General features: G+C 48.4%; 75 protein-coding genes, 2 pseudogenes and 1 riboswitch. Of the genes and pseudogenes, 52 read left to right on the top strand and 25 right to left on the bottom strand.

Going from position 1 to position 83,408, the window contains the following annotated elements; all coding sequences use genetic code 11:
* Nucleotides 1-113: 113 nt before the first annotated feature.
* The 6 genes from LIZ87_RS13345 to LIZ87_RS13320 form a co-directional block, all read right to left on the bottom strand.
* On the bottom strand, nt 114-1,646 hold the full coding sequence (locus tag LIZ87_RS13345; RefSeq protein ID WP_227147718.1) for a flotillin family protein: 1,533 nt from the start codon (nt 1,644-1,646) through the stop codon (nt 114-116).
* Nucleotides 1,647-1,908: 262 nt separating this feature from the next.
* Nucleotides 1,909-3,654, bottom strand: a complete 1,746-nt coding sequence (locus LIZ87_RS13340; protein ID WP_227147715.1) for an NADH-dependent [FeFe] hydrogenase, group A6 — start codon at nt 3,652-3,654, stop codon at nt 1,909-1,911.
* A gap of 18 nt (nt 3,655-3,672) precedes the next feature.
* Nucleotides 3,673-5,463: an NADH-quinone oxidoreductase subunit NuoF gene (gene nuoF / locus LIZ87_RS13335; protein ID WP_178317030.1), complete on the bottom strand. Its 1,791-nt coding sequence runs from the start codon at nt 5,461-5,463 to the stop codon at nt 3,673-3,675.
* 15 nt (nt 5,464-5,478) lie between these two features.
* Nucleotides 5,479-5,856 (bottom strand): (2Fe-2S) ferredoxin domain-containing protein, encoded by a 378-nt coding sequence (locus LIZ87_RS13330; RefSeq protein WP_227147712.1) that lies wholly within the window; start codon nt 5,854-5,856, stop codon nt 5,479-5,481.
* A gap of 41 nt (nt 5,857-5,897) precedes the next feature.
* Nucleotides 5,898-6,455 (bottom strand): sensor histidine kinase, encoded by a 558-nt coding sequence (locus tag LIZ87_RS13325; RefSeq protein ID WP_178316924.1) that lies wholly within the window; start codon nt 6,453-6,455, stop codon nt 5,898-5,900.
* Nucleotides 6,456-6,459: 4 nt separating this feature from the next.
* Nucleotides 6,460-6,954, bottom strand: coding sequence for an NADH-quinone oxidoreductase subunit NuoE family protein (locus LIZ87_RS13320; protein ID WP_178316925.1), 495 nt, complete (start codon nt 6,952-6,954; stop codon nt 6,460-6,462).
* A 236-nt stretch (nt 6,955-7,190) separates the two neighbouring features.
* On the opposite strand from LIZ87_RS13320, the gene LIZ87_RS13315 reads away from it, so the two are divergent.
* Genes LIZ87_RS13315 through LIZ87_RS13295 form a run of 5 tightly spaced genes read left to right on the top strand, consistent with a single transcriptional unit; the run spans nt 7,191 to nt 10,471 of the window.
* Nucleotides 7,191-7,538 carry a DRTGG domain-containing protein gene (locus tag LIZ87_RS13315; RefSeq protein ID WP_178316926.1) on the top strand — a complete coding sequence of 116 codons (348 nt, stop codon included), beginning with the start codon at nt 7,191-7,193 and terminating at the stop codon, nt 7,536-7,538.
* 35 nt (nt 7,539-7,573) lie between these two features.
* Nucleotides 7,574-7,996, top strand: a complete 423-nt coding sequence (locus tag LIZ87_RS13310; RefSeq protein ID WP_178316927.1) for an ATP-binding protein — start codon at nt 7,574-7,576, stop codon at nt 7,994-7,996.
* A 23-nt stretch (nt 7,997-8,019) separates the two neighbouring features.
* On the top strand, nt 8,020-9,426 hold the full coding sequence (locus tag LIZ87_RS13305; protein WP_178316928.1) for a [Fe-Fe] hydrogenase large subunit C-terminal domain-containing protein: 1,407 nt from the start codon (nt 8,020-8,022) through the stop codon (nt 9,424-9,426).
* Nucleotides 9,423-9,755 (top strand): hypothetical protein, encoded by a 333-nt coding sequence (locus tag LIZ87_RS13300; RefSeq protein WP_178316929.1) that lies wholly within the window; start codon nt 9,423-9,425, stop codon nt 9,753-9,755. The genes LIZ87_RS13305 and LIZ87_RS13300 overlap by 4 nt, the downstream gene beginning before the upstream one ends.
* On the top strand, nt 9,752-10,471 hold the full coding sequence (locus tag LIZ87_RS13295; RefSeq protein ID WP_178316930.1) for a PHP domain-containing protein: 720 nt from the start codon (nt 9,752-9,754) through the stop codon (nt 10,469-10,471). The genes LIZ87_RS13300 and LIZ87_RS13295 overlap by 4 nt, the downstream gene beginning before the upstream one ends.
* Before the next feature lie 217 nt (nt 10,472-10,688).
* On the opposite strand, the gene LIZ87_RS13290 is transcribed toward LIZ87_RS13295, so the two are convergent.
* On the bottom strand, nt 10,689-10,922 hold the full coding sequence (locus LIZ87_RS13290; RefSeq protein WP_319638585.1) for a hypothetical protein: 234 nt from the start codon (nt 10,920-10,922) through the stop codon (nt 10,689-10,691).
* A gap of 173 nt (nt 10,923-11,095) precedes the next feature.
* Between LIZ87_RS13290 and LIZ87_RS13285 the strand changes: the two genes are divergently transcribed.
* The 15 genes from LIZ87_RS13285 (at nt 11,096) to LIZ87_RS13215 (ending at nt 27,654) form a co-directional block, all read left to right on the top strand.
* Entirely contained in the window at nt 11,096-12,241 is a 1,146-nt protein-coding gene (locus LIZ87_RS13285) for an exonuclease SbcCD subunit D (RefSeq protein ID WP_227147708.1), read from the top strand.
* A 69-nt stretch (nt 12,242-12,310) separates the two neighbouring features.
* Nucleotides 12,311-15,265 (top strand): AAA family ATPase, encoded by a 2,955-nt coding sequence (locus LIZ87_RS13280; protein ID WP_227147706.1) that lies wholly within the window; start codon nt 12,311-12,313, stop codon nt 15,263-15,265.
* A 13-nt stretch (nt 15,266-15,278) separates the two neighbouring features.
* The gene (locus LIZ87_RS13275; RefSeq protein ID WP_227147701.1) at nt 15,279-15,743 is read left to right on the top strand and encodes a pyridoxamine 5'-phosphate oxidase family protein; all 465 of its coding nucleotides are present in this window, start codon (nt 15,279-15,281) and stop codon (nt 15,741-15,743) included.
* A 29-nt stretch (nt 15,744-15,772) separates the two neighbouring features.
* The gene (locus tag LIZ87_RS13270) at nt 15,773-16,375 is read left to right on the top strand and encodes a pentapeptide repeat-containing protein (protein ID WP_227147700.1); all 603 of its coding nucleotides are present in this window, start codon (nt 15,773-15,775) and stop codon (nt 16,373-16,375) included.
* 35 nt (nt 16,376-16,410) lie between these two features.
* Nucleotides 16,411-17,037, top strand: a complete 627-nt coding sequence (locus LIZ87_RS13265; RefSeq protein WP_227147698.1) for a cyclodeaminase/cyclohydrolase family protein — start codon at nt 16,411-16,413, stop codon at nt 17,035-17,037.
* A 411-nt stretch (nt 17,038-17,448) separates the two neighbouring features.
* Complete coding sequence (locus LIZ87_RS13260; protein WP_227147696.1) at nt 17,449-18,849, top strand: sodium-dependent transporter; 1,401 nt, start codon at nt 17,449-17,451, stop codon at nt 18,847-18,849.
* A 56-nt stretch (nt 18,850-18,905) separates the two neighbouring features.
* The gene (locus tag LIZ87_RS13255; RefSeq protein ID WP_178317290.1) at nt 18,906-19,733 is read left to right on the top strand and encodes a MerR family transcriptional regulator; all 828 of its coding nucleotides are present in this window, start codon (nt 18,906-18,908) and stop codon (nt 19,731-19,733) included.
* A gap of 103 nt (nt 19,734-19,836) precedes the next feature.
* The gene (locus tag LIZ87_RS13250) at nt 19,837-20,544 is read left to right on the top strand and encodes a B3/B4 domain-containing protein (protein WP_178317289.1); all 708 of its coding nucleotides are present in this window, start codon (nt 19,837-19,839) and stop codon (nt 20,542-20,544) included.
* A gap of 16 nt (nt 20,545-20,560) precedes the next feature.
* Nucleotides 20,561-21,553, top strand: a complete 993-nt coding sequence (locus tag LIZ87_RS13245; protein WP_178317288.1) for a 2-hydroxyacid dehydrogenase — start codon at nt 20,561-20,563, stop codon at nt 21,551-21,553.
* Nucleotides 21,554-21,843: 290 nt separating this feature from the next.
* On the top strand, nt 21,844-23,040 hold the full coding sequence (locus LIZ87_RS13240) for a pyridoxal phosphate-dependent aminotransferase (RefSeq protein ID WP_178317287.1): 1,197 nt from the start codon (nt 21,844-21,846) through the stop codon (nt 23,038-23,040).
* Between the two features lie 147 nt (nt 23,041-23,187).
* Nucleotides 23,188-24,030: a bifunctional 5,10-methylenetetrahydrofolate dehydrogenase/5,10-methenyltetrahydrofolate cyclohydrolase gene (locus LIZ87_RS13235; RefSeq protein ID WP_178317286.1), complete on the top strand. Its 843-nt coding sequence runs from the start codon at nt 23,188-23,190 to the stop codon at nt 24,028-24,030.
* A 220-nt stretch (nt 24,031-24,250) separates the two neighbouring features.
* Nucleotides 24,251-25,102, top strand: coding sequence for a transporter substrate-binding domain-containing protein (locus LIZ87_RS13230; protein WP_227147693.1), 852 nt, complete (start codon nt 24,251-24,253; stop codon nt 25,100-25,102).
* A gap of 125 nt (nt 25,103-25,227) precedes the next feature.
* Nucleotides 25,228-25,920 carry an amino acid ABC transporter permease gene (locus LIZ87_RS13225; protein ID WP_178316497.1) on the top strand — a complete coding sequence of 231 codons (693 nt, stop codon included), beginning with the start codon at nt 25,228-25,230 and terminating at the stop codon, nt 25,918-25,920.
* Nucleotides 25,910-26,659 (top strand): amino acid ABC transporter ATP-binding protein, encoded by a 750-nt coding sequence (locus LIZ87_RS13220; RefSeq protein ID WP_319638584.1) that lies wholly within the window; start codon nt 25,910-25,912, stop codon nt 26,657-26,659. Before LIZ87_RS13225 ends, LIZ87_RS13220 begins: the two co-directional genes overlap by 11 nt.
* A 221-nt stretch (nt 26,660-26,880) precedes the next feature.
* Nucleotides 26,881-27,654, top strand: a complete 774-nt coding sequence (locus LIZ87_RS13215) for a Uma2 family endonuclease (protein WP_227147690.1) — start codon at nt 26,881-26,883, stop codon at nt 27,652-27,654.
* A gap of 135 nt (nt 27,655-27,789) precedes the next feature.
* Here LIZ87_RS13215 and LIZ87_RS13210 read toward each other — a convergent pair whose 3' ends face one another.
* The 6 genes from LIZ87_RS13210 to LIZ87_RS13185 are packed head-to-tail and all read right to left on the bottom strand — an operon-like array spanning nt 27,790 to nt 31,925.
* Nucleotides 27,790-28,440 carry an HAD family hydrolase gene (locus tag LIZ87_RS13210; protein ID WP_178315859.1) on the bottom strand — a complete coding sequence of 217 codons (651 nt, stop codon included), beginning with the start codon at nt 28,438-28,440 and terminating at the stop codon, nt 27,790-27,792.
* Between the two features lie 10 nt (nt 28,441-28,450).
* Nucleotides 28,451-29,272, bottom strand: a complete 822-nt coding sequence (locus LIZ87_RS13205) for a BtpA/SgcQ family protein (RefSeq protein ID WP_178315858.1) — start codon at nt 29,270-29,272, stop codon at nt 28,451-28,453.
* A gap of 27 nt (nt 29,273-29,299) precedes the next feature.
* Entirely contained in the window at nt 29,300-30,139 is an 840-nt protein-coding gene (locus tag LIZ87_RS13200) for a PTS system mannose/fructose/sorbose family transporter subunit IID (protein WP_178315857.1), read from the bottom strand.
* 1 nt (nt 30,140) lies between these two features.
* On the bottom strand, nt 30,141-30,893 hold the full coding sequence (locus LIZ87_RS13195) for a PTS mannose/fructose/sorbose/N-acetylgalactosamine transporter subunit IIC (protein WP_178315856.1): 753 nt from the start codon (nt 30,891-30,893) through the stop codon (nt 30,141-30,143).
* Between the two features lie 23 nt (nt 30,894-30,916).
* Entirely contained in the window at nt 30,917-31,384 is a 468-nt protein-coding gene (locus LIZ87_RS13190; RefSeq protein ID WP_227147688.1) for a PTS sugar transporter subunit IIB, read from the bottom strand.
* Nucleotides 31,385-31,409: 25 nt separating this feature from the next.
* The gene (locus tag LIZ87_RS13185) at nt 31,410-31,925 is read right to left on the bottom strand and encodes a PTS sugar transporter subunit IIA (protein ID WP_227147685.1); all 516 of its coding nucleotides are present in this window, start codon (nt 31,923-31,925) and stop codon (nt 31,410-31,412) included.
* Between the two features lie 268 nt (nt 31,926-32,193).
* On the opposite strand from LIZ87_RS13185, the gene LIZ87_RS13180 reads away from it, so the two are divergent.
* Nucleotides 32,194-34,635 (top strand): sigma 54-interacting transcriptional regulator, encoded by a 2,442-nt coding sequence (locus LIZ87_RS13180; protein ID WP_227147683.1) that lies wholly within the window; start codon nt 32,194-32,196, stop codon nt 34,633-34,635.
* On the opposite strand, the gene LIZ87_RS13175 is transcribed toward LIZ87_RS13180, so the two are convergent.
* Nucleotides 34,613-35,128: a MarR family winged helix-turn-helix transcriptional regulator gene (locus tag LIZ87_RS13175; protein WP_178313635.1), complete on the bottom strand. Its 516-nt coding sequence runs from the start codon at nt 35,126-35,128 to the stop codon at nt 34,613-34,615. The two genes, LIZ87_RS13180 and LIZ87_RS13175, sit on opposite strands and share 23 nt — an antisense overlap.
* Before the next feature lie 252 nt (nt 35,129-35,380).
* Here LIZ87_RS13175 and ftsH point away from each other — a divergent pair, with 252 nt between their 5' ends.
* The 6 genes from ftsH to LIZ87_RS13145 all read left to right on the top strand — a co-directional run bounded on the left by ftsH (nt 35,381) and on the right by LIZ87_RS13145 (nt 43,134).
* A complete protein-coding gene (ftsH, locus tag LIZ87_RS13170) occupies nt 35,381-37,258 on the top strand; it encodes an ATP-dependent zinc metalloprotease FtsH (protein WP_227147681.1) in 1,878 nt (625 codons plus the stop codon).
* A 155-nt stretch (nt 37,259-37,413) separates the two neighbouring features.
* On the top strand, nt 37,414-37,701 hold the full coding sequence (locus LIZ87_RS13165) for a DUF6809 family protein (RefSeq protein WP_178313631.1): 288 nt from the start codon (nt 37,414-37,416) through the stop codon (nt 37,699-37,701).
* Nucleotides 37,702-38,100: 399 nt separating this feature from the next.
* Entirely contained in the window at nt 38,101-39,372 is a 1,272-nt protein-coding gene (locus LIZ87_RS13160) for a BMP family ABC transporter substrate-binding protein (RefSeq protein ID WP_178313629.1), read from the top strand.
* Nucleotides 39,373-39,497: 125 nt separating this feature from the next.
* Nucleotides 39,498-41,030 (top strand): ABC transporter ATP-binding protein, encoded by a 1,533-nt coding sequence (locus LIZ87_RS13155; RefSeq protein WP_178313627.1) that lies wholly within the window; start codon nt 39,498-39,500, stop codon nt 41,028-41,030.
* Nucleotides 41,023-42,141: an ABC transporter permease gene (locus tag LIZ87_RS13150; protein WP_178313625.1), complete on the top strand. Its 1,119-nt coding sequence runs from the start codon at nt 41,023-41,025 to the stop codon at nt 42,139-42,141. Before LIZ87_RS13155 ends, LIZ87_RS13150 begins: the two co-directional genes overlap by 8 nt.
* 12 nt (nt 42,142-42,153) lie before the next feature.
* Nucleotides 42,154-43,134 carry an ABC transporter permease gene (locus LIZ87_RS13145; RefSeq protein WP_178313623.1) on the top strand — a complete coding sequence of 327 codons (981 nt, stop codon included), beginning with the start codon at nt 42,154-42,156 and terminating at the stop codon, nt 43,132-43,134.
* A 197-nt stretch (nt 43,135-43,331) separates the two neighbouring features.
* On the opposite strand, the gene LIZ87_RS13140 is transcribed toward LIZ87_RS13145, so the two are convergent.
* The gene (locus LIZ87_RS13140) at nt 43,332-44,072 is read right to left on the bottom strand and encodes a Type 1 glutamine amidotransferase-like domain-containing protein (protein WP_178313620.1); all 741 of its coding nucleotides are present in this window, start codon (nt 44,070-44,072) and stop codon (nt 43,332-43,334) included.
* A 154-nt stretch (nt 44,073-44,226) separates the two neighbouring features.
* Here LIZ87_RS13140 and LIZ87_RS13135 point away from each other — a divergent pair, with 154 nt between their 5' ends.
* Both LIZ87_RS13135 and uvrA read left to right on the top strand, forming a co-directional pair.
* On the top strand, nt 44,227-45,951 hold the full coding sequence (locus tag LIZ87_RS13135; protein WP_227147677.1) for a M20/M25/M40 family metallo-hydrolase: 1,725 nt from the start codon (nt 44,227-44,229) through the stop codon (nt 45,949-45,951).
* Nucleotides 45,952-46,204: 253 nt separating this feature from the next.
* Complete coding sequence (gene uvrA, locus LIZ87_RS13130; RefSeq protein ID WP_178313616.1) at nt 46,205-49,054, top strand: excinuclease ABC subunit UvrA; 2,850 nt, start codon at nt 46,205-46,207, stop codon at nt 49,052-49,054.
* Nucleotides 49,055-49,357: 303 nt separating this feature from the next.
* On the opposite strand, the gene LIZ87_RS13125 is transcribed toward uvrA, so the two are convergent.
* The gene (locus LIZ87_RS13125) at nt 49,358-50,017 is read right to left on the bottom strand and encodes an energy-coupled thiamine transporter ThiT (protein ID WP_178313614.1); all 660 of its coding nucleotides are present in this window, start codon (nt 50,015-50,017) and stop codon (nt 49,358-49,360) included.
* A gap of 38 nt (nt 50,018-50,055) precedes the next feature.
* Nucleotides 50,056-50,154: riboswitch (TPP riboswitch) on the bottom strand.
* A 342-nt stretch (nt 50,155-50,496) separates the two neighbouring features.
* Here LIZ87_RS13125 and guaA point away from each other — a divergent pair.
* Entirely contained in the window at nt 50,497-52,038 is a 1,542-nt protein-coding gene (gene guaA, locus LIZ87_RS13120) for a glutamine-hydrolyzing GMP synthase (RefSeq protein ID WP_227147675.1), read from the top strand.
* A gap of 178 nt (nt 52,039-52,216) precedes the next feature.
* Here the strand turns inward: guaA and LIZ87_RS13115 are convergent, their stop codons facing one another.
* The gene (locus LIZ87_RS13115) at nt 52,217-52,777 is read right to left on the bottom strand and encodes a helix-turn-helix domain-containing protein (protein WP_227147673.1); all 561 of its coding nucleotides are present in this window, start codon (nt 52,775-52,777) and stop codon (nt 52,217-52,219) included.
* A gap of 216 nt (nt 52,778-52,993) precedes the next feature.
* On the opposite strand from LIZ87_RS13115, the gene LIZ87_RS13110 reads away from it, so the two are divergent.
* The 9 genes from LIZ87_RS13110 (at nt 52,994) to drt2 (ending at nt 60,892) form a co-directional block, all read left to right on the top strand.
* On the top strand, nt 52,994-53,173 hold the full coding sequence (locus LIZ87_RS13110; protein ID WP_008374033.1) for a DNA-binding protein: 180 nt from the start codon (nt 52,994-52,996) through the stop codon (nt 53,171-53,173).
* 20 nt (nt 53,174-53,193) lie between these two features.
* Entirely contained in the window at nt 53,194-54,294 is a 1,101-nt protein-coding gene (locus tag LIZ87_RS13105; RefSeq protein WP_117698903.1) for a site-specific integrase, read from the top strand.
* On the top strand, nt 54,278-54,601 hold the full coding sequence (locus tag LIZ87_RS13100) for a plasmid mobilization protein (protein WP_117698904.1): 324 nt from the start codon (nt 54,278-54,280) through the stop codon (nt 54,599-54,601). Before LIZ87_RS13105 ends, LIZ87_RS13100 begins: the two co-directional genes overlap by 17 nt.
* Nucleotides 54,598-55,728, top strand: coding sequence for an AAA family ATPase (locus tag LIZ87_RS13095; RefSeq protein ID WP_227147671.1), 1,131 nt, complete (start codon nt 54,598-54,600; stop codon nt 55,726-55,728). The genes LIZ87_RS13100 and LIZ87_RS13095 overlap by 4 nt, the downstream gene beginning before the upstream one ends.
* A gap of 100 nt (nt 55,729-55,828) precedes the next feature.
* A complete protein-coding gene (locus tag LIZ87_RS13090; RefSeq protein ID WP_117698906.1) occupies nt 55,829-56,062 on the top strand; it encodes a complexin-2 in 234 nt (77 codons plus the stop codon).
* A 107-nt stretch (nt 56,063-56,169) separates the two neighbouring features.
* Complete coding sequence (locus LIZ87_RS13085) at nt 56,170-56,376, top strand: hypothetical protein (protein WP_227147669.1); 207 nt, start codon at nt 56,170-56,172, stop codon at nt 56,374-56,376.
* 169 nt (nt 56,377-56,545) lie between these two features.
* Nucleotides 56,546-57,838 (top strand): plasmid recombination protein, encoded by a 1,293-nt coding sequence (locus LIZ87_RS13080; RefSeq protein WP_227147723.1) that lies wholly within the window; start codon nt 56,546-56,548, stop codon nt 57,836-57,838.
* A 290-nt stretch (nt 57,839-58,128) separates the two neighbouring features.
* A complete protein-coding gene (locus LIZ87_RS13075; RefSeq protein ID WP_227147666.1) occupies nt 58,129-59,088 on the top strand; it encodes a helix-turn-helix domain-containing protein in 960 nt (319 codons plus the stop codon).
* Nucleotides 59,089-59,545: 457 nt separating this feature from the next.
* Nucleotides 59,546-60,892 (top strand): antiviral reverse transcriptase Drt2, encoded by a 1,347-nt coding sequence (gene drt2 / locus LIZ87_RS13070; protein WP_227147663.1) that lies wholly within the window; start codon nt 59,546-59,548, stop codon nt 60,890-60,892.
* 327 nt (nt 60,893-61,219) lie between these two features.
* Here the strand turns inward: drt2 and LIZ87_RS13065 are convergent, their stop codons facing one another.
* The 3 genes from LIZ87_RS13065 to LIZ87_RS13055 are packed head-to-tail and all read right to left on the bottom strand — an operon-like array spanning nt 61,220 to nt 63,166.
* Nucleotides 61,220-62,002, bottom strand: coding sequence for a nucleoside phosphorylase (locus LIZ87_RS13065; protein WP_178313610.1), 783 nt, complete (start codon nt 62,000-62,002; stop codon nt 61,220-61,222).
* Nucleotides 62,003-62,030: 28 nt separating this feature from the next.
* Nucleotides 62,031-62,591, bottom strand: a complete 561-nt coding sequence (locus tag LIZ87_RS13060; RefSeq protein ID WP_227147661.1) for a DUF3795 domain-containing protein — start codon at nt 62,589-62,591, stop codon at nt 62,031-62,033.
* Nucleotides 62,592-62,614: 23 nt separating this feature from the next.
* Nucleotides 62,615-63,166 (bottom strand): helix-turn-helix domain-containing protein, encoded by a 552-nt coding sequence (locus LIZ87_RS13055; RefSeq protein WP_227147659.1) that lies wholly within the window; start codon nt 63,164-63,166, stop codon nt 62,615-62,617.
* 176 nt (nt 63,167-63,342) lie between these two features.
* Between LIZ87_RS13055 and LIZ87_RS13050 the strand changes: the two genes are divergently transcribed.
* The 5 genes and pseudogenes from LIZ87_RS13050 to LIZ87_RS13030 all read left to right on the top strand — a co-directional run bounded on the left by LIZ87_RS13050 (nt 63,343) and on the right by LIZ87_RS13030 (nt 67,538).
* Nucleotides 63,343-63,537 carry an ICEBs1 excisionase gene (locus LIZ87_RS13050; RefSeq protein WP_178313604.1) on the top strand — a complete coding sequence of 65 codons (195 nt, stop codon included), beginning with the start codon at nt 63,343-63,345 and terminating at the stop codon, nt 63,535-63,537.
* A gap of 141 nt (nt 63,538-63,678) precedes the next feature.
* Complete coding sequence (locus LIZ87_RS13045) at nt 63,679-64,575, top strand: AAA family ATPase (protein WP_227147656.1); 897 nt, start codon at nt 63,679-63,681, stop codon at nt 64,573-64,575.
* A gap of 369 nt (nt 64,576-64,944) precedes the next feature.
* Nucleotides 64,945-65,187, top strand: a pseudogene (locus LIZ87_RS13040) (plasmid recombination protein); the annotation flags it as partial.
* A gap of 484 nt (nt 65,188-65,671) precedes the next feature.
* Nucleotides 65,672-66,118 (top strand): winged helix-turn-helix domain-containing protein, encoded by a 447-nt coding sequence (locus LIZ87_RS13035; protein ID WP_227147653.1) that lies wholly within the window; start codon nt 65,672-65,674, stop codon nt 66,116-66,118.
* Between the two features lie 628 nt (nt 66,119-66,746).
* A complete protein-coding gene (locus tag LIZ87_RS13030; RefSeq protein ID WP_227147650.1) occupies nt 66,747-67,538 on the top strand; it encodes a PD-(D/E)XK nuclease family transposase in 792 nt (263 codons plus the stop codon).
* Between the two features lie 250 nt (nt 67,539-67,788).
* Here LIZ87_RS13030 and LIZ87_RS23075 read toward each other — a convergent pair.
* From LIZ87_RS23075 to LIZ87_RS13010, 3 genes and pseudogenes are all read right to left on the bottom strand, one after another.
* Nucleotides 67,789-69,144, bottom strand: a pseudogene (locus LIZ87_RS23075) (IS1634 family transposase); the annotation flags it as partial.
* A 9-nt stretch (nt 69,145-69,153) separates the two neighbouring features.
* Nucleotides 69,154-69,432, bottom strand: coding sequence for a hypothetical protein (locus tag LIZ87_RS13015; RefSeq protein WP_227147644.1), 279 nt, complete (start codon nt 69,430-69,432; stop codon nt 69,154-69,156).
* Between the two features lie 391 nt (nt 69,433-69,823).
* Nucleotides 69,824-70,306: a GNAT family N-acetyltransferase gene (locus LIZ87_RS13010; RefSeq protein ID WP_227147641.1), complete on the bottom strand. Its 483-nt coding sequence runs from the start codon at nt 70,304-70,306 to the stop codon at nt 69,824-69,826.
* A 317-nt stretch (nt 70,307-70,623) separates the two neighbouring features.
* Between LIZ87_RS13010 and LIZ87_RS13005 the strand changes: the two genes are divergently transcribed.
* From LIZ87_RS13005 to LIZ87_RS12995, 3 genes are all read left to right on the top strand, one after another.
* On the top strand, nt 70,624-72,624 hold the full coding sequence (locus LIZ87_RS13005) for a retron Eco8 family effector endonuclease (protein WP_227147638.1): 2,001 nt from the start codon (nt 70,624-70,626) through the stop codon (nt 72,622-72,624).
* Nucleotides 72,625-72,881: 257 nt separating this feature from the next.
* Nucleotides 72,882-73,979 carry a reverse transcriptase family protein gene (locus LIZ87_RS13000; RefSeq protein WP_227147634.1) on the top strand — a complete coding sequence of 366 codons (1,098 nt, stop codon included), beginning with the start codon at nt 72,882-72,884 and terminating at the stop codon, nt 73,977-73,979.
* Nucleotides 73,980-74,016: 37 nt separating this feature from the next.
* Complete coding sequence (locus LIZ87_RS12995; RefSeq protein WP_178316014.1) at nt 74,017-74,946, top strand: DUF6602 domain-containing protein; 930 nt, start codon at nt 74,017-74,019, stop codon at nt 74,944-74,946.
* Nucleotides 74,947-75,110: 164 nt separating this feature from the next.
* Here the strand turns inward: LIZ87_RS12995 and LIZ87_RS12990 are convergent, their stop codons facing one another.
* Nucleotides 75,111-76,736, bottom strand: a complete 1,626-nt coding sequence (locus tag LIZ87_RS12990) for a PucR family transcriptional regulator (protein WP_178316015.1) — start codon at nt 76,734-76,736, stop codon at nt 75,111-75,113.
* A 256-nt stretch (nt 76,737-76,992) separates the two neighbouring features.
* On the opposite strand from LIZ87_RS12990, the gene LIZ87_RS12985 reads away from it, so the two are divergent.
* The 5 genes from LIZ87_RS12985 to LIZ87_RS12965 all read left to right on the top strand — a co-directional run bounded on the left by LIZ87_RS12985 (nt 76,993) and on the right by LIZ87_RS12965 (nt 82,036).
* A complete protein-coding gene (locus tag LIZ87_RS12985; RefSeq protein WP_227147632.1) occupies nt 76,993-77,700 on the top strand; it encodes a DUF5058 family protein in 708 nt (235 codons plus the stop codon).
* Nucleotides 77,701-77,715: 15 nt separating this feature from the next.
* Entirely contained in the window at nt 77,716-78,387 is a 672-nt protein-coding gene (locus LIZ87_RS12980; RefSeq protein WP_330664606.1) for a hypothetical protein, read from the top strand.
* 29 nt (nt 78,388-78,416) lie between these two features.
* Nucleotides 78,417-79,595: a M20 metallopeptidase family protein gene (locus LIZ87_RS12975; RefSeq protein WP_178316605.1), complete on the top strand. Its 1,179-nt coding sequence runs from the start codon at nt 78,417-78,419 to the stop codon at nt 79,593-79,595.
* 345 nt (nt 79,596-79,940) lie between these two features.
* On the top strand, nt 79,941-80,645 hold the full coding sequence (locus LIZ87_RS12970; RefSeq protein ID WP_264467990.1) for an alpha/beta hydrolase: 705 nt from the start codon (nt 79,941-79,943) through the stop codon (nt 80,643-80,645).
* Nucleotides 80,646-80,725: 80 nt separating this feature from the next.
* Nucleotides 80,726-82,036 carry a 4Fe-4S dicluster domain-containing protein gene (locus LIZ87_RS12965; protein ID WP_178316603.1) on the top strand — a complete coding sequence of 437 codons (1,311 nt, stop codon included), beginning with the start codon at nt 80,726-80,728 and terminating at the stop codon, nt 82,034-82,036.
* A gap of 87 nt (nt 82,037-82,123) precedes the next feature.
* Here LIZ87_RS12965 and LIZ87_RS12960 read toward each other — a convergent pair whose 3' ends face one another.
* Entirely contained in the window at nt 82,124-82,951 is an 828-nt protein-coding gene (locus LIZ87_RS12960; RefSeq protein WP_227147627.1) for a TrmH family RNA methyltransferase, read from the bottom strand.
* Between the last annotated feature and the right edge of the window lie 457 nt (nt 82,952-83,408).

The raw sequence follows: 83,408 nt of genomic DNA, 5'->3' as shown, positions 1-83,408 counted from the left end.
TCAATTTACTCCGAATGATACAGGAAAAAGAAAAGTGGTGCTGGGCGTAATCAACCAGCACCAACTTTGTCTACAGTCTGAGGCCGGTATGGATATACCGGCCCGCTGTTTTTCTATGGAGTTTTAGGAGGAATATCCTCAGGCTCATGGCTCATGGAGCTTTGACTGCCGATCACAATCTCCGGTGCTCCGGTGAGGTTTACGTTCCTGGTGACTTTTGCATCGTATGTATCGGCCTTCATGATCTCTGAGAGATCGACACCAGTGGCTTCCTTCATGGATTCAAAGAGCTTTGCCATGACGACAGGTACATTTCCGGCCACAGCGCCTACACCATTGTCGCCATCGCTTCCGCCGCCGATAATGGTGATCCTGTCGATCTGGGAAAGAGGTTCGGCAATCTTGCCTGCGATCTCAGGAAGGACTTTGATCATCATTTCCGCCATAGCGGCCTTGTTGTACTTCTGGTAGGCCTGGGCCTTTTTCTCCATACCTTCTGCCTCTGCAAGGGCCTTTGCCTGGATGGCGGCAGCCTCTGCCTCACCTCTGGCCCGGATACCCTCGGCCTCCTGGAGCATGGCGTAGCGGTCGGCATCTGCCTGTGCCTTCTTTGCCTCTGCGGCCTTTTCCTGCTCGTATTTCTTTGCTTCTGCCTCTCTCTGACGCTTTGTCAGATCAGCGGCAGCGGCCTGTTCAATGGCATAGCGGTCAGCATCTGCCTTCTTGTTGATCTCAGCCTCCAGGGCCTGCTGCTGTACGGCAACTTCCTGCTTGCGCAGCTCGGCTTCTCTCTCCGCCTTTGCGATCTGGGCATTGACCGTGGCTGTTTGGATCGTCTTTTGCTGCTCCTGCTTCTGGATCTCGTAGGCAGCGTCCGCCTCTGCCTTCTTTGTGTCGGAGGCCTTCTGGAGCTCCGCCTTCTTGATAGCGAGCTCGTTGTTCTTCTGGGCGATCTCTGTCTCTGCCTGGACGCGGGCATCGTTGGAGGCCTTGTCGGCAGCAGCCTGGGCGATGGCAATGTCACGCTCTGCCTCCGCCTTGGCGATGGAGGCGTCCTTGCGGATCTTGGAGGTATTGTCCATACCCAGATCCTGGATCAGGCCGTGTTCGTCTGTGACGTTCTGGATGTTGCAGGAAAGGATCTCGATCCCCAGCTTTTCCATGTCCTTGGAGGCCTTTGCCATCACCTGGTCGGAGAAGGAATCACGGTCCGTATTGATGGCGCGGAGGGTCAGAGTGCCGATGATCTCACGCATATTTCCCTGTAAGGAATCCTGGAGATCAGCGGCGATCTTGGCAGAGGGCTTATTTAAGAAGTTCCTCATAGCCAGCTTCATCTGATCATGGTTATCCGCTACCCGGACCTTTGCCACGGCATCCACCATAACGTTGATAAAATCATTCGTAGGGATGTACTCGTCCGTCTTGATGTCCACAGTGATCTGTCCCAAATACAATTTGTCCAGCTGCTCAAAGAAGGGGATCTTAAGCCCGGCCCGGCCTATGAGCACCCGCGGCTCCTTCCTGAGACCGGATATGATATAGGCGTGATCCGGCGGGGCCTTCACATAGCCCTGGGTGATGATGATAATAATAAGGACGATTGCCAGTATGATCGGCAGGAATGCAAAGAGAAGTTCTAACATGGGAGCTCCTTTCTGTTAAGAAAATGTTACTGTTTAAGATGCATACATTTTACCATATACTGGAATAAGTGAGAATATGATTTATAAATTTGTCAGAAAGATACAGAAAAAAGAAAGAATTGTCTTAGCAGAATGCGATGGTGAAGCTGTTTCTTAGAGAGTTTCGGAAAGATGAGGGATTATGAGAAAAACAGCAGGCCCGCCCGAAAGCAGGTCTGCTGTCATAATGAGCTTACTTATAGTTTTATATTTCAGCAGCTGATCAATGCTGATTGATGGTCCTCTTCACATAAGTTGTATGAAGCAGGTGATGTGCCTTTTCGCTGCCCGGCTCGCCAAGGTAGGTAGCGTAAAGCTCCTTGATGGCGGGATTCTCATGGGATTTGCGCAGCGGGTTGGCCACGTCGCTGTCATAGAGCACTTTAGCCCGCAGGCCGCGGATGTCAACTGTGTTGCGCACATAGCCAGGCTGCTGAGGCTGGCCGCCACCGTTAACGCAGCCGCCGGGGCATCCCATGATCTCGATGAAGTGGTAGTCTGCCTCACCGGATTTTACCTTGTTAAGAAGCTCTCTGGCATTGCCGAGGCCGGAAGCAACGGCAACCTTTACATCCATACCGGCCACGTGATAGGTAGCCTCTTTGATGCCCTGAGTGCCGCGGACCTCTACGAAATCCAGCTTTGGAAGCTCCTCGCCTGTCAGGGTCTCAACAGCAGTACGGAGAGCGGCCTCCATAACGCCGCCTGTAGCGCCAAAGATCACGCCTGCGCCTGTTCCAAGGCCTAAAGGCTCGTCAAACTTCTCATCCGGCAGTTCCAGGAAGCGGATACGCGCTTTCTTGATCATTCTTGCCAGTTCTCTTGTGGTGATGGAAATGTCCACATCCGGTACGCCGTTGGCATCCTGATCGTCACGTCCGATCTCAAACTTCTTTGCCGTACACGGCATCACGCTCACACTTACGATATCCTTTGGATCAATGCCCATCTTCTCAGCATAATAGGACTTTGCGATGGCGCCGAACATCTGCTGAGGAGACTTACAGGAGGACAGGTTCTCTGTCATATCCGGGAAGTAGTGCTCGCAGTATTTCACCCAGCCTGGGGAGCAGGAGGTGATGAGAGGAAGCACGCCGCCGTTCTGCACGCGGTCAAGGAACTCATGAGCCTCTTCCATGATGGTGAGATCAGCGGAGAAATCCGTATCAAATACTTTATCAAAGCCTAAGCGGCGCAGGGCTGCAGCCATCTTGCCCTCAACGTTGGTGCCGATAGGAAGGCCGAACTCCTCGCCCAGTCCTGCGCGGACAGCGGGGGCGGTCTGAACGATCACATGCTTTTTCGGATCTGCAATTGCTGCAAATACAGCAGCTGTGGAATCCTTCTCCTGCAATGCGCCTGTGGGGCATACAGCGATACACTGTCCGCAGGATACGCAGGAGGTCTCTCCTAAGCCCATCTCAAAGGCAGAACCGATGTCTGTTGCAAAGCCGCGGTTGTTCGCTCCGATGACACCGATGCCCTGTACATGCTCACAGACTGCTACGCAGCGGCGGCAGAGGATGCATTTGCTGTTGTCACGGATCATGTGGGCTGCGGAATCATCGATCTCTGTGGCGGATTTCTCGCCGTCATAGTAGCCTTCATCGTCTACGCCCAGCTCATGTGCCAGCTCCTGGAGCTCGCAGTGTCCGCTGCGCACACAGGATAAGCAGGAGCGGTTGTGGTTGGATAACAGAAGCTGGATGGTCTTCTTCCTGGAATCCATAACCTTTGGTGTGTTGGTAAATACCTCCATGCCGTCCTCAGCAGGATATACGCAGGATGTCACCAGTTTTCCATTCTTTAATTCTACGATACAGACACGGCAGGCGCCGATTTCGTTGATTTCCTTTAAGAAACACAGGGTAGGAATCTCAATATGCGCCAGTCTTGCTGCCTCCAGGATGGTTGAGCCTTTGGGGGCAGTGACTTCGATGCCGTTGATTTTAAGTTTAATTGTCTCCATAGTATGTTCCCTCCTCCCTTATTTCTTATAGATCGCGCCGAATTTACATTTTTCCATACATGCGCCGCACTTGATACACTTTGTCTGGTCGATGATATGGGGGTTCTTGACAGAGCCCACGATCGCTCCGGCAGGACAGGTGCGTGCGCACAGGGTACATCCGCGGCACTTGTCACGGTCAATGTTGTAGGACAGAAGGGCTTTACATACGCCGGCAGGACAGCGTTTTTCCTTGATATGGGCCTCGTACTCATCGCGGAAATAGCGCAGTGTGGAGAGCACGGGGTTCGGTGCTGTCTGTCCAAGACCGCACAGGGAATTGTTCTTTACGTAGTAGCAGAGTTCCTCTAACTTCTCAAGGTCCTCCATGGTGGCCTGACCCTTTGTGATCTTTGTCAGGATCTCAAGCATTCTCTTAGTGCCGATACGGCAGGCAGTACATTTGCCGCAGGACTCCTCTACGGTGAATTCCAGGAAGAATTTGGCAATGTCTACCATACAGTCATCCTCGTCCATGACGATCAGACCGCCGGAACCCATCATGGAGCCGATGGAGATGAGGTTGTCATAGTCGATGGGGATATCAAAATGCTCTGCAGGGATACATCCGCCGGAAGGACCGCCTGTCTGAGCTGCCTTAAACTTCTTGCCATTGGGAATGCCGCCGCCGATCTCTTCGATGACCGTGCGGAGGGTGGTTCCCATAGGAACCTCTACCAGACCTGTGTTGTTGATCTTGCCGCCTAAGGCGAATACCTTTGTTCCCTTTGACTTCTCCGTACCCATGGATGCGAACCACTCCGGGCCGTTTAAGATGATCTGCGGGATGTTGGCATAGGTCTCTACGTTATTCAAAATGCTGGGCTTTCCGAATAAGCCCTTCTGAGCCGGGAACGGAGGCCTTGGCCTTGGCTCGCCGCGCTTGCCCTCAATGGAGGTCATAAGAGCGGTCTCCTCGCCGCATACGAAGGCTCCTGCACCCAGGCGCAGGTCAATGTCAAAATCAAAGCCAGTGCCGAAAATGTTCTTGCCGAGAAGCTCCATCTCACGGGCCTGGTCAATAGCAATGCGGAGACGGTCTACTGCGATGGGATACTCAGCGCGGACATAGATATAGCCCTGGTTTGCACCGATGGCATAGCCGGCAATGGCCATTGCCTCCAGCACTGCATGAGGATCGCCTTCCAGTACGGAACGGTCCATGAATGCACCTGGGTCGCCCTCGTCAGCGTTACAGCAGACGTACTTCTGGTCAGCGTCATTCTGCTTACAGAGCTTCCACTTAAGGCCTGTAGGGAAGCCTGCGCCGCCGCGGCCGCGAAGACCGGCATCCAGAAGGGTCTGGATCACATCGTCAGGTGTCATCTCTGTTAAGACCTTGCCCAGTGCCATGTAGCCGCCGGTTCCGATGTACTCCTCAATGTTCTCCGGGTTGATAACACCGCAGTTGCGCAGGGCGATACGGTGCTGCTTCTTGTAGAAATCCGTGTCGCTTAAGGCCTTGATGCCGCCTGTGGGGCTTACGGTCTCCTGGTACAGAAGGCGTGTTACCACACGGCCCTTTAACAGGTGCTCTGACACGATCTCAGGGATATCATCCGGCTGTACCATGGAATAGAAGGTAGCCTCCGGGTATACGATCATGATAGGGCCTAATGCACAGAGGCCGTGGCAGCCTGTCTCTACAATGGCAACCTCCTCCTCTAAGCCCTGGCGCTTGATCTCATTCTGTAATGCTTCCATTATCTGGGGACTTCCGGAGGAAGTACATCCGGTGCCGCCGCAGACCAACACGTGTGAACGATACATGATGTTTTCCTCCTTTTATTTCAGTCCTGAAGCGCCCATGGTGTACTTGTCAACGGGATGTCCGCCGATCAGGTGGCGCTCGATGACTTCAAGTGCTTTTTCCGGGTTCATCTTTACATATGTAATCTTTTCTTTTCCTGGTTCCATGACCTCCACAATGGGCTCATACTGGCATAAGCCGATGCAGCCTGTCTGTGTAACGGAGATCTTGTCTGTCAGCCCTCTTGACTGTACTTCCTGGGCCAGTGTATTCAGAACAGGCCTTGCCCCTGCTGCGATACCGCAGGTAGCCATGCCGACTACAACGCGGGTGTGGTTGTGGTCTTCGGCACGCAGATTGACCTGGCTCTGCATTTTTTCTCTGATTGCCTTTAATTCAGCGAGAGTTTTCATGCGATCATATCCTCCTAGTTTGATCCGGAACCCTGATCTGCCTAGATCTGGGCCCCTCCGTCAGTTTCATTTTGATTTTCTCTCAGATATTCCATTATGTAATCCGACACCTCAGGGGCATTGAGAGGGATCCCTCCCAGTATTTCCCGCATCTGGCGGGTGTCCAGTGTAAAGGAAGCTTCATTATATCTATATGTGTAGCAGAAATCCGTATCAGGGTGGTACACGATCAGGTTGTGTATGGTGGCGTTCATATTGCCCAGGGGCATCCTGTCAATGTGTGACAGGCCAAATACAGCGGTAACAGTAGTTCCCCTGCCCGGCTCCGATTCAATGTGAAAGCTGCCGCCGGTACTTTCAGCAGCATATTTGAAAAAGGGGATACCTAATCCCACCTTTCTGGTGGTCCTGGTTGTAAAAAAGGGATCTGTGACATGTTCTACCTGTTCGCTTGTCATCCCGCAGCCGTCATCGGCAATGACGATGGTCAATCGGTCAGCTGCTGTGTCGGCCTTCACCTCAATGGTGACAAGGGAAGCGCCGGCCCTGGTGGAATTCTCCGATACATCTAATACATTTAAGGAAATCTCTGTCATCATAGGCTTAATTGTACCTTGCTAAAATACCTGGGATATCGTCAACGGTAAGCCTTCCGTATACCTCGCCGTTGATCATCATGACGGGAGCAAGTCCGCAGGCGCCGACGCACCGGCAGGAATCCAAAGAGAATTTGCCATCTGGTGTGCACTCGCCGTTGGTAATGCCCAGCAGCTCTTCCAGCTTTTTGAAGATCTCACCGGACCCCTTTACGTAACATGCAGTACCGAGACAGACAGATATCTTATATTTACCCTTTGGCTGTAAGGCGAACTGGGCATAGAATGTAGCTACCCCGTAGACCTTTTCCAGCGGAATACCCATTTCATCAGATATCATGGTCTGCACTTCGATAGGAAGATACCCATAAATATCCTGAGCCTTCTGCATCACAGGCATCAAAGATCCAGGCTGATTTTTGAGCTCAGCAATGACTTCTTTGAGTGCTGCTTCCTGCTCAGGAGTTCCCATAAAAGGAACTGTTTGTTTTTTGCAAGCCATCTTATTATTACCTCCTCACTAGTTGTACATTGTGCAATGTATCAATATTTTAGCACGTAACTGAAAAAAAAGCTACTATAAGTGAAAAAACTAACGACGAAATCTGGACGGAAAACAGGAAATATTATTGAAATTCCACAAAATGAATGGTATTCTAAGTGTATCAGGTTCAGTACAATCTGAAATAACCATGGGAATTCCCATGAAATCAAATTTAAGTGAGGAGAGGTTCGGGTATGACGGTTAGGGATGCAAGGGATATTTTAGGAGCCAGGGTGCTTACGGGGGAAGAATTTCTGGACAGGGAAGCAAGATCTGCCTGCGGCTCTGATATGATGAGCGATGTGCTGGCATTTTCAAAAGACCACTCCATTCTGCTTACTGGTCTGTGCAATCCCCAGGTCATAAGGACGGCGGAGATGCTTGATATTGTCTGTGTGATCTTTGTAAGGGGGAAGAAACCGGACGCCGCTATGTTAGAGATGGCAAAGGAGCGGGGCTTAGTCATCATGGAGACAGGACACCGTATGTTTTCCGCCTGCGGTATGCTGTATGAGGCCGGCCTTCATGGAGGGGCGATCTAGAAAGTAATCGATATTTTAAATGAAGGGAACAAATTATGGAGGACGCAATTGTTTTAACCTATGACATATCGGCTGATGATTTCACCAGAGCAGGTGAGGCGAGCAGCGATGTGAAGAGAAAATTAAAGCAGATGGGCGTGAGCCCTGAGGCCATCAGGAAGGTGGCCATTGCCATGTATGAGGGAGAGATCAATATGGTGATCCATGCCAAAGGGGGGCTGATCACTGTGGAGATCACGCCGGAACGGATCAAGATGATCCTGGCGGATGTGGGGCCTGGTATCCCGAATGTGGAGCTGGCAATGCAGGCAGGATATTCCACTGCGCCGGATGAGATCCGCTCCCTGGGTTTTGGAGCCGGGATGGGGCTTCCAAATATGAAAAATTATACGGATGAGATGGATATTGATACCAGGATCGGAGAGGGAACGACCATCACGATGGTGGTGAAAATGTAGGAAAGCCGAAATGGAGAGAAGTTATGGATAAGTTTTATCATTCTGTGAGACTGGACGAATCCCTGTGCAAGGGCTGCATCAACTGTATCAAGCGGTGTCCCACGGAGGCCATCCGCGTGCGGGGCAAAAAGGCCAGCATCAACAACAAATTCTGTATTGACTGCGGCGAATGTATCAGAGTCTGTCCCCATCACGCGAAGCTTGCGACCTATGACAAGCTGGATGTGATGAAGCAATACGAATACACCGTAGCTCTTCCAGCTCCGTCCCTCTACAGCCAGTTCAACAACTTGGACGATGTGAATATTGTACTGAATGCCCTGATACGCATGGGCTTTGACGATGTGTTTGAGGTGAGTGCCGCGGCAGAGCTGGTGAGTGAGGCCACCAGGCAGTATATATCGGAGCATGAGAGCCAGCAGCCGTTTATCAGCACAGCCTGTCCCTCTGTGGTGCGTTTGATCCGGGTGCGTTTTCCAAACCTGATCCCCCATCTGCTGCCTCTTAACCCGCCCATTGAGGTGGCGGCGATCCTGGCGGCAGAGAAGGCTCTAAAGGACACCGGGCTTCCCAGGGAGAAGATCGGGATCATGTTCATTTCGCCCTGCCCGTCCAAGGTGACTTATGTGAAGGCACCCTTGGGAACCGAGAAGAGCCAGGTGGACCACGTCCTTGCCATCAAGGATGTGTATCCGAAGCTTTTGGCCTGCATGAAAGCAGTGGCCGGAGAGGATTATCCTGTCATAGGCACCTCAGGGAAGATCGGGATCAGCTGGGGTCACAGCGGAGGAGAGGCAAGCGGACTGTTTACAGAGAATTATCTGGCAGCAGACGGCATCGAGAATGTGATCCGGGTGTTGGAGGATATGGAGGACCAGAAATTCACCAACCTGCGTTTTGTAGAGCTGAATGCCTGCAACGGGGGCTGCGTGGGAGGCGTCCTGACAGTGGAGAATCCCTATGTGGCTGAGGTGAAGCTTAAGAGGCTGCGCAAATATATGCCTGTGGCAAGAAGCCATATCCATGACAGCGAGGAGGGCCATATCCGCTGGACAACAGAGGTCCAGTATGAGCCCGTATTCCGACTGGGCAACAACATGCTGGAGAGCTTTTCCAGGCTGAACCAGGTGGAGCGGCTTATGAAAAAGTTTCCGGGACTGGACTGCGGCTCCTGCGGTGCGCCTACCTGTAAGGCCCTGGCGGAGGACATTGTCCGGGGAGGGGCCAGTGAGACGGACTGTGTGTACTATCTGCGGGAGAATCTCCACCGGCTGTCCGAGGAGGTGTCCATATTGGCTGACGACCTCCATGACGGCGATAAGGGAGGCCAGGAGACTCTCAGGATCTTAAAAGAATATATACATAGGATTTCCAGTGAAATGTCCCTGTTGGATAAGCAGGAGGAAGAAGACGGAGGAGATGGAAAATGACCGTACAGGCATTGGTAGATACAGGCATTTTTGGAGTGGTGAACCTGGGAGACGGGCTGGACCGTGAGATCACAAAGCTTTTTTGCTGCGATCTCCTGAGCATTGCCATGAGCCGTGCTCCTGCGGGCTGTGCTTGGGTGACTGTGATGGGGAATATGAATACCCTGGCTGTGGCTGCGCTGACAGACGCGGCCTGTGTGATCCTGGCAGAGGGGGCGCTGCTTGACGAGGCGGCTGCGAAAAAGGCAGCAGTCCAGGAGATCACGGTTTTAAAAACAGAGGAGCCCATCTTTGAGGCGGCTCTTAAGATCTATGGGATGCTGCAATGACCGGTCTTACATATGATCTGCATCTTCATTCCTGCTTATCGCCCTGCGGGGATGATGATATGACGCCGGCCAACATTGCAGGCATGGCTGCACTAAAGGGGCTGGAGGCAGTGGCGCTGACAGACCACAATTCCTGCAAGAACTGTCCCGCCTTCCTGGCTATGGCGGAGGAGTACGGCCTTTTAGCCGTGCCGGGCATGGAGATCAATACCTCAGAGGAGGTCCATGCCGTGTGCCTGTTTCCGGAGCTTCAGGCAGCCATGGAGTTTGACCGCTATGTGTATGACAGGCTTATGAAATTTCCTAATAATGAAGCGATCTTCGGAAAACAGCAGATATATAATGCACAGGATGAGATCTGCGGCATTGAGCCCAACCTTCTCATCAATGCAACAGATATTTCCTTTGACGGGCTGTGGGAGCTGGTGCGCTCTTATGACGGCGTGATGTTCCCGGCCCATGTGGATAAGACGGCCAACAGCCTGATCGCCAATTTGGGCTTTATCCCGCCGGACAGCCGGTTTCAGACAGCAGAGGTAAAGGATCTAAAGAAGCTCCACCAGCTGAAGAAGGACCATCCCTATCTCAATGGCTGCCGTATTATCAGCAATTCGGATGCTCATTATCTGGAGCATATCAACGAGCCGGACCTGACGCTTTTGGTGGAGGAGAGGTCAGTCCGTGGGATCATCAATGCGCTGCTGAAGGCGCAGTGAGCGTTTGGATTGAAGCGCAGAGCGGTGAAAACGGCAGAACGAAGAAAATAAAGACAGTGAAATAGAAAAAACCTCTGACAGGCAGGAAACGCGCAAGCTCCTGCCGGGCAGAGGTTTTCTCTATTGCCGGATCTGCATTTTTTGCATTAGCATCTGGGATTTATGGCGCAGCCATGAATTCCAGCAGAGTGGCGGCTTTGTCAATACTCTGAGGCCACTAGTCCTCCAGGGCCCTCTTTAAGCCGCCCAGAAACTCCAGGTCCTCCTGCTTCACGCGGATGTTGGAGGAGATGGCCTTCCCGGAGCTGTTGGTAACATTGATCTCGATCAGACTGCCCTCGTCCAGAAAGCTTTCCTTTGAGGCTGCTTTTACAAAAGAGATCAGCTTCGGATGGTTTGATCTGAAAATGCTCCAGGCAGGCTTTAGCTGTAATAGATTCATTGGATTCATTTGCGTTCACCTCAAACTGTAATATAACATAATCATGTATAAAATGCCAGAGCAGCTGCGGTATAAATTGCGGAAGGCTGCGGAAGCGGAAGCGATCTTCAGTTGAAAACGCTCCCTGGAACTGATATAATAACGGGAAACGAAACAGCACGAAAAAACGGAGGAGACAGCCATTGAGATTCATCCATACATCAGACCTCCATCTGGGAAAAAGAGTGAATGAATTTCCTATGCTGGAGGACCAGATCTATATATTAAAAGAGATCCTCCGTATTGTGGAGGAGGAGAAGGCCGGGGCGGTGGTGATCGCCGGGGATGTGTACGACAAGCCTGTGCCCCCGGCGGAGGCTGTCCAGGTATTTGACAGCTTTCTGACAGAGCTTGCAGGGCATCAGATCCCTGTGTTTGTCATCAGCGGGAACCATGACAGCCAGGAGCGCATTGCCTTTGGAAACCGCCTCATGCGGGGCAGGCAGGTGTATATGGCTCCGGTGTATGACGGTTTCGTGGAGCCGGTGGAGCTAAAGGACGAGTACGGGAGCCTGTTTGTGTACATGCTTCCCTTTATAAAGCCTGCCATGGTGCGGAAATGCTGGCCGGAGGAGGAAATCCCTGATTTTGACGCCGCCCTGCGGTGTGCGGTGGGGCATATTGTGAAGGGTGACGGAGGCCAGGCGCCTCTCGATCCGTCAGCCCGCAATGTGATCGTGGCCCACCAGTTCGTGGCCGGGGCTTCCTGCTGTGATTCGGAGGAGCTTTCCATCGGCGGGCTGGATTCGGTGAGTGCGGACATTTTCCGGGAGTTTGACTATGTGGCATTGGGGCATCTCCATGGTCCGCAGAAGATCGGACGGGATACCATGCGCTACAGCGGTACGCCCCTCAAATATTCCTTTTCTGAGGCAGGCCATAGAAAATCAGTGGCTGTGGTGGACATGCTGGAGAAGGGGAAGGTGCAGGTGAGGCTGCGGGAGCTTACGCCTCTTCGCGATCTGAGGGAGATAAGGGGGACCTATGAGGAGCTGACAAGGCTTGACAGCTACAGGGGGACCAGGGTGGATGACTATCTGCGCATTACTCTGACAGACGAGGAGGACATCCTGGACGCTCTGGGAAAGCTCCGCTCGATCTATCCCAATATCATGAAGCTGGATTATGACAACCGCAGGACCAGGGAGGGCGGAAGGCTGGAGGCGGTAAAAGAGGAGCGCAGGTCTCCGCTGGAAATGCTGGAGCAGCTCTATGAGATGCAGAACAACCAGCCCATGAGCCCGGAGCAGGTGAAGCTGGCGGAGGAGATCATGAGGGATATCTGGTGATCGTTTGGAGCGTTTTTGGGACATGGGCCTGACAGGCCGCGGCATATAGAAGCTACAGGAGGACAGCCATTGAGACCTACAGAATTGACCATATCTGCCTTTGGGCCTTATGCGGGGGAGACAAAGCTTTCCCTGGCAGCCTTTGGAGACAGGGGGCTATACCTGATCACAGGAGACACCGGGGCGGGGAAGACGACCATATTTGACGCGATTGCATTTGCCCTGTACGGCAATGCCAGCGGCGACAGCCGCAAGCCCAGGATGCTGCGCAGCAAGTATGCGGATCCCTCTGCCAGGACCTATGTGGAGATGACATTTCTCTATCATAATGAGGAGTACCGCATCCGCAGAAATCCGGAATATATCAGGGCAAAGCAGAAGGGCGAGGGAGAGACCAGGGAAAAGCCGGATGCAGAGCTTCACAGGCCGGATGGCAGCGTCATCACAGGGGAGCGGGCCGTCACGGCGGAGATCGAAAAGCTGGTGGGATTGAACAGGGAGCAGTTTTCACAGATCGCCATGCTGGCCCAGGGCAGCTTTTCAAGACTGCTTTCCGGCAGGACAGAGGACAGGGGAGCCGTGTTTCGGGAGATATTCGGCACCAGGCCCTATCAGGTATTCCAGGAGAAGATGAAGGATAGGGCAAAGAACCTTTACGGACAGTATGCCGACAGCAGAAAGCGGATCCTCCAGTATGCGGAGGGCGTGCTGATAGAGGAGGAGCAGAAGGAGGCCGCTATCCGCTGGCAGGAAGCACGGGAAGGTTCCTGGGAAGCCATGGCGGAGGTTTTAAGGCAGCTCATTGAGTCCGATGAGGAGAAGGAGGCAAAGACCTCCTCTGCAGCCGGAAAGGCCAGGGAGAGACTTCTGTCCCTGGGGGCAGAGCTGGAGAGGCAAAAGAGCGCAAAGAAGGCCATGGAGGAGCTTGAAAAGGCCGCAGCATTGGCAGAGGAGCTGCGGCCTGCCCTGGGAGCCGCTGTCAGGGCCTATGAGCGGGAGAAGGACAGGCAGGCAGAGAAAAACGGCCTTGTGGGTGAGATCGCAAGGATGGAGGAAAACATGGCCTTTTATGCTCAGTATGATGCGCTGTCTTCTGCCGGTGAGGAATGCACCCGCAGGGCCGGGGCTTATGCATTGGAGGCTGAAAAGGCGGAGAAGGAGGCCGCACAGTGGCGGGAGCAGATAGAGGCGGATGGGAAGGAGCTGGAGGCCTTCGGAGAGCTGGAGGGCAGCTACCAGGCAGCCTTGGGGAAGGCTGAGAAGCAGAAGGAGTACCGCAGCCGCGTAGAGGGCTTTGTCCGTGATCTGGAGGATTACAGGAAGGAGCAGAAGAAGCTTGAGGCAGCCCAGGAGGAATACAGGAGGGCAGGCGCAGAGTGGAGAAGGGAAAAGGAGGTATATGACCGCCTTTACCAGGCATTTCTGGACAACCAGGCAGGCCTTCTCGCCGCCGAGCTCACAGAGGGAAAGCCGTGTCCTGTGTGCGGTTCTCTCAACCATCCGGCTTTGGCTGCTGCGAAAAGCCGGGATAAGCAGGTGACAAAGGAGCAGGTGGACCGGGAAGGGAACATACTGGAAAAAAAGAACCAGTCAGCCACGGAGGCCAGCCTTAGAGCCGGGCGTCAGGCGGGAGCCCTGGATACCAGATTCCGGGCCATGGTCCGGCAGATCGAAGCTGAGGTCAGCACCTGGAAGGCCTCCTGGCAGGAGAAGCTTCCCGGCAGGGAACATGCCGGAGAGGAGGCAGATTCCCCCCTTAGCCGCTGGAGGCAGGATTTTCTGGAGGCCTGGGGGAATATGCTGGAGGTGTTGGGAGAAGCCCTGCGGGTCCGGGAGGAAGAGGCTGCAGGGGAGGTTTTGAGGCTGGAGAAAGCCATCTGCCGTAAAAGAGAATTGGAGGGCCGCAGGGGCAGCTGCCAAAAACAGCTGGAAGCGGTCTCCGGAAGGCTGCAGGAGGCGTTAAATGGCCGTACAGGGGAGCTTGCACGTCAAAAGGAGATCCGGAGACAGCTTGCAGAAATACGGGAAAAGCTGGCTCTGGGAAGCCTGGAGAATGCCAAAAAGCAGGTGGAGGCCAGGAAGAAGGAGCTTGCCGCCATGGAAAAAGCTTTTCGGACAGCCGAAGAGCAGTATGGGAGCTTAAGCCGCCAGGTGTCGGAGGCAGAGACGCGGGCGGGGGCTTTTCGCAGGCAGCTGGAAGAGCTTAAGGCAGCGGGGGCAGGCCGGAAAGAGACAGGAGCGCTTGAGAAACCAGTACCAGGCCGGCCGCAGTCAGAGGAGGCCAATGAAACTGCGCCGGAGTCCCGGCAGCTGGAGGAGAGTTTAATCCGCCTTTCTGCAGCCCAGGCAGAACTCCAGACCCGCCTTTCCGTCCTGGAGAAGGAATGGGGCCGCATCCATCACCGCCTTCTGACTAACAGGACAGCCAGGGCGAATATCCTTGAGGTCCTTAAGAACATGGAGAAGCTGGAGGAGCAGTGGAGATGGGTAAAATCCCTCTCAGATACTGTTTCCGGCGAGGTGGGAGGAAAAGAGAGGATCACCTTTGAGACTTATGTACAGATGGCCTATTTTGAGCGCATCATCGCCAGGGCCAATACCAGGTTTATGGTGATGAGCGGAGGACAGTATGAGCTGAAGCGCTGCAGTGAGGATGACAACCGGGGAAAAAGCGGGCTGGGGCTTTCTGTGATCGACCATTACAACGGGACAGAGCGCAGCGTAAGAACATTGTCGGGAGGAGAATCCTTCCAGGCCTCTTTGTGCCTTGCCCTGGGGCTTTCCGATGAGATACAGGCTGCCGCCGGGGGTATCCGTCTGGACACCATGTTTGTGGATGAGGGCTTTGGCTCATTGGATGAGGATACCTTAAACCTTGCGGTGAAGGCCCTGGCAGACCTGGCAGAGGGAAAACGCCTGGTGGGTATCATTTCCCATGTTCAGGAGCTGAAAGGCCGGATAGAACGCCAGATCATAGTGACAAAGGACAGGAGCGGGGGAAGCTCTGCCAGGATACAAATATAAAAGGAGAAGAATCATGAGAAGAAAAGACAGAGAGATTACGGATAAGGAAAGGATATACCAGATCATCGCAGGCTGCGACTGCTGCAGGCTGGCATTTTCCACCGGAAAAAGCGCCTATATCGTGCCGCTGAATTTCGGATATGACAGGGAGCAGAACGCATTTTACTTCCACGGGGCGCAGGAGGGCAGAAAGATCGATCTCATACGCCAGAATGGCTATGCCGGGTTTGAGCTGGACAAAAACCATGAACTGCTGGAGGAAGAGAAAGCCTGTGAATACAGCTTCCGCTACCAGAGCGTCATTGGCGAGGGAGCCATCCGCATATTGGAGGATCCGGAGGAAAAGCGCCATGGCTTTGACTGCATCATGAAGCAGATGACGGGAAGGGACGGCTGGGAGTATCCTGAGGCAGCCGTCAGGCATACAGCAGTCCTGCGGCTGGATGTAACGGAGATGAGTGCAAAGGAAAAGGCATGATCGCTGCCGGAAGGAGCAGGCTTAAAGGGATGCTGACAGAGGAGATCAAAAAGGCGAGGGAAGAGGAAGGGCTTATTTTCAGCCGTACATTTGAAAATGAAGAGGTGAAGGAAACGGACGCGAGAGGAGCGGAGTTCGACACCGTGGTATTTACGGGCTGCCGGTTTGAAAACTGCGATTTTACAGGGGTATCTTTTGTAAATGTAGAATTGAAAAACTGCCTTTTCGCAGGCTGTAAGTTTCAGAACGGATATTGGAAAAATGTAAAAGTGTCCGACTGCAAGGCCGAGGGCAGTATATTTTCCAATGCCGTGTTCAAATGGGTGAGCTTGAAGCAGAGCCAGCTTGGATATGGGAATTTTTCCCAGACTCTCTGGGAGTTCTGTGAGGCAGAGGAGTGCAGCTTTCAGGATGCCTTCCTGTCGGAGGTCCGCCTGAAAAAGACCAGGTTTTCAAAAGCGGATTTCACGGGAGCTGATTTTTTTATGACCTCCTTAAAGGGGCTGGATCTTTCGGACTCTATCCTGGAGCATATCACAGTATCGGACAGCTATAGGGAACTGGCAGGACTAAAGGTCAATATGTTCCAGGCAGCGGAGCTGGCAAAGCTTATGGGAATTAAAATCGTGTAACAGAGAGCAGTCTAAAAAGAAATGAGGGATGACATATGACAGAACAGAGCACGATCAGGGATTTTTTAGCAGTACTTTCTTCTAAGGCACCTGTGCCGGGAGGCGGCGGAGCCTCTGCCCTGGCAGGCGCATTGGGAAATGCATTGGGCCAGATGGTGGCCAACCTTACCATTGGAAAGAAAAAGTATGCAGAGGTGGAGGAGGAGATCAAGGGGCTCCTTGAGACCATGGAGGGCCTTCAGGCAGAGTTTATCCGTCTTGCAGACAGGGACGCAGAGGTCTTTGCACCCTTAGCCCAGTGCTACAGCATGCCTTCAGGCACAGAGGAGGAGAAGGCAAAAAAGGCCCGGGTCATGGAGGCGCGTCTTCTGGATGCCAGCTATGTACCTCTTGATATCATGAAGAGAGCCGTAGAAATGCTGGATATCCTGGAAGTGCTGGCGCAGAAGGGAAGCCGCCTGGCAGTCAGCGATGTGGGCGTTGGAGTGCAGTTTATAAGAACAGCGCTCTTAGGCGCAGTCATGAATGTGTATATCAATACAAAGGCCATGAAGAACCGGGAAAAGGCAGAGGAGATCAACCAGGAGGCAGAGGCTCTTGTGGCAGAGGGGACAAAAAGGGCGGACAGCATTTACGGAGTGGTCCTTGCCTGCCTGAAATAAAAACAGCTGATTGCAGAATGTGTGAAAAATTTTTCAAAAAGCCTTGACTCTCCGGTCACTGGAGAGTTTATACTGTAAAGCGACAAAGAGGTCTAACAGAAGAAATTCTGTCAGGCCTCTTTGTCGTTGTATTACAATGGATAAGCCGGCATTATCTATGAACCTAATACCTATCATATGATACCAGGGGCAAAAGGCAGGAAATCCGATGCAAGCTTGCCTGCAAGAGGAGTTTTGGCCTTGGGACCCGTCAAAAATGTGAATAAGCAGCCATTTTTCGCAGAAAAATGAGCGGATTATGAATGTTTTTCAGAATTGCGGGAGCACGCAGTGCGTAGCAATTCGGTATCAAAGGGGTCAAAATACCTTTTGTCCCCAACAACATCATATACAGGTAAGGAGAGTGCGAGTATGAAGAGAGAACGATTCAGCAATATCGGTTACGTGATGGCGGCAGCAGGAAGTGCAGTTGGACTTGGAAATATCTGGAAATTTCCTACATTGGCGGGACAGAATGGAGGAGGTGTGTTCATCCTTTGCTATCTTGTCTTTGTATTGGTGCTGGGTATCCCCCTTCTGTTAGGTGAGGCGACCATAGGGCGCCATGCCCAGGCAGGGCCTACGGATGCGTATAGGAATATTGCGATTGCCTGCGGGCAGGGAAAGACAGCTACAAAGTTCTGGACTTTCCTGGGATTTACGGGAGCGCTTGCAAACTTATTTGTCTTATCTTTTTACAGCGTTATAGCAGGCTGGATCCTGCAGTATTGTTTTAAGGTATTTACCACCCCTATTGGAACCATGGATATGGCGCTGTTCGGAGGCTCGATCTCCACTCCTGTGACTCCAACGATTTTCGCCTTGATTTTTGTGGCAGTGACAGTTATGATTGATGTAAAAGGCATTGAGGGAGGACTTGAGAAGGCAGCGAAGGTCCTGATGCCTCTCCTGATCATCCTTCTGATCATCTGTGCAGTGTGCAGCCTTTCACTGAAGGGCGGCATAGAGGGTGTTAAGTTCATGGTGGTTCCCAACATGGAGTACGTGAAAGCGGCAGGAGGCCTGGGAGCTGTAGCCCTGGCTGCTATGGGACAGTGCTTCTTCTCCTTAAGCCTTGGCGTTGGACAGATCATCACGTTTGGATCTTATTTAAAGAAGAATTCCAACCTTTTAACAGAGACATATGCGATTCCGGCTCTTGACACAGGTGTGGCTCTTTTAGCGGGATTAGTGACACTTCCTGCTGTATTTGCAGTAAGCACGATCACGGGGATCGATCCTGCCTCCCAGACAGGACCGGGTATGCTCATGTATGCCCTGCCCCAGTCATTAAATGTGGCCTTTGGTCCCGCCTTTGGCACGATCCTTGCATTCCTCATGTTCCTTCTGGTTGTATTTGCAGCGTTGACCTCCACCTGCGCTATGCTGACAGTGTCTGTGAGCTACATAAATGAGTTCAAAAAGGTTGACAGAAAGAAAGCCACCATAGGAGTCGGTATCGCTGTTGCGATCGGTGCAACGATCTGCTCTCTGTCCAATACGGATATTCTGGGAAGCATTCTTATCGGCGGAAGAAATATCCAGGATACGTTAGACTGGCTGGTGAACACTCTGATCATGCCATTTGGCGCCTTCTTCATGTGTATCTTTATTGGATATGTATGGAAGACCGATAATGCGATCAAAGAAATAACAAATGAAGGGAAGCTGACCTTCTCCTGGCAGAAGATGTTTAAGATCCTTATGACTGTTGTGGATCCACTGATCATTCTGATCGTTTTCCTCAGCGGAATCGGAATCGTGAAATTCTAGTGCTTTGCCGGATTGATGCAGAGTCCTGATTTAGGGAGAATGTCAGAATAGGAAAAATGCAGGATTTATTTTCTATTGGCGAGATCGCCAGGCTTTTCAACATTAATATCAGGACGCTGCGTTATTACGATGAGATCGGCCTTATGAAGCCGGAGATCACAAATCCTGAGACGGGCTACCGCTATTACAGCACAAAGCAGTTCGATCGCCTCAACACCATCAAATACCTGCGTGCTCTGGACATGCCCCTTGCGAAGATACAGGAATTTTTTGAGAACAGGGATGCGGAGAAAATGGTGGACATCCTCCATGAGCATAAGCGGGTGATCGGGCGGCAGAGGCAGCTGCTGGAGATGATCGAGAAGAAGATCGAGAGCAGGCTGTCACAGATCGAGGACGCCCTGCGGACAGAATGCGGCCATATTGAGGAGAAAAAGCTGCCGCCCAGGACCCTGGCGATCCTGCGAAAGCAGATACCTGTGGGGGATGACCTGGAGTATTCCATCCGGGAGCTGGAGCAGTCCAGCCACTTAAATTCCGTGATCTTTCTGGGAAAGGTAGGGGTCTCCATTGCAAGAGAGGACATTGAAGCCCGGAAATTCGATACGTTTCTCAGCATTTTCATTCTTCTGGAGGCAGATGAGACCGGAGAAAAGGGGATCACCATGCTGCCGGGCGGGGATTATGTCACCATCCGGTTCAGAGGCACCCACCGGGAAGCAGGAAAATACTATATGCAGCTTTTAACCTACATGGAGGAAAAGGGCTACCGGGCAGCGGGAGATTCCATGGAGATCACCATGATCGATTCCGGCATGACAAATGATGTATCACAGTACATCACAGAGATCCAGATTCCGTACGGTAAAACAGAAGACCTTTAAAAAGCAATATTTTCTGTTGACTCTCCAGTTACTGGAGAGTTTATGCTTTAAAGTAATAAAAAGTAGTAACACTGGAATAGACCGTATGGAAAGGATGAGAAGCATGGTAAGATTTATCATTGACAGTCAGGTATTTGAAAAACTGCCGGATGCCTGTTTTGGAATCGTAGCGGCAAGAGGGATCGACAACAGCCGCAGGGCAGAGAGCATCACTCAGATGCTGAGGGAGCAGGAGGAGTCCTTTAAGGCACGCAAGGCAGAGGTGAATTTAAAGGAGGACGGAGACATCCTGCCTTACAGGGAGGCCTTTTATACGCTGGGCATGAATCCGAATAAATTCATGTGCTCCATTGAGGCTCTGGGAAAACGTGTCCAGAAGGGCCATGCACTGCCGGAGATCAACAGCATTGTGGACCTGGGAAATGCATTTTCCTTAAAATATGTCCTTCCCATGGGAGCCCATGACATCGGAAAGCTGGATGGGGACCTGGAAGTACGTTTCTCCGTGGAGGAGGACACCTTCCTTCCGCTGGGAGAGACAGAGGCAGAAAAGCCGGGAGCCGGGGAGTTAGTGTATGTGAGCAGTCACACAGTAAAGACAAGGCGCTGGATCTGGCGGCAGAGCGATGACGGGAAGATCACGGAGGACACAAAGGACGTATTTTTCCCCATTGACGGCTTTTTAGGAAAGAATGACGGAAAGATCCTGGCTGCCAGGGATGAGCTGGCAAAATTCATTGAGAAGGAATTTGGCTGCAAGGCAGAATTTGACTTCCTTACAGCAGAGCATAATGTATTTGAGTTTGAATAATAGGAGGGGAAATAACATGAAGCTTTTAGTAATTGGCCGTCCGGGCCGTCTGGAAAAATACTCACCGGATACAGAACTGTACCGCAATACCGAGGTTGTCCGCGTGATGCCGGGAACACCGGACGAGGAGATCTTAAAGGTGGCAGCTGATGCAGAAATGATCTTAGTGGACGCTATGTCGGGCGTGTCCAGAACTGTGATGGAGGGCATGCCGAACTTAAAGATCATCCACTCTGAGGGAGTCGGCTTTAACTTCATCGATGTGGAGGCCGCAAAGGAAAAGCACATCTATGTGTGCAACTGCAAGGGGATGAACGCTCTGGCAGTGGCAGAGCAGGCCATCCTTCTGATGCTGGGTCTTCTGCGCCAGGTATGCTACGGTGACCGCAGCGTCCGCGAAGGCAGCCAGATCGAGGTGAAGGAGGGCTACATGAAGGCCGGCAGCTTAAAGGAGATCGGTGACTGCACGGTAGGCCTGCTGGGCTTTGGAGACATTGCAAAGGAAACAGCGAGGCTGTTAAAGGCCTTTGGGGCAAAGACCTACTACTATGATATTTTCAGAGCCTCCGAAGAAAAGGAGAAGGAATACGGGGCAGAGTATAAGCCGATGGATGAACTTCTGGCTGTCAGCGACATTGTGAGCCTCCATCTTCCCGTTACCCCGCAGACAGCTAATATGGTTGGAAAAGAATTCCTTGACAAAATGAAGCAGGGAGCTTATCTTGTAAATACATCGAGAGGGGAGCTGGTAGACAGTGCCGCTCTGGCAGAGGCTGTAAAGAGCGGAAAACTGGCAGGTGCGGGCCTGGACACCATTGCAGGCGAGCCCGTACAGAAGGACAATGAACTGCTTCAGGCAATGGGCGAGGGCGCAGATAAGTTCATACTGAGCTGCCACATCGGCGGTATTACGGCATCCTCCTTCCGCAGAGGCTACGAGATGGTTTGGTCTGACTTTGCAAAGGTGGCAGCAGGGGAAAAGCCGGAACACATTGTAAATCCCTGGTAATGTGAGTCACTGAACCGTTATGCCCCCTGTCAGAACAGAGTTTTAAGACAAAACCCATATACGCCTGGCAGCGGACGCGCCATCACATCATGAAAACCTGAAGGGCGCATGGGGCATACCTGAATACAAGCCGCCTATTCGGCGGCGGGACTTTCATAGTAAACCTACATGCGCCCAGCAGCGGACGCACTACTACACCATAAAAGTCTGGTGGGCGCATTTGGCATACCTGAATACATGCCGCCTGTCGGCGGCAGGACTTTCATAGTAAAGAAAAGGAGAAAAGGCAAATGATCAACGAATTATACAAGGGCATGCTGGGCGGAAAGTCCATCATCCGCGAATTAAGCGAATATGCTACGGCAAGAGGCAAGGAGATCGGATACGAGAACGTATTTGACTATACTCTGGGCAATCCCAGTGTTCCATGTGCTCCGGAGTTCACAGAGGAGCTGATCTCCATGCTGCAGACAGAGAATCCGGTGGCGATCCACGGCTACAGCCCGTCCCTGGGTATCGAGAGCGTCCGCACAGCGGTTGCAGAGAGCTTAAATAAGCGTTTCGGCATGAATTATGAGACAAAGCACATCTTCATGACAAGCGGTGCGGCAGGCGCCATTGCACATGCGGTGCGCTGCGTGTCTAAGCCTGGCGATGAGATCCTTACCTTCGCTCCGTTCTTCCCGGAATACCATCCATACATCGACCTGACAGGCGCTGTGCTGAAGGTGGTCCCTGCCAACACAGAGAACTTCCAGATCAATGTGGAGGCATTTGAGGAGATGCTCACAGACAAGGTGGCAGCTGTTCTGGTAAATACGCCAAACAACCCATCCGGCATTGCTCTGACAACAGAGACAGTTAAGAAGATGGCAGATATCATGAGAAAGAAACAGGAGGAGTACGGCCACGATATTTTCCTGATCAGTGACGAGCCATACCGTGAGATCGTATTCAAAGGAGCAGATGCGCCTTACGTGACAAAATATTATGACAACAGTATTTCCTGCTACTCCTTCTCAAAGAGCTTAAGCCTTCCCGGTGAGCGTATCGGCTATATTGCTGTGAATCCGAAGTGCACGGACGCTGACATCATCGCTGTTATGTGCGGCCAGATCAGCCGCGGTACAGGTCATAACTGCCCGGCCTCCAGCATCCAGTTAGCAGTGGCAAAGGTGCTGGATAAGACCAGCGACCTGTCTGTTTACGAGACAAACATGAACCTGATCTACGATGAGTTAAAGAAGATCGGCTTCACGGTAGTAAAACCCGGAGGCACCTTCTACATCTTCCCGAAGGCTCTGGAGGAGGATGCCAATGCATTCTGCATGAAGGCAAAGAAGTATGACCTGATCCTGGTACCGGGCGACAACTTTGGCTGCCCTGGCTACTTCCGTATGGCATACTGCATTGACACAGAGAAGGTTCTGCGCAGCTTCCCGGTACTGGAGAAGTTTGTGAAGGAAGAGTACGGACTGGAGTTCTAAGCGCACAATTGATAGGATCGATCTGCAGGCAGGCGTTTTTTTCGCCTGCCTGTTTTGGGTTTCGGAAGGATATTCTGGATATATGGGGAGATCCGGTGTATAATCGGAGACAGAGCATGTTTGGCATGAAAGGGAAAGGAAGAGAATATGGAGAGTTTAAAGGGAGCCGCAGTGTCGGCGGCAATCAAGGCACAGGTGGAGGAAATGCTGGCAGGGTTTGAGGGCCCGGCACCGAAGCTGGCGATCGTCCGGGTGGGAGAGCGGCCTGACGACCTGTCCTATGAGCGCGGGGCAGTAAAAAAGATGGAGAGCTTTGGGCTGCGCGTCCAGTCCTATGTATTTCCGGAGGACATCGGAGACGCTGCCTTTAAGGAGGCATTTTCCGCTATCAACGATGATGAGGAGGTGGCGGGAATCCTGCTTCTGCGTCCCCTGCCAAAGCAGATCTGTGAGAAGGATATTGAGACCATGATCCATCCTGAAAAGGATCTGGACGGCATTTCACCGGTCAATATCGCCAAGGTCTTTGCAGGAGACAAGACGGGCTTTGCGCCCTGCACGGCGGAGGCCGTGGTAGAGGTGTTAAAGGCCTATGATATCCCCATTACCGGAAAGAGGGTATCCATCGTGGGCCGCAGCATGGTGGTGGGCAGGCCCTTGTCCATGCTGCTTTTGGGGGAAAATGCTACTGTCACCATCTGCCATACGAGGACAGCGGATCTGAAGGGGACCTGCCGGCATGCAGAGATCCTGGTGGCAGCGGCCGGACGGGCAAAAATGCTGGACGCAGAATATGTGGGCAAGGATGCCGTTGTCATTGATGTGGGCATCAATGTGGACGAGAATGGAAAGCTGTGCGGGGATGTAGATTTTGCTTCCATTGAGGAAACTGCCGCTATGGCCACCCCTGTTCCAGGGGGAGTGGGAGCTGTTACCACCGCTGTGCTGGCAAAGCATCTGGTGCAGGCAGCATTGCGGAGCAGGGGATAATATTTCATAAAAATGCGTTCTGCTGCCTGCTTTTTTAGGGGAATCCGCCGGAAATACAAAAAATGAGGCGGATTCCCCTAATTTCCTCTTGCGAAAAGTGAAAAATGCTTTATAATATTAAGCGTTACTAATTTTTATAGTTATGCATTAAAATGCATAAAAGAAAAGAGGAGAGTAAGTGTGCGATACGTCAAAGGGCGCGCACAGAATGGAGGAAATCATGAAAAAGAAAGCATTGGCATTCGCAATGGCAGCAATGATGGCAGCTTCCCTGACAGCCTGCGGCGGTTCTTCTAAGGAGACCACAGCGGCACAGACAGAGGCAGCGGCAACAGAGGCAGCTGAAAGTGCGGAGGACACAAGCACAGAGGCTGAGGAGACAGAAGCAGCAGAGACAGAGGCCGCAGGCGGCGTTCTGATCATGGCTACCAATGCAGAGTTCCCGCCTTATGAGTATCATGACGGAGACAGCATTGTAGGTATTGATGCTGAGATCGCTGCAGCGATCGCAGAGGAGCTGGGCATGGAGCTGGAGATCGAAGATATCGCATTTGATTCCATTATCCCTGAGATCGTTTCCGGAAAGGCAGATATGGGTCTGGCCGGTATGACAGTGACAGAGGACCGCAAGCAGTCTGTTGATTTCTCTGATACCTATGCAAAGGCTTCTCAGATGATCATTGTAAAGGAAGACAGCGAGATCGCAGGCCCGGATGATCTGGCAGGCGTTATAGTAGGCGTACAGCTGGGCACCACAGGCGATATCTATGTATCTGACCTGGAGGCAGAGGGAACCACTGTTGAGCGTTACAACAAGGGCTTTGAGGCTGTTCAGGCATTAAGCCAGGGCAAGATCGATGCTGTTGTGATCGACGGCGAGCCGGCTAAGACCTTTGTTTCCGAGACAGAGGGCATCAAGCTCCTTGACGAGGCATTTACTGAGGAGGAATATGCGATTGCAGTAAAGAAGGGCAATACTGAGCTGTTAGATAAGATCAACGCTGCATTAAAGACCTTAGATGAGAATGGAACTCTGGACGAGATCGTAGCAAAGTACATCAAGGCTGAGTAAACAGGAGCTGCTGTACCGCCCCTGGTACAGCGTCACAATGAGCTGCCGCAGGCTGCAGAAATAGGGATCGACTGTTCCTGCACCTGGGCAGCTGTATTTTTAAGAAAGAGCAGAGGATAATAAGTATGTGGACTACCTTTACAGATGCACTTTATCTGAATTTTGTGTCTGACAACCGCTGGCGTTATCTGACGGAAGGGTTGAAGACGACTTTGACCATCACCTTGTTTGCCGGGCTCATGGGTATTGTCCTGGGCTTTTTGGTGGGCATGGTGCGTTCTACCCACGACAAAACCGGTAAACTGAAGATATTAAATGCGATCTGTCAGGTATACCTTACGGTTATCCGCGGTACACCCGTGGTGGTACAGCTTCTTATTATCTACTTTGTCGTATTTGGAAGCGCCAGGATCGACAAGGTGCTTGTGGCGACCATGGCCTTTGGAATCAACTCCGGTGCTTATGTGGCGGAGATCTTCCGAAGCGGCATCATGTCCATTGATCCGGGACAAATGGAGGCCGGACGGAGCCTGGGCTTTAACTATACACAGACCATGTGGTACATCATCATGCCACAGGCATTTAAGACCGTACTGCCGACCCTGTGCAATGAGTTCATTTCCCTGTTAAAGGAAACCTCCGTATCCGGTTACATAGCCATACAGGATCTGACAAAGGGCGGAGACATTATCCGAAGCAGGACCTACAGCGCATTTATGCCGCTCATCGCGGTGGCGCTGATCTATCTTGTGATCGTTATGGTATTTACAAAGCTGATACAGATTCTGGAGAGGAGGCTGAGGCAGAATGAGCGGTAATTTACATGAGGAGCCCTTGATCCATGTCCAGGGCCTGGGAAAAAGCTTTGGAAATGTTCATGTGTTAAAGGGCATTGACGTGGATATCTACAAGGGAGATGTCGTATTTGTGGTAGGACCCTCCGGCTCAGGAAAGAGTACCTTCCTGCGCTGCCTAAACCGTCTGGAGGAGCCCACGGAGGGACATATTTTCTTTGAGGGCATCGATATCACGGACAAGAAGACAGATATTGATAAGCACCGCCAGAAAATGGGCATGGTGTTCCAGCAGTTTAACCTGTTTCCCCACATGGATATCTTAAAGAACCTGACGATCGCCCCAGTGAAGCTCCAGGGAAAGAGCCAGGAGGAGGCCAAAGCCCAGGCAATGGCCCTCCTGGAGAGAGTAGGCCTTGCAGACAGGGCCCACGCCTATCCCAGCCAGCTCTCCGGCGGCCAGAAGCAGCGAATCGCCATTGTCCGTGCCTTGTGCATGAAGCCGGACGTGATGCTCTTTGACGAGCCCACCTCCGCCCTTGACCCGGAGATGGTAGGTGAGGTGTTAAGCGTTATGCGCGACCTGGCAGAGGAAAAGATGACCATGGTGGTCGTCACCCACGAGATGGGCTTTGCAAAGGAAGTGGCTACCAGGGTGATGTTCATGGATGAGGGCTACTTTATGGAGGAGGCTGCTCCGGAGGAGTTTTTTGGAAATCCGAAGAATGAGAGGCTTAAGACATTTCTCAGTAAGGTGTTGTAGAAGAATACAGATCCTATACAGACCATATCAGGGCTGCCGTTTTTTGGCAGCCCTTTTATTTTGCTAAATATACTGAAAAGACCAAAAACGGGTTTCGCAGTCCTGATGAAAATAACCGCTATATTTCCATAAATGGAATAAAAACGGTTGACCTCCGACACTTTTTGCTGTAGTATAAGAGCAGAATATAAGAGCAGAAGAAATGAAGGAAGGAAGCTTTTATGACATTAGAGGAAATGAAAGCCAGGAAGAAGGAATTGGGGTATACATACGAGCAGATTTCCCATTTGTCAGGCGTTCCCCTGGGAACGGTCCAGAAAATTTTCAGCGGGGTCACTTCTGCGCCCCGGTACGATACGCTGATTGCGCTGGAACGTATTTTTGAAAAGACAGAGCATGCCCGTGCGGAAGAAGGCAAGCCTGTTTATACCACCAAGCGCCAGGGGGAGTATACGCTGGAGGATTACGATCAGATTCCGGATGAACGGAGGGTGGAACTGATCGATGGCGTTATCTATGACATGTCAGCCCCCGCCTCTGTCCATCAGCTGCTTATCGGTCTGCTTTATGCCAAGCTGCTGGCATATGTCACTGCAGAGAAAGGCCGCTGCCTTCCCATTGTATCTCCTGTTGATGTTCAGCTGGACTGCGATGACCGTACCATGGTACAGCCGGACATTGTTGTTGTGTGCGACAGGGATAAGGTGATCAAGCGCTGCATTTACGGAGCGCCGGATCTTGTGATAGAGATATTGTCCCCCTCTACCCGGAAGAAGGATATGGTCATTAAGCTGAATAAATATATGAATGCCGGAGTCCGGGAATACTGGATGGTCGATCCGGACAAGAGAAATGTCATTGTATACGATTTCGAGCATGACAATTATCTCATGATCTACGGATTCGACGCAAAGATCCCTGTAAATATATGGGATGGGGACTGTGAGATTGATTTTCAGGAAGTGTATGATTATGTTCGGTTTTTGTATGAATAGGGGATATTTCCAGGCAAGGTATTATTTTGGACGGAGAAGAGACGCTGCTATCTAAAATGCCTCTATTATCATCAAAAAAGAATGGCAGGTACAAAAGACCATATCGTGAGTTCTTGTACCTGCCTTCATACTATCTTACTTTTTTATCAGTTCTTCCACAGGGAAATCTCCGTAGGAGTCAATGACCTGATCAGCTCCTGTTATATCCTGTCTGATCCCGGAACCTGTGTAGGCGATGACATGGCAGCCGGCCGCCTTTCCGGCTTTGATCCCGTTAAAGGAATCCTCGACGATCACTGCCTCAGCAGGCGTCAGTCCCAGCCGCCTCAGGGCTTCCAGATACAGGTCGGGACACGGCTTCGAGCGTTCCGCTGCTTCCCGCCCTATGTATAGCTGAAAATACTCCCCTATATTCAGCTGCTTCAATACATATTCCACATAATCCTGCCCGGAAGAAGATACCACGCCCAGGGTTATCCCGCTGTCCCGGAGCGTTTCCAGAAGGGGAACCAGCCCTTCCATAGGCGTAAGAGGTGAGCCGTAGAAACGCTCATTGAATATCTGCCGCTGCCCCTTGATCACTTCTTCATCGGACAGCTCCTCCAACTGGAAATCTTTTTTGAGCTGTACGGTAATAGCCTGTATATCGGCCCCCACAAGGTAAGCAAGCGTTTCCCACTGCGTCTCCCTGCCAAGGTTCTTTAAGTAACAGCAGACACTTTCCAAATAAATTTTCTCGCTATTTAACAGCACTCCGTCACAGTCAAATAATACTGCTTTTATCATAGGACTCCTTTTATAATGAGCTGCGGAAATCCTTCAGCTTGTCCATGAAGCGTTTTACTCTGGCTTGATCTACCGGATTCTCAAAGATTCCGTCCTTCTTTAAGCTAGTGGCGATGAATGCGGCATCACAGATAGAAAATACTTCTTCAACAGTCTCATATTTTACTCCTGTAGACGCGACTAAAACCATATCCGGCATTGTCTCACGCAGTTGGTGGAGCAGTGACATATCAGCTGACTGGCCGGCAGTTGCCCCAGGAACAGCAAAGCCATCCGGCATATTCATAAATCTGGCTGCCTTTGCAGAGGCCAGAGGATCTCGTCCGCCGATATCAACGCTGGACTCCGGCACAACATAATGGATCATTTTAACATTGTCTGCATGAAGATTGTGGCGGAGACGCACATAATCACCGATAGCAGTGTCATAAAGTCCCATATTTCCGGAATAAACACCGGAAAAGGTGCCTCTTGTAAATTTAGCTCCCACAGAGGCACACAGAGCTACGCTGTCACTGGGATTGCTGATGACATTAGCGCCGTAGGGTACGTCGATATGGGGCTTTAAGCGGCCGATGAGATAGGCCATGGTGGACATAATCTCCTTAGGCGGGTTCTTTTGATACGGAAAGCTGAACTCATTGGAAAAATGCAGGGCATCAATGCCGCCCTCCTGGAGAGCTTCCACATCCTTTAGGGCTGCCTCAAAGATCTTTTCCAGTCCTCCCTCGGGATCATATAAGGGATCTCCTGGAAGGGCGAGAAAATGTACCAGGCCAAAAGCTGCCTTTTCTGTCCCGATTATATCGGATAACCATGTTTTTCTAACCATTTTTATTCTCCTTTGTAAATAAATGAATTATAGAATTCCGAAAAAAGCAGCTACAACTGCAATGGCAAACAGGATGATCATGATCTTAAAAACACTGATATTCTTCTTCATCATGCCAAAGCAGCCCAGTACAAAGATAACGCTTAACATTCCCGGAAGAATGGAATCTAAAAGCTCCTGGATCACAACCGAGGTCTGTCCAAAGGCAATGACAAGAGGGGTGGTAATAGCTACGTTGTTTACCATCATTGCACCTGCAACCACCAGACCCAGGATAGACAAGCTGTTGGTGATCTTACGCATAATAGAGCGGTCCGTAATTTTGCTTAATACATTCTGTCCCAGACGGTAGCCTGTAAAAAAGGTGAAATATCCCATTGCTGCAATGTAAATTCCAAAGACGACTGCGTAGATCAGAGGAGCCACGATATTGCCTTTCAAAGTCATATCTACAAAGATTGCCAGAAGCACAGTCTTCAGCAGCCCCTGTGTCACTGTATCACCAATGCCCGCCAAGGGTCCCATAAGACCAATCTTAACACCATTTATCATTTCATCACTGATAGGAGCGCCGTTTGCCCGCTCCTCCTCCATGGAGCTGACGATACCTGGGATAAATGCGCCCCAGTTATTTTCTGTATTGAAAAATACCAGATGTCTCTTTAATGCAGCGGCCCGTTCTTCCTTTGTTTTATAAAGCCGGTTGATGATAGGGGCCATGGCATGGCAGAAACCCAGAGACATCAGACGCTCATAGCTTAAGCAGGACTCAGAGGTTGTTTCCCAGATTAAAAAGCAGCGGAGCAGATCCGATTTCCTTAATTTTCTTTCATTGTTATTTGTTATTTCAGCTGTATGCTCACTCATCTTAGTTTCCTCCTTCTACCAGCTTGTCAAGGTTAAGGGTCCAGTAAAGAACAGCGCAGGCAATGCCTAACAATGCGCAGGAAATGATATCCATATGGAGATATGCAACGCCGAGATATCCGAATACGGCAAAGGGCGCAAATTTGGGACTGAATACGGCTTTGAACATCATTGCAATTCCTAAGGCAGGAAGAACGGTACCCACAGTAGTAAGGGCAGTGGATACGAAGGGCGGGATCTGATTCATGAAAGCCTCCAGATAAGAAGCGCCGAAGTATACTGCCAGGAATGCGGGAACGCCATAGAGCAATATACCAAGGAGATTGGGAAGCAGCCAGTTGTATATCCAAATGCGGTTTGTTTTTCCTTCCTCTACATATTTGTCGGCCATATGGACAAAGGCCACACATACGGTCATGTAAACATTACTTGCGATCAGGCCCAGTGTTCCCAGGGCTACTGCCAAGGTAATGCCAATTTCCGGAGTCTGATGAGAAGCAATGGTAACGGCGGTGGCTATGATTCCGGCGTAGCATTTATCGTAGGAAGAAATTCCGCCTACGGTTACCTGACCCATATAAAGCAGCTGGATAGATGCACCGATCATGGCTCCTGCGCGCCAATCGCCCATAAGGATGCCGGTGATAGTGCCGCTTACTAATGGAGCGCCTCTGACGATCCATACCAGATATTCTGACACGACCATACCATTGAACCAGGCCCAAAAGGCTACAATGAGTGATTGAATTAACATGTGAAAACCCCCTTTTTTATTAATTATCCTTCAAATAGTGTCTGCTTTTCGTTCGGCGTTACCTGAAAATAGACTTTAAGCCCCATTTCCTTCATTGCCCTTAAATCAGCAAGCTCGCTTTCGCTGGCGGAGATGTTTTTGAACAGCTTTTTTCGGTCAGCATTTGCTCCCATACCTCCTACATTCAGCTCCTTTAAGCCTACGCCTGCATCGAAGATGAGCTTTGCGACCTTTGGGAATTTCACAAGGATCAACGTATTTTTATCAGCCGTGTCAAATTCCTTAATCCTTGAAGCAATTCCGTCTGTTCCGGTAATTATCAGCTCTGCATCCGGTGGAGCTACCATCTTCATCACATTTGTGATAAAAGTATCCCCTGCAACTCCGTCGTCCACAATCCATATTCTATTGATGGAGAGGCTTTTTACCCATGCCGCTACGATCTGCCCGTGTATCAAGCGGTCATCAATACGAATCATTTTTACGCTCATTCCCCATTTCCTCCTTTGCCTGTTTTCACACCTTGTCCTTCAGATCAATAATCCCCTCTGCTCCGGCCGCCATGACTTCTTTTTTCAATTCCCCGACCGTCATGCTACCAAGAGAGCCGCATACCTGAAGCACCATGGCCAAATTCATTCCTGTTACAACTTCCATCAGGTCTTTGTTTTCCAACGATGCATATACACGGGAAGCGGTTATAAAAGGCGTACCCCCAAAAATATCCGTCAGTATCAGAATCCCGTCTGATGCTTCCTCTACCCGCCTGCGTATATCCTGCTCATATTGAGAAAGGTCTACTCCTGAGGGCAATGTAAGAAAATCTACTCCTGATATTTCTCCCAGCACTAATCTGGTTGTGGCCAGGATCTCTTTTGCCAGCTCTCCATGGCTTAAAAGAAGCGCTCTGCTCATTTCAAACCTCCTTGTCATGTTTTCTGCATTCATTATAAGCGCGGAGAGCGATTTTGTAAAGTATGATGAATTTTTTACACTTTTTCCATCTGTATTTATGCATTTTATATTCTTCACCCCAGTGAACAAGAGGATGCATGATTCTGCATCACAGATTTGCGGTTGAGGTGTGTATCCCCTTGTTCACTGTGGAATAGGAAAGTTTTATTGAGGAAAAAATAAAACCCCTCCCCAAAATGGGAGAATAAGTCCTTCACTATTTACACACATATTTACACTTTCTTGTTAAATGCAAAAATGTGTGTTAGAATTTTCTTTGTTGATGCACGCATTTTTTATAGCCGCGGACGCTTAAAGTTTATAATAATAATGGAAGGGGACCTTTATGGCTCAGAATGATGGACTTTTAAAGAATATCCGAAGGCAGACACGCTTGATCCTGGACAGCAATGAAATTGATAATAAGGGGGTGGACGCATACACACTGTCCATTGATCTGAAGCAGGACAGATCCAATGTATCGAGAACACTGAACAAAATGTGGAGAGAAGGGCTTTTGATCAAGTTTCAGGGGAAGCCGACCCTTTTTATGGACCGAAAGCTGGTCTCAGAGTATTATCCGGGAGCATTTATCCCTCAGACAGTTGCTAAAGGGGAAAGCCTGTCAGGCCTGATCGAAGCTTCAAAGGAAGCACCAGAGGAGAAGCCAAAGTATTCCCTGGAGCAGCTGATCGGGGCCCGCGGAAGTTTAAAGGATGCCATTGCACAGGCAAAAGCGGCCGCCTCTTATCCTCCTTGCGGCCTTCATGTACTGTTAAAAGGACCAGCCGGTGTGGGAAAAAAGGAATTTGCCGCCTGCATCCACCAGTACAGAAAGAGCATGGATGTGTCCTCAGACATCCCCTTCATCGCAGTTCCCTGTTATACTTTTTCAGATAACCCCAAGCTGTTTGCCCAACGGCTTTTGGGCCTTGCAAGGAGCACTGCTTCCGGAAAATCAGTCCGCGGATTCTTAGATGCAGCAAGAAGGGGAATCCTGTTTTTCGAGGAAATTGAATATCTTCCCATTGGTTCCCTCCATCTTCTGGGCAGTGTTATCTCAAGAAACAACTATAGCCGGATTGGTGATATAGAACCAAGGCCTATAGAATGTATGATCATCGCTTCCACCTGCAGGGAGCCATCAGAGGCCACACGAATTTTGACAGAGCGCCTTCCTGTGACAATACGGATACCGGATCTGGAGGAGAGGGGAACCGAGGAAAAAATATGGCTGATCCTTCAGTTATTTTCAGAGGAGACTCAGACCTTTCAGTATCCGGTAAGGATATCCAAGGATGTGATTGCCTGCCTTGCCTCTATTATATACAGCAAGCAGATACTGCAGCTTTCTAATGAGATAAAAGCGATCTGTGCCCGTGCGCTCCTGGACAGTATGACAAACCAATATAAAACGGTATATATCCGCCTGCACAACCTGTCTCAGGATATACTGGCGTTCTCTGAGTCCGGCCCCAGACAGGAAACGATCCGCCACATTCTGGAGAAGGTACCGGACCAGTATATAGAGCTGAATGAAAACAGCCTGTCAAAATATTTTTCAGAGTTGGAGTCGGAGTCCTGCTTCTTTACAGACAAGACACAGGAGGTTTTGAAATTAGCGGCCGGAGGAAAGGCAATTGACAATATTTACCAGACGGCAGTTGCCAATATTTCCAGCCTTTCAAACTGTAAAAGTACGGAAGTCCGTGAGATCAGAAAAAATATTTTTCCGATCGTACTTCAGGTAGTGACGGCTGAGCTGCAAAAAAGGGGAAAGCTGGAAGCGTATCAGAGCCATCTCCATTTGCTGTACGGGGTTCTCCTCCACATTACCAATATGCTGAAGCGTGGAGATGCTTCCGATCCTCAGACAGAGGTGGAGGCTTTGGCTGCCTCAAAGGAAAGCTTCCCGGAGGAATACCAGATGGCTTTGGACATTATGGAAAGCCTGACCCAGATTTACTCCTTCCGTTTTTCAAACAGGGAAATTGACTATCTGGCCTCCTATTTCGCAATTTTTTCCAATTGGATCAGCACAGTGAATCCGGGGATCCTGGTAATCTGCCATGGGGAGAACATTGCGTCCGACATGGTGGGGTATGCTCTTAAGACGATTTGTGATGATTATATTATTGATTATATCAATGTATCCTCTGCCGTGAACCTGAAGGACTGTCTGGATCTGGCGGCAGAAAAGGCACGGCGCCTGAACCGTGGTTCAGGAGTCTTGATACTGACAGATATGGAGCCTCTCACAACGGTGAATGAATACGTGACCCAGAAAACGGGAATAGATGCCCATATCCTATATCCTGTTACGCTTCCCCTTCTGCTGGAGACCATCCGCCAGGTGATATCCAACCAGTTAGATTATGGAAGGCTTTCCTACTTCTGCCAGTCTCACGGCAGAAGATCGGAGCACATGGGTGCTCAGGAAGAATTTATCTTAAATCTGATTGACAAGGTAATCTCCAAGACAACAGTATTCATTGACACGGGAAAGGCTGTCAGTGTGCTGGAAAAATGTCTGAGAGCTACGCTTTTGGAGCTGGGAAGGCCATATTCCAATGAGATTGCAGCCAAGTACCTGTGCCACTGCTGTAATATGCTGGAACGGACGATCCGGCAGGAAAACTGGAACTATTCCCGCCTGAATAATTTTACAAATGAAAATTATGAGATCATGCATACGGTGGAGCATAAGCTGGAGTATGCGGAGAATATTTTCGGAATCAAGATTCCGGCTAGTGAGATTGCTTATGTTACTGAAATTTTTCTGCAGTAGAAGAAAACCTGGAGTTCTCCTGGCAGTTAGGGGAGGCGAAAGCTGCCAGCTTCCCCAAAAGCACCGCCATCCTGGAAAGACAGTCGTCCAGCTCCATAAGCTCCTCCTGCGTATACCTGGAAAAGGCATCCACGGTGGAGGAAAGCATGTCCTGTTTTAACTGGTTCAGGATATCCAGCCCCAGGGGGGTGATCTCAAGGTGGACAAGGCGCCGGTTTTTGTCGCTGTGGCGGCGTTTGACAAATTCCTTTTCCTCCATGAGGTTTACCAGTTTCGTTAGCTGCTGCTTTGGGATCCCTAAGTCGGCCGCCAGCTCTGACATGGTGGGCGATGGATGGCCGGGCAGGCTTAACAGCACCAGGGTGTGAAAGCCCAGAGTGCCTGCTTTGATTTCGTTTTGCTGCTGGTACTGGCATTTGGCTAAATTGAGAAATCCGATGGAAAATTCCAAAAAATGAGTTCCCACGGACAAGGCATCCGGTGTGTGTTCCATGACGAAATACCTCCTGTTCAGTAACTATGTGTTTGACTGTGATCTATTATCCGTTTTAACATAAGAAAAGGAAAATGTCAATATTTATTAAAAGTAAATAAAAATTTACAATTAATTATTGACAAATGTAAAAGCAGAGAGTATTTTATAGGTATAAAAACAGCAACGCTCAAGGAACTTTGTGCCAATGCCCAAAGGACAGGCGTTAAGTGCTTATAACTATAAAATGAAAAATGAAAAGGAGATTCGAATATGGGTTTAAAGGATAACGGAGGAAGAAAGGACCTGAACAACAAGAAGCCCTTCCTCTATTACTACTTCCTGGTCCTGCTGATCGTGATGGTGTTAAATGCCCTGGTGTTCCCATCTGTTCTGGAGCGCTCCATCGAGGTGCCGTATAATGAGTTCACCGCGCAGCTGGATGCAGGAAATGTGAAGGATGTATACGTTGACAGCAGCTATATGGAGATACAGTATACGCTGAAAGACCAGCAGTGGCCTGTCACCTACAAGACAGGAAGCATGGTGACAGGAGCAGAGCTTGTATCCCGTCTGGATCAGGCGGGGGTGGAGAACTACCAGAAGGAGATCCCCACTCAGGCTTCCCCTCTGTTAAGCTTCCTTATGACCTGGGTGGCTCCCATCCTTATGTTTGTCATTATCGGTCAGATCATGGGACGGATGGTTTCTAAGAAAATGGGCGGCGGCAATGCCATGACCTTTGGCAAGTCCAATGCGAAGATCTATGCAGAAAATGAAACCGGTGTCACCTTTGCGGATGTGGCCGGCGAGGAGGAGGCAAAGGATGCCTTAAAGGAGATCGTGGATTTCCTTCACAACCCGGAAAAGTACGCCGATATCGGCGCCAATCTGCCAAAGGGCGCCCTCCTTGTGGGCCCGCCTGGAACAGGTAAGACTCTTTTGGCAAAGGCAGTGGCAGGAGAGGCCCATGTGCCATTCTTTTCTATCTCCGGCTCTGAGTTTGTGGAAATGTTCGTAGGTATGGGCGCAGCAAAGGTGAGAGACCTGTTTAAGCAGGCAAATGAGAAGGCTCCCTGCATTGTTTTCATTGACGAGATCGATACCATAGGAAAGAAGAGAGACGGCGGTGGAATGGGCGGAAACGATGAGAGGGAGCAGACCCTGAATCAGCTTCTGACAGAGATGGACGGCTTTGACGGCAAAAAGGGCGTGGTGATCCTGGCCGCCACCAACCGCCCGGAATCCCTGGATCCGGCCCTGCTCCGTCCCGGACGCTTTGACCGCCGGGTGCCGGTGGAGCTGCCGGACCTGAAGGGCAGGGAGGCCATCCTGGGCGTCCACGGACGTAAAGTGAAAATGTCAGAGGACGTGGATTATAATGCCATTGCCAGAGCCACAGCAGGAGCCAGCGGTGCGGAGCTGGCAAACATTATCAACGAGGCAGCCCTGAGAGCTGTGCGGTTTGGCAGAAAGGCTGTGGTGCAGGAGGACTTACAGGAGAGCGTGGAGGTGGTCATTGCAGGCTACCAGAAGAAGAACGCGGTGATCCCTCCGAAGGAGAGAAAGATCGTAGCCTACCATGAGGTGGGACATGCCCTGGTGGCGGCCTGCCAGAGCCATTCTGCCCCAGTACAGAAGATCACCATCATTCCCAGAACCTCCGGAGCCCTGGGCTATACCATGCAGGTAGATGAGGGTGAGCGCTACCTTATGAGCAAGGAGGAGGCGCTGAACAAGATCGCTACCTATACAGGCGGAAGAGCGGCGGAGGAGCTGATCTTCCACTCCATCACCACAGGAGCCTCCAATGATATTGAGCAGGCCACCAAGATCGCCAGAGCCATGGTAACACGCTACGGCATGACAGAAGAATTTGACATGGTGGCCATGGAGACTGTAAATAACCAGTATCTGGGAGGAGATACCTCTCTGTCCTGTTCTCCTGAGACAGCCCGCATGATCGATGAGCAGGTAGTGCGGATCGTGAGAGAGCAGCATGAGAAGGCATTATCCATCTTAAGGGAAAATGAAAAGAAGCTTCACGAGATATCGGCCTATCTGCTGGAAAAGGAGACCATTACCGGAGAGGAGTTTATGGAGATCTTCCAAAGGGAAGAGGAGCAGCCTGCAAGCACTGCAAAGCAGTAGGAAAGGCGTGGCAGAGAATCAGCCTCGGAACAGGTGTAATCGTAAGATTTTGTTCGATTGCATTTGGGCCGGGGCTGTGTTATTCTTTAAATAATGGATAGGCGGGGGCATTTATCCGAAGATGAAAATGCAGGAGAGAAAGGCAGGCAGAGAGGATGGAAAGTATGTTAGCGAAATTATATGCGGGAGATCTGCTTCCGGCAGAAAACAGGATAAAGGGCAGCCGGGAGTATGATGCCCTGTGCAGGCAGTCCCTGAGGGAAATCGAGGAGTTTACAGAAAAGCTGGATGAGGAAACACAGAAGGAATTTGAGGCTTTGATGGAGCATTATCTGGAGCTGACCTATATGGAGAAGACACAGACCTTCTGCGATGGCTTCCGCATCGGGGCGGCCATTATGTGTGAAGTCTTTGGAGGGGCGGACCGGGAAGCGGCAGGGTGATTTTGTTTTTTGGGAGGATATGTTGGTTTTTTGGGTGGGGGGATGTGTATCTTCTTGCACGGCCTGTGGCCGCACAAGAAGCATCGGATGTCCATCCGATGGGAAAGCCTGCCTGAGAATCTGCTTACAAGCAAGCTTGACGCAGATTCTCAGGCAGGCTTTCCCGCCCTCTGAACTGTTATAAATTATGGACAAAATGGACAAAAAACGTCCATATTGTGTAAAAATAGGACAAGATTCCTGGTTAATATTGACAATGATGGAAAATATGTTATACTTAACTACGTATTTGTGTTACATATTAATCGGATAGGACAACGATGTTACGTCAGGGCGAGTAGATAACAGAACCTGGCGTATTTTCTTCCGTTCTGTCCCACAATTATGGAGGAGAACATTATGAAACTGAGAAAGTTAGCCAGCGTAGCACTGGCAGGCGTAATGACCCTGTCACTGGCAGCCTGCGGAGGAAATTCTTCTGCACCTGCAACAACAGCAGCTCCGGCAGCAGAGACCACTGCAGCAGCATCCGAGGCAGCTTCCGAGGAGACTGAGGCAGCAGCAGAGGCAACCGGTGGGATTGCAAAGGATGATTTAAAGGTAGGCTTTGTTTACATCGGCGATGAGAACGAGGGCTACACGGCAGCTCACTATGAGGGCGCTATGAAGATGAAGGAGGCCCTGGGACTTTCTGATGACCAGATCATCATCAAGTGGAATATCCCTGAGGATGAGACCTGTAAGGATGCAGCCATGGACCTTGCAGATCAGGGCTGCCAGATCGTATTTGCAAACAGCTTTGGACATGAGTCTTACATCATCGAGGCAGCAAAGGAGTACCCTGAGGTACAGTTCTGCCACGCTACCGGCTTCCAGGCAGCTTCCAGCGGCCTTGCCAACATGCACAACTATTTCACATCCATCTATGAGGCACGCTATGTATCCGGCGTTGTTGCAGGAATGAAGCTGAACCAGATGATCGAGGATGGAACCGTTGCAAAGGATGCCTGCAAGATCGGCTATGTAGGCGCTTATCCATACGCAGAGGTTATCAGCGGATATACCTCCTTCTTCTTAGGTGTGCGCTCCGTATGCCCGGATGCTACCATGGAAGTAAAATACACCAACAGCTGGGCAAGCTTTGACCTTGAGAAGGAAGCAGCAGACGCTCTGATCTCTGATGGCTGTGTACTGATCAGCCAGCATGCAGATACTACCGGAGCTCCTACTGCCTGCGAGGCAGCCGGCGTTCCATGCGTAGGCTACAACATTTCCATGATCGCAACTGCTCCAAATGCAGCACTGACCTCCTCTACCAACAACTGGGCAGCTTATGTGACATATGCCGTTCAGTGTATGCTGGATGGAACCGAGATCCCGGTTGACTGGTGCAAGGGCTTTGCAGAGGGCGCTGTACAGATCACAGAGTTAAATGACGCTGTCGTTGCTCCGGGAACTGCAGAGAAGGTAAAAGAGGTTGAGGATGCGCTGACAGCCGGCACTCTCCATGTATTTGATACATCCACATGGACAGTAAACGGCGAGACCCTGGAGACCTATGAGAAGAACGGCATTGAGTATATCTCCGACGGATATTTCCATGAGTCTGAATTTGCTTCTGCTCCGGCCTTTGATATCCTGATCGATGGTATCACCACAATCGATAACTAAGGAATAGCAGTTACACGAAAAACAATAGAAAACGATTCGGCTGTAAAGGCGGAGCCATATAGATTTTGGCTCCGCTTTACAACTATTATGCAAACGTATCCTATAAGAAAACGGAGGTCTGCCGGGTGAGGGAAGAATATGCAATTGAACTAAAAAATATCACAAAGCGGTTCGGCAAGGTAACTGCCAATGACAAGGTATGTCTTTCTGTAAAGCGGGGAGAGATATTGTCTGTTCTGGGTGAGAATGGAAGCGGAAAGACCACTCTTATGAACATGATTTCCGGTATCTATTACCCGGATGAGGGGCAGATATTTGTGAATGGAAAGGAGGTTTCCATCCGTTCACCAAAGGATTCCTTTGCCCTGGGAATCGGTATGATCCACCAGCATTTCAAGCTGGTAGATGTGCTGACTGCTGCAGAAAATATTATTCTGGGCTTATCCGGCAGCGAGATTCTGGACATGAAGGCTGTGTCTGCAAAGATCAGGGAGCTTACAGCCAAATACGGTTTTGACCTGGACCCGGATCAGAAGATCTACACCATGTCCGTATCCCAGAAGCAGACCGTGGAGATCGTAAAGCTCCTCTACCGCGGCGTGGACATCCTGATCCTGGATGAGCCGACGGCTGTGCTGACTCCCCAGGAGACAGATAAGCTGTTTGCCGTCCTGCGGAATATGAGGGAGGCCGGGCATTCCATTATCATCATTACCCACAAGCTTCACGAGGTTCTTGCCCTGTCTGACCGCGTATCCGTGCTGAGAAAGGGACAGTACATAGGCACGGTGCAGACTGCTGAGGCCACTGAGAGCTCTCTCACAGAGATGATGGTGGGCAAAAAGGTAAGCCTGAACATTGAGCGGCCTGATCCGGTGGATCCCCGGGAGCGGCTTGTAGTGAAGGGGATCACCTGTGTGGATAAGGAGGGGGTAAAGACCCTGGACAATGCCTCCTTTACCGCCTACAGCGGGGAGATATTGGGAGTGGCCGGTATCGCGGGAAGCGGACAGAAGGAGCTCTTGGAAGCCATTGCGGGGCTGCAGCCCATGGAGGCAGGCTCCATTACCTATTATCCCCCGGAGGGCGGGGAGAAGGAGCTCTCCGGAATGACCGCAGCGGCTATCAGCAAGCTGGGAGTAAAGCTCTCCTTTGTGCCTGAGGACAGACTGGGCATGGGCCTGGTAGGCGCTATGGGCATGACGGACAATATGATGCTCCGGGGCTATAAAAAGGGCCGCCCTTTCTTTGCTGACAGAAAGAAGCCGAAGGCTCTGGCAGAGAGGATCATAGAGGAGCTGGAGGTAGTTACTCCGGGCGTCAGCACCCCTGTGCGCAAGCTTTCAGGAGGCAATGTGCAGAAGGTGCTGGTGGGAAGGGAGATTTCTTCTGATCCAAAGGTGCTCATGGTGGCATACCCGGTGCGCGGACTGGACATCAATTCTTCCTACACCATCTATCATCTGCTCAATGAGCAGAAAAAGCAGGGTGCTGCCGTGATCTGTGTGGGCGAAGATCTGGATGTTCTGCTGGAGCTGTGTGACCGTATCCTGGTGCTCTGCGGCGGCAGGATCAGCGGCATCGTGGACGGCAGAAAGACCACAAAGGAAGAAGTGGGACTTATGATGACAAGGACAGGAGGCGGGCAGGATGAGTAAAGAAATAACGGCTGTTTTGGGCAGAGAGCCTTTGATGCACATTTCAAAGCGCGACGGCATAGAGACATGGAAGGCCTGGGCCATCCGCATGATCGCTGTTCTCTTATCCCTTGCTGTCTGCGCCGTGGTGATCGTGGCGCTGACAGGTTTAAATCCCATGGAGGTTTACAAGGGAATCTTTGACGGAGCAGTGGGAACAAAGCGCCGTATGTGGATGACCATCCGGGATACCCTGGTGCTTCTGTGCATTGCCATCGGCATTACTCCCGCCTTCAAGATGCGGTTCTGGAATATCGGAGCGGAAGGGCAGGTGCTGATCGGAGGCGTTGCCTCTGCGGCTATGATGATCTATCTGGGCAATTCCCTGCCGCCCTTTGTGCTGTTTCCGCTGATGTTTGCGGGAAGCGCCCTGGCGGCTATGGTATGGGGCGTGATCCCTGCATTTTTCAAGGCATACTGGAATACAAATGAGACCTTATTCACATTGATGATGAACTATGTTGCCACCCAGGTGATCACATACTGCATTATTTTCTGGGAGAATCCGAAGGGCTCCAACTCCGTGGGCACCATCAATTCCTCCACCCAGGGCGGCTGGATCCCCAAGCTGTTCGGCCTTGACTACGGCTGGAATCTGGTGATCGTGCTGGCTCTGACTGCAGCCATGTTCATTTACCTGAAATACAGCAAGCAGGGCTATGAGATCGCAGTTGTGGGCGAGAGCGAGAATACGGCCAGATACGCGGGTATTAACGTAAAGAAGGTGATCCTGCGCACCATGGCACTGTCAGGCGCCATCTGCGGAATCGCAGGCTTCATCATTGTCTGCGGGGCCAGCCATACGATATCCACAAGCACAGCAGGAGGCAGGGGCTTTACCGCCATCATCGTGTCCTGGCTCAGCAAGTTCAACACCTTTGTGATGATACTTGTCTCCTTTTTCCTGGTGTTTATGCAGAAGGGCGCGGGACAGATCGCTTCCCAGTTCAATCTGAATGAAAATGCATCCGACATCATAACCGGCATCATCCTGTTCTTTATCCTGGGCTGCGAGTTCTTCATCAATTATAAGGTGGGGATCCGCCATGGGCATAAGGACAGCGGCAATTAGGGGGGTGAAGATATGGGATTTTTAGTAATTTTTATCCAGAAGGCCATCGGACAGGGAATCGGCATCCTGTATGGGGCCTTAGGCGAGATCATGACAGAGAAGTCCGGAAACCTGAACCTGGGCATTCCGGGAATGATGTATATGGGAGGCATTGCCGGACTGATAGGTGCTTTTCTCTATGAAAATTCTGCAGCGTCCCCCAGTGGCTTTGTGGGGCTTCTGATCTCCTTTGTGTGCGCCTTTATTTGCGCGGCACTGGGAGGGCTGGTGTACAGTATTCTCACCATTACCCTGAGGGCAAACCAGAACGTGACCGGCCTGGCCCTGACTACCTTTGGCGTGGGCTTCGGCAACTTTTTCGGCGGCTCTCTGGCAAAGCTGGCAGGAGGCGTGGGACAGATCTCCGTTGCAACTACCGGCGCTGCCTACAAGAAACCTATCCCAGGACTTTCTAAGCTGGGAGTGGTAGGACAGCTTCTGTTTTCCTATGGCTTTCTGACCTATCTGGCGATCGCCCTTGCTCTTGCCCTGTCCTTTTTCCTGGCAAAGACAAGAAAGGGCCTGAACTTAAGGGCTGTGGGAGAGAGCCCGGCCACGGCGGACGCAGCAGGCATCAATGTGACGGCCTATAAGTATCTGGCAACCTGCCTGGGCGGCGGTATCAGCGGTCTGGGCGGTCTGTACTTTGTAATGGAATATTCCGGCGGAACCTGGACCAACAACGGTTTTGGAGACAGAGGCTGGCTGGCCATTGCGCTGGTTATCTTCGCACTGTGGAAGCCGGTCAATGCGATCTGGGGCTCCATTCTGTTTGGCGGTCTGTACATTCTCTACCTGTATATACCAGGGTTGGACAGAGGCGCCCAGGAGATTTTCAAGGCTCTGCCTTATGTGGTGACTATCGTGGTTTTGGTGTTCACCAGCCTGAGAAAGAAGAGGGAGTATCAGCCTCCGGCAAGTCTGGGATTGGCGTATTTCCGGGAAGAGCGGTAGTAGATAGAACGACAAAATATGGGAATATCGTTTGGACGGAACCGTGATAAAGGACGGAGCCTTTGAGCGAAAGCGTGACAAAAAGAAGATCCGGGCAGCGGTATGTTCAGCGGGAAGCATAAGGCTTCCTGTGGCTGAACATGCGGGCGGCCCGGATTTTTGTTTCATAAAAATATCCTGCCATGGAGCGTGGTTCATCAGTAAAGATTTGTGTGCTCCCCCTCCCGGCAGATCTGGGAAAGCTGTCCATCCTCTATGAGATAGGCTTCCCCATAGAGCTCTGCATGCCCATCGCATTCCAGGACAAAGCTTCCGTCTACCAGGGCAAGGAACTGCCTGCCAAAGCTGTCCGGATAGGTGATGGACTCAAAAAGGGGCTTTCCGTCCAGATAATAGTCCTTTACCTGCTGGTAGTGTGGAAGAACGTTGATTCCGGTGAGTCCCAGCCCAGGCAGGAAACGCTCATAATCAGGGTCAATGGATTCGCCCTCCAGCTCCGGCTGCGCATAGACTACCCCGGCGCAGTTCATGGTCCCGGCGCTGATCCCAATAACAATACCTGGGAAATCCTGGAGCAGTTCTTTCAGATGGATGCGGTGGAAAAAGGCATTTTCCGTGGGCACATGACCGCCCGCCAGGATGATCACATCGCTGGAGCCAACGAAAAAGGAGGCGTCCTCCTCATTTCTGGAATCGCACACAGCCAGGTCGGAGAGTGTTAGGCCGTGGAAGGAGAAGGCAGCGCCAAAGGTTTCCGCCATTTCATCATTCATCTCATAATTATCGGGATCAGAGCTTACGATCAGGCACTGGGAATCTGGCTTCCAGCACTGGGACAGAAGCTCCACAAAGCCATTGGCTTCATTTAATATACAGGGGATATCAAGGCCCTCAGGCAGGTCATTGCTGCAGGGGCTGCTTGTCAAAAACAGGATCATTGGGCAGGACTCCTTTCAATTAATGTAATGTCATATACATTATACATGAATGGAGGATGGAGGGCAAGGCTTGACAAAACTTATCAAACTGCTATCCTTAAGGGGATAAGCATCTCGCTTCATACGAGACGGATAACAGGAGGAGCATGCAAAAATGGAATGGAAAGAACAGATTTATGATTATCTGAAGGGTCTTGTGAGTATTCCAAGCGTATCTAATACACGGGAGGAAGGACGGGCGGCAGAATATATTGCAGACTGTCTGGCAGAGCAGGCATATTTTAAGGAGCATCCGGATCAGACAGGCAACTGGGGCACAGAGCGGACGGAGATCAGGGGGCGCGGCGTGGCCTATGGCCTTGTAAAGGGCCGGGGAGAAAGGACGCTGATCCTGACAGGCCACTATGATGTGGTAGACACAAAGGAATATGGCCGTTTTGAGTCCTGGGCCTATGATATGGAGGCATTCATGCAGGCAGATAAAGGAGAGCTGAAGGAGTTTCTTTCCATGCTGCCCCCTGAGGCCAGGGAGGATTTCCAATCAGGAGAATGGATATTCGGACGGGGCGTGAATGATATGAAGGGCGGCCTGGCTGTCGGGATGGCTGTGCTGGACTGGTATGGAAAATGGATGCTCCGCTGCCCTGAGCTCCCTGGAAACCTGCTGTTTGCAGCAGTGGCAGACGAGGAGGCTTATTCGGCCGGAATGCGGGAGGGCGCTGCTTTCTTTCAGGAGCTGAGGCAGAGGTATGGGCTTTCCTGGGAATGCCTGATCGACTTAGAGCCCTCCACCCGGCAGCAGGGATGCCAGCCAGTGTACATAGGCTCCGTTGGTAAGCTTCTTCCAACCATTTTGGTGCAGGGCAGGAAGGCTCATGTGGTAGACTGCTTTGAGGGTATGAGCGCCATCGGTGTGCTGGGGGAATATTTCCGGCAGACAGAGCTGGCTCCTGAATTTTCGGAAAGTTTTGGGGAGGAGGTGTGCCCGCCGCCCACCTGGCTGCAGTTCAGGGACCGGAAGGAGAGCTATGACGTCTCTGTGCCTGACCGGGCAGCAGGCTATATGAGCGTGCTGGGCTTTTCCAAAACAGCCCAGTCCCTGATGGAGCGCCTGAAGGAGATCGGAAAGAGTTCCTTTGAGCAGTATTATGCCCGCATGAAAATGCAGAAAAGGGAAATTTTCCCGGCAATGGGCGGCAAGCCGGAGAAGACAGGAGAGTACCAGGTATTTTCCTGTGAGGAGCTGGAAGCGGTGTGCAGGAGCAAGAGCAAGGAGGCCTGGGAGGCACAGGCAGAGAGTGGAAAGCAGGGGAATGTCCGGGAAAATTTTGAGACATGGTATGGAAACCTGTGCAGGGAAGCAGGGGAGAAGATTAAGGAAGGCATATGGAATTATCCCCAGGCCACCATCGAAGTGATGGATGCTCTCCTCACTTATTCCGGCATTACCTCCCCGGCCGTCGTCATTGCCTATGCGCCGCCCTACTATCCTGCGTACCACAGTGACCGCCTGAAAACATATGGGGAAAATGGAAGCCGTTTTTACGAAATGCTGGCGGATGCAGCGGGGAAGGCGGCAGGGCTGAAATTGGAGAAAAGGAACTATTTCTGCGGCATATCCGATCTGAGCTACTGCGGAGGAGCAGAAAAACAAGAGCTGTCCGCCTTTGCGGCTAATGCGCCCATGTGCCGGGCTTCCTATCATATGGATGAAAATACCCTGAATGCATTCCAGGTGCCTTCCCTTTTATTTGGCCCCTATGGAAGGGACTTCCACCAGCGTTCAGAGCGCGTATATGCTCCCAGTCTGTTTTATGAGGTTCCGGAGACTTTATGCAAATTAATCGAACAAATGTTTGCAATACAGCAGGAGTTGTGATATACTTAGGGCATCATCGTATGAAACAAATGCATTTTTAAATTCCGTTTTCCATCGAATTACAACTCAAATTGCAGAGTATACAGCAGAATGCGCCATTGGCACGTTTTTGCGGCTTGCGTATATTTCGGATGCCGGAGAAGTGGATGAACCATGGAAACTGGGGAAAGCTACTATATGACCGGGGTTTCCCGAATTTTGAGCCAACCCATCCGGCCGGCATATTACAATGACAGATAAGGAGCAGTTTCACATGGCAAAGCAGTACATTAAAATCCGCGGGGCCAATGAGCACAATTTAAAAAATATTTCCCTGGACATACCGAGGAATGAACTGGTAGTCCTTACGGGGCTTTCAGGATCAGGCAAATCATCCCTGGCATTTGATACCGTTTATGCAGAAGGACAGAGACGTTACATGGAGTCTCTGTCCTCCTATGCCCGGCAGTTTTTAGGCCAGATGGAGAAGCCGGATGTGGAGAGCATCGAGGGCCTTTCCCCTGCCATTTCCATTGACCAGAAATCCACCAACCGCAATCCGCGTTCTACCGTGGGTACGGTCACAGAGATCTACGATTACATGAGGCTTCTATATGCCAGGATCGGTATCCCTCACTGTCCGAAGTGCGGTAAGGCCATCCACAAGCAGACCATTGACCAGATGGTGGATCAGATCATGTCCATGCCGGAGCGGACCAGGATACAGCTGTTAGCCCCTGTGGTCCGCGGGCGCAAGGGCGAGCATGTAAAGATCCTGGATCAGGCCAGGAAGAGCGGCTATGTGAGGGTGCGGATCGATGGCAATCTCTACGAGCTTTCAGAGGAGATCAAGCTGGAAAAGAACATCAAGCATAATATCGAGATCGTAGTGGACCGCCTTGTGGTAAAGGAGGGCATTGAAAAACGTCTGACAGACTCCATTGAGACAGTCATGGCTTTGAGCAATGGACTTATGGCAGTAGATGTCATTGATGGCGAACCGGTGAATTTCAGCCAGAGCTTTTCCTGCCCCGACTGCGGTATCAGCATTGATGAGGTGGAGCCCAGAAGCTTCTCCTTCAACAATCCCTTCGGCGCCTGCCCGGAGTGCTACGGATTGGGATATAAGATGGAGTTTGATGAGGATCTGATGATCCCGGACAAGTCGCTTTCTATTGACCAGGGAGCCATCGTAGTGCTGGGCTGGCAGTCCTGTACGGACAAGGGAAGCTTTACCAGGGCAATCCTGGAGGCGTTGTCTGCTGAGTACAAGTTCAGCCTGGATACGCCATTTCAGGATTATCCGAAGGAGATCCATGACATTCTTATCTATGGCACAAAGGGACATGAGGTAAAGGTGCACTATAAGAGCCAGCGGGGAGAGGGAGTCTATGATGTTGCCTTTGAGGGCCTGGTCGAAAATGTGAACCGCCGCTATAAGGAAACCTTTTCCGAGACATCAAAGGCAGAGTATGAGACCTACATGCGCATTACCCCCTGTCCTGCCTGCAAGGGCCAGAGGCTGAAAAAGGAGTCCCTGGCTGTTACAGTGGGAGATTTGAACATTTACGAAGCTACCAATATGTCTATTGTGAAATTCAGGGAATTTATAGACGGCCTGCAGCTGACCACCATGCAGCAGACCATTGGGGCATCGATCTTAAAGGAGATCAGAGCGAGGATATGCTTCCTCATTGATGTGGGGCTGGATTACCTGTCCATGTCCAGGGCTACAGGAACTCTGTCCGGCGGAGAAGCCCAGCGTATCCGTCTGGCAACCCAGATCGGCTCCGGACTGGTGGGAGTGGCCTATATTCTGGATGAGCCCAGCATCGGACTTCACCAGAGGGACAATGACAAGCTGCTAAGGACCCTGCTCCATCTGAGAGACCTAGGCAACAGCGTGCTGGTGGTAGAGCATGATGAGGATACCATGCGGGCTGCTGACTATATTGTAGACATCGGGCCGGGAGCCGGAGAGCACGGCGGTAATGTAGTGGCTGTGGGAACAGCAGAGGAAATTATGAACAATCCGGATTCCATTACAGGAGCTTACTTAAGCGGCAGGATGAGGATCCCGGTTCCCGGCCAGCGCAGGCAGCCCACAGGCTGGATCACAGTGCGCAAGGCAGCAGAGAATAATCTGAAAAATATTGATGTGTCCATCCCGCTGGGCGTTATGACCTGCGTGACGGGAGTGTCCGGCTCAGGAAAGAGCTCTCTGATCAATGAGATCGTGTACAAGGCTCTGGCTAAGAAGCTGAACCGCGCCAGGACCATTCCGGGAAAGCACAAGACCATTGAAGGCGTAGAGCAGCTGGATAAGATCATTGCCATTGACCAGTCGCCCATAGGGCGCACCCCCAGGTCCAATCCTGCCACCTATACAGGGGTGTTTGACCTGATACGTGACCTGTTTGCCTCCACAGTGGATGCAAAGGCGAAGGGCTACACCAAGGGGCGCTTCAGCTTCAATGTAAAAGGCGGACGCTGCGAAGCCTGCGCTGGCGACGGAATTATCAAGATCGAGATGCATTTCCTTCCTGATGTGTATGTGCCCTGCGAGGTCTGCAAAGGCAAACGCTACAACAGGGAGACTCTGGATGTCAAGTATAAGGGAAAGAGCATTTACGATGTACTGGATATGACTGTGGAGGATGCCCTGAAATTTTTCGAAAATGTGCCCTCCATTACGAGAAAGATACAGACGCTCTATGACGTGGGATTGGGATATATCCGCCTGGGACAGCCCTCCACCCAGCTGTCAGGAGGCGAAGCCCAGCGCATCAAGCTTGCCACAGAGCTTTCCAAACGGGGCACCGGAAAGACGATCTACATTCTGGACGAGCCTACCACAGGTCTGCATTTTGCAGATGTCCATAAGCTGATCGAGATCCTGCGCAGGCTCTCCGAGGGCGGCAATACCGTAGTCGTGATCGAGCACAATCTGGATGTGATCAAAACAGCTGATTACATCATCGATATCGGCCCGGAGGGCGGAGACAAGGGCGGCACTGTGATCGCAAAGGGAACGCCGGAGGAAGTGGCGGAGAATCCTGCTTCCTATACGGGGATGTATGTGAAGAAGTATTTGGACGACGCTGAGAAGGCAGAGCAGGAATAAGTACGGGCAGAGGAGCAAAGCAAAGAAAAGGCGGGAGCATATGGTATATACGCTTCCGCCATGAGTTTATTCCCGCGAAGCAATGAGCCAAGCAGCCGTGCCTGCACGGATAGTTGGCGGTGCTGTGTGCCGGTGGCACACGTTTAGCACCGAACGAAGTGAAACGTAGACCTGCCGCGAGGTGCAAATATTGTAACCAAATGCTCTGTAGATTTACTGAACGGCAAGCTTGATACAGCGTCAGCCTGCGGGATACCACGTCAGCCTGCGGGATACCACGTCAGCCTGCTGCAGAGCGTTTGACTACTCCAGAGCATTTTTCTTTACCTGTGCCAATGCTTTTGCGACAGGCGGCAGGGAGATGACGATAACAGTTATCACGCCCTCTGCCAGAATATAGGAGTAGTTGTAGATGATCGGATACAGGGATGCCAGAGTCTGCGGGAAGCTCTCAGGCATGTAATCCATCCAGTACAGATATCCACCCAAGGCATGAAAAGCGCCCCGGACAAGGATGCCCAGTATATATCCCTTTACCAGCCCGTGCTTAGACTTGTGGAACACTCCTGCCAGCCCCAGTCCTGCAAATGCCAGCACGTAATCGCAGCAGACCTGGAACAGGGAGAGCACATAAGGCTCCTGGAGAAACTGCAGGATCCCATAGGCCAATCCGGTGAGAATGCCTGTCCGGGGCCCATACCAGTAGCCGATGAGACAGATAAACAGCATACTGAACAGGGTGACAGAACCTCCATAAGGCATGGTCCAGATCTTCATATAAGAGGTGATAAAGGATAGTGCCATGGCAGCGGCACAGAATACCAGCTGTTTCGTGGAAAGACGTTTACCGGAACGGCTTCTTTTTGCAAGAACCGCAGCTGCCAGAAGAAGGGCCAGAGCGGCAATGCCGCAGAGGGCATAGCCCAGGGCGGTAAGACCGCCATCAGGTGTAACAATAGACATAAAAAAACCTCCTTTGCATGCACAGGAGGGGACTACTGAGAAGTAAAAATCAGCTTCCTTACGCCGGTATTATCCGGTTCAAGTAGTGAGGGTCAGACACAAGTCAATCTCAGCCCAAGGCTCCCCTAGCGTGTTGGTATGTGATTTGCTGTGAGTATAACGCAGAAATGGAGGGTTGTCAAATGGTTTTATGTAGGGATGGAGGGGGATGTAATGTAGGGATGGAGGGGGATGTAAAGGCTTGAGACGGGGAAGCAGGTGTTTTCTGACGTCTGAGAGTAATTTCCTGTCGAATCTTATCAAAAAATTTAAGAAAACCACTTGCCATTTACGGCTTCATCCCCTATAATGGACATATGCAAAAGATAAAAGAGAGGTTGTGCTTTAGGGTGCAATCTCTCTCAGTTTATAAGGGGAAAGTTCTTCGCCTGGTAAACTGTTACAAGAAGTAATTGCAAAAGCATGGAGGAAACGATCTCATGAACAGAGAGATGATTATTGTTTTGGATTTCGGCGGACAGTACAATCAGCTGATTGCACGCCGTGTCCGGGAGTGCAACGTTTACTGCGAAGTACACCCCTACACGCTGAGCCTGGAGAAGATCCGGGAAATGAATCCAAAGGGAATCATTTTCACCGGAGGCCCTAACAGCGTTTACGATGAAACCTCTCCTCATTATGAGGGAGGCATTTTTGAGCTGGGTATTCCCATTCTGGGAATCTGCTACGGCTCACAGCTCATGGCTTACAGCCTGGGCGGGCGCGTAGAGACTGCCCCTGTCAGCGAATATGGACGCACAGAGGTCCAGGTGGATACAGAATCAGTGCTCTTTAAAGGCGTGGAAGGCAACACCATCACATGGATGAGCCACACCGACTATATAGCCGGGCTCCCTGAAGGCTTCAAGGCTACAGGCAGTACCCCGGTATGCCCCATCGCAGCCATGGAGTGCCCCTCCAGAAAGCTGTATGCAACCCAGTTCCATCCAGAGGTTATGCACACAAAGGAAGGCAGCAAGATGCTGCACAACTTTGTATATGATATCTGCGGCTGCAGCGGAGACTGGAAAATGAGCTCCCTTGCAGAAACCACCATCGAGGCACTTCGCGAGAAGATCGGAAGCGGCAAGGTGCTGTGCGCCCTGTCCGGCGGCGTAGACTCCTCCGTGGCAGCTGTTATGCTGTCAAAAGCCATCGGAAAGCAGCTGACCTGCGTATTCGTAGACCATGGCCTTCTGCGCAAGAATGAAGGCGATGAGGTAGAAGCCGTATTCGGCCCCGAAGGCCCCTATGAGCTGAACTTTATCCGCGTCAACGCTCAGGAGCGCTATTATGCCAAATTAAAAGGCATCACAGAGCCGGAGCAGAAGCGCAAGATCATTGGCGAGGAATTCATCCGCGTATTTGAAGAGGAAGCCAAAAAGATTGGAGCTGTAGACTACCTGGTACAGGGAACTATTTATCCGGATGTGATCGAAAGCGGCCTGGGCAAGTCCGCTGTCATCAAGTCCCACCACAACGTAGGCGGCCTTCCCAGCGTAGTAGATTTCAAAGAGATCATAGAGCCCCTGCGCATGCTGTTCAAGGACGAGGTACGCAAGGTAGGCCTTGAGCTTGGCATCCCAGAGCACCTGGTATACCGCCAGCCCTTCCCAGGACCAGGCTTAGGAATCCGTATCATCGGTGAAGTAACCGCCGAAAAAGTCCGCATCGTGCAGGATGCCGACGCGATCTACCGCGAGGAAATCGCCAAGGCCGGACTGGATAAGGGATTGGGACAATATTTTGCAGGTTTGACGAATATGCGGTCTGTGGGAGTCATGGGAGATTTCAGGACCTATGATTATGCAGTGGCCTTAAGGGCTGTCAATACGTCAGATTTTATGACTGCTGAGGCAGCGGAGCTGCCTTATGAGGTGCTGTTTAAGGTGACGAATAGGATTATTAATGAGGTGAAGGGCGTTAACAGGGTGATGTATGATCTGACGTCTAAGCCGCCGGGGACGATTGAGTTCGAGTGATGATATGAACTTGAAAAAGCCTTTATTTATGCGGGTTACAAGCAAATTTGTTTAAGTGCTGGCAACGATTTGGCAACATTTCGGGTATCACTCACTGAATAACAGAATACTTCAATAACAGAAAAACCTTGCTGATTTTCAGATATGGAAACTGAACATCGGCAAGGTCTTTTTATGCTTATTTCTGCTTTTTCTTTTTAGACGCTTTCTTTTCTTTTTTCTCGATTTTCTGAAATTCTTTGACAAGCATATCACTGACCGCCTGAGAGGGAACACTTACCCAATGCCCAGAGGTGTCAAGTTCTGGATACTTGTATCGCCACTGGTCGTATTCTTCTCTGCTAATCTCGCCCTGTTCCAGCTTGGCAGATTGTTCCTGCCATGCGTGGAACATTTTGAACATGGAGGAATAGGTGGAATAGTCGGACTTGTCAAGACGCAGGCAGATTTCCCCGTCAATCTCTCCGATTTTCAGTCCATACATATCTTCCAGCGCAAAAAGCGTGTGCATAAGCCCGATATAGGTATCAATATCCGGCACAGTGAGGGCATGGGTACTGACATCAAAGATATTTGCCATTTCTTTTACAAGATCTTGCTTCGGCGTTCTGGCTTCTGATTCATACTGCGCCATACGAACATCAGAGGTCTTTCCGAGAAAACCGAGGATTTCGCCTAACTGCTTTTGCGTCATGCCTTTCCGATTACGGAAAAAGCGGATTCGTTTGCCGATTGCCATAATAAAACCTCCGTTGTAGTTATAGTGATACAACCATTCTTGACTTAAACATTTCTGTTGAAGTTAGTATAACATGGTGCAATAGGAATAGCAAGAGGAACTTAAATAAAAAAAGTTAAGATTTTTTGCAAACCACTTGACTTAACGGAATTTATTTAGTATTATGGATATAACTTAAACAAAAACAGTTAAATTAAGAAAGGGGAGGATAACGGAATGGTAGAAAAATCATTTATGACTGTGGAGGAAGTGGCAGCGGAACTGCGGGTGTCAAAGTCAAAAGCCTACCAGATTGTGCGGGAACTGAACGCAGAATTACAGAAGCAGGGCTATCTGACGGTGGCTGGTCGTGTGAACGCTACATTTTTTCATAAAAAGGTCTGTTACAGCGATTAAGCGGAAAGGAGATGATTTGAATGGCTGTATACAAAGACAATGCTACGGGAACGTGGCGGGTAATCTATCGTTTCACGAACTGGAAAGGGGAGCGGAAGCAGACCCAGAAACGGGGATTTGCTACGAAGCGGGAAGCACAGGCGTGGGAGCATGAAGCCATGCTGAAACAGAGTGCAAAGCTGGATATGACGTTTGCCAGCTTCTTTGAGGTTTATGAAGCCGACAAGAAACAGCGTGTCAAGGAAAGCACATGGGAATCCAAAAGCCATGTAATCCGCACAAAGATTTTACCATATTTCGGAAATCGGAAGATAGCGGAGATTGAAGCAAAGGATATTATCGCATGGCAGAATGAACTCATGGCGTATCGGGACGAGAAAGGTAAGCCTTATTCGGCGGATTATCTGAAAACCATACACGCCCAGCTTACAGCGATTTTCAACCATGCTGTGAACTTCTATAACCTGCCCTACAATCCGGCAAGGCGGGCTGGCACAATGGGAAATGAGGTTCCGAAAGAAATGGACTTCTGGACGAAAGAGGAATATTTGAAATTCTCCGAAGCCATGATGGATAAGCCACGTTCCTATTATGCCTTTGAAATGCTTTACTGGTGCGGAATCCGCTCCGGCGAACTGCTGGCGCTCACTCCGGCTGATTTTGATTTTCAGAAGCAGACAGTCACAATCAGCAAGACATTTCACCGATCTAAAGGGCGGGACATTATTACAAGCCCGAAAACAAAAAAGAGTAACCGTACAATCAAAATGCCGCCATTTCTCTGTGAGGAAATGCAGGAATATATCAAAATGCTCTACGACATTCAGCCGGACGAGCGGCTGTTTATGGTCACAAAATCCTATCTCAACCATGAAATGGAGCGAGGGGCGAAACAGGCGGGTGTAAAAAAGATTCGCGTGCATGATATTCGACATAGCGCGGTTTCCCTGCTAATAGACATGGGATTTTCGGTGTTGGCGATTGGGGAGCGCATGGGGCATGAAGCGGAGAAAATCACTTACCGCTACGCCCACTTGTTTCCTACGGTGCAGACGGAAATGGCGGAAAAATTGGAAATGGAGCGAATGACAAAGGAGGACGCAAATGGAAAGAATACTTGATTACAAAGGGCGGTGGCGCAATCATACAGTAGCGTTCCGGGTATCAGACGAGGAAGCGAAGCTGCTTAACGATTTGGTGGCGCTGTCGGGATTGACAAAGCAAGACTACATCACAAGGCGGCTGCTGTGCCGGGACGTGGTGGTACAGGGCAATCCGAGGGTGTATAAGGCGCTGAAAAATCAAATGGCAGCTATCCACGAAGAATTGAAGCGGCTGGAAGCATTAAGCCCGGACAATGACGAACTGCTCTACACGTTGCAGGTAATCGCAATTACATTAGACGGTTTGAAAGGAGAAGATGAATGACAGAAACAAGAAAAACGACTGCTCCCGTATCATCTGTTGGCGCAGATGGGGCGCAGCCGATTATCAAAAATCACAATGAAATTATAGCAAATGAAACAGCACAAATCAATCTGCAAGCCGCAAATATCCCGGAGAAATCCGGGAGCGGCAGGCTTCAAACCGTTTCCATGACGGAACTGTATGATACCGTCTACCCGCCGAGAACGCCGGTTGTAGATGGATTCCTCTATGGAGGGACTTACCTTTTTGTGGGTGCGCCGAAAGTTGGAAAATCGTTCTTTATGGGGCAGCTTGCCTATCATGTGGCAATGGGGCTTCCCCTGTGGGATTATCCCGTCCGAAAGGGGACGGTGCTGTATCTGGCACTGGAAGATGATTACGCAAGGCTTCAGCGGCGGCTCTCCGGTATGTTCGGTGTGGAATGTGCGGATAACCTGTACTTTGCGACACAGGCAAAAACCTTGAATGAGGGCTTAGACAGGCAATTAGAGGAATTTCTGAAAGAGCATACAGACGCAAGGCTGATTATCATTGACACGCTCCAGAAAGTGCGTGAGGTTGGAGGGGACAGGTACAGCTATTCCAGCGATTACGAGATTGTGACAAAGTTAAAATCGTTCAGCGACAAATACGGTATCTGCCTGCTGGTGGTTCATCACACACGCAAGCTGGAATCCGAGGACAGCTTTGATATGATTTCCGGCACAAACGGACTGCTTGGAGCGGCAGACGGAGCGTTTATCGTGCACAAGAAAAAGCGCACTGACAACGAGGCGGTCATGGATATAGTGGGGCGTGATCAGCCGGATCAGGAACTGACCATAGAGTTTGACCGGGAGCGTTGCGTCTGGAAATTCAAAAAGGCAGAAACGGAACTGTGGAAACAACCGCCGAATCCTCTGCTGGAAGCAATCAACAATTTCCTGACAGAGGATAAGCCGGAATGGGAGGGGACGGCAACAGAACTTGTGAGCCAGTTGCCGGATATGCAGATACAGGCAAACGTGCTTTCCAGAAAGCTGAATGTAGTCAATAGCCAGTTGCTTAATGACTATGGAATTTTCTATGACAATAAGCGGGGGCATGAAAGGAAGATTATTCTGAAACGACTTGAACCGAGAGAGTAAAAGCGACGATATGCGTCGGTTGCGACGGTATTTTTTACAGTAGGCTGCTATAGAAAATATCGACGCTATCGACGCAAACCGACGCAGAAAGGATGAAGTGATGAAAAACGTGCAAATCCCTTATGAGTTATTTGTATCTCTGCTCTGCTATCATCTAATGGAAGATAATGATTGTCTGAATGAAATCCGGCAGGGGTTGGAACAAAAATTGGATTCGCTGGTGCGCCATGAATTATATGCGAAATATAAGACTGCGCCCACACAGGAAGAACGGGAAAAAGCCAGGCAGGAATATCTGGAAAAACGTGGAGTGCCGGACAGCTTTCGCTGGTAGTTTTCCTTTGATGATAACAGACAGGAGCGTGTCACGCTCCTGTGGATATCAGACAACGAGAAAGGTGTGATTTGATGATAATTCAGCCGGACTGGGGAACTCGGAACGTGAACAAATATTTTTACGAAAGTGAAGCCCGGAGGATTGCCGCACTCAATGAAATCTTTGGAGATGTGGAACTGACTGCGGCAGAAATGCAGACGCTGGTATGGCTTGCTGGGTGGGAGGAATGTACGGTAGAAAACGTATTTTCGGCTATCCGAAAAGCTATGGCGGCGGAAGCAAAGCGGCGGGAACAGCCGTCCCGTCCGTAGGGCGGAAAAGCCCTCGGCAGAGCGCAAAGGCAGCTTTTGATGGACGGAACGGCTGTCAAAAGTGCTTTTGCGTTACTTTCGGCGAAAGTAACAAAGCCTATGCGCCGTATCCGGCGCTGATTACCCGGACAGGGAGAAAGGATATTGATTGAAGCGAACAATCAGTTTTATGACAGGAAAAGGCTCTGTCAACCATAACAGCAGAAAATTCCATGCAAAGAATACTGACCCGGAGAGAAGCTGTCTGAACGTGGAATACTGCAACGAAAACGTTAAGGATGTATATCACGAATTGTTTGATGAAGCACTCACCCGGTACAATGAGAAGCAGACCAGAAGTGACCGCCGGATTGACGATTATTATGAGAAAATTCGTTCCGGCAAGCAGGAAAAGCCATTCCATGAAATCATTGTGCAGATAGGCGATAAGGACAATATGGGGGCGAAAACAGAGGACGGACAGCTTGCGGCAAAGGTGCTTGATGAATATATGCAAGGTTTCCGGCAGCGCAATCCCACTTTAAGAGTATTTGCTGCCTATCTTCACATGGACGAAGCAACGCCCCACTTGCATATAGATTTTATACCGTATACGACAGGAAGCAAGCGAGGGCTTGATACAAGAGTTTCTCTGAAACAGGCGTTATCTGCTCTCGGATTTAAAGGCGGAACAAGACGGGAAACGGAATTGAATCAGTGGGTGGCTTATGAGAAAGAACAGCTTGCCGCTGTCATGCTGGAACATGGAATTGAGTGGGAGAAGAAAGGCACACATGAGAAGCATTTATCTGTCTTGGATTTTGAGAAAAAGGAACGGGCAAAGGAAGTCGCAGAATTGGAAGCGAGAAAAGTGGAATTACAGGAAGAAAACGCTACTTTTCAAGAAATCAATGAAGATTTGCATGAACAGTTGTTACAGGTTGATGATGAGATTCGTTCCTTACAGGAAGATTTACAGGAGTCCCGGCAGGAAGCAGAGAAAGCGCAAAAACAGGCGGACAAATACCAGAAGCGCATGAATGAACTTGCTCCTATGGTAAAGAACATGGAGAAGCTGGCGGCAGACTTTTCCGCAGATCCCGAGCAGACGCTTCCAGAAGCAGCGGTTATGGAATCTGCAAAGTCGTATCGGGAGAAGAAAGCAAAACCGCTGGTAAAGAAAATCGTACAAGTCATGCGCTCTGTTTATTCAGCATATCTGGATATTTCAAATAAGTTTACAAAGCTGCAAGCGGCATATAACAGGGAACGGAGAGGAAACGAGCGGCTGACAAACAGGTTGGAAGTAGTCTTGGAGGAAAATCGGGAACTAAGAATAGTGGCGGCAGATTTTGAACGTGTGAAGGCGGTGGTCGGCTCTGAACAAGTAAATGCTGTCATTAACCGGGCAAAGCAACAGGAACAGATAGAAGCCGAGCAGAAACGGGCTGCAAAGAGAAAACATAATCGGGAAACCCGCTAACAGGCGGAGGGCTGCTTAAAGCCCTCTTAGCTGCCATGGAGTGAATCCCCGCCAGTTAGTCAAGAGCGGCGTAGCCGTTTAGTTTACTCTTGACTGGCTGGTGGGGATTTGCTATTTGTTATTTAAAATAACATGGATAATTGAGCGAGTATCTGGTAAAATGACCTTGCAATACAAGAAAATTTAATTAGACAATCGTGTCTAATGGCGAAAATAGGGCATTTCTCGCTTTGTGTCGTGTTTTGCTGTTGACATTTATGGTAATGTGCAAGTGAAAGGAGGGGAAAAGAATGGATACGAAAAAGATAGGAGAATTTTTAAAAGTGCTTCGTAAAGAACGAGGATTAACACAAGAAGAGCTTGCAGAAATTCTTCTTGTATCGGGAAGAACGATCTCTCGGTGGGAAACAGGAACTAATATGCCAGATTTAAGTATCCTTATCAAAATGGCGGAGTTCTATAATGTAGAAGTGAAAGAAATTTTGGACGGAGAAAGGAAAAGCGAGAATATGGATAAAGAATTGAGAGAAACATTATCTAAAGTGTCAGACTATAACAAACTGGAAAAAGAGAGGGTAACAAAAGCCGGAAATATTGCATTTGGTCTAACCTTTGCTATTTGTGCGGCTGTGATAATCATTCAGCTTCTCATGGTGGGAGAATTGGCGATTGTGGCAGGAGAAACTGCTGTTTTGCTTGTTGGTGGAGCAGCTTATATTGGAGTGATGACCTATAATGGAGTTTGGGAGACTGGTTCCAGATTCAAAAGTACGCCATTTACAGATGCGTTGATATCTGTGATATGTGCCGGAGTATTTGCGGTAGCATTGGTTATTTGCTATATCAGATTAGGTGCAACAACGTCTCAAGCGGTTCATAGCGCACTTATATTTTTTGTGGGAATTGCTATAGTTGGTTTTGGGGTATTGAGAATACTGGCTTGTATCAATCATAAAAGAAGAGAAAAAAGTATGCCAGATAATGAGGCTGTACTGGTTAAAGAGCAACAGCCTGTAAATGTATTTATAGCAGACGGAAATATGCAGGCGGAAATGATAATAAGTACATTGAAAGATAACGGTATTATGGCATACGGACAGGATTTAGGAGACGCCGGATTTGCGTCTGTACGCTATGGCATGGGCAGAGGTATTGATGATAGGATTGCAATTATTGTACCCAGTAATAAAGCGGATAGCGCAAAGCAAGTGATAAAGGAAATGGGGCTGGGGCAGAAGGTTACGCATTAGACGTTCTGAAAGCCTTATTTTTCAAGGAATTTCAGAGATGATAAAAGGTATTGCGATATTTTATATCTAAATCTCCGAAAATGGTCTTCTATTGCGTAACATTTCAAAAATCTAACTTACGAGTAGATATTGACATGTGGAAATTAAAGAGTTATATTTAAAGTGCCTTATATATTAGATATAAGGGAAAGGAATTGTTGTCAATACCTGAAAGAGCTCTTTCAGATATGACTGGTGTTCTGGTTGCAAACTTATGAATAACCACATAAGAATGTTAATTAGAATCATCTCCTTCTTATCTATTCTAACATAGATATGTATTGAACGAATAATGGATAGCTGGAACCACATCAAAGCTGTCGAAAGACAAAATTGAATACCACGTTAAAAGAAGACCTATCAGTCAAGAGATGCTATCCCTCATACTGGTGGGTCTTTCGCTAAATAGGGAAACTGTATGGATCTATATGAATGGAAAGTTAAAAATGCAACTGCCAGAAAATACGCACATTTTGACGAAAAAGTTTCGTTGGACAAAGTATGGAATTATATTAGTAATCCAGATAACATAATGAAACATGGCTTTTATCCTTTTATTCATTATGAAAAGAAGTTTAACAAATTTACTAAAAAAGATGGTATGGGCTATATTAAAGAAAAGTCTAGGCACTTATGTTATTCTGCACATATTGATAGATATATATATTCATACTATGGGTATCTTTTGAATCAAAAATATAATAAATATTTGGAAGAACGTAATATGGATATGGTTGCAGTTGCATATAGAGATAATTTGCATAAAAGTAATATTCACTTTGCAAAAAAAGCTTTTGATTGTATTAGAGAGACAAGAGAAAGCTTTGTGATTATAGGAGATTTTTCACATTTTTTTGACTCCTTAGACCATGCTTATTTAAAGAAACAAATATGTGATGTTTTAGACGTTGAGATATTACCACCTGACTATTATGCGGTTTTTAAGAATATAACAAAATATTCAATTTGGGAATTAACAGAGTTGCTGAAATTAAACAACTTAACAGATACGGAAGAAGATATACAAATTTTAAATTCAAAACGTAGAGTATTATCTGAGAAAGAGTTTAAAAAGCATAAAAAGGAATTTATCATCAGACATAAAGAGAATTATGGAATACCACAAGGTTCAGCAATTAGTGCGGTTTTGGCAAATATTTATATGACAACAATAGATGAGAAAATGGATAAGTTGGCAGGTAAATTTAATGGCTTATATATGCGCTATAGTGACGATTTTATTATTATTTTGCCGAGAATATCGGAAGATAGCTTTAAAATTGTATTAAATGATATAATGGGTGAAATTAAATTGATTCCAAATTTGATTTTGCAACCAGATAAAACGCAAATATATAAATATAAAGATACAACATTGAAAAGTTGTAACTCGTTGTTTTTAGATGATATGGTAAATGGAAAAAATGAGATCGATTATTTAGGATTTACATTTGATGGTAAAGAAGTAACAATAAGGGATAAAACTATATCAAAATATTATTATAGATTATATCGAAAACTTAAAACTATAGTAAAAAATGAGGGCTATACTTCTTCAGGAAAGAGAATAAGTTGTAAAAATTTATATGAGAAGTATTCTGTTAAGGGGGCACGTTTAAAAGATTCAAATGGACATATTAAGGGAAATTTTATAACATATGTTCAACGTGCTCAAAAGGTTTTTGGGGAAGATGAACCTATAGATAGAAAAACAAAAAGGCATATGATAAAAATTCGTCGGATATTGGATGATGTTTTTTCATAGGTTTGTTGGGAATTTCAGGATATTTATAGACAAAAGATTGAAAATATTTTATCATATCTGTGGCAACATTTTGGCAACAGAAAATCAGCAAGCCAGAATGATTGATGTAATTGAAGTAAAAAGCGGCGTGTATTTGCATAAAACTTAAACAAATATAGTTAAGAACGACAAAGGACACGCCGAGTTTGAGTAACGGACAGAACGCCGGAAATGCTGATAAAATGGGCATTTCCAGCATTGTTTTATGGCGTTTGGCTCTAAAATAGCTCTATTTATTTGAAGAATACTGGATTTGGGGCGGGTATCATGATACCTGCCTTATTTCTTTTACATAGCAAGTCCACATTCAAAGGCAAGTACCATATATTTTTCTGCACTGTTCAGACCATATAAATTCAAATCTCTGATTTCCCATGTATCAGAACTAAGATTATCTGCGCCGTACAAGAATTGGATAAAGGGAATATGTCGATATTTTGCAACTGCCAGCATGGAAGCACATTCCATTTCTACGACAAGGCAGCCCTCTTGTCTGCGTTCTTGAATAAGGGGTAGCGTTTCTCTGTAAATAGCGTCCGAAGTCCATGTTTTCCCTTTTACATACGGATAACCGCAACTTGATAAAACACTTTCTAATATTTGGACTGAATGTGGATCTGCTTCAATTTCTGACGAGGGCGCTATATAATGATAACTTGTGCCCTCATCACGGACAGCAGAAACAGGGATAATGATATTGTCTTTTACGTTATCATCGTCCAATACTCCGCAGGAGCCGAACAAAACAAACTTTTTGGCTCCCATAGCAATGATTTCTTCAAATCCAGCGACACAAGCAGGTGCCCCTACTCTGGACAGATAGAAAGCAATATCTGTATCTTTATAACGGATTTTGTAAACGGGTATCATACCATTTGCGGTATACAGTTCTGCTATTTTTTTGGTACTGTCTAGTGAAGAAAATTTTTGAATAATATTCTCTGAAAACGTGGAAACACATATCTCCGGGAAATTATCAATTTTTTTCGTTGTATCAGACGGATTGAATAAAGCTGGTTCTGAAATTTCAGATTTTTGAAATATAGTAAGAAAGTTTTGATTGTGTTCCATTTTAGTCCCCCTTTAGATAGATTGAATGTTAACTGGATTTGCCTGGGCTTTTCTGTCTGCGTAGCTTTAAAATGATATTTTTCTTCTTAGCAGCTTGTTGAAGTAAACTGGCTGCATGACCGGATTTTTCTTTTAATGTGAGATTTGAAGTATACTTATCCAATTCGGATATGATGTTTTCTAAATCGTCTAGTTCTAGCAAATTGACCGCAACGCAAAACAATGTCTTTTTTCTTCCGTCATTATAAGTATTCAACAGATGATTTAACAGAACTTTCTTTCTTTGCTGTTCTGCTGTATAAAGTTCAATTCCCAATTTCTTGAATTTTTCCATATCCTTCTTTCGATGTTGGTGTGTGATAAAAGAATCAAATTCGTCTATGTTATCATACCTTTCGCAGGGATAATTTTCACACTGGAAACAATATTCTACATTCCCATGCTGTAAACTGCATTTTGCTATGGAACAGGATTGGTTTCCCTCTCCGCCCCCACAACCAGGACAGTATTGATTTAGGTTCATAGGGCATAAGCCACAATTCAATCCACATAGGGAAAATAATAAATTTTCTCTTTTGAAATTTTTCATAGAAAATCTTCTTATGGTAAGTGCTAAGGTGTATTTTCGGAATAAACTTTGATGGCGATACCAGATGTTCCCTTTTTCACAACTTTATTCGTATCAACTAAATGCTGCTTAATCTGCTCGCACGTTTCATTTATCTGCTCGACTTCATGCTGAAAGGCTTCCTCACTTGGAAATGCGTCTTTGGAAGCAATCAGATTTTCCTGCAATTTCTTGGCTTTTGCAAATTTGGCAAGGCGGCTATTGATTTCCGGGTGCTTAAAACGAATATATATCGTGTCTGGAATGAGATTTCCGTCTTTATCCTTTTCCCCGTCAATTTCCATATCTATTTGCTCGTCCATTTTGAAAAGCAGAGTAAAAACATCGGAAGCGGTTTCTATATCAAAATCTGTAAAGACATTGATACTCACACCCAGAGCATTGGCAATCTTCAAAAGCTGATCGGGCTTGGGGTTCCGGCTTCCCAACTCATATTTGCGGATAGTGGTTCCGTCTATACCTGCCAGTTCCCCTAACATATTCTGTGAAATTCCCCGGATATTTCGGAATGTCTTAATTTTCTCTCCTACTGTCATAGGACAACTCCTTTAATGTTGATAATATAAAAAATAGGGACATTTGTATTCTAACATCTACGCTTAAAATAAGCAAATAGGATCTGAAAAATATATTAACAAGGGCAAAAGAGCCTATATAATCAAAATACAAGAAAGGGATAAAAGTCCCTAATATAAAAACGGGAGGACAATGAATGGAGAAAACGAAAAAAATGTATGTAACAGCAGAGGAAGCGGCAGAAATGCTTGGCGTATCAACGGGCTACGCTTATAAGATTATCCGAGGGCTGAACGAAAAATTGAAAGCAAAGGGTTATCGGACAATCTGCGGCAAGGTTCCGACAAAATATTTTGAAGAAAAATTCTACGGCCTGACCGTAGCCATGTAGAAAGGGGAGAGAATTTATGTCGGCAACAAGGGACGGGAAAATGTGGCACTGCCAGTTTTACTATAAGGATTGGCAGAGCGTGAGCCACAAAAAAATAAGAGAGGTTTCAAAATTAAAATGTCGGAGATACAGTCGCAGTAGGTGGCATGGCTGTGGTATCCGTTTATTCCCTATGGGAAGCTGACGATTGTGCAGGGCGATCCGGGGGACGGTAAGACAACGTTGGTGATGAATATAGCGGCGAAGCTGTCAAAGGGCGAGGGTATAGACAGCGAGATGAAGCTGACGGAGCCGCTGGCTGTGATTTACCAGAGTGCGGAGGACGGGCTTGCCGACACGGTAAAGCCCTGGCTGGAAGCGGCAGGAGCGAACTGCGAAAATATTTCCGTCATTGACGAGAGCATAAAATCACTTTCCATGATAGATGAACGTCTGGAAGAAGCGGTCATAAGGACAAAGGCGAAGCTGCTGATTTTAGACCCGATACAGGCGTATATCGGCGGCGGTATGGATATGAACCGGGCAAATGAAGCAAGGGACATGACAAAGAAGCTGGCGGTTCTGGCGGAGAAATATCAGTGCGCCATTGTGCTTGTAGGGCACATGAACAAAGCGGCGGGAAATAAGGCGGCGTACCGGGGCATGGGTTCCATTGATTTCTTTGCAGTGGCAAGAAGCGTCCTGCTGGTTGGCAGAGTGGAGGGCGAAGCGAATATAAGGGCGGTAGTCCAGATAAAAAACAATCTGGAGGCGTTTGGACACCCGAAAGGCTTTGAGTTATCGGAGGACGGTTTTCACTGGCTCGGAGATTACGAGATTACCGCAGATGAAGTGCTAGGTGGTATCGCTCCGAAAGCAAATAAGCTGGAACAGGCGGAAACAAATAATGCCATGCAGAGCAACGAGATTTTCAATCTTTCAGAGGAACAGGGCATATCCAGACGGACGCTTGAAAATGCGAAAAAGGAACTGGGTATCAGATCAAGGCGGATAAATAATTCATGGTATTGGGAACTGGATAAAATCAGACCGGAATAAGGCAACAGCGCAACAATGCAGAGTATATAGAATTTGCGGGCTTGGTATCTGCAAGGTTGCAAAAGATATAGATCTTGCGTTGTTGCGGTCTTGAATGAGTCGGAAAGCGGCGGTGTAAAGCGGCTTGGACAGCCGCCCCGTCCATAGGATGGAAAAGCCCTCGGCAGAGCGCAAAGGCAGCTTTTGATAGAGCGGAGCCTGTCAAAAGTGCTTTTAAATTACTTTCGGTGAAAGTAACAAAGGAGGGGCTTCGCTCCGATACTTCCCAGACTACTAATGTTCGGGAAGGTTCCTCTATTATGCGCAGTATCCGGCGCTGATTACCTGGACAGGGAGAAAGGATATTGATTGAAGCAAACTATCAGCTTTATGACAGGAAAAGGCTCTGTCAACCATAACAGCAGAAAATTTCATGATAAGAATACTGACCCGGAACGAAGCTGTCTGAACGTGGAATATTGCAACGAAAATCTCAAAGACGTATATCACGAATTATTTGATGAAGCGCTCGCCCAGTATAATGAGAAGCAGACCTGAAGTGACCGCCGGATTGACGATTACTATGAGAAAATCCGCTCTGACAAGCAGGAAAAGCCATTCCATGAGATTATCCAATTCTCAAAAACGCCTTTAATGAGGAAAAACCATTTTACTATCCAACAGTTTATGAAATTCAACTTATTAGCAACTGATTACTGAAAATTCTGCCGCACAATGATAAAGGAAAAAGTCCTTGTGCGGCAGGCTCTTTGCAATCTGTATTCTGCTGAAGCAGATCGCAGAAATTAGTATTGTAAAGTCTATTTTCAGTTGCCGACCCTGTTTGTTTTTGCCACATTCTGTCGAACGATTTTCAAAATATTAGACCGTTCACAACTCATCCAGAACTTATCCAGAAGTCGGTGTTTTATGATGGCAGATAATAAGAAAAAACAGCAGCAACAGAGAACCTTTGTTGTACTGGTTTCTCTCAAAATCTATGGTATTCAATACAAATTTTTAATTCAGTGGATTACACATTTGGAATTTTACGATGAAGTGTTTTGAATACATTGATAAAAGATAAAGCAGGAGCGGTTTGATTTCGCTAGGTTTTATGAAGCAGCAGGAAGGAAAAGCAAAAGTGGATGTACTATTTATCATGATGGAAAAAGTCCAGGAAGGTTTTTGCGAAGAACTAATGAAACTGGCTGTGCAGTACGGCTATAGTATTAGCAAGGCTACATATGGGACGAAAGATATTTCTTTTGGTGAGTTAAGGATTATTCCATCAAAACGCCAGGTTTTTTTGAATACGCAGGAGGTTTTTATGACAAGCAAGGAATTTGATATTCTGGAATTTCTTGCCAGAAATAAAGGACAGGTGTTTAGCAAAGAGCAGATTTATGATAGGATATGGGGAGAGTATTATGTGGCGGATGACCGGAATATTACTGCTTATATCAATAAAATCCGTAAAAAAATTGAACCGGATCAGTCAAACCCGATTTATATTCAAACGGTCTGGGGTGTAGGTTACAAATTTAATGAGAAGATAGGATGAGCAGGGATGTATGAAATATGCAGTCTCTGCTTATTTTATAAACAGAACTACTGATTATGACGGGTAGGATAAAAGGAATGAAGAATGGAGAGCTGACTGGAAAAGTACATAACTCTGTTTATCAGCAATGTCAGAAAAGAGGATATGTTGCACTGGTGGATGTTTTGATGGATGTCGGGGTTTTATAAAAACAGAAATATGAGGAGTGGAGACTTGGAAAATCCCGTACATGGAGGCGGTCTGTAACTGGAATCTATGCGGTTGTCTTTTATTATGAAGCAGATACAGTCTTATGCGGGCAAAAATGGATTGAAACTGTCATTCTGTTATTATAAGCAATAGGGCGCAAAAAGAAAACAGTCAGGGGCATAAGCAGGTATATCCTCTGCGGTTCGGTAAAAGTGGCAAGGTAGAAATTGAAAAAGCGTATGCAACGCATTATGTAGCTTCTGCTCGTATAGCAGCTTAAAAAGAAGGGTAGGAGCAGAAATAAATCAAAGATTTATAAAAAATTTACAATCAGAAAAATTGCGCTGATTGTAAAGATACTTTTTCTGTGGTATGATATGAGTAATAGAAAAGATCTTTCTGCTATTAGAGTTTAGACAAAAGGAAGATCGGTGAGACTATGGCAGAACTGGATTTTGAAAGAAAACATGCAGAAGATTTGCAGAGACTGCGGGGATTCCGCCTTCTGGATGATGATTTTATGAGCAAAGTCTTTGAAGATAAAGCGTGTTCGCAGTTTTTACTGCAGATCATTTTGGAGAAAAAAGATTTGATCGTCCAAAAAGTACACGCACAGCATGATATAAAGAATTTGCAGGGACGTTCCATCCGTTTGGATATCATAGCGATTGATGGGAATGGACGTGTCTATAATATCGAAATCCAAAGAAGTGATAAGGGAGCCAGCATTAAGAAGGCAAGGTATAACAGCAGTCTGCTGGATGCAAATGTAACGGAGCCGGGTGACGATTATGAGAACCTTGCAGAAACGTATGTTATTTTCATTACAGAGAATGATGTACTGAAGGCGGGCTTGCCTATTTATCACATTGACCGGACAATTAAAGAAACTGGTGTAATGTTTGGGGATGAAGCACATATCATATATGTAAATTCCCAGATAAAAGATGACACCGAACTTGGTAAACTGATGCATGATTTTTTCTGCACGGATGCAAAAGATATGTATTATAAAATATTAGCTGATCGAGTACGCTATTTTAAAGAGGATGCGAAAGGAGTGGAAGCTATGTGTAGAGCCATGGAGGATATGAGAAAAGAAGCCGTTGCTGAAGATCGACTTAAAACACTTCGTAATCTGATGAAGAATCTGGGCTTGACGGCAGAGCAGGCATTGGTGGCTATGGGGATTTCTGAATCAGATAAAGGTATTCTTATCAATAAGCTTTAACAAATTCAGCAGGCCGATCAAAGCTCAAGATTGAGCGATGGTCGGCTTTTAAAATTAAGAAATGGTATGATCCTGGCTGCGGTCAGTTCCCGGAATGTGGGGATGTCCGAGAATACGAGTCCCTTATTTCTTGTGGCAAAATCGCTGATAGTATGATATATTCCCATCTTTGACAGCAAAAATCCGTAGATTGCCTTAAAATCAAGCTTTCTACGGATTTTTTAATGGTCAGAAATGTAGCTAGATATTATTACTTTTTCTTTTTTGATGCTCGTATGACCTTTCGCATATTTACATCGCTAATGATCTGATAATCCGTACGGAATCCTGCTGTTTCATGCAATGCGTCTGTCAGGTCTGTCCTTGTGTAGACAGGAGTGTATCCCATTTTTTCACCAGGACGTGCTATCATCATGTTTTTCAACGTATTGATGATCTCTTCACATGTGTATGCTTCATGGAGTTCCTTTTCAAGAACCCTGTAGATCACCAGCGCTATAAAGCATGTGATGAAATGTGCCCTTATGTGATCTTCGGTCTGAAGATATACTGGGCGTGCCTTAAAGTCGGTCTTCATGATGCGGAAGCATTCTTCAATCTCCCAGCGTTTTTTATTAATCCTGACAATCTCATCCACTCCCATGTCATCAAGGTTCGTACATACGGCGTAGAAGCCGTCATAACGTTCTTCTTCCTGAATGGCATCTGTGTTAAGGAAAACCATTTCTTCTGTGCAGATTTCCCCGTCTTTTGTTGCTGTTTCTCTGGATATAAATCGATGGGGATCATTCTGATTTTTCGGACGCTGTTTATAGTTCCCGCTGTCAATGAGCTGCCGGGCGCGTTCAATCTGTCCACTCCGGATCTTCCGCTGATAGGTCTTATATTTCGGTGAAAAGGAAATGACCAGATGCTGTTCTAAAGGGTTTGCCCCGCTTTTGCTCTTTCTTTAAGAAATGTCTTCTTTGATCCATCGGTCTTTATAAAAGATCTTATCATAATCGCTGGTTTCATCAATCTCATTGAGATTAAAAGACACATCAGAGCCGGTAAGATGCCATCCGTCCGGATCAAGCGCAAAATCCTTAAGGTATTCCGGAAGCTGTTTGACGGACTGTGTGGTGATAAAGCTACGGATCTGCACTCCTCCTATCACTCTGTCGTTAAACTTTCTGTTTGTTTTTGAAGAAAGTCCGGCATCGGTACAGACAACGATCTGCTCAAGGCCAAAATCACGGATCACTTTTTTCTCTAAAGGCTTCAGCGTAGGCTGCTCATTTTTATTGCCGGGATAAATATCGAATGCTAACGGAATGCCGTCATAATCCATAAATAGTCCCATGCCTACAATGGGAAGAGGCTGATGCTGTTTGCTTTTTCCATACCGGCGCAGGTCATCCGGTTCTTCCAGTTCAAAGAAGTAATTCGTGCAGTCGTAATAAAGGATATCTTTTCTGCGTTCGATGACGTTTTGACTGTTTTTGTAAAGCTGGGCCTGTATAAAATCATTCTCTTTCGAAAGAACAGAGAGCGCCCGGTAGATGTCATGGAGTTCAAAGGTGGGCTGCTCAATGAATTTTGCTGCCTGTTTGTTGGAAGAGCCCTTTAAGGGCATTTAAGGAAAAATCGGCAACTTTTTAAAGCCGGTAGCAGTTATCCGTGCACTAGAATTTACTTTTGCAATTAAGCTTTTTGAAATGTTCTGTATGATGCCATTTGCAGTATATAACTCTGTAATCTTTTCGGTAATGTTCAGAGAAGAAAATTTTTGAAGAAAATTCTCTGAAAATGTGGAAACACATATTTCCGGGAAATCATCCATTTTTTTCATTGTGTTGGACGGACTGAATAAAGTCGGTTCTGAAAATTCTGTTCGCTGAAATATTGTATTCAAGCTATTTTACCTCCTACAACAATGAGACACATTTGTGTATAAAAAACTTAAATAGTGATTTTTTCTAAAGATTAGATGAATAGCAGCAAACATACTGCATGCCGCACAGCCATAAGAAATGGGCCCATAGTACGCATGTTGCTTTTTATAATCATACCAATCATACAGTCAACAGCCTGTACGATCAGCATTGTTGCTGTGATAACGATCAAAATGATCGGCACGTTTACACATACAGGAATGACAGCGGCATACATGAAAGCAAAGCTTCTGGTGAACATATACAGAGCGTTTGTTTGGCTGCTTCCTTTTTCTGCTATGACGGCCCCTATGGGAAAGCAAACGCCCAGAGCGGTGCTGAGTAGAGTTGTGTATGCGCATACAGAATAGATCAATGTCTGTCCACCTGCCATAGCATAATCCATTCATCTTCCCTTTCCTTTACGATTTCAAAGCCGATTTTTCGATACATTCCAGCCGCGTAATTATCCTTTTGAACGGAAAGCGAAACCCTCTCATAGCCATATGCCTGCAGAAAAGACAGCATTTCTTTCATCATAGCGGTTCCTATCCCCTGCCCCCGGTATTCTTTATACAGGGAGATTGCAAGGGAGGGAGTTTTATCATCAATGTGTCCGTAATCATTTATCATGCGCACCCAGACAGCACCAATAATTTTTCCCTTTGTTTCTGCAACTAATGCATGATCATCTTCTAATGCTCCGAAGCGGTCAATATAAATCTGCAATTCGGGAGAAGCAATAATAGTTCTTGGCGGCGGTTCTATACCGTGTGGAATAAAAATAGCTTCATACAGAAAATCATTTAATAGCGGATATTCCTGCTCTGCCATTTTTCGTATGGTGTATTCCATAAATCCCCCATGAAAATAGTTGTCCAGTTTCTTCTATTGTAGGAGACCTAAGATAATATAGCAACAAAAATTTATTTTAAGCCTTAAATGATTTGCTGTTTCATTTGCTGGAAGCTTCTGGTAGAATAGCTGTATGATAATTAAAAAGGAGACATTCTTTATATACATGCCTTAATATCGAGAAGGGCGGCATAGCATTTCAAAAATGTGTTGTGAATCTACGAGGTTTTGTTATAATAAAGATATGGCAGCTTTTGGAAACGGAAAACAGCAGGCCGGGAGGATATCTGCTTTGGGCAGCAGGGAGGAGGCCTGGGATGTCTCTTATTGAAATCTCTATAACAAACTATAAATCCATAGGCAGCTGTATTTTTCAGCTAAACGGTGTGACGGCTCTTTTAGGAGAGAATGGAACAGGAAAGAGCAACATTCTTTCTGCTGTCAGGTATTTCTACGATAACTTAATTTCACGGTCAGAGTCAGATGAGATTTTTGATCACAATAACAGGCTGAATAATCGGGTAGAGATTGCATTGACCTATGACTTGAGCCGCTTAAAGCGGTATGCCCGTGCCAACCTTAAGGATGAGAAGACGAGATACGCCAGTTATTATGAGAAGATTGTGGGAATTTCGGCAGAGGATATCATAACGGTGCGGATGGTGAAGATCCGGGATATGCCTGTGCGGTGGAGTCATAATGCGGATACCAGAAAGCTCATAGCAGGCCTTTTTCCCATGTACTTTGTAGACGCAAGACAGATTGATTTGGTGAACTGGGATGTGCTGTGGAAGCATATCGGCGATCTGATGAAGCTGGAAAATAACGTGGGAAGGGATCTGCGGGAGGAGCTGAGAAAATCCATTGGTGATGCGAGCGGACAGATGAAAGAGCGTCTGGAACAGATCGAAAGGGGCTTTGAGAGGCAGAATGTGAAGGTTGCCCAATATTCTAAGAATGAGTTTGCCGCAGCTTTATCGAAGATGTATTTTTCTGGAGATCAGTATCAATTTGATGACAGCCGGCTGTCAGAATTTTCCAATGGAACCAATGCTTATAATTTCACATATCTGCTTCTTTCGATTCTCAGGCTTATGGCGGAGACGAAGATGAAGGAGCCGCTGATCATACTGGATGAGCCGGAGATCTCTCTTCATAACAATATGATCGACAATCTGGCAGAGGTATTTTATCAGTGCAGGGGCTATGTGGGGGTTCTGCTTGCCACTCATTCGGCCAGGCTGGTCAAAAATATTCTGGCGCAGGAGGGCGGAGATAATCAGCTGTATCAGGTCTACCGCAGAGGAGAGGAGACAAGGCTTTCACGTTTTCAGATGTTCCGTAAGGACACAGAGATGCGGGAACGGTATTTCATCACGGATCAGCATGCCAGCGCATATTTTGCAAAAGCTCTTTTTTTGGTGGAAGGAGAAACGGAGCTGGAGGTGTTCCGCAACCGTTTCCTGCGGGGGATTTTTCCGCGGCTGAGCCAGATAGAGCTGATCAAGGGGATGAGTGATGACGTAGTATACCGCATTGTTTCACCCAAAAACAGAGGCTGCCATATTCCAGTGACGATCCTGCTGGACCTTGATAAGGTTTATACATATCCAGAGAAACTGAAGAAAAAGTATTTTCATATGTGCAGCGCCGGGGAAAACTATTTTTTCTATAAAAGGAAGGATACCCCGTCTTCCTCAAGAGCTTCTCTGGCAGCCAGAAGAAACCGCATATACAATATGGCTGCAAAATGCAGGTTCCACTATGTAAGACCCTTTTATCTTTCAGAGGATGAAAACTATCAGGAGTTTATCCGCCTGATCCAGGAATATTTCAGGGAATATGGGATATTTATAGCCCGGACCACCATTGAGGGAATGCTGGTAACAGAAAAAAAACTGCCGTTGTTTCTGGAGTTTTTAAAGGAATATTTTTCCGGACGCTATCAAAGAATCTATCCCTTTGACAAAAGGCTTCTGAAAAAGGAGGAGGAGCTTACCTTTGTCCGCCTTCTCCTGGGAGGGGAATGCGACTATGGTATGAGGTATAATTGGATTCGGAATAATAGCTCGGCCATGGATGAGAGGCTGAAAAAGCTCCTGGAGGAAAACATGATTTCCAAAACCTCGTGGGCGGCGGACTGGCTGCGCTTTTACCTATGCAGGCAGGCCGGGCTGAAAGGCTTCGGGCCGGAGGAGATCGGGAGATTTTTAAGGGAAGTGGAGAAGAAGGAAAAGCTTGAAAGTGTAAGAAAGGCCTTTGAACAGGATTTCCCGGAATTGGGAGAACTGATACACATGGTCTGCCAGATGGTTTAAGAGAAATGGAGCCGGTACCTGGATGCTAACTGGTAAGGTGATCGGTAGATTGGATACATAAAAATAAGTGAGAGCGGGCAGCAAGCTGCTTTTGATACTAGTGTAAAGGCAGGCCCTGAGGGAGTGACAGCTCCATAGACCAGGGCGAAAATCCTACTTTTTGACTGCTATAATTTATGGGGTATACAGAGACTGATGGGAAATTATTAAACGCCATACGAATTTTTAAGACAGTGCCCGCTTGAAGTGATAGGAAAATGAAAAAAATATACGGATGGGATTATTATTGCGAAAAGATCCTGTGGAAGAATGATGCATTTATAGCGAGCAGCCTGGCTGAAAAGGAGGAGAGCTATTCCACATTTACCATAGGAGACAGAGGAAAGTCCAGGGTGATTCAGCAGGTGGATCAAACCAGCGGTCTGTATCAGCTCCAGAATAATCTGAATAAAAATCTGCTTTCCAGAATCCCTCTTTCTAAGGCGGCAGCAGGCTTTGTGAAGGGGAAGAGCTATCAGGATTATTTGCGTCCTCATTGCGGAAAACGGTTTCACCTGCGCCTGGATATCCGCCATTTTTTTGATCATGTGACGGAAGAGCAGGTGGTGGAAAGCCTGAAAGACTTTGTTCAGGATGAAAGGATCCGGATCAATATCGGTCAGATTACCACTCTGAACGGCTGCCTTCCCCAGGGAGCCATTACCTCTCCTGCCATGTCGAATATTGTTTTTCGGCAGATTGATCAGCGTATTTTAAAATACTGTCAGGCAGTGAGAAAGGTAAAGGAAGGAAAGCAGGTTCTGTATGAGGACATTGTTTATACCAGGTATGCGGATGATATGATGTTTTCCAGCGAATATCTGGACTTCAGGAAAGAATTGTCTTTCTATAAGATGATTAAGCACATTCTCATGGACAAGGGGTTCCGACTGAACCATGACAAGACATACATGACAGAAGGCGAAATATCCATGTCAGGGTTTGTGGTAGGCGGGGAAGCTCATGGCTGTATGGTCCGTCTTTCCAGAAAGCGCATGAGGGAAATTAACAGAATTTTAAATTACTTTGACAAAAGAGCGAAGATAGATGGCTCTCCTTATGAGGTGGATGAGGAAAAGGTAAAGGATTTTCGAGTAGTGGATAAGGTGAACGCGCTGTTTCCTATTGGTAAAATTGCGCGGTTCAGCAACAAAAAGGCACTCATGAATTATCTCTGTGGCTACCGGGCGTTTTTGATCACGTTTTTAAAGGGAGAAAATGGCCAGGCTCTTCACCAGAGGGCGCTGGAACGAAAGATAAAAAATTTGGAGCAGCTGATCGATCAGTGCCAGAGCAGGTGGTTTGGGATGACATAGAACTCCGAAGGGCTTATTTTGGACAGAGGATAACAGGATGGATGGAACAAGGATCAGAGATTTCATGGAAAATGAAGCAGAGGCTATGCTGAAGGTTTACAGTCAGTTTCAGATTCTGATACCTGCAGACGGGAGAGAGGGGGCGGCCCATCCCGGCGAGGATGGAATGTATGTGGAGGCTCTGCTAAAGAGCTATATTCAGAAATTTCTCCCTTCGGGACTGGAGGCATTGACCGGTTTTATCCTCCGCCCGGCGGTAAAGACAGGGAGCGGAAAAAAGGAAAGGGCAGGTGATCAGGACAGTCATTCTTCCCAGCTGGATATTATTGTATATGATTCGGCCAACTTTCCTGTATTTCTCAGAATGGGAGATCATGTGATCGTTCCTCCGGAGGGCGTGATCGGAGTGATATCAGTAAAAAAGAATCTGTATTTTTCCCGGCTGGATCAGGAGATCAAAGCCCTGGAGCAGGTTGGAAAACTGTGCACCGGAAGGAATGCTGGAAATCAGGAGGTAAAGGGACCGTTTTTGGCCCTGGTATCAATGGATACAAAGGAAAATGGCACGGCAGATAAGCAGGGAGAAAAGATATTTGCGCACTTGAGCAAGATTTTCTGCCAAAAGGGCAAGAACCGTTACGACTGGATGCCGGGATACGTGGGAGCTTTGAACAGGTGGTCTGTGTATAAAACAGGTCCCAAAAAGGATCCGCCTGAAAAAGAGAAGGAAGAAAAAGAAAGGGAAAGAAAGGCAGAGTACCTGCTTTTTGAACATAAGGAGAATGAAAAATATTTGGGATTTCAGCTGATCATAAGCGGCCTTCTTGCGGTCTATTATGACAAAACCAGGGGAAATGAAAGAAGACTGGGCTTTGGATACTTTGGGTCAGGGAGAGGCTGCGATAAGAGATTGGGGTATATTCCCTATGAGAAGGAGCATGGAGATCGGAATATGGAAAAAAGATAGCTGTCCGGCCGCTCCAATTAGACGAACGATGTATATGCCTGACGAAATGCCCGTTATCGGCTTGAACACTGATAACGGGCATTAACGTTGCTCTTGTTCGGCCCTTTGGGCCTGCACAGGCATATTTATCTGCTTTTTTTAGCATCAGAACGATTTCTGCACCGCTACGCCTCCCGCCCCCGAAAACACTTAAGCCGGTACAATTTCATAGCAATCTCCACCAATGAGCGGTTATTATGGTCAGACAGATCCAGATTCAAGATCTTACAGATCTTAGAATACCTGTATTTGATAGAATTATAGTGGATATACAGCCGCGAAGCGGATTCCTTTAAGTTCCACCCGCATTGCAGGATTTCCTGGAGTGTAGCAAGCAGTTCTCCATGGTACTGCCTGTCATAGTCTTCCAGAGGGAGAATATACTGAGTATAGAGCTCCTCAGCCTCTGGACGGTCCATGATGGGGGCCAGGAGGCGGTAGAGGCCCAGGCGGTTGTAGAACAGAATGCGGTCAAACCATTGAAGGGAATAGCCCAGATTGATCGCTACCCTGGCTTCGGAGTAGCTTTTGGAAATATCCCGGATGTTTTCATAATACTGGCCGATGCCTAATGTGATGGTAAATGGGCTCACGTTTGCCAGCTGGGCCTGCAGGCGTTTGAATGTCTGTTCAAGCTGCTCCGGCAGGATCTCCCGCTCTGCGGCCGGAACAGAGAGGATGAATACAATAAGATCGCTCTGCCGGAAGTATTTGGCTTGAGGGAAGGTCTGGTGCATTTCGCGGATGGAGTGCCTGAAAATGATCTCCGTTGCTTCCTCCAGCATACGGTTGGTGTTGGAGTCCAGCCGGTCAATGAAATATTTTTTAATGTTGTTGATGTCCACCACCGCGGCAAGGCCGCCGTGAGTAAAATCCCAGCCATAGAGCCGTGCACGGTTGTGTATCTCCACATCGGCCTTGACATTGTTTAACAGAAGATCCTCCAGGAAAGCAGCCTGATATTTCTCCGCCATCTGCTGATTGGCAATGCGGATCTGGATACGGAGGATCAGAACAATGCTGGCATATTCGAGCGCAGTCTGCACACTGCTTTGGCTGTTGACCTTCAGCTTCGTTTTTTCAAACAGAAGAAATCCAAACTGCTCGTTTTTGTTAGCAACTGCATAATGGTCATATTGCTGAAGGAATTCATTGGTAATGCTTTCCGGACGGACATCCTGCAGCTGCTGCATCAGCGGGGAATCCTCGTCTGAGAAATACAGGTTTTTGAAATGAGTGTCCATAAAGGCACAGGGAATGCCTGTAACTGTTCGCAGAGTTTGGAGGATTTCCGGGACACTGTTGTTGTTGATGGCCAGGCTTAAAAATTCTTTGTGGATCATATTGGCCTGGGTCAGCAGAAAGGACTGCCGGCTGATGATCTGAGTCAGTACAGGGTTGATAATATCTACAAATGGATAAGCCTCCGGAACCGAGATCAGCGGAAGGCACAGCTGGTCGGCCAGCTGCAATGCGGAATCTGGAATACAGCTGATATACCGGTTTTCCTTGATGCCAAGGCCGGCTGCGCCATGGAGCTGGAGCGTCTGAAGAAAGTCCAGAAGATTTTCCTCCTCTTCATGCAGCATATACGCAGTGGTAATGACGAACTCACCGCCATTCAGCCAGTTGGAGCCGTCCGGCGTGTCCACCACTGTCACATTTGTCACTTCCCGCAGAAGACCGCCGCTTCCTGCCAGTAAACGGAGATCAGAAAAGTTGGGAAGCTGTAAAAAATCAGAAATTGTCAAACGAGTTCACCGTCCCTTTGCTTATTTCCTTGATTATATCAGAAAATACAGGAGATTTCACCATGAATTGTCCTTTGGGTACAAATAGAAATGGGGGTACAGTGTCCGGCAAAGACAATAGCAGAGAAGAAAGACAAAGAGAAATATAAAAGATTGTACTTAAGAGACAATGAAAGGCAAAACAAAAGGTGATATAATAGTCCACGTTGTACAATTCTATTAGTTGAAATGGTATGAAAGAGGAGGAAATGATCTTATGGACTATTTATCGATTGCAAATGCTCCGGTCTTCTGGGGATTGTGTGGAATCACTGTTTTGATCTCTCTGGGGCAGGCGCTGCTGTTTATGCGGCAGGCGAACAAAACATCTGCAGAGGTCAACCTTCCGCAGGAGCTTCCCAAAAAGGCGTTCAAGATCGGCATGATTTCCGCTATTGGTCCTGCCTGTGGAGTGTTTATTGTTATGGTCGGTTTGATGGCTTCCATCGGAGGCCCCATGGCCTGGCTGCGTCTTTCCATTATTGGTGCTGCGGCGACAGAGCTGTCTGCGGCTACTATGGGAGCCCAAGCTGCAGGAGTGGAATTTGGCGGTGAAGGATATACGCTTACAATCATGGCTGTGTCATGGTTTGCCATGGCGCTCAATGGCGCAGGCTGGCTGGTGGTCAGCGGTACGATCACCCCTGCTTTGGAAAAGCTGCGGGGCAAGCTCAGCGGCGGAGACACCAAATGGCTGGCCGTATTGTCTGGTGCATGTTCCCTGGGTATTTTTGGATATTTGAATGCCAACGAGATCGTCAAGGGCCTGGGCAATACCATTGCCTGTCTGGCAGGTGCACTGAGTATGGTGGCGATTATGAAATGGGTTGTTCCGAAGCATCCAAAGATTGCAGAATATTCCCTTGGCATTGCTATGATCATTGGAATGTTTTTTGCTGTGATCCATGATATCGTAATGGTTTAAGAGGAGGTAATGACTATGAAACAGGATTATATGGCTGAATGGAAAAAGAACAGCATCCGAATTGGCGCTCCTACTTGTCTTCTGACAGCTTTTACTGCTTTTATCCCCGTTCTGTACCTGTGCAGTAAATATGACTGCTGGCCGGATCTCAAACTGGTTTTGTCGGCTTGGGCATTGACCGCCTTATCCTTTGGCGCGTTTTATATTGTGGAACCTATCTCTTACTATGCGGCTCTGGGCATGAGCGGCACGTATTTGGGATTTCTCTCCGGCAATATCGGGAATATGCGTGTCCCCTGTGCAGCGCTGGCCTTAGATGTTACGGACAGTGAGAGCGGAACGATCAAGGCAGAGGTGGTATCTACCATGGCTATCTGCGGCTCTATCATTACCAACCTGATCGCAACTACGGCGGCTGTTTTAGTCGGTTCTGCGGTTGTGGCCGTGCTTCCGGTTTTCCTGAACACTGCTCTGAAAAATTATGCCGCTGCTGCTATTTTTGGAGGAACTTTTGGCAACTTTGCTGTGAAATACCCGAAGGTAGCTGTATTTGGTCTGATGATTCCTACCGTGCTCAAGCTGTTCATTCCTGTTCCGGCATGGATGGTGATCGTATGCGCAGTATTTGGTACCTTAGGCATTGCCCGCCTGATCTACACTGGCGATCAGAAAAAGGCTGCTAATTGATAGTGATAGTAGAAAGGAGATCATTGATCATGTGGAATGAATGCAAAAATCTGCAGGAATATATTGTGGGCCTGCGCCGGGATCTGCACCAGATACCTGAGCTGGGGCTGAATCTGCCGGAGACATCGGCTTATGTAGCTGCTGAACTGGATAAGATCGGTATTCCCTATGTCCGTTCACAGAAGGACAGCGGAATCATCGCAACGATACAGGGCGGAAAGAGCGGCAAAACCATCTGTCTGAGGGCAGATATGGACGCGCTTCCTATTACGGAGGAGACGGGCCTTCCCTTTGCTTCCAGACATGAGGGATGCATGCATGCCTGCGGTCATGACAGCCATACGGCAATGCTTCTGGGCGCCGGCAAGGTCCTATGGGATCACAGGGCAGATTTGTCCGGCACGGTACGCCTGCTGTTCCAGACCTCGGAGGAGCAGTCACGGGGGGCTGAGGTCATGATTGAAAATGGCGGTGTGGAAGGTGCAGATGCTGTGTTTGGCACTCATATCGGAACCATTCTTGACAAGACGATTCCTGCCGGTACATTTATTGTTCCCAAGGGCTGCTGCATGGCTGCTTTTGACAAATTTGTCATTCGGGTAAAGGGCAGGGGCTGTCACGGCTCCACCCCGGAAAAGGGCGTGGATCCGGTCAATATCGCGGCTCACGTGGTACTGGCTCTCCAGGCAATTACTACCCGTGAGGTCAATGCCACCCGTCCTCTGGTCCTGACCATCGGAAAGATCCAGGGAGGAAGTCAGTACAACATTATCCCAAATGAGGTAGTGATCGAGGGAACCATCCGAACCCTGGAGGAGGAACTGCGCCAGTATACAGCTCACAGGATCGGCGAGATTGCCCAGGCCACGGCGGAGGTGTTTGGGGGCAGCGTGGATTATGAGATAATCTGGGGGGCACCGCCAGTTATCAATGATGATGGGATGGCAGCGCTGGCAGCGAAAGCTGCGAAAGCCGTTTTAGGCGAGGACAGTGTCATCACCGAGTTGAAAGCTCCCAATATGGGTGGCGAAGATTTTGCCTATTATCTGGAAAAAGTGCCTGGTGCATTCATGTTCCTCAGCTCCGCAAACCCGGAAAAAGGAACAGATATCTCCCATCACAATCCTAAATTTGATGTGGATGAGGATGTATTCTGGAGAGGTGCGGCTGTCTTTGTGGCAATTGTGGAGGAATTTTTGAAGGGCTAAATATAGGAAAATGTGGAGATACCGGCGGGTGGGAGCTGCCGGTATTTTTGCATTTTTAAAACTACACTATAGCCCTAGGATATTTATAATGCGGGCAGTAGCATGCACAGTGAGCATGGCAGCCATTATGCGGGATAAGATTTTCGGAGCATTTTGCAGATATTGGTATGAGTGTGATGCCTGGGAAAGCCATATTTTTAGCAAGTGAGTTGGACTTTTGACGTGATAGTAGTATAATTATATGATAAATCAACGCCCATTACAAATTGGGAGAAAGGAGGCTGGTATATATGAAACATGACAACAAAGAAAAACAGCGGAGGTATTCTCCGCACTGACAGGAGAATGATTGTGATAGTAGAAAAATGTAAGATTCAGGGGATTCCTGCTATTTTGTGGGGAGAGAAGAGCACGAGGCTGATTATTGCGGTACATGGAAGCCATTCGTCTAAAATAGATGACTGCATCTGGATTTTAGCTGAAGAGGCCGCAAAACGTGGCTATCAGGTCCTGAGCTTTGATCTGCCAAAGCATGGAGAACGGGTTTATGAAGCAGAGCCATGCAGGGCACAAAATTGCGTAAAGGAGCTGGCCCTTATGATGGAGTATGGGAAAAACAGAGCAGAACAGATTTCCTTGTTTGGGTGCAGTATGGGAGCATATTTTAGTTTGCTGGCCTATAAGGATACAAAGATCCATCATGCATGGTTTTTGTCCCCTGTTGTGGATATGGGGCGCATTATCCGCAATATGATGGAGCAATCCGGAATTACAGAGGAAGAACTCCGGGACAGAAAGGTGATTGATCATCCTATAGAGCCTCTTTCGTGGGATTACTATTGCTATGTGAAAGATCATCCAATTATAAAATGGAAATGCCCCACATCGATCCTGCGGGGAGAATATGATACCCTATGCGAATATGGGACTGTTTCTGCATTTGCAGAGAGGTTTCACTGTAGGCTGGAGGAGCAGAAAGGCGGGGAACACTGGTTCCATACGGTGGAAGAATTGGAATTTTATCGAAAATGGCTGCAGGCTGAATTATAAAAGAAAATTCCCCGCGAAAGATATCATGCATCCTGCACAGACTGCGCATAATAGAATGAATGAAAAGAAGGAGGAGCAAAATGGGGCATCTGACAACAAAAGACGCGTATAAAAGCCTGGAAGAACGAATTAACTGGTTCACTCAGGGTGCTCCGGCTTCTGAGACGCTGTATAAGATTCTTCAGGTACTATACACGGAAAAAGAGGCGAAATGGGTTGCTTTGCTCCCTGTCCGTCCTTTTACCTTGAAAAAGGCGGCAAAAATCTGGGGTACCACAGAGGCTAAAGCGGAGAAACTTTTGGATCACCTTTGCGAGAAGGCATTATTGGTGGATTCTGATTACCACGGTGAGCGCCAGTTTGTCATGCCGCCTCCAATGGCCGGCTTTATTGAGTTTGCCCTGATGCGCACCAGGGGAGATATTGATCAGAAGTATTTGGGAGAATTGTATTATCAATATATGAATGTGGAAGAGGACTTTGTGAAGGACCTGTTCTTTGCAACAGAGACCAGGCTTGGACGGGTCTATGTGCAGGAAGCGGTATTGACCAATGATAAGACCAACCATATATTGGATTATGAGCGGGCAACACATATCATAGAAGAAGCAGAATATATAGGAGTGGGGACCTGCTATTGCCGGCACAAGATGTATCATGCAGGACATCCCTGCGAGATCAATGCTCCGTGGGAGGTGTGCCTGACCTTTGACAACGTGGCACGCTCCCTGGCAGAACATGGGGGCTATACAAGGCTGATTTCCAAAGAGGAGGCAAGGGATGTTCTGGAGCTGTCCTATGAAAGCAATTTAGTACAGATCGGAGAGAATGTCCGGGAGCATCCGGCGTTTATCTGCAACTGCTGCGGATGCTGCTGCGAGGCACTGCAGGCGGCGAGGAGATTCAGCCCTATGCAGCCGGTGGCAACAACCAATTATATACCGAAAGTTTCTCTGGACCAATGTGTTGGTTGTGGAAAATGTGCCAAAGTATGTCCGATCCTGGCTATATCGATGGAAGAGAAGGCTTCTGAGATTTCAGCGAAAAAGAAATATCCGGTTATTGATGAGGAAATTTGCCTTGGATGCGGCGTTTGTGCAAGGAACTGTCCAACAAAGGCAATTCATCTAGAGCGGAGACCAATACAGATCATTACGCCGGTGAACAGTACACATCGGTTCGTGCTCCAGGCGATTGAGAAAGGAACATTGCAGAACCTGATATTTGACAATCAGGCCTTTGCGAATCACCGGGCGATGGCAGCAGTGTTCGGTACGATTCTCAAGCTGCCTCCATTGAAGCAGGCATTGGCGAGCAAGCAATTTAAGTCCATTTACTTGGATAAACTGTTATCAATGTATCAGAAAAACCCAAAACCCGATTCCGAATGATTGGTCAGGATCAAAGCTTTGTCCTTCGCCATATGGCGAGGGACAAAGTTTTTATAAGGAATTGTATTGACCTCAGAGCAAATGGGATCAGCGGGCTCCAAGCTGCCAGAAGGCCACGGCGCTGGCTGCCGCAACATTTAAGGAATCCACCCCGTGGGACATGGGGATGCGCACCGTATAATCACAGTCAGCAATGGTATTGGAAGACAGTCCATCACCTTCTGTACCCAGTATAATGGCCAGTTTCTCCTCTGCCATGAGCTGGGGATCATCTATGCTGACAGCATGATCACTTAAAGCCATGGCAGCGGTTTGAAAGCCCAGCTGCTTCAGAAGCGGAAGCCCTGGCTGGGGCCATTCCTGAGATTCTCTGCCAAGATAGGTCCATGGTATCTGAAAGACCGTGCCCATGCTGACCCTTATGGCACGGCGGTAGAGAGGATTGCTGCATGCCGGGGTAAGCAGCACCCCATCCATGTTCAGGGCTGCGGCAGAGCGGAAAATAGCGCCCACATTGGTGGGATTCATGACATTTTCAAGGACAGCGATACGGCGGGCACCGGAGCACACCGCTTCAATCGTTGGCAGAGGCGGGCGGCGCATGGCGCACAGTACGCCGCGGGTCAGCTGAAAGCCGGTCAGCTGTGTCAGAACGTCAAATTCAGCAGTATAGACAGGGACATTCCCGCAGCGGGCGATTACGTCCCGCGCCTGTCCTTCCACATGCTTTCGTTCCAGCAAAAGGGAAACAGGCTCGCATCCGGCATCCAAGGCGCGTTCAATGACCTTCGGGCTTTCTGCAATGAAAAGTCCTTTTTCCGGTTCGTGGCGGTTGAGCAATTGGCCCTCTGTGAGGCGGGCATAGACATCCAGTTCCGGGGCTTCAAAGTCTGTTATTTCAATGATGTTTGGCATAAATATCTCCTTCGATCAAAAGCCAGACCCTGTGGGAAGCGAAAAACGCTGTTTTTTTAACAGCTGCGCTTGTGAGTACCGTAAGGGGGCTGCTGTCCGCTTTTGTTTAAGGAATATTATAGTGGTTCTGTATGAAAGTGTCAAAGGGAAACCCTTCTGGAAATGTGGTTATTTGCAGGACTAGTGCACTGACTTTCTGACGATCATGGTATCCAGCACTGCCTATTTTGTCATCCACCGCCTTGTTGTCAGTCAACGATGCCACCGCATCGCCTCCTTCCTCCGCCTTGCAGAGTGACGAAATATTCAGCACTATATACCACGATCACCAAGCGATTAATACACGAGTGTATCAGTCTCCTTGTGGTATATAAAAACAGAATATGTTATTAAATTCTAAACTAGTTAAATGAAAAAGTAACCGCACCCCCGCAGAATCCATTGAAAAATCAATGAA

This window comes from Lacrimispora sp. 210928-DFI.3.58 (assembly GCF_020554865.1).
Lineage (GTDB): Bacteria > Bacillota > Clostridia > Lachnospirales > Lachnospiraceae > Enterocloster.
Note: the sequence above shows the minus strand (reverse complement) of the source record. Positions and strands in the feature narration are given on the sequence as shown.

Excerpts from the sequence above, each read along its gene's own strand:
- nuoF (WP_178317030.1), bottom strand. The coding sequence starts at position 5,463 with ATGTATCGTTCACACGTGTTGGTCTGCGGCGGCACCGGATGTACTTCC.
- LIZ87_RS13010 (WP_227147641.1), bottom strand. The coding sequence starts at position 70,306 with ATGGAATACACCATACGAAAAATGGCAGAGCAGGAATATCCGCTATTA.
- LIZ87_RS13030 (WP_227147650.1), top strand. The coding sequence starts at position 66,747 with ATGGCAGAACTGGATTTTGAAAGAAAACATGCAGAAGATTTGCAGAGA.
- LIZ87_RS13210 (WP_178315859.1), bottom strand. The coding sequence starts at position 28,440 with ATGATAAAAGCAGTATTATTTGACTGTGACGGAGTGCTGTTAAATAGC.
- LIZ87_RS13110 (WP_008374033.1), top strand. The coding sequence starts at position 52,994 with ATGGTAGAAAAATCATTTATGACTGTGGAGGAAGTGGCAGCGGAACTG.
- LIZ87_RS13165 (WP_178313631.1), top strand. The coding sequence starts at position 37,414 with ATGGAAAGTATGTTAGCGAAATTATATGCGGGAGATCTGCTTCCGGCA.
- LIZ87_RS13230 (WP_227147693.1), top strand. The coding sequence starts at position 24,251 with ATGAAAAAGAAAGCATTGGCATTCGCAATGGCAGCAATGATGGCAGCT.
- LIZ87_RS13205 (WP_178315858.1), bottom strand. The coding sequence starts at position 29,272 with ATGGTTAGAAAAACATGGTTATCCGATATAATCGGGACAGAAAAGGCA.
- LIZ87_RS13150 (WP_178313625.1), top strand. The coding sequence starts at position 41,023 with ATGAGTAAAGAAATAACGGCTGTTTTGGGCAGAGAGCCTTTGATGCAC.
- LIZ87_RS13005 (WP_227147638.1), top strand. The coding sequence starts at position 70,624 with ATGTCTCTTATTGAAATCTCTATAACAAACTATAAATCCATAGGCAGC.
- LIZ87_RS13275 (WP_227147701.1), top strand. The coding sequence starts at position 15,279 with ATGAGAAGAAAAGACAGAGAGATTACGGATAAGGAAAGGATATACCAG.
- LIZ87_RS13265 (WP_227147698.1), top strand. The coding sequence starts at position 16,411 with ATGACAGAACAGAGCACGATCAGGGATTTTTTAGCAGTACTTTCTTCT.
- ftsH (WP_227147681.1), top strand. The coding sequence starts at position 35,381 with ATGGGTTTAAAGGATAACGGAGGAAGAAAGGACCTGAACAACAAGAAG.
- LIZ87_RS13080 (WP_227147723.1), top strand. The coding sequence starts at position 56,546 with ATGACAGGAAAAGGCTCTGTCAACCATAACAGCAGAAAATTCCATGCA.
- LIZ87_RS12960 (WP_227147627.1), bottom strand. The coding sequence starts at position 82,951 with ATGCCAAACATCATTGAAATAACAGACTTTGAAGCCCCGGAACTGGAT.
- LIZ87_RS13100 (WP_117698904.1), top strand. The coding sequence starts at position 54,278 with ATGGAAAGAATACTTGATTACAAAGGGCGGTGGCGCAATCATACAGTA.
- LIZ87_RS13245 (WP_178317288.1), top strand. The coding sequence starts at position 20,561 with ATGAAGCTTTTAGTAATTGGCCGTCCGGGCCGTCTGGAAAAATACTCA.
- LIZ87_RS12965 (WP_178316603.1), top strand. The coding sequence starts at position 80,726 with ATGGGGCATCTGACAACAAAAGACGCGTATAAAAGCCTGGAAGAACGA.
- LIZ87_RS13220 (WP_319638584.1), top strand. The coding sequence starts at position 25,910 with ATGAGCGGTAATTTACATGAGGAGCCCTTGATCCATGTCCAGGGCCTG.
- LIZ87_RS13250 (WP_178317289.1), top strand. The coding sequence starts at position 19,837 with ATGGTAAGATTTATCATTGACAGTCAGGTATTTGAAAAACTGCCGGAT.
- LIZ87_RS12985 (WP_227147632.1), top strand. The coding sequence starts at position 76,993 with ATGGACTATTTATCGATTGCAAATGCTCCGGTCTTCTGGGGATTGTGT.
- LIZ87_RS13200 (WP_178315857.1), bottom strand. The coding sequence starts at position 30,139 with ATGAGTGAGCATACAGCTGAAATAACAAATAACAATGAAAGAAAATTA.
- LIZ87_RS13295 (WP_178316930.1), top strand. The coding sequence starts at position 9,752 with ATGACCGGTCTTACATATGATCTGCATCTTCATTCCTGCTTATCGCCC.
- LIZ87_RS13215 (WP_227147690.1), top strand. The coding sequence starts at position 26,881 with ATGACATTAGAGGAAATGAAAGCCAGGAAGAAGGAATTGGGGTATACA.
- LIZ87_RS12975 (WP_178316605.1), top strand. The coding sequence starts at position 78,417 with ATGTGGAATGAATGCAAAAATCTGCAGGAATATATTGTGGGCCTGCGC.
- LIZ87_RS13035 (WP_227147653.1), top strand. The coding sequence starts at position 65,672 with ATGAAGCAGCAGGAAGGAAAAGCAAAAGTGGATGTACTATTTATCATG.
- LIZ87_RS13340 (WP_227147715.1), bottom strand. The coding sequence starts at position 3,654 with ATGGAGACAATTAAACTTAAAATCAACGGCATCGAAGTCACTGCCCCC.
- guaA (WP_227147675.1), top strand. The coding sequence starts at position 50,497 with ATGAACAGAGAGATGATTATTGTTTTGGATTTCGGCGGACAGTACAAT.
- LIZ87_RS13140 (WP_178313620.1), bottom strand. The coding sequence starts at position 44,072 with ATGATCCTGTTTTTGACAAGCAGCCCCTGCAGCAATGACCTGCCTGAG.
- LIZ87_RS13125 (WP_178313614.1), bottom strand. The coding sequence starts at position 50,017 with ATGTCTATTGTTACACCTGATGGCGGTCTTACCGCCCTGGGCTATGCC.
- LIZ87_RS13310 (WP_178316927.1), top strand. The coding sequence starts at position 7,574 with ATGGAGGACGCAATTGTTTTAACCTATGACATATCGGCTGATGATTTC.
- LIZ87_RS13300 (WP_178316929.1), top strand. The coding sequence starts at position 9,423 with ATGACCGTACAGGCATTGGTAGATACAGGCATTTTTGGAGTGGTGAAC.
- drt2 (WP_227147663.1), top strand. The coding sequence starts at position 59,546 with ATGGATCTATATGAATGGAAAGTTAAAAATGCAACTGCCAGAAAATAC.
- LIZ87_RS13195 (WP_178315856.1), bottom strand. The coding sequence starts at position 30,893 with ATGTTAATTCAATCACTCATTGTAGCCTTTTGGGCCTGGTTCAATGGT.
- LIZ87_RS13135 (WP_227147677.1), top strand. The coding sequence starts at position 44,227 with ATGGAATGGAAAGAACAGATTTATGATTATCTGAAGGGTCTTGTGAGT.
- LIZ87_RS13180 (WP_227147683.1), top strand. The coding sequence starts at position 32,194 with ATGGCTCAGAATGATGGACTTTTAAAGAATATCCGAAGGCAGACACGC.
- LIZ87_RS13115 (WP_227147673.1), bottom strand. The coding sequence starts at position 52,777 with ATGGCAATCGGCAAACGAATCCGCTTTTTCCGTAATCGGAAAGGCATG.
- LIZ87_RS13055 (WP_227147659.1), bottom strand. The coding sequence starts at position 63,166 with ATGACAGTAGGAGAGAAAATTAAGACATTCCGAAATATCCGGGGAATT.
- LIZ87_RS13240 (WP_178317287.1), top strand. The coding sequence starts at position 21,844 with ATGATCAACGAATTATACAAGGGCATGCTGGGCGGAAAGTCCATCATC.
- LIZ87_RS13325 (WP_178316924.1), bottom strand. The coding sequence starts at position 6,455 with ATGATGACAGAGATTTCCTTAAATGTATTAGATGTATCGGAGAATTCC.
- LIZ87_RS12970 (WP_264467990.1), top strand. The coding sequence starts at position 79,941 with ATGATTGTGATAGTAGAAAAATGTAAGATTCAGGGGATTCCTGCTATT.
- LIZ87_RS13175 (WP_178313635.1), bottom strand. The coding sequence starts at position 35,128 with ATGGAACACACACCGGATGCCTTGTCCGTGGGAACTCATTTTTTGGAA.
- LIZ87_RS13190 (WP_227147688.1), bottom strand. The coding sequence starts at position 31,384 with ATGAGCGTAAAAATGATTCGTATTGATGACCGCTTGATACACGGGCAG.
- LIZ87_RS13075 (WP_227147666.1), top strand. The coding sequence starts at position 58,129 with ATGGATACGAAAAAGATAGGAGAATTTTTAAAAGTGCTTCGTAAAGAA.
- LIZ87_RS13330 (WP_227147712.1), bottom strand. The coding sequence starts at position 5,856 with ATGAAAACTCTCGCTGAATTAAAGGCAATCAGAGAAAAAATGCAGAGC.
- LIZ87_RS12995 (WP_178316014.1), top strand. The coding sequence starts at position 74,017 with ATGGATGGAACAAGGATCAGAGATTTCATGGAAAATGAAGCAGAGGCT.
- uvrA (WP_178313616.1), top strand. The coding sequence starts at position 46,205 with ATGGCAAAGCAGTACATTAAAATCCGCGGGGCCAATGAGCACAATTTA.
- LIZ87_RS13145 (WP_178313623.1), top strand. The coding sequence starts at position 42,154 with ATGGGATTTTTAGTAATTTTTATCCAGAAGGCCATCGGACAGGGAATC.
- LIZ87_RS13315 (WP_178316926.1), top strand. The coding sequence starts at position 7,191 with ATGACGGTTAGGGATGCAAGGGATATTTTAGGAGCCAGGGTGCTTACG.
- LIZ87_RS13095 (WP_227147671.1), top strand. The coding sequence starts at position 54,598 with ATGACAGAAACAAGAAAAACGACTGCTCCCGTATCATCTGTTGGCGCA.
- LIZ87_RS13000 (WP_227147634.1), top strand. The coding sequence starts at position 72,882 with ATGAAAAAAATATACGGATGGGATTATTATTGCGAAAAGATCCTGTGG.
- LIZ87_RS13260 (WP_227147696.1), top strand. The coding sequence starts at position 17,449 with ATGAAGAGAGAACGATTCAGCAATATCGGTTACGTGATGGCGGCAGCA.
- LIZ87_RS13105 (WP_117698903.1), top strand. The coding sequence starts at position 53,194 with ATGGCTGTATACAAAGACAATGCTACGGGAACGTGGCGGGTAATCTAT.
- LIZ87_RS13225 (WP_178316497.1), top strand. The coding sequence starts at position 25,228 with ATGTGGACTACCTTTACAGATGCACTTTATCTGAATTTTGTGTCTGAC.
- LIZ87_RS13235 (WP_178317286.1), top strand. The coding sequence starts at position 23,188 with ATGGAGAGTTTAAAGGGAGCCGCAGTGTCGGCGGCAATCAAGGCACAG.
- LIZ87_RS13060 (WP_227147661.1), bottom strand. The coding sequence starts at position 62,591 with ATGAAAAATTTCAAAAGAGAAAATTTATTATTTTCCCTATGTGGATTG.
- LIZ87_RS13320 (WP_178316925.1), bottom strand. The coding sequence starts at position 6,954 with ATGGCTTGCAAAAAACAAACAGTTCCTTTTATGGGAACTCCTGAGCAG.
- LIZ87_RS13345 (WP_227147718.1), bottom strand. The coding sequence starts at position 1,646 with ATGTTAGAACTTCTCTTTGCATTCCTGCCGATCATACTGGCAATCGTC.
- LIZ87_RS13305 (WP_178316928.1), top strand. The coding sequence starts at position 8,020 with ATGGATAAGTTTTATCATTCTGTGAGACTGGACGAATCCCTGTGCAAG.
- LIZ87_RS13050 (WP_178313604.1), top strand. The coding sequence starts at position 63,343 with ATGGAGAAAACGAAAAAAATGTATGTAACAGCAGAGGAAGCGGCAGAA.
- LIZ87_RS13255 (WP_178317290.1), top strand. The coding sequence starts at position 18,906 with ATGCAGGATTTATTTTCTATTGGCGAGATCGCCAGGCTTTTCAACATT.
- LIZ87_RS12980 (WP_330664606.1), top strand. The coding sequence starts at position 77,716 with ATGAAACAGGATTATATGGCTGAATGGAAAAAGAACAGCATCCGAATT.
- LIZ87_RS13090 (WP_117698906.1), top strand. The coding sequence starts at position 55,829 with ATGAAAAACGTGCAAATCCCTTATGAGTTATTTGTATCTCTGCTCTGC.
- LIZ87_RS13270 (WP_227147700.1), top strand. The coding sequence starts at position 15,773 with ATGCTGACAGAGGAGATCAAAAAGGCGAGGGAAGAGGAAGGGCTTATT.
- LIZ87_RS13290 (WP_319638585.1), bottom strand. The coding sequence starts at position 10,922 with ATGAATCCAATGAATCTATTACAGCTAAAGCCTGCCTGGAGCATTTTC.
- LIZ87_RS13065 (WP_178313610.1), bottom strand. The coding sequence starts at position 62,002 with ATGGAACACAATCAAAACTTTCTTACTATATTTCAAAAATCTGAAATT.
- LIZ87_RS13160 (WP_178313629.1), top strand. The coding sequence starts at position 38,101 with ATGAAACTGAGAAAGTTAGCCAGCGTAGCACTGGCAGGCGTAATGACC.